We start from the raw sequence: 115,343 nt of genomic DNA, 5'->3' as shown, positions 1-115,343 counted from the left end.
CTAAATCGTTAATTAATAACTCGGCTTCACCATTTTTCAGTGTGTTTTCAATCACTGCAACCAATTTATTGGTCGTTTTACCTGGCGCAGAAAGCACCACAGCTAAATCTTCTTGTTGAGCATTATTAATAATAATATCTGCTGCCCTTAAAAATCGGTCAGCATCGGCCAGTGAAGACCCTCCAAATTTTAGTACTCGCATCCCTTCCTCCAAAATTTCACATCTAAATTTGCATAAAAAAAGGCCTGTATCTGGTGGGATACAGGCCTTTTTTTGAAAACTTTCGCTTACCAGCCTGCCCCAACATTAATGGTGTCGGTAATAATTGAGGTCATAATAATGGTGCTGGTTAAAAACGTCATCGTCTATGTCTTATTTGCTATCAACTATCTCTACATTTACCGATTTAAAGGCAAAGAGTCAATGAAAAGTTACTTTTATTCTCATTTTGCTCAAAAATACAGACCAAAGACACAAAATAGTTATCTCTCATTTAGAGCATCCTATCTTACCTCTGAATAAAATCGTCATTTATAGAATAACGATCACTGAGATTTAACATTCTTCTTTCAAACTGATTGATGCAAATCAACAAACCGAGAATTAGGCTATATTCACTTATTGTTAGCAAGCTGTTAAGACTGTAGACTCAAATACATAATCAACAACTCAGCTGCTATTTCTATTTTTATCTATATTGAAGCAGTGTTTGTAGACTGTTTAACTGCTAATGACTATCGTGATGTAAATAAAGTTGCTAGCAAAATGTTATTTTTATCTAGAATTAATATACTCAAAGTAATTGGAATTGCATTGAGACGACAAGTGAATGAGACCCATACGCATAGCTAGCCTATGACTTTCTTTGATAAAGAGATAGAGGGTGAATAAACACTGTCAACAAAAATGCGACTTCAAGTACGAAGAGTATAAACCATTTAAAGTCATGATTTAGGTACTCCTATGCATACCCCACAAATTCTTATCGTTGAAGATGAACAAGTCACACGCAATACGCTAAAGACTATTTTTGAAGCAGAAGGATATACTGTTTTTGAGGCCATTGATGGCGATAACATGCACCAGATTTTGTCCGAAAATTCAATTAACTTGGTGATTATGGATATCAACCTACCAGGTAAAAATGGCCTACTCCTGGCTCGTGAACTAAGAGAACAAGCGAATGTTGCGCTTATGTTCTTAACCGGTCGCGATAACGAAGTTGATAAAATCTTAGGTTTAGAAATTGGTGCAGATGACTATATTACAAAACCATTTAATCCTCGTGAATTAACGATTCGTGCTCGCAACCTACTACAACGCTCTATGCACAGTGGTGGTACTCAAGAAGAGAAGCGTACAGTTGAAAAATATGAGTTCAACGGCTGGGTACTTGATATAAATAGTCGCTCATTAATTAATCCTATGGGTGAAAGCTACAAGCTACCACGTTCTGAATTCCGTGCATTACTGCACTTCTGCGAGAATCCAGGCAAAATTCAAACTCGAGCCGATTTATTGAAGAAAATGACAGGCCGTGAATTGAAACCACACGACCGTACTGTTGATGTGACGATTCGTCGTATTCGTAAGCACTTTGAATCCATCGCGGATACCCCTGAAATCATCGCGACTATTCACGGTGAAGGCTATCGTTTCTGCGGTGAACTCAGCGAATAATCTCGTCGAAGTTAAGAACCAATCTAAAGGCCTCGCAGCCTCTTTAATAAAAAGAGACTGCGAGGCCTTTTATTTTATGAGTACTGCTCTATCCATGCCTTTAAGGTATGGATATCTTGTTGGTAATATTGATTCATTTTATCAACCCAGCCAGCGACATTTTTTCGCCATTCCTCTGCATCTGGTGTTTGAGCTAGTTGAGCAAGTTGCTGAATTCGTTGTAAACCAACCGAGCCCGCTGCACCTTTTATTTTATGGGCTTCAGAAACTAAGTTCTCATCATCGCCCAGCTTTAGGTACTGATTAAGTTGCTGCATATAATCAGGAATAGTTTGCTCAAACATCAGTAGGCTATCTAAAACAGGCTGCTTGCCAACAATATCAAGATAAGAGATCAACATTTCAGTATCAATCACCGACAGTTGATTTTCCTCTTGTTGACTCATCACTTCAGTATTTGGCGAGTTTACTGCTATTTTAGGGATAGATTTATTTCCTGAAGCTTTATCTTCATCCACTCTACCTCCAAAAAAATTGCCAATGACCCGATTAATATCTTTAATCGATAATGGCTTACTAATTGCGTCATCCATGCCTTTTTCAAGGTATTCTTGCTTATTTTTCATAACATTGGCAGTCAATGCGACTAATGGTGGCAGTTGCGAATAAGTACGTCGAAGCTGCTGAGCAATATCAAAGCCGGTCATATCGGGCAGTTGAATATCTAAAAATATCAAATCATAATCTTCTGGATTAAAGCATCTAAGCGCCTCTTCTCCAGACATCGCCACTTCAAGACTATGCCCTAGGTTTTCTAATACTGAGCGGGCTACAGTGACATTAAGCTCAATATCTTCCACCATAAAAATACGTAAACTCGGTTGATATTCCACATGACCAATAGCTTCTTCTATTTGCGTGATTGGCACACAAATTGATACGACAAAGGTACTACCAAACCCTAATTCACTTGAGACACTAATTTCGCCTCCCATACGATGAGCAAACTCTTGAGAAACCGCTAGTCCAATACCGGTACCTACTGCATGTAAGTTATCTTTACCTGACTTCACTTGATAGTACATCCCAAAGATATTATCAATTTCATGTTCAGGAATACCGATACCTGTATCTTCAATTTCAAACTCTATATTGGCAACATCCCCGTCCACATCAGCACTAACATTTATGGTCACACCACCTTGCTTGGTGAACTTCATCGCATTGTTAACTAAATTCCACAACACTTGGCGTAATCGAGTTGCATCCACCATAATCGCTGGCGGAATATCGGTTAGGCGATCGAGCTCAAACGTTAGTCCTTTTTGTTCAGCCATTAAACAAGAAATTGTTTCAATGTCAGTTATAAAGCTATGGAAGTCGGTTGCAGTAGGAAGAAGCTCTAGTTCTTTACGATCAAACTTATCAAGATCAATTACATCATTAAATATATGCCCTAAGGTTATGGCACTGATATTAATTGTCTGCATGTACTGTCGCTGCTCTTGATCTAACTTCGTATCTAGTAATATGCGACTTAACCCGACAATACCGTTTAAAGGCGTTCTTAGTTCGTGGCTGATAGTTGAAATAAACTTGGTTTTATCTTGGCTAGCTTTAAGTAGTGCATCTTGATAAGCCTTACGATCGGTAATATCTCGCCCAAAGCCCACCAAGCCAAGTAATTGGTTTGACTTGTTATAAAACGGTAATTTACGGAATGCAAAGTACGCTTTTTTACCATCAGGGTACTCAAGCCACAGATCGTAGGCCAACTCTCGGTTCTCTAGAAAAACCGTTTTATCCGTTTCTTCTACTTGCTGATGGGTCGAATTATCTTTATATACATCGTATATCGATAACCCCACTAATTCAGATTCTGTTAATCCAACTAATTCTTCAAAAGCACGGTTACAACCAGAAAACAAACCATCTGTATTACGGTAATAAATAAGATCAGGTGAAGCATCCAAAAAAGAGCGTAATAAAGCAGTACGTTCAGCCAACTCTACTTGTGCTCTTTCTCGTTGATAAACCTCATTTTCAAGATCTTGCATAACCTCTAAACGAGCTTCTTCTGCTTTCTTTCTTTCATTAATCTCTTGATTCAACTTATATATATTATTTTGCAGCTCTATATTTAATTGTTGATCGCGTTGACGCATATCTTTCAACTTATCGACCATTTTAGTTAAACGCTGGCGAGACTCTTCAAGCTGATCGACCACAACCGTTAAGAAATACACCGCCCAAGGAGTAATTAATAAACCAAAAAATACCGAGCGGATAATTACGATATTCTCTATGTGTCCAATCAACACTAGACTGACGACCGCTTGCAGCAAAACAGAAAAGCACACTAACGCCAAGGCCAATAACATAGAGAATTTAACCATTCCCAATTTAACCAATAAATCTACATAGTATTGGGCAAGGTTTTTTAACACATTCATAATGAAGTCTGATCTCCTGAACTAGCTTGTAGAGAAGAATGTAAGGTTTTAAGCTGAGTTTGATTTTTCCCGCTCAACTTAGCAGCATCAAGCGCTTGACGAGCTGCTTCAACAATAGACAATGCACTTAAATCCTTTCGAGGAATTCCACTGGCGACACCAACATTTATCGAGAAGCATTCCGATACAGAGGAAGTCCCATGCTCAATATTAAGTTGAGCAATAGTTTGATGGATCTTATCTGCCAGCAATAAACAGGCAGGTGCTTGAGTTTCGGGTAAAAGAAGCAAAAATTCACCTTCAAAATCACCAACTGCAAGCAAGTCGGCACCTCTTTGAATCACTTCTTTTAATGTTTTAGCAATAACCACCAATAACTCAGGGCTAGTTTGCTCTCTATCATGTGCTTGTTCACAATGATTAATATTCACATAGCAAATCATAACGGTTAAAGGCGATTTTTGACGTAACTGCAGTTGCCAAACTGCCTGTAGTTGGCTGTAAAAATATCGAGTATTGGGGATTTTTAACTTTTGATCAAAGTGGCTTAGTTCTTGTAGTTCTTCATTTGCTTTAGCTAATTTTTGCTTAACTAAAAAGTGCTCGGTAACATCTCTAGCAATTAATAAACAGCCTGTATTTTCAGTAAAGGGCTCTGTATAAGGCGATTTTAATACATCATACCAGGTAGGCTCACCATCAATATTTGTTACCTTATCAATAAAGTGAAGCGTCTGTTTTTCTTCTAGAACTTTAGCGTCTGTCGCAGCAAATCGTTTGGCGATCTGTGATGGCAAAACTTCATCGAGGCTATGGCCTATAATATCTTCGGTTTTTGCTATGCCTAAGGAGTCTGCGTATGCCTGATTACAGGCTTCATGAATGCGATTTTGATTAAACACCGCAATCGGATCGGGTGAGGCGCGTAGGATAGACTGTAGTAAGGTCTCACTCCTAGCGAGATCAAGTTCCATAACACGTCGTTTATCCATTTCGTCTGAATAAGATTGTTGAGTATAATACCAATCGGAAACATCATGACTAATTCCAATCACCGCCTTCACACTATCATCTTCAGATATTATTGGTATAAGGTGAGTTTCAAGTAAGCAACTATCCCCATTAGGATCTGTCGTCCACCGCGGATATGAACCTGCTCCATTGGTGATATTAATATCTTCAGCGGCAACCCCTTCGTTTTTTCTATTCAACCAAAATCTATCATAGGCTCGATTGGTAAATAGCATTTCACCATCTACAGATTTAATGAAGATATGCTCTGACAGGCAATTTAACGCTTCTAAAATTAATGGAAGGTTGCTATCACGCTCGACATATTGAGATTTAGTGGCATGGACAACCAACGTTTTACGTCCCCGATAGTGAGCAGAGTGCTGAGTAAAGTGAATTGAGGGTTTATTGGTATCCGATATTTCCCAATCTTGATGCGGATTAATTCGTGCAGCATCAAGTATAGATAGTAACTGTTGAGAAGAAATTCGAGCGGGAAGTAAAAAGCGTAGCCCTACTTGGCGTATTGATAACTGCTGCATTGCCTTACGGTTTGCATCAACTACCACACCAGTATGAGCTTCCACCAAAAATATCGCAGTAGGCGCATCTTTAATAGAAAAGACTAACTCTACTCGGCGAGTATGATGAACATAATAAAGCACCACTAAAAATAATAGGATAAGCAGAGCATCTAGTGCAAAGCTACGCTCCAGCAACGAAAACCACTCCATGTTCCACCATATCGCTTCAGAATTAACTCACATATATTACAAGCAAATAGGTTGCTTGTGGTGGATAGTTTCACATTTCAACCGTAAAACTGTCTTTAATTAAAAATACTTATGTCTATAGTTCTTTATACTGTAGTAATGATTCAACTCCCTTCAAGTCAACGAGCAAACAAAATAAATAAAAATTCAAAAAAACAGCATATTTTCTACATGATAGTCAACCTATAGTCTTTTAATATGCAAATTTCGAAAAAAAATTAATCATTTTTGTGTAACTTTCGTTGGAATTACATAGTACAAAAATGTAGGATGGGGGCACGATGCTGTGTTTTTCGTGATAGATGTCACGTCAATATTTAGGAATAAATCGCTAGCATTCCCTTGAAAGGAAGAATAAAAAACCACTAGTGTTTCGTATTACTTCCCAAAGGAACTAAGAAATAACTTTTTCGCAAATAGTTTTCTGCGAATAATTGAAAGGAATCGCACTTACTAGACCGAGCAATGTCAGTAAGGAAGATTATAAGTACATAAAAGGACAAAGTAGCCATGTCGATAAGCATAGACGCTGATTCGCTAAGCTGCCATTTAACTTGGAAGGATGTATCTATGGTAAGTAGAGAGCAAAGTACACAAGGATTGTACACTCCTGAGCTGGAGCATGATGCCTGTGGGATCGGTTTTGTTGCTCACTTAAAAAACCGTAAATCTCACGCTGTGGTAACACAGGCGCTGGATATGCTAGCCCGCATGGAACACCGAGGTGGTCAAGGTTGTGACCCTTGTAGTGGCGATGGTGCAGGTATCTTACTGCAAAAGCCTCATGAATTTCTTTTAGAAGAAGCCGTCAAACTCGGTATCAAACTCCCATCATTTGAAAAATATGGTGTTGGTGTTGTTCTATTCCCTAAAGATGAACATAAACGCCAACAATGCCGCGATATTCTAGAGCGTAACGCTAAGCGCCTTGATCTTGAAATTTTAGGCTACCGTGTTTTACCTGTTGATAATTCAATGATCGGCGAAGATCCGCTCAGCACCGAACCTCAGTTCGAGCACGTTTTCATTTCTGGTGGCCCGAGCATGGATCCAGCAGAGCTTGAGCGTAAACTTTATGTACTACGTAACTACACGGTTCGAGTATGTCTTGAGTCCGTGTCTAACATTGGCGATGATTTCTATATAAACTCATTGTCCTACAAGACTTTGGTGTATAAAGGCCAGCTCACTACAGATCAAGTTCCTCAATACTTCTTAGATCTACAAAACCCAACTATGGTGACGGCGTTAGCACTTGTGCACTCTCGCTTTTCAACCAACACATTCCCGAGATGGCGTCTTGCGCAACCATTCCGTTATATTGCTCACAATGGTGAAATTAACACTGTGCGCGGCAACTTAAACTGGATGAAGGCACGTGAAGCCATTCTAGAATCAAACCTATTCTCAAAAGCCGAAATCGACATGCTACTGCCGATTTGTTCAGAGAATGGTTCAGATTCATCTAACTTTGATATGGCATTAGAGCTGCTAGTTCTTTCTGGCCGTAGCTTGCCACACGCTTTAATGATGCTGATTCCTGAAGCATGGCAAGAAAATAAAAACATGGATCCAGCCCGTCGTGCATTCTACCAATACCATGCCAACATCATGGAACCTTGGGATGGCCCGGCTTCTGTTTGTTTCACCGATGGTGTTCAAGTAGGTGCAACCCTAGACCGTAACGGTTTACGTCCTTCTCGCTATACCGTAACCAAAGATGATTTCTTAGTGATGGCATCAGAGTCTGGCGCAGTTGAAATCGCACCAGAGAACATTGAATACCGTGGCCGCTTACAACCAGGTCGTATCTTTGTTGCCGATCTCGAACAAGGTCGTATTATTTCTGATGAAGAAGTAAAAGAGAGTATTGCTACCGCTAAGCCTTATGAGCAATGGGTTCAAGACAACCTACTCACTCTAAAAACTCTGCCTGATGCCGATAACATGCATCACCAACCTTCTCCTGCTCGCTTACTACAACATCAACAAGCGTTTGGTATTACTAGCGAAGAAGTAAACGACATCATTCATGTGCTCGCAGAAACGGGTTATGAACCACTGATGTCAATGGGTGCAGACTGGCCATTAGCAATATTGTCACACCAATCTCAGCACTTATCACACTACTTCAAGCAGCTATTTGCTCAGGTAACTAACCCACCAATCGATCCGATTCGTGAGCGCATGGTTATGTCACTTAACACCTACCTAGGTCGTGACCATAACCTGCTAACTGAAACGCCTGAACACTGTCGAAAAGTAGAGTTAGAGTCACCTGTTTTATCTAATGCAGAGCTTGAGAAACTACGTGCGATCGATAATGAGCACTTGCAAGCTAAAACATTAGACATCGTTTTCCGTGCCACCGAAGAGCCAGGTAAACTAGAGCGCGCCCTAAAACGTATTTGCCAATATGCAGAAGATGCAGTGGTAGATGGTTACTCGATTATTCTCTTAACCGATCGTGCAACTAACTCTAACCACGCGGCAATTCCAGCCATGTTGGCAGTTGGTGCGGTGCATCACCACCTAATCCGTAAAGGTTTACGTGCTAAATGTGACATCGTGATCGAAACAGGTGATGCTCGTGAGACACATCACTTTGCAACTCTAGTCGGTTACGGTGCCAATGCGGTTAACCCGTACTTAGTGACTGAAACGATCGTTGATCTTCAGAAGAAGAAAAAACTCGATCCTGAGATCCCAACTGAAGACTACTTCAATAACTACCGTAAAGGCATCAATGCTGGCTTATTGAAGATTTTCTCTAAAATGGGTATTTCCACACTGCAGTCGTACCATGGTGCGCAAATTTTTGAAGCGCTTGGTATCAGTAAGTCTGTGGTTGATAAATACTTCACAGGTACTGTGTCTCGTATTCAAGGTTTAACCATTGACGATATCGCACGAGAAGTGTTGATCCGTCACCGCGTGGGCTACCCAACGCGTGAAATACCAATTCAAATGTTAGATGTGGGTGGGGTTTACCAGTGGAAACAACGTGGTGAAAAACACCTGTTCAACCCTGAAACTATTTCATTGTTGCAACAATCGACTCGTAATAAAGATTACGCGCAATTTAAGCAATACGCTAAAACTGTTGATGATCAAGGTGATAACGCAGCAACACTACGTAGTCAGCTAGATTTCATCAAAAACCCAGCAGGCTCAGTACCACTTGAAGAAGTTGAGCCAATTGAGAATATTCTGAAACGCTTTGCCACAGGTGCAATGAGTTTTGGTTCTATTTCTTACGAAGCTCACTCAACCCTAGCGGTTGCGATGAACCGTATTGGAGCTAAGTCAAACTCTGGTGAAGGTGGTGAAGATCCAATTCGCTTTGAGAAAAAGGACAATGGTGACTGGGAACGTTCGGCAATCAAACAGGTTGCTTCAGGTCGTTTCGGCGTAACCTCTTACTACCTAACTAACGCTGATGAGCTGCAAATCAAAATGGCTCAAGGTGCGAAACCTGGTGAAGGTGGTCAGCTACCAGGTGATAAAGTGGATGATTGGATCGGTGCGACTCGTCACTCGACTCCAGGAGTCGGTTTAATTTCACCACCACCGCATCATGATATTTACTCTATCGAAGACTTAGCTCAGCTTATCTACGATCTGAAAAATGCTAACCGTGACGGCCGTGTTAACGTCAAGCTAGTATCAGAAGCTGGTGTGGGTACCATTGCATCAGGTGTTGCCAAAGCAAAAGCGGATGTGGTTCTAATCGCAGGCTTTGATGGTGGTACGGGTGCATCACCTATGTCTTCAATCCGTCACACTGGTTTACCGTGGGAACTTGGCCTAGCTGAAACGCACCAAACCCTACTGAAAAACGGCCTACGTAACCGTATCGTTGTTCAGTCTGATGGTCAGATGAAAACACCTCGTGACCTTGCTGTCGCTACACTACTTGGTGCAGAAGAATGGGGCGTAGCAACCGCAGCACTAGTGGTTGAAGGCTGTATCATGATGCGTAAGTGTCACAAAAACACTTGCCCAGTTGGTATTGCAACACAAAACAAAACCTTGCGTGAGCGCTTTGATGGCCGCGTAGAAGATGTCGTGACTTTCTTCCAATACATGGCAGAAGGTTTACGTGAAGTAATGGCAGAACTTGGTTTCCGTACTATCGATGAAATGGTTGGTCAATCTCACAAACTCAAAGTACGTGATGATATCCAACACTGGAAATATAAGAACCTCGATCTTAGCCCTGTATTACATATTCAACCGCCTCGTGCTGAAGATGGTATCTACAATCAGAAACCTCAAAATCACGGATTAGAAGCGGTATTGGATCGTAAGTTAATTGAAGCGGCTCAACCTGCTTTAACTAAAGGTGAAGCGGTAGAGGCTCTCTTCCCTATTATCAATACCGACCGTAGTACGGGTACTATGCTGTCGAATGAAATTTCGAAAGTATATAAAGACCAAGGTCTACCAAAACCAATGAACGTTAAGTTCACCGGTTCTGCTGGTCAGTCATTCGGTGCTTTCCTTGCTAAAGGCGTTAAGTTTGAAGTGGAAGGCGATGCCAATGACTATTGGGGTAAAGGTCTATCAGGCGGTACATTAGTACTCTACCCTGATCGCCGTTCGACAGTAGTTGCTGAAGATAACATCGTAGTTGGTAACGTATGTTTCTACGGTGCAACGTCAGGTCAATCCTTTATCCGTGGTATGGCTGGTGAACGTTTCTGCGTTCGTAACTCTGGCGCACACGTAGTCGTTGAAGGCGTTGGTGACCATGGTTGTGAGTACATGACTGGTGGTTCAGCGATTATCCTTGGCTCAACAGGTCGTAACTTTGCTGCTGGTATGAGTGGCGGTGTGGCTTATGTTTGGGATAAAGATGGTGACTTCGATAAGAAGCTCAACCCAGAGTTAGTGGATGTCGATCCAATTGAAGCTGAAGATAAAGCGTTCATTAAAGATATGCTGACCAAGCATGTTGAGTACACTGGAAGTACAGTGGCGCAAAACTTCTTAGCTGATTTTGAAAACAACCTAGCAAGCTTGGCAAAAGTTATGCCTCGTGATTACAAAGCTGTATTGCAAAAGCGCAAACAAGCCGCAAACAAGGAAGAGTTGGAGGCCGTCAATGGGTAAGCCTACTGGATTTTTAGAGCACGGACGTGAACTACCGAAAAAAGTCGATCCGAGTGTTCGTATACAAGACAATAAAGAGTTCGTACTCGATGAGGAGTTTGGTGAAAAAATCAATACTCAAGCTTCTCGCTGTATGGATTGTGGAGTGCCGTTTTGTCATAGCGGCTGCCCAATTGGGAACATCATTCCTGAATTTAACGATGCGGTATACCGTGATAGCTGGGAAGAGGCTTGGAATATTCTAAGCAGCACCAATAACTTCCCAGAATTTACTGGTCGCGTGTGTCCTGCACCATGTGAAACTGCTTGTGTACTGGGTATTAACCAAGACCCTATTACGATTTGTAATATCGAGAAAAACATTGCTGAGCGCGCCTATAAAGAAGGCTTTGCTAAAGCACGTAAACCTCGTAAACGCACAGGAAAAACCATTGCGATTGTCGGTTCTGGCCCTGCTGGTTTATCAGCTGCAGAACAGCTCAATGCCGCGGGCCACTCAGTGACCGTATTTGAGCGTGATGAAAAAGTCGGTGGTTTGCTACGCTTTGGCATCCCTGACTTTAAACTCAGCATGGACGTCATCGACCGTAAAATTGACTTGATGGCAGAAGCTGGCGTTAAATTTGAAGTTAATGCTCATATTGGCGTTAACATCAATGCTCAGCAATTGCGTCAAGAATTTGATGTAATACTGCTTACCGGTGGTTCTACGGTTCCTCGTGATTTACCAATTCCGGGCCGCGACTTAAAAGGCGTCCATTTTGCGATGGAATTCCTAGGTCAAAACAACCGCCGCGCTAACAACATGGATCTAAAAGGTGAAGAAATTCATGCTAAAGATGACCATGTTGTGGTTATCGGTGGTGGTGATACCGGCTCTGACTGTGTAGGTACTTCTAACCGTCATGGTGCAGCAAGCATTACTCAAGTAGAAATCATGCCGATTCCACCGGAGCAACGCCCAGCTAACCAACCTTGGCCTCAATATCCAATGATCATGAAAACCACCACTTCTCACGAAGAAGGTTGTGAGCGTCATTGGAACATTTTGACTAAAGAGTTTATCGGCGATGAAAACGGTAATGTAAAAGAATTACGCATTGCAGACATTGTATGGGATGACGCCAAACCAGGTGAACGCCCAGGATTTAAAGAAGTGGAAGGCTCTGAGCGAGTCATTCCATGTACCAAAGCTTTCTTAGCTATGGGCTTCTTACATCCAGAGCCAAGCGGCGTACTTGCCCAATTGGACATCAAACTTGATGATCGAGGCAATGTCGCAGCCGAAGGTTACGCCACCAATCAAAAAGGTGTGTTTGCTGCAGGTGATATGCGTACCGGTCAATCACTGGTTGTTCGCTGTATCAATGAAGGTCGTGAATGTGCTCGTGCTGTGGATGCTTACCTAATGGGTAACTCACACCTCGAAGCAAGAGCCGATTCTTTGATGAAATCAGCGTAAGCAACTCAATAATATGATACCAAAGCCCCGTTAATTCGGGGCTTTTTCGTATCCTGACAATGATTAGCTCAAGGTATTAAAATTAAAAAGGTAATTAAAGATGCGAAAACTCAGCACCTTAGCTATGGTTATATTACTTACTGGTTGTACTCAGAGTTATGCTATGAAAGATAATAATCCCGATTTACTATGCAGCTCGAAACCTAACTGTGTTTCCACTCAAGAGCTAAGAAGTGATTATCAAGTTGCCCCATTTGAACTCATTTCAGAAGCGACAACTATCGATGAAATAGAACAAGTGGCACTGACCTTAAAAAGAACCAAAACGGTCAAAAAAACCGATGATCGCTTACATTTAGAATCCACCAGCCTAGTTTTCCGCTTTGTTGATGACCTTCACATTGTCAAACAAGGTTCACAACTTCAGGTTCGCTCAAAATCTCGCGTTGGTTACTCTGATTTTGGTGTAAATAAAAGCCGTGTAGAAGCATTACGTCAAAAGTTAATTGAAGCTAATTTACTCAAACCAAGCACCTAAAATTAAATCTGTTATGCTACAATCCCGCCATCTTTGACCCATATAGAGTAGATAGATTATGAAAGTTGGCATTATTGGCGCAATGGAACAAGAAGTTGCGATACTAAAAGAATCACTAGTTGGCTGTGAAACAACAACTAAAGGTGGTTGCACTTTTTATACTGGCAGCATTAATAATGTGACAATTATCCTTCTGCAATCTGGTATTGGTAAAGTCTCAGCCAGTATCGGTACCACTCTATTAATTGAATGCTTCCAACCTGACGTCATTATTAACACAGGTTCTGCTGGCGGATTTGATCCAAGTTTAAATTTAGGTGATGTGGTGATCTCAACAGAAGTTCGTCACCATGATGCCGATGTCACTGCATTTGGTTATGAAATTGGTCAAATGGCCGGTCAACCAGCGGCTTTTGCGGCGGATCCAACCTTAATTGAGATCGTAGAAAAAGCGCTTCAAGGTATGAAAGATACTCATGCGGTACGCGGTTTAATTTGTACCGGTGATACTTTTGTTTGTACGCCAGAAAAACAAGCGTTTATTCGTCAGCATTTCCCTAATGTGATTGCAGTAGAAATGGAAGCCTCAGCCATTGCACAAACTTGTCATCAGTTCCGTACACCGTTCGTGGTTGTGCGTGCCATTTCTGATGTGGCTGATAAAGAATCACCAATGAGCTTTGATGAGTTTCTACCACTTGCCGCCAAACGTTCATCAGAAATGGTGATCAATATGCTTGCTCAAATGCAATAAATAACAGATTGATACCCAAGTGATTTATTTTCAAATAGCTTGGGTATCAATATAGCCATGAAACCTCTCATGGTTATATTAAATCAAGGATGAGGAAACCATAGAATATGTACACTCGTGCAATTACGCCTCTGACTTTATTGGCGCTATTTTTATCCTCACAAATATTCGCTACCCCACTTTCTCCCCATGTTGCACAGCGCGTGATAACCCTGTCACCACATGCTACTGAACTCGCTTTTTCTGCAGGGCTTGGCGATAAACTGGTTGGAGTAAGCCAAGCAAGTGATTACCCACCAGAAGCCAAAGATATCGAGCAAGTAGCTAATTACCAAGGCATCAAATTAGAACGTATTTTAGTGCTACAACCCGATCTCGTGATCGCATGGAAAAAAAATGCAAACTCTCGTGAACTCGATCAATTAGAAAAATTTGGCATTCCTATCTACTACTCATCAATTGAAAGCTTGGATGATATTCCAAGTAACTTAAGGCAACTGAGTCTGTGGGCTGAAGACTCATCGGTGGGGAAAAATAATGCCACCAAGTTTGAATCTATATTGACTCAACTACGCTCTCAATATCAAAATCAAGCCAAAATTCGCTATTTTTATCAACTCAGCCAAAAGCCGATGATGTCAGTCACTGACCCTAATTGGCCGACTGATATTTTTCAGATTTGTGGTGGAGAAAATGTCTTAACAAATACCAAAGTTGCTTATCCACAAGTTGGCATAGAGCAAGTTATCGCCTTACAGCCTGAGGTGATTTTTAATTCTCATCTGGCTACCAATAATGACGCAACATGGCAAAATTGGCCGCAGATACCAGCAGTTAAACATAATTTCATCTGGTCGGTTAACCCTGATTGGCTATCACGCCCAACCATGCGTAGCTTAAAAGCCATAAAACAAGTATGTGGCTATTTTGATAAAGCTCGCAAAAAATAACCATTTGGCGTGAACCGTTTTTACCAGTAGAATCTGCGCCAACTTTAACCTCCTCAACCCTGAATGAAGACCATACCCCATGGATACCAGCCTACTGTATTTGTTTGATTTATTCGGCACTGCCATCTTTGCCATTTCAGGAGTACTACTTGCGGCTCGATTGAAAATGGATCCTTTTGGCATGGTAGTCCTCGCCAGTGTCACAGCCATCGGCGGCGGCTCGATTCGCGATATGATGTTAGGCGCAACGCCAGTATTTTGGATCATCGATAATAATTATTTATGGGTGATTTTTATTACCTGCCTAGCCACACTATTGCTCGTCAGACAACCCAAACAACTGCCTTGGTATATTCTGCCGGTTTGTGATGCCATTGGCTTAGCCGTGTTTGTTGGAATTGGCGTTGAAAAAACCTTATTACTACAAGACTCAATGATGATCGCAGTGATCATGGGAGTATTAACAGGCTGTGGCGGAGGTATTATTCGCGATATTCTTGCTCGTGAAATACCAATGGTGCTGAGAAGTGAGATCTATGCCACTGCATGTATCGCTGGTGGGATCACCCATACGCTCGCTTTATATTTTGGTCTCCCCTCTCAACCGGCATTTTTACTAGGGGTAGTCACAACATTAACCATTCGCTTAGCAGCTATACGTTGGCATCTATCTCTACCAACCTTATCAGTGAAAAGCTAATTCGCTTGATATAGGCACAAAAAAGGAGCTCATTAGCTCCCCCTTTGATTGATATAACCAAGTGATATTACTTGATAGTAATGCGCGCAAATTTGCGTTTACCGACTTGGTATATTGCAGTACCTGATTCTGGTACTAACTTAGTATCTTCAATTTTCGCGCCATCGATTTTTGCTGCGCCTTGACGAATCATACGCATTGCATCTGATGTTGAGCCGACTAAGCCCGCTTCTTTTAATACGTTCCCAATTGCCATACCTGATTCAAATTCAAACTCTGGCATTTCATCTGGCATCGCACCTTTTTGGAAACGATTAATAAACTCTTGCTCCGCCGCATCCGCATCGGCTTCACTATGGAAACGTGCAATGATTTCTTTAGCTAACAAGATCTTCACGTCACGTGGGTTTTTACCAGCTTCCACATCTGCTTTAAATTGCGCGATTTCTTCCAATGGACGGAAAGAAAGAAGCTCGTAGTAGCTCCACATTAACACATCAGAAATAGACATGATCTTACCGAACATTTCAGTCGGAGATTCACTAACACCAATGTAGTTGTGAGCAGATTTAGACATTTTCTTCTCACCATCTAGACCAACCAACAAAGGCATCATTAATACTACCTGAGGCTTCTGGCCACTAGATTTTTGCAGCTCACGTCCCATCAACAAGTTAAACTTCTGGTCAGTACCTCCAAGCTCAACATCGGTTTCCATCGCCACAGAATCGTAACCTTGTAATAAAGGATACATAAATTCATGAATCGCAATAGGCTGATTATTTGAATAGCGTTTTTTAAAGTCGTCACGTTCAAGCATACGTGCAACAGTTTGATTTGCCGCTAAACGAATCATGCCTTCTGCACCCAATTCCGATAACCACTCAGAGTTAAACTGAATTTTGGTTTTCGCAGGATCTAAAATCTTAAAGACTTGTTGCTTATAAGTTTCAGCATTGGCTAGAACATCTTCACGCGTCAATGGTGGACGAGTGGTATTTTTACCCGTTGGGTCGCCAACCATACCCGTGAAATCACCGATCAAAAATGTCACTTCGTGCCCTAGTTCTTGGAAGGCACGTAACTTATTTAAAATAACGGTATGACCTAAATGAATATCTGGCGCAGTAGGATCGGCACCCAATTTAATTCTTAATGGGCGGCCTTCTTTTAATTTAGCAATCAGTTCTTCTTCAGGAATCAGTTCTTCTACACCACGCTTAATTTCAGCCAGTGCCGCTTCAATGCTCGACATTTAGATTTACTCCAACAATTCTGTAAAAATACGTATCAGAACATAATACGCAATAGCGCTGTTTTTGGAAACCAGTTAGACTGGCTCATCTTATTTTTCCGAGCAATTAATTGCCTTAATAACAGAATTTTTTTTAATAATGCGCGCATTCATCAGCCAATTACCTATTTTTCATAAAGTACTGATCGGATTTATCAGTGCTTTAACCATTCTCGTGGCGTTTTCTTTACCTGATATGGAAGAGTTAACTCAGCATGAACCTCGTTTAAAAGTCGGAAAACACTACCCACTCGTTATTCCTGAAGACATTTTTATCCAGCAAAGTCCACCAAAAGTATTTACAGACTGGGAAACTTATACCGTTAAATCAGGTGAAAGCACCGCATTGCTTTTTAATCGAATTGGTTTATCGGCTCAATTACTCTATCAACTTGTGTCTTCTAATGAAGAAATTGAGAATCAACTGTCACGTCTACGCCCTGGCGATAAACTCATTTTTGGTTTTAATGAAAACCATGAGTTTACCCAATTAATCCGACCAATATCGGCTTACCAATCTTTTCGCATATCAAAAACCAAAGATGGCTTTCGATCGCATATTGAGAAGAAAGAGATCAATAAACATTTCAACCATGCCGAAGCGACCATTACATCTAATTTTTGGAATGCTGCAGTGACATCCGGCTTAACACCAAACCAAATAATGTCTTTGGCTGGTATTTTTGGCTGGGATATTGATTTTGCGCTGGATATTCGCTCCGGTGATAATTTTAAAGTGTTGTTTGAAGAGCAATTTGTTGAAGGTAAAAACATTGGTGGAGGAAATATTCTAGCAGCGGTATTTACCAACCAAGGCACAACATTTAAAGCCGTTCTTAATCCAGAAGATGGCAACTATTACGCCCCCGATGGTCGGGCAATGAAAAAAGCCTTTCTGCGTTCACCGATTGATTTTCGTCGAGTCACCTCTAATTTTAACCCAACTCGTCGACACCCAGTGACAGGTAAAGTAGTCGCACACCGAGGCACCGACTATGCAGCTCCAGTAGGCACAGCAATTTGGGCGGCTGGTGATGGTATTGTCGAAAAAGCAGGTTATAACCAATTTAACGGCAATTACGTATTTTTGCGTCACAGCAACACCTATATCACTAAATACTTACACATGAAAAAACGCTTAGTGAAAACTGGGCAGCGAGTGAAACAAGGGGATACTATAGGAACACTGGGTGGAACCGGACGAGTAACCGGCCCTCACTTACACTATGAATTTTTGGTCAATGGCATACATAAAAACCCACGAACTGTGGATTTACCTCAATCGAGGTCGCTAACGGGAGATAAAAAAACCCGTTTTGTTAAACTTGCTAAGCAACAGCTTGATAAGTTAAACCAGTATGATCATCGTTTAATTGCTCAAGATAAATAATTAAAGTTGATATACCCTTAAATAAAAAATGCCCAGTTGATAATTAAATCAACTGGGCATTTTACTTGGAATTATTTATAAATTTTTTAATTTAGGTTTTCTGTTAAACACTAAATGATGCGCCACAACCACAGGTAGTAGTCGCATTCGGGTTGTTCACAAAGAAGCGAGAGCCTTCAAGGCCTTCGGTATAGTCAACCACACCACCAATTAGGTACTGTAAGCTCATAGGGTCCACCACCAGTGTCACACCTTGCTTAACAATAGTCGTATCACCGTCATTAACCTTCTCATCAAAGGTAAAACCGTATTGGAAACCACTACAACCGCCACCAGTAATATATACACGCAATTTTAGATCTGGGTTTTCTTCTTCAGAAATCAGCACTTTAACGCGAGACGCAGCAGTGTCAGAAAAAGATAATGGTAATTGCTCATCGCTCATGACGACCTCTCTCATTAGCGTTGTTACCAAGTTATCTACTTGGCACGACGATTGGGTAGAACACACTTCATCATTGAAATGAATTTCAGATAACTGGATTATCTAATACCTGACCTTATCGTTCAAGTATTCATCGTGAGTTAATCCAAATTAAGCGATCAGATGTATGAATACCGAATCAAACTAAATACGATTTTTTCTATTGTAAATTAGATCTTTTCTCCGAAAATCCCAACTATAGCCAAAAACCTCGGTGAAAAAAGTGCAAAACTCGTCAGCTTAGATACAATGCGACTGAAATTATCTCATCTGCTCGAGCTCTGACTTTTCAGCCGATAGAGCAGCAAAGAAATAGCATTATTTAAGGATAGAGCATGAGTAAGTCTGCTGAACTATACCAAAAAGCCCAACAAACCATTCCAGGTGGCGTTAATTCTCCAGTGAGAGCCTTTAACGGTGTGGGTGGTGATCCCCTCTTTATTGAACGTGCTGATGGTGCACTAATTTTTGATGCCGATGGCAAAGCTTACATTGATTATGTAGGATCTTGGGGTCCAATGATCCTTGGCCATAACAATTCAGCGATTCGCAACGCCGTCATCAAAGCAGCAGAACGCGGCTTAAGCTTCGGCGCTCCGACTAAAACTGAAATAAAAATGGCTGAGTTAGTTTCAGAGATGGTGCCATCAATGGAACAACTTCGCATGGTAAGCTCTGGTACCGAAGCGACTATGAGCGCGATTCGTTTAGCTCGTGGATTTACTGGCCGAGATAAAATCCTAAAATTTGAAGGTTGTTATCACGGTCATGCAGATAGCTTATTAGTAAAAGCAGGGTCAGGAGCATTAACTCTAGGCCAACCTAGCTCTCCTGGCGTTCCTGCTGATTTTGCAAAGCACACCTTAACCGCAACTTTTAATGATTTAGATTCGGTACGTGCTTTATTTGAAGCAAATCCAGAGCAAATCGCATGTATCATTGTGGAGCCTGTTGCCGGTAATATGAACTGCATTCCACCAGTTGAAGGCTTTCTTGAAGGTCTACGTGAGATTTGTGACGAACACAAAGCACTACTGATTTTTGATGAAGTCATGACGGGCTTCCGTGTTGCTCAAGGTGGTGCACAGGATTACTACGATATTAAGCCAGACTTAACTACCCTTGGAAAAGTCATTGGTGGCGGTATGCCTGTCGGTGCTTTCGGTGGTCGTAAAGATGTCATGCAATATATCGCACCAACCGGCCCTGTTTATCAAGCGGGGACTTTATCAGGTAACCCAATCGCAATGGCGGCAGGCCTAGCTTGTTTGAAAGAGTTACGAGGCGAAGAGAATGAAGCACGTCTCGCTAAGCGAACTAAACAGCTAACGAAAGGCTTAAAGAAAGCCGCTGATAAGTATGGCATTCCGTTTACCGTTAACCGTGTTGGTGGCATGTTTGGTTTCTTCTTTACTGAGCAAAAAACCATTACCTGCTACGAAGATGTGACCAAATGTGATACTGAACGCTTTAAACGTTTCTTCCACCTGATGTTGGAGCACGGTATTTACCTTGCACCTTCAGCATTTGAAGCTAGCTTTATGTCACTAGCTCACTCATCACGTGAAATTGAAGCAACCATTGAAGCCGCTGAACGTTGTTTTGCTGTTATGGCTGAAGACAAATAGTCCTACTTCCCCATAAAGAATAAAGGAAAAGCGTTAGAGTTGCTCTAGCGCTTTTTGTTTGCTAATTAACCACTGATTAATTCCAATTAAGCACCACTAAAATAACTAATACTGAAATTAATAACGTAAACCATGGTATCGACTTTTTTGATTGGCTCTTACAACCATTTTTATTATCACAACAGCCCATAACTCTACCTCCCATATACCGTTATTTCAAAATCTTAGATTGATCACTCTACCAATTATCGCCATTATAATAGTGACAATGTTATCGCTTACGCTTTGGTAACAACATACTCCTGATGACCACTATTACGCAAGGAAGATCCATGCCCAATAAATTTAGAATGACAGCCACACATTGGGTGCTGATCATTGCCCTACTTGGCGCTGCTTATGCCTGCTACTTATTGATCACGCCTTACCTCAACTCGATCATCATGGCATTTATTATTTCTTTATTAGTGTTCCCGCTACACAATAAATTAAATTTACGCTGGCCAAATCACCGTAATAGCACCGCTTTTCTTTCCTGCCTATTATTAACCTTTGTGATCGTGCTTCCTTTGCTCGCCATTTTTGCATCCATCGTTCAGCAAGGAGCAAGCTTATCGCAAACCATCTACTCTTGGGCAACCCACGGAGGCATTCAAGATGCATTAGCCCAACCTTATGTTGTGAAAGGTCTAAGTATCATTAATCATTACTTGCCTTTTGATAATATCGATCCTCAACAATTAGCTCAGCGCGCCGCAAAATTTATTTCTCAATTTGGAAGTACTTTAGTCTCTATAAGTGCAGGTATTTTAGGTGATGCTACAAACTTTATTATGAACTTCTTTTTAATGTTGTTTGTATTATTCTTTTTACTACGCGATCAAGAAAGATTGGTCGATAACATGCGCCATATTCTGCCATTATCACGCAGCCAAGAAGATCGCCTATTAAGTGAAATTGAACAAGTCTCAAAATCGGCCGTTCTTGGCTCTTTCTTAACCGCGATTGCACAAGGGGTAGTTGGTGGATTGGCATTTTGGATTGTTGGACTACCCGGATTATTTTTAGGCACTATGATTGGGGCTGCCTCTTTTATTCCTGTAGTAGGAACGGCTCTGGTTTGGGTACCTGCTGCTGCTTATCTATTCCTCACCGGAGAGGTTACCTGGGCAATTTTCATTGTCGTATGGGGAATAGCAGTGATTGGCTCCATCGATAACCTATTGCGCCCATTATTAATGCAAGGTAGTGCAGGTATGGATACTTTGATGATCTTCTTTGCTTTACTAGGCGGTATTCAGTTATTTGGTTTGATCGGTTTGATCTATGGTCCGCTCATTTTTGCGATAACCATGGTGCTATTTAAAATGTATGAAGAAGAGTTTAAACACTTTCTCAATATGCAAGATAATAGCTAACATCATAGAAACAGACTGCTATTGTTTCGATTGGTATCCAGGCCTGATTATGAGAAAATCAGGCCTGTTTTATTACTAGGTAGAATATCCATGTCCACATACACAGCGCCAAGCCAGATCGCCCAACGTCAACTAGAGTACTTTCAAGGTAAGCATGTTTTAATTGCCGGTGAAGCGGAAGATTTATTCTGTCTTGAATTGATGAAGCACTGTGAATCGGTATCCATCTTTACTACTCATTATGGTTACCATAAGCAATTTGAAAACACGTCCAATATTCAATCCTATTTTGGCGCACAATTAGAGGCTGAAACTAAAGCTGATATGCTACTGTTATATTGGCCAAAAGCAAAAGCTGAGGCTGAATATTTACTCGCAATGCTGATGGACAAACTTGGCGTCGACACCGAAATCTGTGTGGTAGGAGAAAACCGCTCTGGTGTGAAAAGTATCGAAAAGATGTTTGCTCAATATGGCATCATTAAAAAGTACGACTCAGCCAGACGCTGTTCATTTTACTGGGGGCAGTGTCAGACTCCAGCGAAGCCTTTCACCCTATCAGAATGGTACAAGAGTTACCCAATTACCATAGGTAAAGATACCTTAACGATTAAAAGTCTACCTGGAGTGTTTAGTCATGGTGAGTTTGATAAAGGCAGTGAACTACTGCTAGCAACCTTACCGAATTTAAAAGGAAGAGTGCTCGATTTTGGTTGTGGTGCGGGCGTAATCGGCAGTGTTATGGCCACTCGTAATCCACACATCTCACTAGAAATGTGTGACATCAGTGCGCTTGCGATTGAATCAAGCAAAGCAACCTTACAAGCCAACGGTCTAAAAGGAAAAGTTTTTGCTTCAGATATCTATTCTGATATCACAGGAAAATATGACTACTTAATTAGTAACCCACCTTTCCACTCAGGATTGGATACTAATTATTCTGCGGCAGAAAGCTTACTTTCCCAAGCCCCGAACCACTTATCCCACGCAGGTAAAATGATTATCGTGGCCAATAACTTTCTAAAATACCCTCCAATTATTCAAAAAGCTTTTGGCGAATGTGAAACACTAGATAAAAATACCAAGTTTTCCATTTACTTCGCTCAAAAATAGCAGCACTGTTCAACCGGCTCTGATAGCGTGATATTTGAATTTTCAGTATCACGCTTTTTATTATCCGTACCTACCCCACAATTTTGACATTTTATTGATATTCATAGCGGTCGATCACCTTTTTTGCTGCCGAAAATCAAGCTTACTTAACTATTCGTGTATAAAATAGTAAAAAGACATATCACCGACAATGTGTCTTCTTTATTAGACCTAAGTTAAACTAAACCTAACCCACTTAAATCAGCTTTTTTAGGTTATTCACCAATAACAGGCAAGCAGTATTATCATGTTCAAGCCCAATAAGACTCATAAATTTCAAAGACTTCAACACACTTTAATGGTGGCCTTTCTGGTTTTAAGTCTTACTCCTCTTACTATTATTGGTTTGTTTTTTCTTCATTCTCACACCCAAGACCTACAAGAGCAAAGTACCTCATATTTGACCTCAGTTCGCGACACGAAAAAACAACAAATTAACGATTATTTAAAATCTAAAGAGTCCGAAGTAATGGGAATGGTGCGCTCAGAGCTAGCCTATGCCAGCGGTGGTCGGTTTTATGGCTTAATAAGTGCTTTTAACAAATTAGGCGACACACCAGAGCAAGCACGCATAAATGCGCAACAACGCTATATACTAGGCTCTGGCGATCAAATAAAAACATCCGTTCTGCCAGAATCTCCTAATTATGCCAGCACCGAGCGATATCGATTGTTGCATAAACGTTATCATTGGGCTTATGTTGATGTTCTAAAACGCTCAGATTTCAGCGATATTTTGTTAGTTGATCTAGAAGGCGATGTTGCCTATTCAGTTAACAAGAACGATGAGTTTGGCACCAATTTGATTTCGGGTAAGTATAAAGATTCACCTCTAGGTCATACTTTTCAACAGCTAATCGCGACCGTTAAAGAATCACGTAAAAATAACGAAGACTATACCCCTATCATTTTGTCTGATTTTTCCAGTCAAAATGGCGAACAGATTCTATGGATTGGCGCCCCGATTATTCAACAAGGTTACCTACACAGCTATGCGATGTTTAAATTACCAAGCACCGCATTAACCAACACTGTGGCAGACAATAATAAGGATGTAACTAAGTTACTGGTAGGTACCGACCAACAAGCCAAGATTCAAGGGATCACCTCAGATCAAATTAATGCCAGTAATGAGGTAGTTACAAAAGCGTTAGCCGGAAAAACAGCGGTTGAATCTTTTACTAATAGTCTCCATGAAAAAGTTATCGCCGCTTACACTCCAATCAATACTCAAGGTAAAACTTGGGCTTTAGTGATTGAATTACCAGAAAAGGATGCCTATTCACGGGTTCAACAATTAAAGCATATTTTTTACATTGTCATGTTGATAGGCATCCTCGTTGTGTTTATCTGCTCTCATTACCTGTCGAACTTTATCACCCGACCTTTGCTTAAATTAACTTGGGTCGCCGAAAGGGTCTCTGCTGGCGATTTATCACAAGACATTATCAATATAGATCGTAAAGATGAGATTGGCCGACTCGCCACCAGCTTTGCTCGTATGCAACGTTCAATTAAAGATAAGATAGAATTAATTGGCGATCAAAATGCGAAGTTAGAAGACAATATCAAAATCATCCGTCAACAAAATGACGAGTTACATCTAGCCAATAAATTAAAAGATGAGTTTTTGGCTACCACCTCACATGAGTTGAGAACCCCTCTACATGGCATGGTCGGGATTGCTGAAGCGTTAAACTCAGGAGCCAATGGCCCTATTCCCGCGAATCAAAAGCACCAACTTTCCATTATCATTAATAGTGGCCAACGCTTAGCTACTCTGGTTGATGATTTGTTGGATTATCATAAAATGCGTTATGGTAATCTCGATATTCAAACCACTACCGTTGATTTAGCAGCAACGACTAAACTGGTACTAGAGTTATCTAAGCATCTGCTGGGTAGCAAACCAATTCGCATTATTAATCAAACGCCACAAGAGCTTCCTTTAGTATTAGCAGATGCTCAACGCTTAGAGCAAGTACTATATAATCTCGTCGGTAATGCCATCAAATATACCTCTGAAGGTAAGATCATCATCTCGGCCACCGTACTAGAACAAAAAGTTCGTATCCAAGTCGTCGATACCGGGCAAGGAATTCCTGCCGATCAGCTCGAACATATTTTTGAGCCACTCATTCAAGCTGGGCAAGATGCGAGCCGTTACCGCCAAGGGGCTGGACTTGGGTTATCAATTAGCCGCCAATTGATAGAACTTATGGGTGGCACTTTATATGTCAGTAGCCAACCAATGGTGGGAACAACCTTTAGTTTCTCTCTACCTATCGCAAGCCAACGACAAATTGACCATTATCAGCAAGGTGAGTTACAAAATCACTTTCAAGCGCCAGATACGCATAATTTTGTCAATATTGATGATTCATCATTACCGCAGAATCCAAATGGACCACTATTAATCGTCGCGGATGATGAACCGGTCAATCTGCAGATTCTAGATAGCTTTTTGCGTTTAGAGGGCTATCGAGTCCGTACAGCAAGTGATGGGGTAAGTGCCATACAATTGATTGAAGAAGAAAAACCTGAATTAGTGCTTCTCGATATTATGATGCCAGGCATGAGTGGTTATGAAGCCTGCCAAGAAATTCGTAAACAATACGATCATGGCCAACTCCCCGTCATCTTATTAACAGCATTAAGCCAAACCAATGACAGAATTAAAGGCTTTGATTGTGGGGCAAATGACTATTTAACCAAACCTTTTAATAAGCAAGAATTAGCGGCTCGTATTCGCGCCCATTTAACGGCAAGCAAAGCGGAAATTCGCCGACTTGAAAATGCCCAGTTACAACAAGAATTACGAATACGTGAACAAGTAGAAGCCAGCTTACTGGAAACTCAAGGTCGCCTATTAGAACAACTAGAATCAGCACCGGAAGCTATCATTTGCGTTCGAGATGATGGTAGAGTCCGCTTTGCCAATGATTCAGCAGCCAAGCTATTTAAGAGAACGCCAGAACAGCTTAAGCGCTCTCAAGCCGATGAAATTATCGCACCTAAATATCTCAAGACTACTCAAGAACATTTCTGTGGTGAAATCGATATTTTTATTGAGGATAAACGAGAACATATCAAGACCGATATTTTAACTTTACCTGAAGGTTCAGGCTTGAAATACATCTACATATTCAACGTAGGTAGTGGGATAAATGCCCAACGTATTGATAACCTAGAAACAGCAATTGAAGCCCTTTCGAGCTACGCATTTGAAGGGGACAAAAACAAACTCCAGCAATTAAAAGAATTAGGCGGAGAATTCACACGTCTAGCTGATAAGGTGTCAAACAAAAGCGAAGACAAACAACAGATAATGCGTGAAATACTAGTCGAAATGATGAACTGCGCACTGGATTATTGGGAATCAGACAGCGGCCAAACTAAATTTAATTTAGCCGAACAAAGCGGACTATGGCGCGTATATCTTGACCGTAGTACTTTGCAAACTCGAACTTTGGATAAGTACTTAAGAATCGAAACGTTACCGAAAACGCCTCGCTGGCGTACTGTTCTTAATACGATTGACTATATCTTACAACATACGTCATCTGAAACGCCTCAGCGACAACATTTGTTAAACTGCCGAGAAAAACTACAAACCCTCATCACCACTTAACCAAAGAACTGAAACGCTTGTCGCACTTAAAGCCAGCATCATCATGCTGGCTTTAATTTTACGATAGATAGAAAGCCTTATAATAGCGGATCATACAATCTCTCCCCCCTTTTTATTCCTCTCTACACCTAAATTAGTCAACGTTGCAGTGAGGCAACGAGTGAATATGCCTTATGAGAATAGATTGTCTATATGATTAAGAAGAATGAACACTGTCAACAAAGCTATAGCCAACCCAGTTAAACAGAAGCTATTTAGAGTACTTATCTGGAGTCTAGTTCTTATCAAGATATTTAACCACTAGCAAACTATTAACACTCAATAATATCGAGCTTAAACTTATTTTTCATTTAAAATAAACAGCATTGCAAGACTCTATTCCTGCTGTTTATTTCAACTAAATATCGATTTAAAAACTATCATATCTATTTTATTACAGGTAATGCGAAGCCAATCACAACAAATCGGCAATATTATTTTTTCAACGAAAACAAAGAGAGGGTTCTAATAGTGATCATTATCAACAAATAATAAGATTAAATAAAATCACAAACAAAAAGGCCACAAAAAAGATAGTGAGCACTTACATTAAAGAAGTTCAAACAAATAGAAAGTGATATTAATCACACTAAAAATAAGTTCAAATATTGACCATTAAGTATAAATTTTTACGATTTTAACGAGAAACACTGCTCTTTTAACGTTTTTAACGGGAATAGAAATTGACGATTTCAACGCTAGGGTGTTTTCTTGTATTGCCAAAGGCCTACAGGCCACTCTGAAATGCCACATAGGGTGTAACAGAACATCACACCCATATAGAAAGTGACAGTCATGAGGTAGGTCTTAAGCGAGTGTTTATCAATTGATGACATTCCTTTTAATTAAGCTAATACAAAAGCAAAAGTAAGGAACAGCTATGCTTACCAATATCAAGAAAACAGCAATCGCAGCAGCAGTACTTTCTGTCGCAGCAACAGGCTTTACTTCAGTTGCCACAGCTGCAGAACGCAGTGAGTTAACTATTGTGCCTGATTTCTACCCTACAATGGTTCGAAACTTCAACCCATACCTTGGTGCAACTAACTTAAAAACAACGACTGACTTCATTTATGAGCCTCTCGTTATCTTTAATGAAATGCACGGCAATACACCAGTAATGCGTCTTGCTAAAGATTACAAAATGTCTGATGACCTAATGACTGTCACATTTGATATTCGCGAAGGCGTAAAATGGTCTGATGGAAAAGCCTTTTCTGCCAATGATGTTGTTTATTCTTATGACCTATTGAAAAAATACCCAGCGCTAGATCAGTCTGGTATTAACAAATGGGTGAAAAGTGTAGAGAAGAAAGGTGATTATCAAGTTATCTTCCACCTAACTGAAGCAAATTCAAACGTACCTTATGAGATTTCTAAAGTGCCTGTTGTTGCTGAGCACGTATGGAAAGACGTAAAAGATCCAACAAGCTTTACCAACGAAAACCCTGTAGGTACTGGTCCATTTACTGAAATTGATACCTTTACTCCACAACTTTACATTCAGTGTGCTAACCCAAATTACTGGGATGCAGATAACCTAGATATCGATTGTCTACGTGTTCCACAAATCGCGAATAATGATCAGTTACTTGGCAAAATTGTTAATTCAGAACTAGATTGGACATCGTCATTCGTACCAGATATTGATAAAACTTACGCATCTGTAAGCCCTAATCACCATTACTGGTACCCACCAGCAGGTACACAAGCGTTCATGGTTAACTTTGCAGAGAAAGATCCTGCGAAGAAAGAAGCGCTAACTAACGTTGATTTCCGTCGCGCATTCTCGATGGCACTTGATCGTCAAACTATCATCGATATCGCTTTCTACGGTGCAGGTACACCAAACGATTTCGCTTCAGGTATGGGTTACACATTTGAAGCTTGGTCTGATGAGAAAGTTCACAACGAATATAAGAAATACAACACTTATAACGTTGAAGGTGCAAAAGCATTATTGAAGAAAGCTGGCTTTGTCGATAAAGACGGTGATGGATTTGTCGATACTCCATCAGGCAAATCTTTTGAACTACTAATTCAATCACCAAATGGTTGGACTGACTTTAACAACACAGTACAACTTGCGGTTGAGCAACTACAAGATGCTGGTATTAAAGCCAAAGCTCGTACACCTGAATTTGCGGTTTATAACCAAGCAATGCTAGAAGGTAACTACGATGTGGCTTACACCAACTACTTCCACGGTGCGGATCCATACACTTACTGGAACTCAGCATATAACTCAGCACTACAAAGTGGTGAAGGTATGCCTCGTTTTGCAATGCACTTCTTTAAAAACGCTGATTTAGATAGCTTGTTAAATAGCTTCTACAAAACAGCAGATAAAGATGAGCAGCTCAACATCGCTCATAAGATTCAGAAGATCATTGCTGAAAACCAAGTAACTATCCCAGTGTTATCTGGTGCTGCTATGTACCAATACAACACCAAGAAATTTACTGGTTGGTGGAATGAGAAAAACCCGAAAGGTCGTCCACAAATTTGGGCTGGTATTCCAGAGCGTCTACTTCACGTACTGGATCTAAAACCTGTTAAGTAACATGCAACCCCGCGGTGCGCTCATTTGCTAGCAGCGCACCGCCTTTAAACTTCCCCTCTTGATACGAAAATGTATGGCGCTCGGCGTCAGGGGATTTCTTTGTCTGAAATAGACTGCCTGAAACCAGAGTCAGGCCAAAAAATCTGGGAAAGTTAAGGTGTAAGTTATGGGATTTTTCTTAAAACGTTTAGGATTTTATTTTATCGCGCTGATCGTGGCTGCCACGATTAATTTTGCGATTCCACGCGCCATGCCAGGCGACCCTGTGACCATGATGTTTGCAAATGCCACGGTTCAAGTCACTCCAGAACGTATCGCAGCAATGAAAGAGCTTTTAGGCTTTGTTGATGGCGGTATTATCGCGCAATATTTTGCGTACATAAAAAACATTTTAAGCTGGAATTTGGGTACTTCTATCCAGTTTTATCCTCTGTCAGTTGAAAAGCTACTTGGTGGTGCATTTGGTTGGTCACTATTTCTAGCGGGTACTGCGGTTATCTTCTCATTCTCTATCGGTTCGATTCTGGGTATTTTTGCTGCATGGAAACGTGGTAGTAAATACGATGCCTTTATTTCTCCAGGTATGCTGGTCATTCAAGCGGTGCCTCAAGTGGTTATCGCCATGCTCGCGATGTTTACTTTTGCTGTCGGTCTACGTTGGTTCCCAACTGGTTATGCTTATACCGCAGGTAATATTCCCGATTGGACAAGTTGGGTATTTATTAAAGACGTACTTTGGCATGCCGTTCTACCTCTATTCTGTGCCTCGATAGTACAGATTGGCGGCTTCCTGATTAACATGCGTAACAACATGATTAACCTTCTTAATGAAGATTACATCACCATGGCAAAAGGCAAAGGTCTGAGCGAAAACCGTGTTGTCTTTAACTATGCTGCTCGTAACGCCATGCTACCAAGTGTCACCGCGCTTTCCATGTCACTTGGTATGGCAATTGGTGGTCAACTTATCGTAGAAATCATCTTTAACTACCCAGGGCTTGGTTCTGTACTATTTAACGCGATCAATGCGCGTGATTATCAAGTTCTTCAAGGGCAACTTCTTATCATGACCCTATTCATGCTGTTCTTTAACTTACTCGCAGACATGCTGTATGTCGTACTTGATCCTCGCCTACGCAAGGGAGGTAAATAATCATGAAAGCTCTTATTAAATTACTTTCAGGTAACTCAAAAGCCATGTTTGGTGTGGTGATCCTAACGGTTTTCATCTTAATGGCTCTATTTGCTCCATTAATTACCAAACATGAACCAGACCGTCGTACCGGTAATCCACACGAATACCCAAGTTTAGTCACTCATATGGCCAAACAAAGCCCTGATGGGTGGGTGGCACAAAACCTAGCTAATGATCGCCGCACTATGATCATGTCGAAAAAAGAAGACCATGTTCTGGGAACAACTCGCATGGGCCGTGATGTTTGGTCACAACTTGCTTACGGAGCACGAGTATCTTTAGGGGTTGGTTTTGGTGCAGGATTAGTGGTGTGTTTCCTTGCAACCATTATTGGGGTTTCAGCAGGTTATTTTGGAGGGAAAATTGATGACATCTTAACCGCTGCCATGAATATCATGCTAGTTATTCCACAATATCCATTACTGTTCGTTCTGGCTGCCTTTATCGGTGAAGCGGGTCCACTAACGATAGCATTGATAATTGGGTGTACTTCCTGGGCTTGGGGCGCAAGGGTTATTCGTTCTCAAACCTTAGCTCTACGTGAAAAAGAGTTTGTAAAAGCGGCGGAAGTATTGGGTGAATCTTCATTCCGAATCATTTTTGTAGAAATTCTACCAAACCTAATTTCAATAGTAGGTGCAAGCTTCATCGGTTCTGTAATGTACGCCATCATGATGGAAGCCACTATTTCATTCCTAGGTCTTGGCGATCCAAGCACTATTAGCTGGGGCATCATGCTCTATAACGTACAAACTTCTTCAGCCATTCTAGTCGGCGCTTGGTGGGAATTAATTGCCCCATGTTTAGCTTTGACTACCTTAGCGGTTGGTTTAGCGATGCTTAACTTCGCCGTTGATGAAGTCGCTAACCCACAACTTCGTTCACATAAAGGAATGAAGCGTTGGAAGAAGATTGCAGAGCAAGACCAAAAAGCACGTGAGCCTGAGTTGCCACCACAAAATGCAGTTTGGAGCGGAGATAAATAATATGACGACTACTAATAAACAAGAACCGCTGATTTCGATTCGCAATTTATGTGTTGACTACATAACTGATGCAGGCGATGTCCGTGCCGTAAATAACGTGAGCTTTGATATTGCTCCAGGTGAAGTCTTTGGTTTAGCCGGAGAATCAGGATGTGGTAAGTCCACCGTTGCTTTCTCACTAATGCGCCTACACAAGCCGCCAGCATTTATTACTGGTGGTGAAGTCATCTTCAATGGTGAAAACATCCTCAAATACAGCGAACAACGTATTCAGAGCTTCCGCTGGAGTGAAATGTCGATGGTATTCCAAAGTGCCATGAATGCATTAAACCCTGTATTACCAATGGAAGAACAATTTTGTGATGTGATTATGCGTCATACCAATATGACTCGTGATCAAGCTCGTAAGCGTGCTGCTGGCCTACTCGAAATTGTTGATATTCATCCAGATCGTCTAGGTGACTACCCTCACCAGTTTTCTGGTGGTATGCGTCAACGTTTGGTGATTGCGATTGCATTAGCACTTAATCCTAAAATGATCATCATGGACGAGCCGACAACCGCTCTTGATGTTGTGGTTCAGCGTGAAATCTTACAAAAAATCTATGCATTGAAAGAAGAGTTTGGTTTCTCCATCTTGTTCATTACCCATGACTTATCGCTGATGGTTGAGTTCTCAGATCGCATTGGAATTATGTACTCGGGTGAATTAATTGAAGTGGCGCCTTCTAAAGAAATTTTAGAATCGCCGTATCACCCTTACACCAAAGGGTTGGGATCATCTTTCCCACCATTAACTGGTCCTAAAACCAAGTTAACAGGGATCCCGGGTAATCCTCTTAACCTATTAGAGATTCCAGAAGGTTGCCGTTTCCAAGCACGTTGTGAACGTGTTCATGATACTTGTCGTCATGTTCCTACTCAGTTACGTCAAATAGAACCGGGTCGATTATCAAACTGCCACTTATACGGTGAGCCGATTGTTCAGGCGAAAGTTTAATTAAACGAGATAGAAATCAACACATCGTTTAGTCGTCACTAACGGCCAGTAAAACAAGAATTAGCGAAAAGCTGGAGACAATTATGAGCTCATCAGATAAATACGGAAAATTACTCATTGAAGGGAAGAACTTAGTTAAAGACTTCCCAATCACGAGTAATTCATTAAAGCAACCTATGATGCGTGCCATTAATGACGTGTCATTCAAAATGTACAAAAGCCGTGGTTTAGCGGTGGTTGGCGAGTCAGGTTCAGGAAAATCCACTACCGCCAAAATGATAGCCAAAATGTACGCACCGACTGCCGGAACGATTGAATATAAAGGGCGCAATATTCTCGATATCACTAAGCGGCAAGATCTCATGCATTATCGTGAAGGTGTGCAAATGGTATGGCAAGACCCGTTTGGCTCATTAAACCCAACTCACAATATCTTTCACCATATTGCACGTCCGCTGATCATTCACAATAAAGTGAAAAGCAGCAATAAAAAAGAATTGCAGGAAAGAGTCTATGAACTGCTAGAACAAGTAGGTCTTAATCCGCCAAAAGAAACGGCGGCAAAATTCCCTCACCAGCTTTCAGGTGGTCAACGTCAACGAGTTAACTTAGCGCGTAATATCGCGGTTGGTGCCGAAGTGGTATTAGCTGATGAACCAACGTCTATGCTCGATGTTTCTATCCGTGCAGGGGTACTTAACCTGATGGAAGAAATGAAGTTTGATAAGCAAATGTCACTTTTGTATATCACTCACGATATCGCTACCGCTCGTTATATTGCCGAAGATCTATCAGTGATGTATGTCGGCCACATGGTGGAATGGGGAGATACCGATGAAATTATTCACGATCCTCAACACCCTTATACTCAATTGCTGGTTTCTGCAGTTCCGGATCCTAAAAAATCGATCCATGAAAAACTGAAAGGTAACAAAGGGGAAATTCCTCTTTGGACACCAGATTCCCTTGGCTGTCCATTTGCTGGACGTTGTCTACACGCGACCGACAAATGTCGCGAGAAAATGCCAGGAGTCACTCAGTTAGCAGAAAACCACTTTGTTCGCTGCTACCTATTTGAGGATTAATCCTTTATCTATCCGCATACCAATCTGAAGCCTTCACTCAGATTGGTATGCCAACAAACTATTTGAACGTTGTCTATGCCTTTAAAATATTGGGCTATAGGCAGGAGGCTTGAAGCAGATATGCAAATTCTCACCAACCATATAGGTTACTCATGCTTTAGCAGCAAAAATGCGGTAGTACTTGCCTCAAATATTGATCATAAACTCACTACCCCGCCAGAGATGCAACAACCGCTCACCGCTCAATTGATCAATGTACAAACCCAACAGATCGAAGAGCAATTTCCAGTCACCTTTATTGGTAGTGTTGATCGTTGGCATCATGGTCACTTTTATCAAATCGATTTTTCTCGCTTTTCTAAAACTGGTAGCTACTTATTAGCTATCGATTCAGTGCAATCCCATTGCTTTGAGATCCAGAACAATATTTTAATCAACAGAACCTTCTCTGATGTACTGCATTACTTTAAATCTCAGCGTTGCGGTGGAAGGTTTGATAAACAAGATCGTAATGTACCAATATTAAGCTCAGATAAATCAACACAGCAAACCGTCGATGTTCATGGCGGTTGGTATGACGCCTCTGGCGATGTCAGTAAATACTTAAGCCATCTTTCTTATGCTAATTATTTAAATCCACAACAAATTCCAATGGTGGTGTGGAATATGTTGAAAGGGCTAAATCTTGCTAAAAATCATGATGACTTTGCGTTATTTTCCCAAGTTCGTTTAATCGAAGAAGCATTATTTGGCGCAGACTTTTTAGTTCGTATGCAAAGCCCACAAGGCTTCTTCTATATGACTGTTTTTGATAAGTGGAGTAAAGACACCGCTCAACGTGAAATTTGCGCTTATGAAACGCAAGATGGTCATAAAGGGCAAGATTACCAAGCTGGATTTCGTCAAGGTGGCGGCATCGCGATTGCAGCATTAGCAGCGGCTTCTCAACTAGCCGAAAGCGGTGAATACAGCCAAAAAACTTATCTCGATTGTGCAATCAAAGGCTATCAACATTTAATCGAACACAACACTCAATATCTCAACGATGGTGTTGAAAACATTATTGATGAATATTGCGCCCTATTAGCCTGTGTCGAACTATATCGCAGTACTCAAGATGAATTCTATTTATCAGAAGCACGTCGTTGGTCACAAGCATTAATGTTACGCCAGACTTCTGATGAGAACTTTGAATACTTTTGGTCAGCTAACCAAGATGGTTCAAGACCTTACTTTCATTCAGCAGAAGCCGGATTGCCAACGATTGCTCTCACTGAATATTTAGCGATTGAAACTGATGAATCATTATGTCAAACCACTTTATCAGTGATTGAAAATGCCGTGCGATTTGAGCTCACTATTAGTCAAAAAGTGGCCAATCCATTTGGTTACCCTAGGCAATATGTGAAAGCGGTTGATAGCGATAAACGTGACGCCTTTTTTATCGCTCATAACAATGAATCTGGTTATTGGTGGCAAGGTGAAAATGCACGGCTTGGCTCCCTTTCGGCTATGGCTAATTTAGTGCAGCCTTACCTACAAGATCCAACATTGAAAAACCAATTACAAAGCTACGCTCAATCTGCGCTCGATTGGATTTTAGGCTTGAATCCATACGACATGTGTATGCTTGATGGCCATGGTCACCATAACCCTGACTACCTACCAGAGCTTGGCTTCTTTAATGCTAAAGGCGGTGTATGCAATGGCATCACTGGTGGTTTTAATGATGAAGCAGATATTGCGTTCAATCCTGCTCCACAAAAAGATGACATGCTACAAAACTGGCGTTGGGGTGAGCAATGGATCCCACATGGCGCTTGGTATTTATTGGCGATCATCTCACAACAAACCGTCCAACAATATGCGGTGACAGAACCAGCAGTGGAGACCAACCATGAGTGATTTATTGGTCGGTATCGATGGTGGCGGCACGTCATGTCGCGCACGAATTCGTGATAGCCATGGAGTATTACTCGGTGAAGGGAAAAGCGGTAGTGCCAATATCTTATTAGGTGTTGAAGTTGCCATGGCTTCCATCACTGAAGCGATCAACCAGGCCACGCAACAAGCCGGTTTATCCCAACAAGACTTTTCTCGCATGCACCTAGGACTAGCACTAGCAGCGGCTGAACAAGAAAGCGCTTGGCAACAATTTATGTCGCTATCACATCCTTATGCCAGTGTTGTACTCAATACCGATGCTTATGGTGCTTGCTTAGGGGCGCATCAAGGACAAGATGGCGCAATCATGATTGCCGGCACAGGATCTTGCGGCATTTTATTAACTCAAGATAAGCAACATGTTGTCGGTGGCCGTGAGTTTCCTATCTCTGATTTAGGCGGCGGTGCAATTATGGGACTTAGACTAATTCAACACAGCCTACTGGTTCAAGATGGCATCTACCCTGCTAGCCCAATCACAGAGGTTGTTATGAGTCATTTTGATTATGATATTGATAACATCGTCACTTGGTCTAAAACCGCTCGTCCATGTGATTACGGCCAGTTTTCACCGCAAATTTTTGCTTGTGCGAATCAAGGGGATGAATTTGCAGAAAGCTTACTCACTCAAACTGCGCAAGATATTGAAATGTACCTCCACGCACTAGTAAGCAAGGGCGCAAGGCAGATTGCCTTAATGGGAGGCATCGCTGAACGTATACAACCTTGGCTTTCGCCAGCAATAACAGAGTACTTAGTGCCAGCCAAAAGCGATGCAATGGAAGGTGCTCTAATGATGGCAAACCAAGCGCAACATAACCTATTTCAATTTACTGAAAAATAATATAGCTACACGACGTAGCCTCAAAGGTGGACTCATGGATTATCGTATTGACCTCTCAGTTCTTGAACAACAAGAAAACTACACTCGCCTCGCCCTGACTTTACACAATTTAAGCGATGTGGATCTGCATGATTGGAAGCTCAGCGTTAGCTTCCGCCGCTTTATTCAACCGGCAAGCCTAAGCCAAGGCAGCATTGAGCAAATAGGTGGACTGTGCACTTTCTTACCGCAAGATAATCAAACACTTGCGGCAAATGCGCATTATTATGTCGAATTTGGCTGCCACACTGCACCATTCCAACTACTGGATGATGGTTTCGATGATGCCGTCATTCACACTCATACCCAAGGTGAAAATCAATTACTGGCAGTCGCCTTAACCCCTGTTGCCCTAAAATCGGCCAGTAAGCACAAAACATCAGTGCCACAAGTTGCAGCCAATACACTCGGGATCATTCCAAACCCACAGAGTTTGAAGCTAATCGAAGGTGAGTTTGACCTTAACCAAACTATCGTTTTTCAATCGCACTCTAATCAAGCTAAAAGCGCACTGACTTGGCTTGCTCAGGAATTAAGTCAAATACTCGATAGCACCATCAAGATGAGTACTCAAGGTAACCTCTGTTTAGTGACTTCACCGAACCTGACAGAAGGAGCTTATAAACTAGAAGTACAGCCTCATCAAATCATACTCGAGGCCAATTCCACCAGTGGCTTTATGCATGGTTGCGCGTCATTATGGCAATGGGTCAGCCATCAAGTTCACAATGGTAAGCAGACGCTACCATGCGTGCTAATTGAAGATAAGCCTCGCTTTAAACATCGCGGTATGATGCTTGATTGTGCGCGTCATTTTCATTCTGTAGAAACGGTTAAACGCCTGATCAACCAGCTTGCTCAGCTCAAATTTAATGTCTTTCATTGGCACTTAACCGATGACGAAGGATGGCGTATTGAAATTAAAGCCTTCCCACAATTAACAGAAATTGGCGCATGGCGTGGATTTGAAACTCCGATTGAACCGCAATATTCCCACTTAGCGAATAAGTACGGAGGCTTTTACACCCAAGAGCAGATCCGCGAAGTGATCCAATATGCCGCTGAACGCAATATCACCGTGATCCCTGAAATTGATATTCCGGGTCATTGTCGCGCAGCCATCAAATCATTACCCGAGTTATTGGTCGATCCTGAGGATCGTTCACAATATCGCAGCATTCAGTATTACAACGATAACGTGCTCTCACCGGCATTAGAAGGAACTTACACATTCCTGGACCAAGTTCTTACTGAAGTTGCCCAGCTTTTCCCTTCTCCTTTTATTCATATTGGTGCCGATGAAGTGCCACATGGCGTATGGGTTGATAGCCCAAAATGTCAGGCATTAATGCAACAGCACGGCTATTCAGATGCCAAAGAGTTACAAGGGCATTTATTACGCAGAATTGAAACCAAAGTAAATGAATTAGGCAAGCGAATGATCGGCTGGGAAGAAGTTCGCCACGGTAACAAAGTGAGCAAAGACACTATCGTATGTTCATGGATCACAGAGAAAGCAGCCGTTGAATGTGCATCCCAAAATATTGATGTGATTCTGCAACCGGCTCAATACACCTATTTAGATATAGTTCAAGATTACAACAGTGAAGAAATGGGTGTTAATTGGGCTGGAATTAATCCTTTAGATAAAGCTTATGGCTATGAACCTTTATCAGAATTAGCTGAGGACGATCCTCGCCGTCAACATATCTTTGGAATTCAATGCGGTCTTTGGTGCGAAATTATCAATAACCAAGATCGCATTGATCACATGCTTTTCCCTCGTTTGCTTGCACTTTCTGAAGTTTACTGGACCGATAAAGATCAGCGTGATTGGCAAGATTTTTTAGCGCGTCTTAATGGACATCAATCCACTTTAACTTACCAAGGCATTCAATTTCACCCTTGGCATAAAGCACTTTAATTTGCCCATGGAGCGCTGTAATCAGCGCCACCACGGTTTTTATTTTTTAGTAAGGAATACATTATGAAATACGGTTTTTTCGATAATGATAATCGTGAATACGTCATCACTCGTCCAGACGTGCCTGCACCATGGACCAACTATTTAGGCACAGAAAAATTTTGTACTGTGATTTCTCACAATGCCGGCGGCTACTCTTTCTACAACTCACCTGAGTACAACCGTGTTACTAAATTCCGTCCAAATGCGACATTCGATCGCCCAGGGCATTACGTGTATTTACGTGATGATGAGAGCGGCGATTACTGGTCGATTTCATGGCAACCGGTAGCAAAAAGCTTAGACGAAGCCAATTATGAAGTACGCCATGGTTTGTCTTACTCTAAGTTTAAATGTGAATACAACGGCATCACGGCCACTAAAACGCTATTTGTTCCTAAAGGTGAAGATGCTGAAGTGTGGGATGTAACCATCAAAAACACCTCAGACAAACCACGTACCATTAGTGCGTTTTCCTTTGTTGAATTCTCCTTTAGCCATATTCAATCGGATAACCAAAACCATCAGATGTCGCTCTACTCAGCTGGAACAGCTTACCGTGATGGCGTAATCGAGTACGACCTTTATTACAACACCAATGATTTCGAAGGCTTTTACTACTTAGCGTCAACCTTTGATCCTGATTCCTACGATGGCCAACGTGACAGCTTCCTCGGTTTATACCGTGATGAAGCCAATCCTATCGCAGTAGAGCAGGGAAAATGTTCAAATTCCGCGCAAACCTGTTACAACCATTGTGGCTCGTTGCATAAGCAATTTGTCATCCAACCAGGTGAAGAAGTGCGTTTTGCCTTCATTCTTGGGATTGGTAAAGGCAATGGCGACAAGTTACGCACTAAATATCAAGATCTTGCCAATGTCGATGCCGCCTTTGCCGGGATTAAAGCACACTGGGATGAGCGTTGTAACAAGTTCCAAGTTAAATCGCCAAATGAAGGCTTGGATACCATGATCAACGCATGGACACTCTACCAAGCGGAAACCTGTGTCGTATGGTCACGCTTTGCTTCTTTCATTGAGGTAGGTGGCCGTACTGGTCTTGGTTATCGTGATACTGCCCAAGATGCGATTTCAGTACCCCACTCTAACCCAGCCATGACTCGTAAGCGTCTAGTGGATCTACTGCGTGGCCAAGTTAAAGCCGGTTACGGTCTGCACCTATTTGATCCTGACTGGTTTGATCCTGAAAAAGCTGACGTCAAACCATCTAAATCTCCCACTGTGGTTCCAACCCCAAGTGATGAAGATAAGATCCACGGCATTGAAGATACCTGCTCGGATGATCACCTATGGCTAGTTCCAACCATTTGTAAATACGTAATGGAAACGGGCGAAGAGTCGTTCTTTGACGAGCAAATCCCTTACGCCGATGGTGGTAATGCTAGCGTGTATGATCACATGAAAGCGGCGTTAGATTTCTCCGCTGAATACGTGGGTAATACCGGTATTTGTAAAGGCTTACGCGCTGACTGGAACGACTGCTTGAACTTAGGTGGCGGTGAGTCATCTATGGTGTCTTTCCTGCACTACTGGGCGCTACAAGAATTTATCGATTTAGCCAAATACCTTGGCAAAAATGAAGATGTCGATAAATACACCACCATGGCTGAAGGCGTACGTCAGGCATGTGAAACTCACCTATGGGATGAAGAAGGCGGCTGGTATATCCGCGGCCTAACCAAAGATGGTGACAAGATCGGAACTGCACAACAAACCGAAGGTAAGATCCATCTAGAATCCAATACCTTAGCGGTACTTTCTGGTGCGGTATCACAAGAACGTGGCGAAATTGCCATGAACTCAGTAGATGAGCATCTGTACTCGCCATACGGTTTACATTTGAATTCACCTTCTTTCGCGACCCCAAATGATGACATTGGTTTTGTTACCCGTGTTTATCAAGGCGTGAAAGAAAACGGCGCTATTTTCTCTCACCCTAACCCTTGGGCATGGGTAGCCGAAGCCAAACTAGGCCGTGGTGATAAAGCGATGAAATTCTACGATGCATTAAACCCATACAATCAAAATGACATGATTGAAAAACGCATCGCTGAACCTTACTCCTACGTACAGTTCATCATGGGACGTGATCACCAAGATCACGGTCGTGCTAACCACCCTTGGTTAACCGGCACCTCAGGTTGGGCTTACTTTGCGGTCACCAACTTCATTCTTGGTGTGCGTCTGGGCTTTGATGGTTTGAATGTTGATCCTTGTATTCCAACCAACTGGCCTGGCTTTGAAGTAACCCGTCAATGGCGTGATGCCACCTTTAATATCAAGGTTGAAAACCCAGCAGGCGTAAGCAAAGGCGTGCAATCTATCCGCCTTAATGGTCAAGTGATTGAAGGAGCCATTCCTGCTCAAGCGGCTGGTAGCGTCAACGAAGTTGTGGTGGTGATGGGATAGCCCTTACTGCGCTCGACTTTAACCCACCATACCTAGGGTTAGAGTCGAGCATATTTCGTAACGCTAGGGAATACCTAAGAATTTCAATCTAGGGATCCCTATTTTTCACGCCATTTCTATCGAGTCGCAAAATCTGGCTCTTATGCATTTAAGGATAGCAATATGATTAAGTTTGGTACCGGCGGCTGGCGCGCCTTTATTGGTGAAGAGTTTACTCAAGCCAATGTTCGTCTCGTTGCCCAAGCGGTCGCAAATATCATGCAAAAGGAAAACGTGGTTCATAACGGATTTGTGATCGGTTATGACCGCCGCTTTTTATCTGATAAAGCAGCCCTTTGGTTTGCAGAGGTGTTAGCTGCTAATGGCATTACAGTTAGCTTTATCAACCGCTTTGTACCCACGCCAATTGTAATGTTTCAAAGTAACAAAATGGGGTGTACCTATTCAGCTTGTATTACCGCCTCACATAACCCAGCCGACTACAATGGTATCAAGGTATTTATCGAAGGTGGCCGTGACGCGGATGAAGTGATCACACAAAAGATCGAAGCACAAATTGCCGTACTCAATAATAACGATGTTAAACGTATCGACTTTGAAGACGCGCTTGCATCTGGCCTAATTACCATCATTAATCCAATGAACGACTTCGTCGATTCTGTAATCAATTTTATTGATATTGAAGCGATTAAAAAAGCTAACCTACGCGTGCTGATCGACCCTATGTTTGGCGTAGCAAAAAATGCCCTACAAACCGTTCTTATCAATGGTCGCTGTGATGTCGATGTTATCAACGATGGTGAAAATCCATCCTTTGGTGGTCTAATGCCTTCTCCAAGTGCTGCCACCTTATATCGCCTAAAACACCTAGTGGCAGCAGAAGGTTATGATATTGGTATTGGTACTGATGGAGATGCAGATCGTCTCGGTATTATTGATGAAAAAGGTAACTTCATTCATCCAAATGAGGTGCTGATGTTGCTGTACTACTACTTACTTGAATACAAAGGTTGGAAAGGATCGGTAGTACGTAACATTGCCACCACTCACCTACTCGATAAAATCGCTGCCGACCACGGTGAAAAAAGCTTTGAAGTACCTGTAGGCTTTAAACACATTAGTAGTCAAATGGAAGCCGATGACTCACTGATTGGTGGTGAAAGCTCGGGTGGTTTAACTATTCGTGGCCACATCAAAGGTAAAGATGGGGTATTTGCCTCAAGCCTATTGGTGGAGCTTATCAGTGTCACTGGCAAAAAATTGTCGGAAATGCTGGATGAAATCTATGCCCGTTATGGTTATGCCTACACCGCCGAAGGTGACTGCACCTTTAAACCCTCGCAAAAAGAAGCGCTGTACAACAAAATCTACGTTGAAAAGTTACTGCCAGAGTTTGAATACGACATTGAAAAAGTCAGCTATGACGATGGCGCAAAAGTCTACTTTAAAAATGGCGGTTGGGTGATTGCTCGCTTCTCTGGTACTGAGCCTTTATTGCGAATTTTCTCGGAAATGGAAGATAAAGAAACAGCAGAAAGTGTCGTCGCTCAAATGAAAGCGTTTTTAGCGTTATAGGGGGTTAGGTTACTAGTTCCTAGTTTCTAGGTTTGGAAGGGATCGTGGTGAAAGCTGCGATCTCTTTTTTTCGTTTCTCGGTTCTCGGACGCTACGCTGCTCGTTGCTAGAAAAAGATGAAAACCCCAAAGCACTCATGAGAGATAAGTAAGCGAAGCGACCAAGCAGCGAAGCGACCAAGCAGCGAAGCGACCAAGCAGCGAAGCGACCAAGCAGCGAAGCGACCAAGCAGCGAAGCGACCAAGCAGCGAAGCGACCAAGCAGCGAAGCGACCAAGCAGCGAAGCGACCAAGCAGCGAAGCGACCAAGCAGCGAAGCGACCAAGCAGCGAAGCGACCAAGCAGCGAAGCGACCAAGCAGCGAAGCGACCAAGCAGCGAAGCGACCAAGCAGCGAAGCGACCAAGCAGCGAAGCGACCAAGCAGCGAAGCGACCAAGCAGCGAAGCGACCAAGCAGCGAAGCGACCAAGCAGCGAAGCGACCTAATCTCGATTACCATTAAAAAAACTAATCCATCACATTGATTTTCTTCTTGTGAATATACTCACACTTCTATTGCTGAATAAAGCGTTTGGCTCTAATATCCACGCCAATTTCAGGGTCACTTTCCCCCTTTCCTTACTTATCTTTATTCTTGTGGAGAAGATGAATGTCTGCGCCTTTTAGTTTAATCAAACTAACCTTCTTAATCGCTATTTTGGCGGCAGTCGGCCAAATGACGCAAACCATGTATGTGCCATCAATGGGTTACATGGCCTCTGAATTTCATGTATCCGCAGCCTCAATGCAAGCGGTTATGGCATGCTATTTAATCCCTTATGGGTTATCGCAATTTATTTATGGTCCACTATCTGATCGTTTAGGTCGTCGACCTATCATTTTAGTCGGTTTAATCATCTACGTTGCCGGATCTATTTTGGCGCTATTTTCTCATAACTTTAATTTATTCTTAATCGCAAGTTTTATCCAAGGTATGGGCATTGGTTGTGGTGGCGCGATGGCAAGAACATTAAGCCGTGACTGCTTTTCCGGACAAGACTTACACAAGGTGAATAGTTTGATTAGTATGTGCCTGATGTTTTCTCCATTAATGGCTCCACTATTAGGTGGCTATTTAACCGAAGCGTTTAATTGGCGAAGCAGCTACTTATTTTTAGCACTGTTTAGCATTGGGGTAACCATTATTATGTTCACCCATATGACGGAAACATTGCCTAAGGAATCACGCCGCTATGATTCAGTGGCCACCAGCTACCGTTATGTAATGAGTAATCGTCAATTTCAAGGCTACTTATTATGCTTAGTCGCCACCTTTGCTGGAGTAGCATTATTTGAAGCAGCAGCGGGTGTATTACTTGGCGGCAAGCTAAAACTGGCAGCGACCACGGTAAGTTTACTATTCATAGTGCCAATTCCAGGCTACTTACTCGGAGCGGCAATGTCGAGTTGGATTGCTTCTCGCCATTCAGAAAAACGAGCACTAAACTTCGGCTTAGTCGCGATTGCTATTGGCTCATTAGTGATATTTATTCCTGGAGTATTTGGGTTCACCAACGCGGTAAGTTTAGTCGGTGGTGCAACGATTTATTTCTTAGGGGCTGGAGTATTATTTCCAGCAGCCACGACAGGTGCTATTTCACCATTTCCTCAACATGCAGGAACGGCAGGAGCGTTATTAGGTGGAATCCAAAACTTCGGCGCGGGAATGGCAACACTATTGGCTGCTATGATGCCAGCACAAAATCAGCTACCACTAGGTGCGTTAATGCTTGCGATGTCATTACTGGCAGTTATCGGCCTACATAGAGTTAACAAAACACCAATGCCGCCAGATGTATTGGGTAGTACATTGTAATCACTAACCATAAAAAGCCGCGCAAGAAATCATTCTCACGCGGCTTACTCTAATTTATTAACCGTTCGAATTAATTTAGCGCAGGTGAGGAAAACTTAATGCCATCCCAACCATGCTCAATAAAATTGCGAATATTTTGATGATCATCGTTTTCTGGGTACTGCAATACATCTTCACGATAGAATTTACCAAAACAAGCAAGAGTTTGCGCTTGAGTTAAATTATGCATTTGAGCGAAGGCAAAAATCTTACAAGAACCATTATTTTGTCCTGCTTCATTCTCAATCTCACCATTGGTAAATACGCTCGGGGTAAAGGTGTAATTGGCATCAATAGTGGCGATGGTCTGTTCAAATTCTACCGATAATGGCTCAGTAGTCACTTGATGCAAAAATTCCGTTAACTCCATAGTCATCTTCTCCTATCCAAATAATTTCAAACTAGAATACCAGAGCACCATCACAATCGACACTCACGGAAACATTTTGCCCTACTTCGAGTAAATGATGTGATTGACCGAGTAATTGCACACCTTGTACATCCACGACATAACGACAATGATCGCCCATAAATTGTTGCTCCAGTACTCGATTATCACTGCTCTCATCTAATTGTAATAAGACTTGCTGTGGCCTTAATAAAATTTCACAACCTTGGTCTACCGCTATCGAATCAGCACTGACTACGTGCAATTCACCCAATACTGTATCAAATCGGCTAGGTGCTAGTTTTTGCGCTGGTAGATAACAACCACCTCCTAAAAAGTTTGCCACAAACTTACTAGAAGGCTGGTAATAAAGTTGGGCGGCACTACCAAACTGCTCGATAACACCATTATTCATTACCGCCATTTTATCTGAAAAGGCAAAAGCTTCTTCACGTGAGTGAGTAACAAAAATCGCCGTCACTCCTTGTTGCTTAAAGATACGGCGAATATCGCGAATTAACTCATGACGCACTTGAGTATCAATATTAGAAAACGGTTCATCTAATAATAAAAGGTCTGGTTGATAAGCCAATGAACGTGCAATCGCGACTCGTTGTTGTTGACCACCAGAAAGTTGATGAGGGTAACGATCACCGAGTCCTGATAAATGAACCAAGTCCAACATACTTTCAACGACAACATTACGTTGTGATTTTGAATGGTTTTGAAGGCCAAAAGCTACATTTTCAGAAACTGTCAGATGTGGAAATAATGCATAGTCTTGGAAGATTAAGCCGATATTACGTTGTTCTGGTGCGATCCAATGGTCGCCATCATCAATCAGGTTATCATTTAATTTCATTTGCCCAGATGATAATGGTAAAAGTCCGGCTATCGCTTTAAGTAAGGTAGTTTTTCCACAACCACTGGCACCCAGCAAACAAACTATTTCACCTTGCTGTACCGATAAATTCAGGTTCTCTAAAACTGGTGTCGATATTTTAGGTTTAGTATTCGAGGGATAATGACAAGTCAAACCTTCAATTTTTAATGCGAAAGACTCTGCTTTTACAGCTTTATATTGAGAGGTCATTTAATGCACCTTTTCTAAAGAACGATTAACAATAATTAAAGGCAGTAAACCTACCAAAATTAACAAGATTGCAGGTAGTGCTGCCAATTCTAATTGCTGGTCTGAAACATAGTTATAAACATAAGTCGCCAAGGTTTCGAAATTAAAGGGGCGTAATAATATTGAGGCATTAAGCTCTTTCATTGATTCGATAAACACTAATAAGCCCGCGATCAATGTTCCTCTCATAACTAAGGGGATATGAACTCTACGTAACATCTGGCTGGAATTACACCCCATAGTACGAGCCGCCATATCTAAACTTGGTGAAACTTTCGCTAAACCACTCTCAACGCTCCCAATAGCAACAGCAGAAAAACGCACACTCAATGCAAACACTAACGCAAACATAGTGCCTGAGAAAATAAGCCCGGGTCTTCCCCAGTCCATAAATTTAGCCACATCATTAACACTATGGTCCAACGTTAATACTGCTACCATGATGCCAATAGCTAACACAGTTCCCGGTACTGCATAACCTAATGAAGACAATCTCATTGGTATTAATGCTGATTTCGAGACATACCCATCTTGTCCTGATAATCGATGATAAAAGTTCACAATAAGTGCAATCACCACACAAACTAGCGCTACACTGAATGAGACTTTTAAACTATTCAAAGAGTAAACTTTAAACTCGGTTGTCCAACTATCCGAAAAGTAATGTAGGCTGTAATAAGCGAGCTGAAGGATCGGCAATAAAAAACCCCCTAACACTAACCCCCAACACCACAATACTGCTAGCCATTTTTTCCAACCGAACAATTGATAGCGATGATCTTCATGGCTAGTAAATTGAGCTTGGAAATGTTTTTGCTTACGCCGACTGTAACGTTCAGCACTAAGTAGTAACACGACAACCAATAACATAATGGAAGAAATTTTTGCGGCTGCCGTAAGGTTTGAATAACCTAACCAAGTGTCATAAACCGCGGTGGTTAATGTGCTCACAGCAAAATAATTAACGGTTCCAAAGTCTCCTAACGTTTCCATTGCTACAAGAGAAAGCCCCACAGCAATTGCAGGTCTAGCCAAAGGTAATGAAACACGAAAAAAACTTTGTGTAGGAGTACATTTTAATAATCGAGCAGATTGCAGTAATGAACCGCTTTGCTCCATAAAAGCTGAACGTGACAATAAATAAACATAAGGGTAAAGAACGAGCGCTAAAATCGTCATCGCTCCCGGTAAAGTGCGAAGATCGGGAAACCAATATTGTTGCGGAGTAAGCTCAAAGGTATTTCTTAACCAAATCTGAATAGGACCGGCAAAATCAAACCAATCAGTATAGACATAGCCAACAATATATCCCGGCATTGCTAAGGGTAAAACGAGCGCCCATTGCAATGTTTTCTCCCCTGGAATTTTGCACATCGCCATGAGCCAAGCACTAGGGATACCAAACACCAAAGCAAGCAACATAGTACCAGCAACTAATAAAAAGGTATTTAAAGTATAGGTAGGTAAAACAGTGGAAAATAAATGAGAAAAAAGCTCATCACTTTCACCAATGGCAGTATAAAAAATCGCGAGAATAGGCAAGATAAGTAACCCCATCACCACCCAACTCCCTAGCTTCCAATTAAAATACTTTTCCTTCATCGCGACCACTTAACGCTTATAAAAACCACAAAAGGGAAGCCTAAGCTCCCCCTTTCATTTTTGATTTAACTTTGACTAAAATTACAAATCAAATTTTACTTCATCCAATAATTTCACTGCAGCTTCATGGTGGGCAGCAATTTCATCTAGCGATAAATCATCCGCTTTATAGTCTCCCCAAGATGCAACCAATTCAGAAGCTTCAACACCCGGTTTAACTGGAGATTCAAAGTTATCTTTAGCATACATTTTCTGTGCAGTATCACCAGATAAGAACTCCATAAGTTTGAGCGCATTCTCTTTATTCGGCGCATACTTTGCCATCGCCATACCACTAATGTTTACGTGTGTACCAAAGTCTTCTTGTCCTGGGAAGTTAATGTATACCGCTTCAGCCCATACTTTTTGCTTATCATCTTCAAGCATTTTACCTAGGTAGTAGCTATTACCAATAGAGTAATCACATAAGCCTTCTTTAATTGCTTGAACCTGTCCACGGTCATTGCCTTGAGGTTTACGTGCTAAATTCGCTTTTACGCCTTCTAGCCACTCTTTTGTTTCCGCTTCACCATAGTGGCCAATCATCGCAGAGACCAAAGAAACATTGTATGGATGCTTACCTGGACGAGTACAAATCTTACCTTTATATTCAGGTTTCGCTAAATCCATATAATCGAATGAAGCTGGTAGCTTGCCGACACGATCTTTTGATGAGTAAACCGCACGAGCACGTGTTGTCACGCCGAACCACTCGCCTTCTTTATCACGATATTGAGATGGAATATTGCCATTAATAACATCACTATTGACTGCTTGAACAACGTCTTTATCACTTAATTCAGCTAAACGACTAATATCAACAGTAAGTACTACGTCTGCGGGGCTATATTCCCCTTCTTGAACCAATTTTTCTGCCAATCCATCTTTAGCAAACTTCACATTTACTTTAATGCCAGTTTCTTCCGTAAACTCTTTTAACATTGGCTCAACAAGAAATGGTTGACGGTAAGAATAGACATTCACTTCTTCAGCAGACATCGCCATAGGGGCAAAAGTCGTGGCAGTAATCGCGGAGGCAAGTAACAGTTTTTTCATTAAACTCATCCTTAAACTAAATGTAAGTGATAACAATTATCAATGCGGTTTATTATATGGAGTATCTGAGGTAACTCAAGCTCTGTTGTCTCACAAAAAATAAAAAACCCCACTCAAATGAGCAGGGCTTTGTAACAGAGTATAACGATGTAACTTAATCGAGCGATAAATTACTTAGTTGAAGTAAACTCTGGGTAAGCTGCGACACCACAATCGTGCATATCAACACCATCCATTTCTTCTTCTTCACTCACTCGGATGCCCATGGTTGCTTTTAAGATACTCCAAACCACTAAGCTAGCACCAAATACCCATGCAAAGATAACTACTGCACCATAGATTTGTGCGCCAAAAGTTGCATCAGAGTTACTAAATGGAACCATTAGTAGACCGAAGACACCACACACACCATGTACTGAGATTGCACCAACTGGATCATCAATTTTCACTTTATCTAAGAATAAGATACTAAAGATAACCAATACACCGGCAATTGCGCCAATCACAAGTGACATTACTGGTGATGGTGACGCAGGGTCTGCAGTAATCGCAACTAAACCTGCCAATGCACCATTAAGGATCATAGTAAGATCAGCTTTGCCCCAAATCAGTTTCACTGTAATTAAAGCAGCAACCGCACCAGCCGCCGCAGCCGCATTGGTATTTAAGTAAACTTGACCAATTGCGGTAGCATCCGCAGCCGAAGATAACGCTAGCTGAGAACCCCCATTAAAACCAAACCAACCAAACCAAAGGATAAACGTACCTAATGTTGCTAATGGCATATTTGAACCTTGAATTGGGTGAACTTCACCATTCTTGCCGTATTTACCTTTACGTGCACCAAGTAGTAGAACACCTGCCAACGCTGCTGCTGCACCAGCTAAGTGAACAATACCTGAACCAGCGAAATCACTGAAACCAGCTGCAGATAGGAAACCACCACCCCAAGTCCAGTAACCTTCAATTGGGTAGATAAAGCCAGTTAATACCACACTAAAGATCAAGAAAGTAGACAGTTTCATACGTTCAGCGACAGCACCAGATACCACTGACATTGCCGTTGCAACAAACACTACCTGGAAGAAAAAGTCTGATTCTAAAGAGTGTGAAGCACCTTCACCTTGAGAGCCAATCAGGCCGCCAAACGATGGGAAAACTCCACCTTCTGCGTTACCAACGTACATGATGTTATAGCCAACCAATAAGAACATGGTGCAAGCAATACCAAACAGTACAAAGTTTTTAGTTAAAATTTCTGTGGTATTTTTCGAACGAACTAAACCAGCTTCTAACATGGCAAAACCCGCTGCCATCCACATCACTAGCGCACCAGATATCAGTAAGAAAAACGTATCTAACGCGTATTTGATTTCTACAATTTCCATATATTAATTCTCCGTCCCTAATCCTTTAAAGTGCTTCGTCATCCATTTCGCCAGTACGAATACGAACTGCTTGCTGCAGATCAAAGACGAAAATTTTACCATCACCGATTTTACCGGTTTGTGCGGCTTTCATGATCGCCTCAATCACACGGTCCACATTGTCACTTTGAGTGGCAATTTCTACTTTCACTTTCGGTAAGAAATCCACTTGATATTCCGCGCCACGATACAACTCTGTATGGCCTTTTTGACGTCCAAAGCCTTTCACTTCAGAAACAGTCATACCTTCAATGCCTACATCAGCTAACGCTTCACGGACATCGTCTAATTTAAACGGTTTGATTATTGCACTAATTAATTTCATTGCATTCCCTCGTCATGATGCATTCCTTTAACATTTACAATACTATCAAGTTGCATGCCAACTTTTTAAGTTGTTGATTTAAAAGAATTAACAAATAAAAGAGAATTTAAGGTGGAAATCAGGCGCACCATAATAGTGCGCTAAATTCACAAAAAAATAGCAAGGAGGGAGAAAAAGAAAGGTTAGGCAACAAATGCACGCCAAGAATGCAAAACTTGTTCAAAGTCTTCAATACCGCACCATGATTCACTTTCTTCATTATAAGCCGAAAGATCATCATCTCTTTCTTCTTTATAAATGGAGGCTTCATCTTCAAGGCTTAATAAATGGTTAGAGGTAATATGTACTTCATTTTGCTCAAGAAATAGACTCCAATCTTGGCCCAATAAACGCCATTCTTGGTTAATATTTCTCTGCGCACCAATTTGTTGCAAGACACTATCGAGCTTAGCTGTATTAGTATTGATTTCTTCAATTAACCAATGACCAATGGCTTCATGTCCAGATGAGAACACCACACGATAGCTACCATCTAAGGTATTTTTCTTAAATTCAAAGTCCATAACGGAGCACTTTTTCTTTTTAGGGGATATTGAGAGTTTACTTGGTAATGATGGGAAATGCGACCAAGCGAGTTGCGAGTTGCGAGTTGCGAGTTGCGAGTTGCGAGTTGCGAGTTGCGAGTAAATGCTTTCAATATAGACAAATCAATCGATAGCTCTTTTATCTCTAAACAAAAAAACCGCTGATTAATTATCAGCGGTTTTATCAGACTTACTATCAATCAACAGCCGTTATGCTGGCTCTTGGAAAATCACTGTATCAGCTTTATCTGTGTAATGCTTCATCTTATGGAAGTTCAGATAGCGGTATGTATCTGCTGCGGTAGCATTAATTTGCTCAGCATAGCTTAAGTACTCTTCTTTAGTCGGGATACGGCCAAGAATTGCACCTACTGCTGATAACTCAGCAGACGCTAAGAATACATTAGCACCATTACCTAAACGGTTCGGGAAGTTACGAGTTGAAGTCGACATTACTGTTGACTTCTCGGCAACACGTGCTTGGTTACCCATACATAATGAACAGCCCGGAGTTTCAATACGTACCCCAGCACGGCCAAAGATACCGTAGTAACCTTCTTCCGTTAGTTGATCTCTATCCATCTTAGTTGGTGGTGCAACCCATAGGCGAGTATCAAGTTCACCTTTGTGTTTTTCGAGCAACTTACCAGCAGCACGGAAGTGACCAATATTCGTCATACAAGAGCCGATGAACACTTCATCAATTTCAGTCCCTTGAACATCAGAAAGTAAACGTGCATCATCCGGATCATTTGGCGCACAAAGGATCGGTTGATCAATCTCAGCCAGATCAATTTCAACCACATGAGCATATTCAGCGTCTTTGTCAGCACTCATTAACTCAGGCTTAGCTAACCACTCTTCCATTGCTTTGATACGGCGTTCAATCGTACGAACATCACCATAACCTTCAGAGAGCATCCACTTCAGCATCACGATGTTTGAATTGAGATATTCAGCAATCGACTCTTCTGAAAGTTTAACCGTACAACCTGCAGCAGAACGTTCCGCTGAAGCATCAGAAAGCTCAAATGCTTGCTCAACCGTTAAGTGCTCAAGACCTTCAATTTCTAGTACACGGCCAGAGAATTCATTGATCTTACCTGCTTTCTCAACCGTTAGTAGGCCTTGTTTAATACCGTAATAAGGAATCGCATGCACTAGATCACGCAGTGTAATACCTGGCTTCATTTCGCCTTTAAAACGAACTAAAACAGATTCAGGCATATCCAGTGGCATCACACCAGTTGCAGCGGCGAAAGCAACGAGGCCAGAACCCGCAGGGAATGAAATACCAAGAGGGAAACGAGTATGTGAATCACCACCGGTACCAACCGTATCAGGTAAAAGCATACGGTTTAACCATGAGTGAATGATACCGTCACCAGGGCGAAGCGACACGCCACCACGGTTCATAATGAAGTCCGGTAACGTATGGTGAGTATTTACATCCACTGGTTTTGGATAAGCAGAAGTATGACAGAAAGACTGCATCACAAGATCAGCCGAGAAGCCAAGACACGCAAGGTCTTTAAGCTCATCACGCGTCATTGGTCCAGTGGTATCTTGCGAGCCTACTGTCGTCATTTTAGGCTCACAGTATGTACCAGGGCGAACCCCTTCAACACCACACGCTTTACCGACCATTTTTTGACCAAGCGTAAAGCCTTTATCTGAGTCGGCAACTGGTACTGGACGACGGAAGACTTCTGAAGGTTCAAGACCAAGTGACGTACGGGCACGATCCGTTAAACCACGACCAATAATCAATGGAATACGACCACCAGCACGAACCTCATCATAAAGTACGTCTGTTTTTAGCTTGAAGGTTGAAATCACTTCATCAGTGCCGTGTTTACATACTTTTCCTTCATGAGGATAAATATCAATCACGTCACCCATATTCATTTTAGAAACGTCAAGCTCGATTGGTAGTGCACCAGCATCTTCCATGGTGTTAAAGAAAATTGGCGCAATCTTACCACCTAGGCAAAAACCACCAGCGCGTTTATTTGGCACGTATGGGATATCATGCCCCATAAACCAAAGTACTGAGTTAGTAGCCGATTTACGAGAAGAACCCGTACCAACAACATCACCGACATAAACCAGTGGGTGACCTTTTTCTTCTAGCTCTTTAATTTGCTTAATTGGACCCACATTGCCTGGATCGTCAGGGTTAATGCCTTCACGCTCATTTTTTAACATTGCTAATGCATGAAGTGGAATATCAGGACGAGACCATGCATCCGGTGCTGGAGATAGATCATCGGTATTGGTTTCACCCGTTACCTTAAAGACAGTTAATGTTACTTTATCTTCAAGTTTAGGTTTATTTAGGAACCACTCTGCATCAGCCCATGATTGCATCACTTCTTTAGCAGACTCATTACCTGCTTTGGCTTTTTCTTCCACATCATGGAAAGCATCAAACATAAGTAATGTTTGCTTAAGTGCTGTTACCGCGATTGGTGCTAGTAGCTCATCATCTAAAAAGCTCACTAACGGCTCGATGTTATAACCACCCTGCATAGTACCTAGCAATTCAGCAGCTTTTTCACGAGAAATTAATGGGGATTCAGCTTCGCCTTTCGCAACGGCAGTTAAAAAGCCAGCTTTAACATAAGCAGCTTCATCAACACCAGGTGGGATACGGTTAACAAACAGATCAAGAATAAAGTCTTCTTCATCTTGAGGTGGATTTTTCAGTAGTTCTACCAAAGCAGCGACCTGCTCTGCATCTAAAGGTTTTGGGACAATTCCTTCAGCGGCACGCTCTTCGACGTGTTTACGGTAGGCTTCAAGCACGACTCATTCCTCTCATTGCGGTCGACCCTTCTATTTGTGATAAAGGGTAAACATCCTTGGAAATTTGGCTTCCTGCCCATGTTTTATTATGAATTAGTATTATGGCTGATTCTTAATAATCGAATACGGTCGGAGCCAAAGTGTTGATGGGATAATAACAAATTTAACGAAAAATTAAAATCTTGCGAGTTTGACCAAGCTAGCAAACTGGAACTAAAGTTGCTGAAAAACTTAATCAAACCTCACCTTTTCACTCTAAAGTTAAAAAGTAGAGCCTATTATCAAGTAGGCTGAGTTAAAACCTTGCTCAGTTTGGCCATAGGCTAAAATGATCGGACCAATAGGTGAATCAACTCCGGTAAAAGCCGATCCTGCGACATACATAGAATCACTGTTCCAGTTGGAATCAGAATTAGTCCATACCCCGCCATATTCTAATGACGCTCCTAAATATACTGGAGATTGGAATAAGCCAAAATCATTCTCAAACCACTTATAACGATAGACTAAACTGGTATAAGCTTTATTTCGTCCTAATAAACTGTCTCTTGGAATACCCGATAAATGCAGAAAGCCACCAAGTTCCATAGGATCTATTGGTACACCTTCGCTTTCAGTATCCACTACACTGTATTCAAATCGACCAACTAGTGAATGCTTTTGATAGCTTTTGGCAATCATAAAATTAGTGCTAATTTCAGATGCGATCTCACTCGATTCACCATCATATTTATCGCTAGAGTAGAGATATTCTATATCGGCATAATAACCTTTACTCGGAAAACTAAAGTCATCCAACGTATCTAGGCGATATCGAACATAAGCACCCTGCCGAGTGTAATCACTATTACCAAATGACGGTAGACCTGTGAGACTAGTATTGCCATTGGTATAGCGAATACCTAAACGAACTTCTTGCCATAAAGTGGGTTGATATCCAATAGAGAGATCACCGATCCACTTTTTATAATCAATCGGTAATGAATTTTCCGTATCCGTTAACTGGGTACTTCCCTCTGAGTCCTGGGTGGGGTTATTCGCATCCGGAATAAAGAAGTTAGATTTTTCATCACTATAAGTAGATACCGCTGAAATGAAGTAATTTTGGTTATAGGTAAAAGGAACATACAACTCAAGTCCAAAAAGCTTATCGGTTCCTATTTCAACATTGCTACGTAATTCCGCTCCAAGACTTCCTATATCAGTAAAATTACTCGTTAACCCAATCGAATACTTACTAGAACTTTTAAAGTTATCTTCCATAAAGAAACGAAAATCGACATAGTTTGGCCCCCACTCTTTTTCGTTAACTTGAATATTAAGATCTGTCGTTCCATCTTTATTGTCTTTATAACTATAAGAAACACGTTCGAAACGATCGAGAGCATATAAATCACGAATTTTCAGTTCTATTTCTTCACTGGTATATTGTTTTCCAGGCTCAATACCTAAACGGCTTAACAATACATTTTCGTGGTAATGACTATTATTTTCGACATGTACTTGCTTGATTTCTAATTCAGATCCTCGTTTAAATTGCTTTCTCTTAGCAACCTTATCTAACTGGTAAGATTTATAATTATCAGATGAAATAGAGTATTTCTGTAATTGAGGTTTTTGTTCTACTGCCGCTTGGTAACCTTTATCATAGGCTTCAGGCATTTGGGAAAAGTCCGTCGTACTCATTTTACCAACAGCAGGGTGCAGCAATACATCATTTGGTGTTAATAGATCACTTTGTGCTTGAGTACTGCGCCGAACGAGATAATTGGAAAGTTGATTACCGACATTTAAAAACGTTTTTAACTGATCTTCTGTCTGATAATCAGTACTGATATCCACGGCAATAATGACATCTGCCCCCATCGAGCGAGCTAGCTCCACTGGCATATTATCGGTCACTCCACCATCCACCAATAACATACCTTTATATTGATATGGAGGAAGCGCACCAGGTACTGACATGCTTGCCATCATGGCATCAACAATTTCCCCATCGCCCATCACAACAGGTTTTAAATTAACAATATCAGTGGCAACTGCACGGTAATGAACGGGTAACTCATCAAAGGAATCAAAAGGTGGGAGGTTGCCAGTACTCTGACGTAAGATTTGTAGCATATTTTGGCCTTGAACCACGCCTTTAGGCATTTTAACTTCAAGCCAACGTAAACCTAGATCGGTATGTAATTGATAACGGTCATCATATTCTTTATCACGAACTCGGCGTTCACTACGCCCGACTCGGTCATGATAGCCAGAGTTCCAATCGATATTCTGTACGGTTTCTTCTATTTCTTCAGCACTCATCCCTAGTGCATATAAACCACCAACATAAGATCCCATGCTGGTTCCCGTAACAATATCGACTGGAATATGCATTTCTTCTAGCGCTTGTAACACCCCAATATGTGCTGCGCCTTTAGCCCCACCGCCTGCCAACACCACGGCAATAGTTGGGCGGGTCGAGCCATCTGGCATCACTTGTTGAGCATTAACCGACCAACACACTAATGGGAACGTGACAATCCCAAATAACAAACGCATGATTTTCAACAAACTATCCTTATTAATATTGAATATACCCAAGTAACCTCAAGATGCGAGTTTCAGCAAGAATAAAACAAGCTTTATGCTGCATCTTGAGGTCACTTGAGTATAACTCTTTCCACTATATTACCCACAACGCATTGAAAATGCTGTGATTAAAAATCAAATAACGATTTTAGCCAACGGCTTGGGTTATTTTTACATTTATCTTTTAAATCACCATTAATGTCCCACTGTGGTAATTCAATATCACCGCCACAATCTGTTTGATAACTACCAGCCTGAGTTTGCTCAAAATGAGTCGTGACAATTTTACTTGGCCACGGCAAAGTTAAACGTTCCGGCGCACGCTGAGCGAGATAATTCGCGTAAGTTCTTAATGAGCCATTGGCTCCTGTTAACTTAGTTGGTTTATTGTCATCACGTCCCGTCCAAATCGTCACAACTTCACGACCATCTACTCCGACAAACCAACTGTCACGGCTATCATTACTAGTACCCGTTTTTGCTGCTAGGGTTGCCCAACCATATTGCCCTTGCAAAGAGCGACTTGTTCCTTCACTGACCACTTTTTTCATAATATAAGTCGTCAGCCACGCCGCTTGTTGCGGAACTTGTTGCGATGCTCTAGGTATACTCTCGTATAGCACATTACCATCAACATCCATTACGGTTCTTAATGCGGTCAATGGCGCTCGCTTGCCTGAATTGGTAATTGTCTGAAACATTTGTGACACTTGATATGGAGTCAATGTAAATGAGCCTAGAAACATAGAAGGTACAGGACGAATTTCTTGCTTATCAATACCTAGCTTAGTCAATGTTTCCATCACCGCAGGAATGCCTAATTGCATACCAAGATTCACGGTAGGAACGTTAAGAGAACGTGACATTGCTTGATACAACGGTACTTCACCACGGAATTTACGGTCATAGTTTTTCGGAGACCAAGTCTTCCCCTGCTTATTCGTTAAGGTGATCGGTTTATCATCAATCGTAGTCCCTAAATTGTATTTCTCAGGTTGCTCTAATGCAGTTAAATACACAGAAGGTTTGGCAAGTGAGCCTATCTGGCGACTAGCACTTAAAGCGCGGTTAAAGCCATCAAAGCCACTATTGCGACCGCCTATCATGGCGCGAATTTCACCGGTTTGGCGATCAACAGCAACCACCGCTGTTTGTAGTCCTTTACCAGAGCGTTGCTCTAATTGTGGCAAAGTTTTAGTCACCGCTTGTTCAAGATAGGTTTGTGAAACTGGATCTAAAGTAGTGAATAAACGTAGACCAGTATCTGCTTTAAACTTATCACCAACCTTATCCTTTAACTCACGTTGTAATTGCTCAAAGTAAGCTGGTTGACGCTTACCTAGGTGTGGATTATTTTGCAAATCGAGATCACGACTAACCGCTTGGCTGTACTGTGATGCAGTTAAGATATTTTGCGTCATCATCAGTTCAAGTACCAAGTTGCGACGTTCTTGAGTACGTTCAGGATGGCGAATTGGATTGTAATAAGACGGACCTTTCACCATACCAACCAGCATTGCCAATTGATCAATACGTAACTCTTGTAACGGCTGGCCAAAATAATAATGTGAGGCTAAGGCAAAACCGTGGATCGCTTCCCCGCCATTTTGACCTAAATACACTTCATTTAAGTAAGCTTCTAAAATTTTATCTTTGCTGAAACGATAATCTAAAATCACCGCGATATAAGCTTCTTTAAACTTACGCCACAACGTCTTCTCACTGCTTAAAAATAAATTTTTCGCCAATTGTTGAGTTAAGGTACTACCACCTTGCACCGCTCGCCCTGCTTTTAAATTGACCACAAAGGCGCGAGCAATCGCTAATGGTGAAACCCCACCATGCTGGTAAAAATCACGATCCTCAGTGGAAAGTAACGCCGCCACCATGGCTTCAGGAAATTGCTCACGTTTTAAGAATAAGCGAGTTTCTTCTTTCTTAGCTTCTAGCATACCGAGCATTTTCGGCTCAATACGTAAGAAGCCTAGATCCGCTTTCGATTCTAATGATTGGATACGTTTCAATCCGCTATTATCAAAATACAACATCACATGACGAGCAGGCTCTGGACCATTTTCAAAAGTAAACGGGCGACGGAATAACTCAATTTTAGTCGATGAAGCAGAGTATTCCCCTTCACGTATCGGATTAGCAACTTTACGGTAATTCAGTACATCAAGCTCCTGACGTACTTTGGTGATCGTCTGGTTACTCCCAGGCTCTAGTGTCATCACTCTGGCGTACACGACTGTTGGCAACTCAAATAATTGCCCAGCAAAACGTTGCGTCACCACACCATTTAAATAGAACCCTGCGGCCACCATCAAGGTGATAAAAACTAAACCTAATTTCCAACCGATACTCCATAACTTTTGCAGCCATGTTTTTTTCTTCGGTGGTGTTTTTCGCCCCCTAGCTGGCCCTGCTTTACGAGTTGATTTTGTTGCAGGTTTACGGCGCGTAGTGCTGGTTTTCTTTGGTGTGTTCAATGTATTGCCTTTTAATTTACGACATTAAGACGGCCTAACCATCTTAATTTATGAAAAATGTCGCTTAGTTTTGGTCGTGGCGACATGATTAGCTGGGTCATCTGGCCAAACATGTTTGGGATAGCGCCCTTTCATTTCTTTTTGTACTTCTTTATATGCCCCTTGCCAAAATCCAGCTAAATCTTGAGTGATCTGTAAAGGGCGCTGAGCCGGAGAAAGCAATTCTAGCACGAGCTTTTTACGTCCTTGAGCAATTAATGGCGAATCTGACTCACCAAACACTTCTTGCATTCGAACTGAAAGTACCGGCTCAGCTCCAGATTGGTAACGAATGACTCTATTGCTACCTGTAGGCAAACGGTAATGCGTGGGTAACCACTTATCAATTTCTTGATTTAACGGCCAACCTAAGTACGACAACAATGCTTGCGATAACGGTATTTGCTTTATTTTGGCAACGCTATCTATTCCTACCATGTAAGGTTCAAGCCATTGTTCGAGTTTTGCTAAAAGAATGTCATCACTCATCGCTGGCCAATCATGCTCTGGCATCCATTCAATACCATTTCTAATTCGATTCAATAAGTTAGTACTGGATTGTTCCCAAGGTAGTACCGACAAACCTTTGCGACGAATATAATCGAGTATGGCGGCTTGCTTAAGTAACGGGGAGATATCGGTAATGACCTGTTTTTCTAAAACTAACGCTCCTAATCGACGTTGCTTTTCAGCGCTTACACACCCTCTTACTTCTACCCATTGAACATGATCTAAACTTTCTATTTGCCCAATAAAGATCCTTTCAATATCTTGCTTTTTAACTCTCACCGCACGAAAGATCTGACTGGCCATTGAATGAGAAGAACGCATTAAATCGATCGCTACAATTAAGTCACTCTCAAGATGAGGCTTATTAGATAAAAAATAATTCGCCAGTCCATGTCGCTCATCCATGATCGCGCCATGACCATTCGCCAATAAAAAACGACCTTGCCCATTCGCTCGACTCTGAGCAATCCGATCAGGAAAAGCGAGCGCAACACAACAACCAATTAGTTGACTATCCACTCGATTACTATCAAATGGAACACCACAAGCCTTGCCAACTTGCTGACTACGACGTGCTAAAAAAGAAGCCTTATTATGTACACCTTGGCTCCAACGATGCCAATCCTGACTGATATCTTGGCTGCTCTTTTCCGGCTCCTCTAACATCGCCAGTGTCGCCAGCGCGGTATGGTAATAATCATCACCCAAGTCTTTAGCTATGAGCAACATCGCAGCGAAACGAGGTTCAACTCCTAACTTTTGACTGTGTTGGCCATAAACCGTCAATTGCCCTTGAGGGCTCAATAAGCCCAACTGTTTCAATAAGCTTTTTGCTTGTTGTAGATTTGATTGTGGAGGAAGATCAAGCCAAGACAGCTCATCGACAGCATTCGCTCCCCAAAACAGCAACTCCATTTGTAGGCTCGTTAAATCGCTGTGCAGAATTTCAGCTTGTGGCACAACCGGTTGCAGCTTAAGGGCTTCTTGGCTATATAATCGAATACAAACGCCCGGTTCAAGTCGTCCTGCTCGCCCAGCCCTTTGCTGCGCAGAAGATTGTGCGATCATTACTTGTTCAAGCCTTGTAATACCCGTTTTAGGATCAAACTTTGCTACTCGCTCGAACCCCGAGTCCATCACCATACGAATGCCTTCAATGGTTAAACTGGTCTCAGCAATATTGGTTGCCAACACCACTTTTCGTCGTCCTGATTCACTAGCCGCGATAGCCGATTGCTGCGTCTTGGCATCAAGTTGCCCATACAAAGGACAAATATCAATCCCCTGCTCTGATAGACCTGATTCTGATAAATCGAGCTCTTCAAGATTGTCAACCAATTGACGGATTTCCCTAGCTCCGGGCAAAAATACCAGCATCGATCCTGACTCTCTCGCTAGCCATAAAGGAATAAGTTGTGTGAGTCGCGGCACTAGGTATTGGTTCGCGGTTAAAGGGGCATAATGATAATCAATCGGAAAACCTCGCCCTTCAGATTCGATATAACTCGCTTGAGGCATCAAGGTTTTTAGTGCTTGCTGATCTAGAGTTGCCGACATTAGCAAAATTTTTAAATCATCACGTAACACTTGTTGGGCTTCCAAACAAAAAGCAAGTGCAGTATCAGCATGAATACTACGTTCGTGAAACTCATCAAAAATCACCAAACCAACCCCACTAAGTTCGGGATCATTTTGGATCATCCTAGTCATTACGCCTTCCGTAACAATTTCTAAACGTGTATTAGTGCTAACTTTCGCTTCACCTTTAACTCGAAAACCAACCGTTTGACCGACCGTTTCACCTAATTGCTTTGCTAAATAATGAGCAATATTACGAGCAGCTAAACGACGCGGCTCCATCATGATGATCTTGCCTTTTAACCCAATATCATCCGCTCCTGACTGCAGTAGCACTTTGGGAAGATAAGTCGATTTACCCGCTCCAGGCGCAGCTTTCAGAATCACCTGCGAATGATCACGCAACGCCACTAGCAAAGAGGCAATAACTGAAACGATGGGAAGTTGTGACAAGGGTAAATCCTTATGTCATGATGAATTGGCGCTGATTCTACCCAATAAGCTTATACCCAAGTAACTTCAAGATGAGAGTTTCAGCAAGAATAAAACAAGTTTTAGGCAAGGAAAATTGGACATGATCATAGTTATTCTATCTCTGTTCAATTTGACGCAGCATAAAGCTTGTTTTAACTTGCCCTTCGGGAGCTTCATCCAAACCTTTATACTGCGTCAGATTGGTTTGAAAGGTGCTTACATTCCTTCGCCAATCTTCCTTGCCTAAAGGTTTGGATGATAGCTCTGAATTCTGCATTTTGAAGCCACTTGGGTATAATACCATCAAAATAAAGGCCACCAAAAACCATCATGATTTTTTCTCCACCTTTGCAATCTGCCACTTTAATCAAACGTTATAAACGCTTTCTTGCCGATGTTACTTTACCAAATGGTGAAATCATAACCATGCATTGTGCTAATACTGGAGCCATGACTGGTTGTGCCGAACCTGGCAATCAAGTGTGGTATTCAACATCCGACAATCCCAAACGAAAATACCCCAATAGTTGGGAGTTATCGGTCACACCGCAAGGCGACACTATTTGTATCAATACCGCCAAAGCCAATGCTTTAGTAGTAGAAGCGATTGAACAGCAACAAATCCCCGAACTGGCTGGTTATTCAAACCTTCGCACGGAAGTGAAATACGGTAGTGAAAACAGTCGCGTTGATATTTTACTAGAGCCTCATTCAAATACCGACCTTCAATCGCGACATACCAGTAAAGCTTGCTATATCGAAGTCAAAAGCGTGACTTTATTGCAAGATGAATTTGGCGCGGGACGTGGATTCTTTCCTGATGCGGTGACGACCCGTGGACAAAAACATTTACGAGAATTGATGGAAATGGTGCAATCTGGGCACAGAGCGGTACTTTTTTTCGCTGTTTTGCATTCTGGGATTGAAAAAGTCTCCAGTGCCCACCATATAGACTCAAATTATTCACAACTTTTAAAACAAGCAAAAGAAGTTGGTGTTGAGGTGATCTGCTATAAAGCACGACTATCACCCGAGCGAATAGAATTAGCATCACCCATTGAATTTATTGACTAGACTTTGTTAAAAACACAATCTTGTTATTCAAATTCACATTCAACAATCTATTTGTTTGCCAAGCAAGATTCTTTCTGCTATATGTACCGCCCTTGTTAACCAGCGATTGGTTAAAAGAGCAAGTAGGAGCGCTGTATGCCAGAACTAAACAAGAAAAAAACGCTAGGCATTCTAGCCATTGCGGGTGTTGGGCCATATCAAGAGAAAGCCGGTGAAGAGTACATGTCACCTGAGCAAATGGACCACTTTACAAAAATTTTAAAAGCATGGCGTGACCAACTTCATGAAGAAGTTAGCCGCACTATGAGTCACATGAAAGACGAAGCAGCCAACTTCCCTGATCCGGTTGACCGTGCATCACAAGAAGAAGAGTTCAGCTTAGAGCTACGTAACCGTGACCGCGAACGTCGTCTTATCAAGAAAATTGAAAAAACACTGATCAAAATCGAAGACGATGACTTTGGTTTCTGTGAATCTTGCGGCATTGAAATCGGCATTCGTCGTTTAGAAGCAAGACCAACAGCAGATCTTTGTATCGACTGTAAGACCCTCGCAGAGCTTAAAGAAAAGCAAATGCAAGGTTAATAACACCATCAAAATCGCCTCTAGTGTTATCTAGGGGCGATTTTTGTTTGTTTTAGTTAACCTCAGGTTTGGATAAGAGAGTCTACATGTCCACCTATATCGGTCGTTTTGCCCCATCCCCTTCAGGGCCTTTACACTTTGGCTCACTGGTTGCCGCACTTGGCAGCTATTTTCAAGCGAAATCTCAAAATGGCCAATGGCTAGTTCGAATGGAAGATCTCGATCCTCCAAGAGAAATGCCGGGTGCAGCAAACTTAATTTTATCCACTTTAGAAAGCTATGGTTTGCATTGGGATCAATCCGTGGTTTATCAAAGTCAACGCCACCAACGCTACCAAGAACAAATCGCAACTTGGTTACAAACAGGCCATGCCTATTACTGCCAATGTACGCGTAAGCAAATTAAGCAGTCTGGTGGTTTTTACCTAGGTACTTGCCGAGAAAAAGCGATTAAAAGCTCAGAAAATTGCTCGATTCGCCTTAAAGTCAACGAAGCAATCTCGCAATTTTACGATAACAAACACGGCACCATTCAAATCCCGCAGCAGTTAGCGCAAGAAGATTTTATTATTAAACGCCGAGATGGATTATTTGCCTATAACCTAGCTGTCGTACTCGATGATATTGACCAAGGGGTGACTCAAGTTGTCAGAGGGGCGGATTTAATCGAACCAACTGGCCGGCAAATTAACCTATATCGCACCTTACAACAGCCCGAAGTTAGCTATATTCATCTACCTCTAGCGGTAGATACTCAAGGCAATAAATTATCAAAACAAAATCATGCGCCAGCAGTGGATATCAAACATCCTAAGCACACGTTAATTCAAGTGATGCGCTTTCTTGGTTTTATTATCCCTAATGATTTTGAGTCCGCGAGCATAGACCAAATACTGCAATGGGGATGTCAAAATTGGACGCTTGCTCAACTACCCAATTCGCTAAAGGTCGATTCACCATTCTAAAATGAGGCTAGCTAGGCTATCATTGGCGAAATTTTTAGCTTTGCTTTGAATATTTGTTCTCGCTGTAGAATTTCATTACCAACACAACTGAGGTGGGTTATTTTCACTCAAGCTGTTAATTTGTGCCGTAAACTATTTACCAACACAAAATCTGACCAATCGAGCTCAGCGCAGAACCGCTCAAATGGAGACGTTATCCTGAACATTATCACTCGCCAAGAGCATACGATTTCACGCGCTCACATCAGTGACAACGCGCTGAAAGTGCTCTATCGATTACACAATCATGGCTACGATGCTTTTCTTGTTGGTGGCGGTGTACGCGACCTACTACTAGACAAAGAGCCAAAAGATTTTGATATTGCCACCAATGCGACCCCTGAGCAGATCAAGCAACTGTTTCGCAATTGTCGCTTAATCGGTCGTCGCTTCCGCTTAGCCCATATCATGTTTGGTCGAGAAATTATCGAAGTTGCCACTTTTCGTGGTCACCATCAAGAGCCTGAAAAAAATCAATCAGCTCAATCAAAAGAAGGCATGCTATTACGTGATAATGTCTACGGCACGGTAGAAGAAGATGCCGAACGTCGTGATTTCACTATCAATGCCATGTACTACAATATTGCCGATTACAGTATCCATGATTACGCCAATGGCGTGAAAGATCTAAAAGCCGGTGTGATCCGCATGATTGGCGACCCAGAAACGCGCTACCGTGAAGACCCGGTACGGATGATCCGTGCGATTCGCTTTGCCGCTAAACTGGATATGATCATTGAACCTAAAACGGCAGCTCCAATCAAAGAACTTGCTCATTTAATGACAGGCGTACCTGCTGCTCGTTTATTTGAAGAGTCACTGAAACTATTGCAATCTGGCCAAGGTTGGGCAACCTACCAGCTACTTCGTGAATTTGATCTATTTTCCAGCCTATTCCCTACCGTGGCGCAATACTTCACACCAGACCAAGATTCTGATGTCGAACAAATGGTCGAAATCGCCCTAAAGTCGACAGATAAACGCATCAATGAAGGTAAGCGTATTAATCCTGCCTTTATGTTTGCCGCATTCTTATGGTATCCGTTACAAAGACATGCTAAAGAATTAGCCGAAGTACGTAAGCTTAGTCATTACGATGCGATCATGATGGCTAGCAATCATATTCTCGATGAACAGGTGCGTCACTTAGCGATACCACGTCGTCATAGTGCGACCATTCGTGATATCTGGCAACTACAACTGCGTCTAACCCGTCGTACTGGTAAACGCGCCTTCCAGATGCTGGAGCTGAATAAGTTTCGCGCAGGATTTGATATGCTCGAAATGCGCGGCAAAGTAGAACAAGGCCAAACAGAAGAATTAGCTGTGTGGTGGCAAGAATTTCAAGACGCTCCATCCATTCATCGGCAAAATATGGTACAAGCCTTAGGCGCACCAAAACCAACAGGTCGTCGCCGTAAACGCCCACACGCTAAGAAAAAAAGCGCTAAACCAAAGGCTCAAGAATGATTACCGCCTATATTGCCATCGGCAGTAATTTAGCCGAACCAGTACAACAAGCGAAACGAGCTATTGAAGCTTTACGTGATCACCCCCATATAAAGCTTATTACTTGCTCATCGTTGTATTCCAGTACTCCAATGGGCCCACAAGATCAGCCTGACTACATTAATGCTGTCGCTGAAATACAAACAGAATTATCACCTCTTGAATTACTCGATAACACTCAAGCTATCGAGCAACAACAAGGGCGTGTTCGCAAAGCAGAACGTTGGGGGCCAAGAAGCTTAGATCTCGACATTCTGCTTTATGGAAAACAAGTAATTAATAACGAACGTTTAACCGTGCCTCATTACGGCATAAAAGTACGTGAGTTTGTTATCTACCCACTGTTTGAAATTGCCCCTAATTTATCTCTCCCGGATGGGACAGAGCTCAAGTCACTACTCAACAGTATCGACCGTAATGGGCTCTCTATTTGGCAAGCTTAGACCTTATAAGGACCAAATAATGAAAAAAGTATCCATTAACACTTTACTCAAGTGGAAACAGGATGGTCGTAAGTTTGCGACATCAACCGCTTATGACGCTAGCTTTGCTCAGTTGTTTGAACAACAAGAAATGCCATTATTATTAGTTGGTGATTCACTCGGTATGGTTCTGCAAGGTGAAGAAAGCACTTTACCTGTCACTATTGATGATATCGCCTACCACACTCGCTGTGTACGTGCCGGTAGCCCAAATTGCTTGTTATTATCAGACATGCCATTTATGAGCTATGCCACTCCAGAGCAAGCTTGTGAAAACGCTGCCATTCTAATGCGTGCTGGCGCAAACATGGTAAAACTTGAAGGCGGAAGCTGGTTAGTTGAAACGATCAAACAACTGACAGAACGCTCAGTGCCAGTGTGCGCTCACCTTGGCTTAACGCCGCAATCGGTTAATATTTTTGGCGGTTTCCGCATCCAAGGTCGTGAGAAAGAAAAAGCTCAACAGATTATTGATGATGCAATCGCACTACAAAATGCCGGTGCCCAACTTCTAGTATTGGAATGCGTGCCAAGTCAATTGGCGAAGCAGATTACCCAAGAACTACACATTCCAGTGATCGGCATTGGCGCAGGTAAAGATACCGATGGCCAGATTCTAGTGATGCATGACATGTTTGGTATTTCAGCCAACTACATGCCTAAATTTTCAAAAAACTTTTTAATCGAAACCGGCAGCATGCAAGCCGCTGTTCAGCAATATATTCAAGATGTTGAAGCGGGGATATTCCCTGGTTCAGAACATAGCTTTGAATAGTTTTGTGCTGATATAAGTAAGGAATAAGTATGCAAACTTTTGCCGATACTCTCTCTCTAAAAGACCCGCTAAAAAGTGCCCGTCGCGATGGCCGTCGTATCGCTTTTGTCCCAACAATGGGCAACTTACACGAAGGTCATCTCACACTGGTTCGAAAAGCCCGTGAACATGCCGATATTGTTGTCGTCAGTATTTTTGTTAATCCAATGCAATTTGAGCGTTCTGATGACTTAAACAACTACCCAAGAACGCTTGATGATGATCTAAGCAAACTGAATGCTGAAGGTGTCGATTTTGTGTTCACGCCAACGCCTGAGATCATCTACCCAGAAGGCTTAGACAAACAAACTTTCATCGAGGTTCCTGGCTTATCACACATACTAGAAGGAGCATCTCGCCCTGGGCATTTCCGTGGTGTAAGCACTATCGTGACCAAGCTCTTTAATATTGTGCAGCCGGATATCGCTTGCTTTGGCGAAAAAGACTTCCAGCAGCTAGCTGTTATTAAAAAAATGGTCACTGACCTTGCTTTAGATATTGAAGTTATCGGTGTACCAACCGTTCGTGAAATGGATGGTCTCGCCATGAGTTCACGTAATGGGTTATTAAGCTTAAGCGAGCGCCAAAGAGCGCCTGTACTGGCAAGAACCATGCGCTGGATTGGTAGTCAAATACGTGGTGGACGTGAAGATTATGTCTCGCTACTAGAGGATGCTAACGATCAATTACGTGCAGCAGACTTAGAGCCAGATGAAATTTTTATTCGTGATGCCGAAAACCTGCAATTGCCAAACGAACACACTACTCAAGTTGTGATTTTGATGTCGGCATTCCTAGGTAAAGCGCGTTTAATTGATAACTTAGTAGTTGAGCTTAACCCACAGAATAGCCAAGAAAGTGGTGGTGAAGAAGAATAAGTTCCTCGATTCCTCGGGCACGTTGCTGCTCGTAACTCGACAAGAAAAAAGCCTGAACATCCCACAAAATGTTCAGGCTTTTGAGTATTTAACCTCAGCTTCGGATAAGAGCGTCACAATAATGAACCTAACTCACTGATATAAAAGTGATAAAAACATCTGTCAGGTATCTAGGATTGATGACTTTCTCTCAATGCTGCAATTTGGGATGGATAACAAGGCAAAATCATAAGTCAATAGCTGGCCTATTGCGTTGATTTTAAAGAAGTTAGACGCCTAAAGTGCTGTATTGAGTGACTTCTAGTTATCCGCAGCTGAGGTTATTTACTGAAAACAAACTAGCTTCGCAAGCCAATACCACGCGACACTAAATAATACGCCACACTATACAGTGCCACGATAAACACCATCAATACGCCAAACGAGGTGTAGATACCTACATCGGAAACCCCTAAGAAGCCATAACGAAAAGCATTGACCATATAAACGATTGGGTTGATTTTCGACACACCTTGCCAAAATTCCGGTAGCAAGCTAATCGAATAAAACACTCCACCGAGATACGTTAGTGGTGTTAACACAAAGGTCGGAATGATCGAGATATCATCAAAAGTATCGGCAAATACCGCATTAATCAGTCCACCAAGTGCAAACACTACCGAGGTAAAAAAGACCGTCGAAATAATGATAAACCAATGATGAATTTGAAGATCAACAAAAAATAGCGAGACACCCGTTACCATAGCGCCAACCATTAAGCCACGAGTCACCCCGCCCATCACATAGCCACAAATAATAATATGATGAGGCACCGGCGCCACCAGCAACTCTTCAATGTTCTTCTGAAATTTTGCACTAAAGAAGGACGAAGCCACATTGGAATAAGAGTTGGTGATCACCGACATCATAATCAGGCCTGGAACAATATATTCCATATAACTGAAACCATTCATTTCACCAATGCGTGAACCGATTAAGTTACCAAAAATAATAAAGTACAGCGTCATAGTGATCGCTGGCGGTACGATAGTTTGCACCCAGATTCGCATAAAGCGACGAATCTCTTTAGTCACTAAGCTTTTAAATGCAGTCCAATATAACTCTGCCATTACAGGGTTGCTCCTTGTGCTTGTTTTTTCTCAACGTTTGTCTTTTCACCATTGCGTACGATAGTGACAAATAATTCTTCTAATCGGTTGGCTTTATTACGCATCGACAATACCTGTACGCCTTGAGCCGTCAATTGTTCAAACACTCGGTTTAAGCCCTGAGTCTTATCAATTTCCACTTCTAGGCTATTCGGAGAAAAATGCGTGATGTTAGCATCTTCAAGTACTGGCGCTTGCTCACAATCTTGTAGATCAAAAATAAAGGTTTCGACATGTAGTTTATTCAACAAGGCTTTCATCGAAGTATTTTCGATCACTTCACCACGGTTGATAATACCGATATTACGACACAGCATTTCTGCTTCTTCTAAATAGTGAGTCGTCAGAATAATCGTTACGCCCTCTTGGTTGATCATTTTCAAGAACTCCCACATTGAACGACGTAGCTCAATATCAACCCCAGCGGTTGGTTCATCTAAAATCAGCAATTTAGGCTCATGCATCAATGCGCGAGCAATCATCAAGCGACGCTTCATACCACCAGATAAATTACGCGCACGCTCATTACGCTTTTCCCATAGGTCGAGCTGAGAGAGATATTTATGAGCACGTTCCTTAGCTAAAGAGACTGACACGCCATAGTAACCCGCTTGTTGCATAACAATTTGCTCAACCGTTTCAAATGGATTGAAGTTAAACTCTTGTGGCACTAAGCCTAGTTGTTGCTTGGCTTTTACTAAATCGGTATCAATATCGTAGCCGAACACCTTAACTCGACCTGAAGTCTTGTTGACTAGCGAGCTGATCACCCCAATGGTAGTCGATTTACCTGCACCATTCGGTCCAAGCAATGCGTAAAAATCGCCCTGTTCAACATTGAGAGACACCCCTTTCAGCGCTTCGACACCACCCGTATAGACTTTACGTAACGCTTGAATTTCTAATGCATACATAATATTTTTACCCTGAATTGATGATTTGATCACAAATCGGATTTGATTTTTTTCAGTCTTGTGTATAGTTAGGCAGATCAATGAGGAAGATAACATGCCAGACATTAAACAGTTATTTCAAAATAACTCGACTTGGGCTCAGTCGATAAAATCAGAACGCCCTGAGTTTTTCGCTAAATTAGAAGAATCACAACACCCAGAATACCTATGGATTGGTTGTTCGGATAGTCGAGTTCCCGCTGAACGCCTTACCGGTTTATATTCCGGGGAATTGTTTGTTCACCGCAATGTGGCAAACCAAGTTATTCATACTGACCTCAACTGCTTATCTGTCGTTCAATATGCAGTCGATGTACTAAAAGTTAAGCACATCATCATTTGTGGCCACTACGGTTGTGGCGGTGTACAGGCATCCATCGATAATCCAAATCTTGGCCTTATCAATAACTGGTTGTTGCACATTCGTGATTTATACCTAAAACATCGTAACTGGCTTGGCCAATTCCCTAAAGAAGAGTGGGCCAATAAACTTTGTGAAATCAACGTTGCTGAACAAGTTTATAACCTAGGTAACTCTACCGTGCTTCAACAAGCTTGGGAACGCGGTCAGAAAATTGAAATTCACGGTTGGGTATATGGTATTGGTGATGGTGTTCTTAATGACCTAGGCGTTCGCTGCCACAGTCGTGAATCACTTGAAATCTCTCACCAAGCTTCTCTGGCTAAAATCTTAAATGAAGATAACCCAGAAAACCTAAACATATAACTCCATCAAACGAGTGAATAGTCATTAAAAGAGCGACCGATTTGGTCGCTCTTTTTTGTTGATACTGCAAGAATACTGACTTTTATTTCACTCTACCAATGATCTTGATTCATATTTAACATCACTGGTAAGAATAGTCTGCTTATTCTTACTATACTCAAAGTCATTGTGCAGTGAGAAGACAACTAAATGAACGCCATCACCAATACGCAGCTTCAAGTACAAATAATATATTACTCTTGCGGTACTACCTTACCGATATAAGGCAAGTGGCGGTAGTTTTGCGCATAATCAATACCAACACCGACAACAAACTCATCTGGGATTTCAAAACCAATCCATTTTGCATCAACGTGTACTTCACGGCGTGATGGTTTATCTAAAAGAGTACAAATCTCAATTGAGTTTGGTTCGCGGATTTCTAAAATTTCGCACACTTTACTTAAAGTATTACCAGTATCGATAATGTCTTCAACTAAAAGGACATCTTTGCCTTTAATATCGTCATCAAGATCTTTTAAGATTCGTACATCACGATTACTTGTCATACCGTTTCCGTAACTAGAGGCAGTCATAAAGTCGATTTGATGATTAACTTCGATAGAACGAGACAAATCTGCCATAAATACATACGAACCACGTAGTAGGCCAATAATCACCAAATTTTCGGATCCTTGATAATGCTCAGTAATTGATTTACCTAGCGCTTTCACTCGATCTTGCACTTCCTGTTCAGAGATCATTACTTCTACAGTGTGTTTCATACTTTTCTCAATATTTAGATTTTGCAGCAAAATAAGTTTTACCCAATTAGCAAAACTTTGACGTCAAGCTATCTATTCTAGCACTGCAAGCCCTTAACGTTAACTTTTACCCGCGACAATCTTCTTATTGATGATGTTTTAATCAGATTGACACATGAAACAACCAAGGTAGACTCATTCACATAATAAATATAAAAAACGTTACTATAATTATTTCTAGAGCTATCTCTCGCTTAGTTGATACCGAAATCAACTAAGCGAGACGAAATTTAAATAGGCTCATTTTTAGGACTTTAATATGGATATGATTACGAAACGCCCAAGGACTCGATTAACCCCAGAAAAAAGAAAATTACAATTATTAGAAATTGGTATAGAAGTATTCGCACGGCGTGGTATTGGCCGCGGTGGTCATGCGGATATTGCTGAAATAGCCCAAGTTTCGGTGGCCACCGTTTTTAATTACTTCCCCACTCGTGAAGATCTTGTTGAAGCAGTATTAAGCGACGTAGAACAACATTTTACCGATTTTTTAAATCAAAATATCAATCACTCGCTTCCAGTAAGGCAAAATCTAGATAACCTTTGCCATCAATTAATCGATACCGTATTAGATGATACACAATGGATAAAGATTTGGTTTGAATGGAGTACTTCAACTCGAGATGATGTATGGCCATTATTTGTAGCAACACACGGTAAACATCAACAGTATTTCCGTGATCTTTTCTCTAGTGCAATTAAAAATGGCGAATTAGAAGAGAAACATAACCCAGGTAATATTGCTAAGCTTTTCCATGGCTTATGCTATTCCCTCTTTATTCAAGCTAACCGCACGCCAGATAAGCAGTACTTAACTAAGCTGATCACTAGCTTCTTAGATATGTTGTGTATTTATAAGCGCTAGGAGTATTGGTTAATAAGACTACCTGACTATTATTTGGTTTAGGTTATTCGTTTATCGAGGCCCAAGGCTAATTAACCTCAGCTGCGGATAACTAGGAGTCACTCAATACAGCACTTTAGGCGTCTAACTTCGTTAAAATCAACGCAATAGGCCAGCTATTGACTTATGATTTTGCCTTGTTATCCATCCCAAATTGCAGCATTGAGAGAAAGTCATCAATCCTAGATACCTGACAGATGTTTTTATCACTTTTATATCAGTGAGTTAGGTTCATTATTGTGACACTCTTATCCGAAGCTGAGGTTAAGTAATAAAAAGCCAACAAAAACAAAAGAGCCGCACAGTTCAAAGCTGTGCGGCTCTTCTTTATCTCAGCTCGACTTAATATCGAGCTAGGATATATTACTTCTTACGTTTTACTGCTTTAGCATTTGGAAGGTCAGTGATTGTACCTTCAAATACTTCAGCCGCTAAACCAACAGATTCGTGTAGTGTTGGGTGAGCATGGATAGTTAATGCGATATCTTCCGCATCACAACCCATCTCGATCGCAAGACCGATTTCACCTAGCAATTCACCACCATTAGTACCAACGATAGCACCACCGATTACGCGGTGAGTTTCTTTATCGAAGATAAGCTTAGTCATACCTTCAGCACAATCAGACGCAATTGCACGACCTGATGCAGCCCAAGGGAAGGTAGCCGTTTCGTATTTAATACCTTCTGCTTTCGCTTCTTTTTCTGTCTTACCAACCCACGCGACTTCTGGCTCTGTGTAAGCAATTGATGGAATCACTTTCGGGTCGAAGTAATGCTTCTTACCAGAAATAACTTCAGCAGCTACGTGGCCTTCATGCACACCTTTGTGAGCAAGCATTGGCTGACCAACGATGTCACCGATCGCGTGAATGTGAGGAACGTTAGTGCGCATTTGCTTATCAACATTGATGAAACCACGCTCATCAACTTCGATACCTGCTTTTTCAGCGTCCATTAGCTTACCGTTTGGAACACGGCCAATCGCCACAAGAACGGCATCGTAACGCTCAGCTTCTGCTGGCGCTTTTTTGCCTTCCATTGAAACGTAGATACCATCTTCTTTCGCTTCAACCGCAGTTACTTTAGTTTCAAGCATTAGGTTGAACTTGTCTTTGATTTGCTTAGTGAACACTTTAACAACGTCTTTATCCGCCGCAGGAATCACTTGATCAAACATTTCAACTACATCGATTTGAGAACCTAGCGAGTGGTACACAGTACCCATTTCTAGACCGATGATACCGCCGCCCATGACAAGAAGTTTCTTAGGTACTTCTTTTAATTCTAGCGCGTCAGTTGAATCCCAAATACGTGGATCATCATGTGGAATAAATGGCAGTTTAATTGGGCGAGAGCCCGCTGCAATGATTGCGTTATCAAAAGTAAGCGTTGTTTTCTCTTCGCCTTCCACTTCTAGCGTGTTAGGACCTGTGAATTTACCAAAGCCATTCACAACGGTTACTTTACGTTGTTTCGCCATACCAGCAAGACCGCCAGTTAGCTGAGTAATTACTTTATCTTTCCATACACGGATTTTATCGATGTCAGTTTGAGGCTCACCGAATACTACGCCGTGTTCCGCCATTGCTTTGGCTTCTTCAATCACTTTAGAAACGTGAAGTAATGCTTTTGATGGGATACAACCCACGTTTAGACATACACCACCTAGAGTGCTGTAACGTTCAACAAGAACCGTTTCTAAACCTAAATCTGCACAACGGAATGCTGCTGAGTAACCAGCAGGACCTGCACCAAGTACCACGACTTGTGCTTTAATTTCTTTGCTCATTTTGACCTCGTTATAGTCATTTAATCCCTGACAAGCTGACGGTTCCCATTTGTACGATGATGAATAAACGGGAGTGAATTATCTATTTCAGAATTACAGCCAGTTTATCGACTTGTTAACGGTCTGAAAAGTGATTCACGTTAGCCTGTGAGCTAGACAACATTCTTTTTTACTTGAGTCATATTACGTGAAAAATCAATACAGTTTATTCGCGTAACAGTAAAATCTTGTTCAAAAAATAAGGTGGCCGCTGAGCCACCCTATTTTATTTCATTACAGTACCAAACGGCGGATGTCTGATAGACAACCATTTAGGTAAGTAATGAAGCGCGCACCTTCTGCACCATCGATCACGCGGTGATCGTAAGATAGAGAAAGTGGAAGCTGTAGGCGTGGTTCAAATTCTTTACCATTCCATACTGGCTTCATTTCAGATTTAGATACCCCAAGGATACCTACTTCTGGTGCGTTAACGATTGGAGTAAACGCTGTACCACCGATACCGCCAAGGCTTGAAATTGTGAAACAACCGCCTTGCATATCAGAAGCAGTCAGTTTACCTGAACGTGCTTTCTTAGAAATCACAGCCAGCTCTTCAGATAGCTCGTAAATGCCTTTCTTGTTCACGTCTTTAAATACAGGAACAACAAGACCGTTTGGCGTATCAACTGCGATACCAACGTTTACGTATTTCTTAAGAATGATGCTTTCGCCATCTTCAGAAAGTGAAGAGTTAAACGCTGGGAATGCTTCTAGCGCTTTAGCGACTGCTTTCATGATGAACACAAGTGGTGTGATCTTCATGCCAGTGTCTTTCTTCGCTTCGATTGCGTTTTGCTCTTTACGGAACGCTTCTAGTGCTGTGATATCTGCATTGTCCCACTGTGTAACGTGCGGGATCATTACCCAGTTACGGTGCAGGTTAGCGCCAGAGATTTTCTTAATCTTAGACAGTTTCTGAACTTCAGTTTCACCAAACTTGCTGAAGTCCACTTTTGGCCAAGGAAGAAGACCTAGTGCACTGCCGTCGCCATTGCCAGATGCTGCTGCACCAGACTCTAGACGTTTTAGTGCATCTTTTACGAAGTTTTGTACGTCTTCTTTCAAGATACGGCTCTTACGACCAGTACCTTTCACTTTCGCTAGGTTTACACCGAACTCACGTGCTAAACGACGAACCACTGGAGAAGCATGAGCGTACTCATTGTTCTCTTGGAAATCACCGGTTGATGCAGGCGCTTGAGCCGCTGCCGCTGCTGGAGCTGGAGTTGAAGCCGATGCAGGTGCCGCAGCTTGAGCTGGAGCAGCCGCTTGTGGTGCAGGTGCTGCGCCAGCGACTTCAAATACCATGATCAATGAACCCGTTGATACTTTATCACCGGCATTGATTTTGATTTCTTTTACTACGCCAGCAAATGGAGCTGGAACTTCCATAGAAGCTTTGTCGCCTTCAACCGTGATCAAAGATTGCTCTTCTTCAACAGTATCGCCAACGGCAACCATCACTTCAGTCACTTCAACTTCATCGCCACCGATATCAGGAACGTTCACTTCTTTCGCAGCTGATGCCGCAGGTGCTGCTGTTTCTTGTGGAGCGGCTTCTGCTACCGGTGCTGCTGGAGCGCCTGAGCCTGCCACTTCAAATACCATGATAAGTGAGCCAGTCGTCACTTTATCGCCAGTATTCACTTTAAGTTCTTTAAGAACACCCGCAAAAGGAGCAGGTACTTCCATTGAAGCTTTATCGCCTTCAACCGTCAGTAGAGATTGCTCTTCTTCAATGCTGTCACCGATAGCAACCATGATTTCAGTTACTTCAACTTCATCACCGCCGATGTCAGGAACGTGTACTTCTTTCAATTCAGAAGCTGCAGGTGCTGCCGCTGGAGCCGCTTCTGCTTTTGGAGCTTCTACCGCTGGAGCCGCTGCTACGCCTTCTGCTTCAAAGACCATAATAAATGAACCAGTTGAAACTGAATCACCTACATTAATTTTAATTTCTTTTACTACGCCAGCTTGTGGTGCTGGAACTTCCATTGAAGCTTTATCGCCTTCAACAGTAATAAGAGACTGCTCTTCTTCAACCTTGTCACCAACGTTTACTAGAATCTCAGTAACTTCAACCTCATCGGCACCAATGTCAGGTACATTAATTTCGATTGTCATTATTCTTTCCTTTTTTGATTGAAGTGCGCAGCATGAGTTTTGTCATGCTACGCACCTTCATTCTTATGCGTTTAGTGAATTAAGCGTGAAGTGGGTTGATTTTGTCTGCATCGATATTAAATTTAGCAATCGCTTCAGCAACCACTGATTTTTCAATATCGCCACGCTTAACTAGCTCAGTTAGAGCCGCAACCACAACATAACCCGCGTTCACTTCGAAGTGACGACGTAGGTTTTCACGGCTATCAGAACGACCGAAGCCATCAGTACCCAATACTTTGTAAGACTCAGCAGGTACGAATGCACGTACTTGGTCTGCATAGTTCTTCATGTAGTCCGTCGCAGCAATAGCAGGTTCTGAACCTAGTACTGTTGAGATGTAAGGTACTTTTTGCTCCGCTTCTGGGTGAAGCATGTTGTAACGTTCAACTTCTTGACCATCACGAGTCAATTCGTTGAAAGAAGTGACTGAGTAAACATCAGACGCTACGCCGTAGTCATCGCTTAGGATCTGCGCTGCTTTACGAACTTCGTTCATGATAGTGCCCGAGCTCATTAGCTGAACTTTAGACTTGCTACCTGCGTAAGTTTCTAGCTTGTAGATACCACGACGGATGCCTTCTTCAGCGCCTTCTGGCATTGCTGGCATGTGGTAGTTCTCGTTCATTACGGTTAGATAGTAGTAAACGTTCTCTTGCTCACCGTACATGCGACGAATACCGTCTTGCATGATAACTGCCACTTCATAAGCGAAAGTAGGATCGTAAGAAATACAGTTAGGAACCGTGTTCGCCATGATGTGCGAGTGGCCATCTTCGTGCTGTAGACCTTCACCGTTAAGCGTTGTACGACCTGCTGTAGCACCTAGTAGGAAGCCACGAGCTTGTTGGTCACCTGCCATCCACGCCATGTCGCCCACACGTTGGAAGCCGAACATTGAGTAGTAGATGTAGAATGGAATCATTGGCAAGTTGTTAGTGCTGTATGATGTTGCCGCAGCAACCCATGAAGACATAGCACCTAGCTCATTGATACCTTCTTGTAGAACTTGACCTGAAGTTGCTTCTTTGTAGTAAGACACTACGCCGCGATCTTCTGGAGTATAAGTTTGGCCATTCGGATTGTAGATACCGATTTGACGGAACAAGCCTTCCATACCGAAAGTACGTGCTTCATCAGCAATGATTGGTACTACATTTTTACCAATACCTTTATCTTTCAATAAGATATTTAATGAACGAACAAACGCCATTGTGGTTGAAATGTCACGTTTTTGCTCAGTAAGCAATGCGTCAAATTCACCCAGCTCAGGAATTTTCAACTCTTCTGTAAAGCTAGGTAGACGCTGAGGCGTATAACCATGTAGTGCTTTACGACGAGCGTGTAGGTATTCGTACTCTTTAGAACCTTCTTCTAGCGTTAAGTAAGGAAGCTCTTTCACTTTCTCATCAGTTAGAAGTTCTTGTAGGCCTAAACGATCACGTAGGTGAAGAACATGTGTCATGTCCATTTTCTTCACTTGGTGTGCAATGTTCTTACCTTCAGCTGCTTCACCCATGCCGTAACCTTTAACAGTTTTAGCTAGGATCACCGTTGGACGGCCTTTAGTGTCTTGTGCGTTTTTGTAAGCTGCGTATAGCTTAGAAGACTCGTGACCACCACGCTTAAGTGCGAAGATTTCATCATCCGTCATATCGGCAACAAGTGCTGCAGTTTCAGGGTATTTACCGAAGAAGTGTTCACGTACGTAAGCACCATCTTTCGATTTGAATGTTTGGTAATCGCCATCGATGGTTTCGTTCATCAATTGCAGCAATTTACCTGAAGTATCTTTCGCTAGTAGTGAATCCCAGTTGTTACCCCAGATCACTTTAACTACATTCCAACCTGCGCCTTTAAATAGACCTTCAAGTTCTTGAATGATGCTACCGTTACCCATAACAGGGCCATCTAGGCGCTGTAGGTTACAGTTGATTAGGAAACATAGGTTGTCCAGTTTTTCACGAGCCGCGAAAGAAATCGCACCGCGTGATTCTGGCTCATCCATCTCACCATCACCTAAGAACGCGTAAACACGTTGCTCAGAAGTATCTTTCATGCCACGACCTTCAAGGTACTTCAAGAAGCGCGCTTGATAGATAGCAGAAATTGGGCCTAGACCCATAGATACTGTAGGGAACTGCCAGAATTCAGGCATTAATTTAGGGTGTGGGTATGAAGGGATACCTTTACCATCAACTTCTTGACGGAAGTTATCAAGTTGCTCTGCCGTTAAACGGCCTTCAAGGAACGCACGAGCATAGATCCCTGGAGAGATATGACCTTGATAATAAACTAAATCGCCACCGTCTTTTTCATTTGGCGCACGGAAAAAGTGGTTAAAACACACTTCATAGAACGCAGCTGAAGACTGGTAAGAAGCCATGTGGCCACCTAGCTCTAAGTCTTTCTTTGATGCACGCAATACAATCATTACCGCATTCCAACGGATGATCGCACGAATGCGACGCTCTAACGTAGTATCACCAGGATATGCCGGCTCTTGTGCTGCCGGAATGGTGTTTACATAGTTAGTGTTGATGCCAGTTGGCATGTCTACACCGTCTAAACGGGCTTTATCTAACACTTGCTCTAATAGATATTGAGCGCGCTCGACACCTTCTTCACGTACCACTGATTCAAGGGCTTGTAACCAATCTTGAGTTTCCAGTGCATCAACGTCATTATTCATGACTTCAGACATGGCGATCTATCCTTTTGTTGGTTTGACAGATTAACTAGCTTTTAGCCAATCTTATGATTCGTTAGCTTGTTGAATTCGGCGCAGTGAACGCTCACGACGACTCTCTTCTCGAGTCAAATCCAACAAGGTCTCTTCGATATAAGCCAAATGGGCATGCGACGCTTTACGTGCTTTTTCTGGTTCACGTTCTAAAATCGCTTGCACAATATTGGCGCGGTGATGACTCACCTTTTCTACCACCTCATCACGACGATGAAGTAATTCTAAATTCTGTAATACGTTTTGCTGCAATAAAGGGGCAAGGCTACGAACAATGTGCAATAGCACCACATTATGAGCGGCTTCAGAAATCGCAATTAACACTGCCATTACTGCGCTTGATTCTTGCGCCACATCTTTATTTTCAATCGCTTTTTCAACTTCTTTTTGGCATTGAGAAATTCGTTCAAAATCTTCTTCGGTGCCACGTAAGGCTGCGAAGTAAGCTGAAATACCTTCCATTGCATGACGAGATTCAAGTAAGTCGAGTTGTGTTTCTGAATGCGTCGACAATAACTCTAGCAAAGGATCGGAAAAAGAAGTCCATAAGGTATCCGTTACAAATGTACCGCCACCTTGTTTACGAGTTAATAAACGTTTTGCTTCTAAACGTTGAATCGCTTCACGAATCGAAGGTCGAGACACATCAAATTGTTTTGCTAATTCTCGCTCTGGTGGCAATTGTTGCCCGGGAGAAAGTGTGCCTTCTAAAATCAGCCGTTCGATTTCCTGTTCAATCACATCGGAAAGCTTTGGCTGACGAATCCTTTGATAAGCCATGATTAATTCGTTTTCTCACTCGTGAATGTAAATTGGTAAGACCAATTACCATGTACAACAAAAATTTTACCGAATGCAAACACAAGTGTCCAGACAAAATTGACCCACATCAAATAAGCAAGCTACGTTAACTGCCACGTAACATAATCACACTAAAACACTAATAAGATTGGTAAGACCATTTAAATAGTCGACATTCAAAATGTCATTTCATTAAGTAAGATGGGTATATTTTGTTAAAAGTGTGATTTTGATCTCTATTAAAATACCCCGTAAGGAGTACAAGCAGGCCGATATTACTGAGTGCGTTTGTAACGAAAATTTGTTACTAAAAAATGACAAAATCTGAATCTAAGCCTCCCGACAGAAAGAGAGACTTTTTTGTTGTACTGATAATTTTATAAAAATGTGAGATCAATCAGAGGTAGGAAAGTGGCTAGTAGCTAAATTGCTAGTGGTTAAATCGTTAGTAGTCTAATCGTTAATCGTCTAATGGCGAGTAATCAATTATTTAATAAACTACGAAAGTAACGCCAGTCAAACCCTAAGCCCGGATCAGATTTTCTTAGCGGCGCTATATATTGATGTCCAGTAATCCTCGGTAAAGTGATCTCTGGGTATTGCTGCATGAGTAGCTTAGTAACCGCCACTAAAGATTGATATTGGGCTTGGCTGTAACTATCTAAATCCGTACCTTCCAGTTCAATACCAATCGAATAATCATTACAACGTTCTACCCCAGCAAAACTGGATTTTCCGGCATGCCACGCTCTAGCATTAAATGGCACAAACTGAATGATCTCGCCATCACGACGAATAAAGCAATGTGCCGACACTCCCATTTTGTGAATCACTTTAAAAAATGGATGCTCACTAGAATCTAATTTACCGGTAAAGAATTGCTCCACATAAGGTCCACCATATTGCCCTGGCGGCAAGCTAATATTATGTACCACCAGCAAAGAGATCGGCATTTGTTCAGGGCGAGCATCACAAAATGGTGATGGCACATGTTTAGTATCAGACAGCCATGAGTCAGAGGTGATGTGCATAGTCGGCAACCTTATTTATTCGATGGCGTTATTCTGTAGTAATCAAGGTTTAAGTCAAGCAAGGGAGCTCGTAACTCGGGCGCTACGCTTCTCGTGGCTAGGTAAAGATAAAAGCGGGGTTCTGCCTATAAGTAAGATCTCATTAAACAATTCGAGCAACAAGAAGTGAAATGATCTAGAAACGTAATTCGTTGCTCGGGCGCTGCGCTGCTCGTTACTCGAAAAGGCCAAAAGATCGAAATACGAGAAGTGGAATGACCTAGAGCGAAGCGCTCGAAAATCGTTTCACCTTGCAGTATCATACCCCCTCTAACAACCTCAACGGATCTTGCCTCATGAAAAGCACTCACGATTCTCAATCTCGTCTTGAATATTTAAAGCAACAATTACCAACTGAAATCACTCGTATGGTCAGTGATGCTTTAAAAGAAGATTTGGGTGGCACGCTCGATCCTAATGCGGATATTACCGCTAGTTTAATTCCGGCTGAAGCAACCAACACGGCAACCATTATCACTCGTGAACATGGAGTATTTTGTGGCAAAGCGTGGGCGGATGAAGTATTCAAACAACTTGGCGGCCAAGTGCAAATCGACTGGCATGTAGCGGATGGTGATACGGTAGAACCCAACCAAACGCTTTGCACGCTAACTGGCCCATCTCGCGCGCTATTAACGGGCGAGCGCAATGCGATGAACTTCATTCAAACCCTGTCTGGTTGCGCTAGTTTAACGGCAGAATATGTTAAAGAGTTGGCTGGAACCGATTGTCGCTTACTGGATACCCGAAAAACCATTCCGGGACTGCGCAGCGCATTAAAATATGCGGTAACTTGTGGCGGCGGCTTTAACCACCGTATCGGCGTGTTTGATGCCTACCTAATTAAAGAAAACCACATCATCGCTTGTGGCGGCATCGAAAAAGCCATCGCAACCGCTAAACAGTTAAACCCAGGCAAACCCGTTGAAGTAGAAACCGAATCTTTAGAAGAATTAGAGCGTGCCATTCGCGCTGGTGCCGACATTGTTATGTTAGATAACTTCACTAAAGAAATGATGTTTACTGCCGTAGAAATCAACCAACAAATCGGTAAAGAAAACGGCTTAACCACCGGTCAAGCCGCGCTAGAAAACTCAGGCAACATTACCCTTGAAACCTTAAATGAATATGCCAAAACTGGCGTAGATTATATTTCAGTTGGCGCGCTGACTAAGCATGTTAGGGCGATGGATTTGTCGATGAGGGTGATTGGCTAACCTTTAATTTTCTAAGCTTTAATTGTCATTCCGTACATGAGCCTAAGCGAAGAAGATACGGAATCTCCTACAACACATTGAGTCTCAAAGTACTGTAGGAGATCCTGAACTGCGCTCCTACGTCGCTTTTCAGGATGACGATATCAATAATAGTCATGTCAAAAGAAATGCGATTCTCGATCCGCTATCCCTAGAAACTAGGAACCAGCAACTAGGAACCTATACCCCGTGACCTCCCTCCCATTTTCCTTTCCAATTTCATACTAAATTCGTACTTAGCTTACGTCAGCGTATGGTCAAAAAATCATCTCACATCACCTAATAGTTTAATATTGGTCGCAATAAATTGTTTTTCCAATGCAATCAGTGACTCAGTTTTCAAACTGGCTCGAATAGGCTACTCAGGATAATTTTCTTTTTTACCGCTCACTCTACTCTTTCCGTGGTAATACCACTCAATTATTCACGGAGATGAAAATGAAACAATTACAACAAGGTAAGAAGAAGCTACAGAAAGGTTTTACGCTAATTGAATTGATGATCGTAGTTGCGGTTATCGGTGTGCTGGCGGCAATTGCGATCCCTCAATATCAAAACTATGTGAAAAAAGCTGCATTGGGTTCTGCTTTAGCTACAGCAACTGCACTAAAAACAAATGTTGAAGATGAAATTGCTACAAGTACTACAGGTTTCCCGAGCTCGACATCGGCAGCATTTTCCATTGGTGCTATAAATTTTGCTAATACAGGAACAACAAGTGGAACTATAACAGCATCTGTTAATGAAGGTCCTGCTAATGGTGCAAACGTAGTATTAACTAGGGATACTGCTGGAATTTGGGAGTGTACACTTACTAAAGGAGCTTCTGCTGCATCAGATCTATTAGATGGAATAACTGTCAATGGTTGTACAAAACCATAATATTTAAAATGAGAATCAATAAAGGCTTCACTTTAATTGAACTCATGATCACCGTGGCGATCATTGGCGTGCTGGCGGCAGTTGCGATACCTCTGTATCAGCAATATGTGCAAAAAGCCGCTCTCGCCACGGCGGTCGGTTCGGCCAATAACTACCAAACCATTGTTGAAGAATACGTTGATTCTCATTTTATCTTTCCTGAGATTTCTGCGGCTTTTCCTTTAGGTAAAGTCAGTGCAGTTTCAGGTTCAATTGGAAGCAATGATTTATTCGCCCATATTGAAAAAGGGATAGCCAAAGGCACAACAGTGAGAATGCAACGTGATACTCAAGGACGTTGGAAATGTCATCACAACAAGACCAATATCCAAATAAAAGGTTGTGATTATGATGCTAGCTTATAACGTTTAGCTTTGTTTATACCTTTATGTTTACTCCGTTAAGGACACTATGAACACCAACCTCGCCTCCATTTTACGCCAAGCGGAGCTCTTGAGTCACGAGCAAGAGCAAATGGTGGTGAGTACCGTTTTAAACGATAATAAAAGCGTCCCCGTGGCTTGCGTGGACGCTGGTTTTATTTCTAGTGAGCAACTACTCGTCAAACTTTGCCACCTATTTGCCCTACCTCAAGCGAATCTTGAACATTACAGCTACGCTCAAGTGTGTGAGCAATTGGGGATGCGCGATTTAATTACTAACCATCAAGTACTACCATTGCAAGTGGATCCGCATAGCGTATTAATTGCGGTTGCCGATCCAACGAATAGCAATGTTGAAGACGATTTTCGTTTCGCTACCGGCAAACAAATTGAATTTATTCTGGCCGATTGTAAAGAGCTCGAAGGGGCGATTCGCCGTCTGTATGGACGAGTAGTCAATTCAGATACCAGCCAAGGTAAAGATATTACCCAAGATGAACTAGCCAATTTAGTTGAGGTTGGCAGTGATGAAATCCAAGAAACAGAAGATCTCAGCCAAGATGAAGCGCCGGTCAGCCGCTTCATTAACCAAATTTTACTCGATGCAGTACGAAAAGGTGCATCGGATATTCACTTTGAACCGTATGAAGATATCTACCGAGTTCGTCTACGCTGTGATGGAATTTTGGTGGAAACCAACCGTCCTGCTCCTCATTTAGGTCGACGCCTTGCAGCAAGGATTAAGATCTTATCTAAACTCGATATCGCAGAACGTCGCCTACCTCAAGATGGACGAATTAAAATTCGCCTGAACGCGGATACCGCGATCGATATGCGAGTGTCTACCCTGCCGACCTTATGGGGGGAGAAAATCGTACTGCGCTTGCTTGATAGCAGTGCCGCCAATCTAAATATCGATAAACTCGGTTATAGCGAAGTACAAAAGCAATTGTATCTAGATGCGCTGCAACAACCACAAGGCATGATCTTAATGACCGGCCCAACTGGTAGCGGTAAAACCGTTTCTTTGTATACCGGCTTACGGATTTTAAATACGCCTGATAAAAATATTTCGACCGCCGAAGATCCAGTTGAAATTAACTTAACCGGTATCAATCAAGTACAAGTCAAACCTAAGATTGGCTTTACTTTTGCAGCGGCTTTACGCGCTTTCTTACGTCAAGATCCCGATGTGGTGATGGTCGGCGAGATCCGCGACCTAGAAACCGCCGAAATTGCGGTAAAAGCGGCGCAGACTGGCCACTTAGTTTTGTCAACTCTACACACTAATTCGTCAGCTGAAACTGTGGTGCGTTTATCGAATATGGGAATTGAGGCGTTTAACTTAGCTTCCTCGCTGAGCTTGATCATTGCTCAACGCCTAGCACGTCGTTTATGCAACCATTGTAAAAAGCCCGATGATTTTCCTGATGCTCTGCGTGAAAAATTTCATATCTCATCCGATGCGGTTATTTATAAATCTTCCAAACAAGGTTGCCCTGAATGCACTGGCGGTTACTCAGGTCGCGTGGGGATTTATGAGGTGATGCCATTTAGTACAGAATTAGCTAATGCAGTGATAAAGAAAGCCTCCGCCAATGACATTGAAATGATCGCAGTAAAACAAGGTATGGCCACACTACGCCAATCAGGAATTGAGAACTTAAAGCAAGGCGTCACTAGCTTTGCTGAATTACAGCGCGTGCTGTACTTCTAAACCTTTATACAAAGAAACTCGACCAATAAACCTTTTAATAAATAAAGCTTTCGACAAATTTGGAATGCCAAACAAGGACAGAATCTCATGGCACAAGCATCGACTCTCAAAGCGCCAGCTTTAAAAAACTTTCAATGGCGTGGGGTAAATAGCTCTGGCAAAAAAGTATCAGGGCAAATGTTGGCGATAAACGAAGTTGAGGTGCGCGCCAAACTCAAAGAACAACGCGTCCAGATCAAGAAGCTCAAACGTCGTAGTGTGTCGATCTTCGCCAAAATGAGTCACAAGGTAAAACGTAAAGATATTACGGTACTTACCAGACAGTTAGCCACCATGCTCGGCACCGGCGTTCCGATCGTTCAGGCGATCAAATTGATCTCAGATAGTCAACGTAAAGCCGAAATGAAATCGGTTCTCTCACAGATTTGTACTCAGGTAGAAGCGGGTACTCCAATCTCCAAAGCCATGCTGGCTAGTAGCCCTTTCTTTGATGAATTCTACTGCGATCTTGTGGCTACTGGTGAACAAACGGGTAACCTAGCCGATGTATTTGATCGCCTCGCAACTTATCGTGAAAAGAGTGAAGAATTACGCTCAAAGGTAATCAAAGCAATGATCTATCCTGCGATGGTTATTTTGGTTGCCACCAGCGTGTCGATTCTAATGTTAACCATGGTGATCCCTGAATTTGAAGCTATGTTTAAGGGTTTTGGCGCAGAGCTTCCTTGGTTTACTCAACAAGTAATCCATTTATCTCACTTTATTCAAAGCTATTTATTTATCATGATCCTCGCCTTGTTTGGCTTTATCTTTGCGATGAAAGAAGCCCGAAAAAGATCCTTTACTTTTAGGCTTAAAACCAGTCGTTTAGCGCTCAATATGCCGGTACTTGGTGGGGTATTCTCTAAGGCAGCAATTGCCAAATTTAGCCGAACATTAGCCACCAGCTTTAGCGCGGGTATTCCAATTTTAACTAGCCTACTGACAACGGCCAAAACTTCCGGCAATTTGCACTATCAAGTTGCTATTGAACAAGTGCATAAAGATACCGCCGCAGGTATGCCAATGTACATTGCGATGCGTAACGCTGATGCCTTCCCTGAAATGGTTTTGCAAATGGTCATGATAGGAGAAGAATCTGGTAACCTCGATGATATGCTGAACAAGGTGGCGGCAATTTATGAATTTGAAGTCGATAATACCGTCGATAACCTAGGAAAGATTATTGAGCCTGTGATTATTGTTTTTCTTGGCGTTGTTGTGGGTGGCTTAGTTGTGTCACTTTATCTGCCAATCTTTAAGCTAGTTAGTGTATTCTAAAACCCATATTATTTATTTGATTATTGGACATTGTCGTATCTCATGGTGATCTTTGATTATTACCCAGCTCTATTTCCAATTGCGGCTGGTATCTTTGGCTTATTAATTGGCAGTTTTTTAAATGTAGTGATCCATCGTTTACCCATTATGATGGAGCGAGAGTGGAAGCAAGAATGCATCGAGTTTTTCCCGCAACTAAAAAAAGATCCAAAGATCAAACAAGAACTGAGCGAACTTAAGAAGCCATTTAATCTCAATGTACCGCGTTCACGTTGCCCAAAATGCGATACACAAATTCGTGCGCTAGATAATATCCCAGTGATTAGCTGGTTAATGCTCAAAGGCAAGTGCTACAAATGTTCTAACCCGATCAGTTTTCGTTATCCCGCTATCGAACTACTTACCGCTATTTTATGCGTGGTAATTGGCGTTAATTTTTCCGCCGATTGGTATGGTCTTGCATTACTGTTTTTCACTTTTACTCTAGTGTCAGCCACCTTTATCGATCTTGATACTATGTTGCTGCCCGATCAGCTGACACTACCTTTAATGTGGGCTGGTTTGGCTTTGTCTTTGTTTGAGATTAGCCCGATATCACTGAAAGATGCCGTTATTGGCGCAATGACTGGTTACCTATGTTTATGGTCTATCTTCTGGGCATTTAAGTTACTCACTGGCAAAGAAGGCATGGGTTATGGCGATTTTAAATTATTAGCGGCTCTCGGTGCTTGGCTTGGTTGGCAGCAACTACCTTTAATCATATTGCTATCTTCAGTCGTCGGATTAATTTTTGGCATTATTCAACTACGTTTACAAAAGAAAGGTATAGAGAAAGCTTTCCCATTTGGCCCTTACCTTGCGATTGCGGGTTGGTTTTGCTTAATCTGGGGTAATGACTTAACGTCTTGGTATCTCACTAATATGCTAGGAATGTAAACGATGACGATGATAGTTGGCTTAACGGGGGGCATTGGCAGCGGTAAAACCACTATCGCTAACCTATTCCACGATCAATTTGGAATTAATATTGTCGATGCTGATATTGTGGCAAGAGAAGTCGTCGAACCGAAAAGCGCAGGATTAAAAGCGATTACTGAACATTTTGGTCAAGAGATATTAACGCTTGATGGGCAGCTTAACCGATCGGCCTTAAGAGAACGTATTTTCAATCATCCCAGTGAGAAAGAGTGGCTCAATAATTTACTCCACCCACTGATCCGTCAACGAATTAAACAACTACTAACTAAAGTGACTTCGGACTATGCTTTACTGGTGGTACCGTTACTAGTAGAAAATAATTGGCAAACCATGATTAATCGTTTGCTGGTAGTGGATGTTAAGCCTGAAACGCAAATTACTCGCACTTGCCAACGTGATGGCGTGCCAGAGGCGCAAGTTCATTCAATCTTAGCCTCTCAAGCATCACGAGAGCAACGTCTATCAGCAGCCGATGATGTGATTAACAATGATGCCCCGTTAACGGAGCAGGCCAAACAAGAACTTTTATCTCAAGTCACAGTTTTACACAAAAAGTACCTAGTATTATCGGGTAGTTTTCTGTAAAAATAGAACAAGTATCTCCATCACCTGAAGGCATTATGCTTAAATTCGAACATCCATTAACCGAAAAAGTACGAATTTACCTTAGAGTTGAAACTCTAATGGCCCAGTTGCATAAATCCGCTAAGTTTGCATCTCCGCTGGATGATCAGATTTTGTTCCGTTCGCTGTTTGATTTAATGGATCTGTTTGAGCAAATCCATGTTAAATCTGAAATCACTAAAGAGCTTGAAAAACAGAAAATCACCGTCAAGGCATGGGCTAATGTACCCGGTGTCGATCAAGTTCTATTAGATAATATCCTAACGCAACTCGACTCTTGCTTCCGTGAAGTTATGACCTCAGAACGCTTTGGCCAATCACTAAAAGAAGATCGATTTTTAAGTGCCATTCGACAGCGTTTTAATTTGCCCGGTGGCCACTGTTGCTTCGATTTACCTTCGCTGCACTATTGGCAAAACTTACCGTTAGATAAACGTTTATTGGATGTCGATAAATGGATTTCTACCTTAACGCCACTACATCACGCACTTGAATTACTGCTAAAGCTACTACGTGGCAACGGTCATTTCAAATCTCAGATTGCACGTAATGGATTTTTTCAAAGTGATGCCAATGATGCCAATATTCTACGCTTAGAAATCCCATCAGAACTGGGGATCTACCCTATGATATCCGGCCATAAGAACCGCTTTGTAGTTAAATTTATAAGTTTTGAAACCGCAAAGGCGTATAGTCAAGATGTCGAGTTTAAGCTGGCAGTCTGCTAAAATTCGCTTAATACATAAATTCCAATCTCAGGTTATCCCTCAATATGACACAAACACAATCCAAAAAAGTTACCGTAGTTAAATGTCCAACTTGCCAAACTGAAGTTGTGTGGGGAGAAATGAGTCCTTATCGTCCTTTTTGTAGCAAGCAATGCCAAATGATTGATTTTGGTGAATGGGCAGATGAAGAAAAAGCCATTCCTGGGGCACCTGATATGTCAGATTCTGATGGGTGGTCGGAAAGTTAAGAGGGTTTTCGTTACTAGGACGCTTTGCTGCTCGTTTCTCGGGAAAGACAGCTCCTAGTTTCAAATCCCTAGTTGCTAGGAAAGCAGAGTTGAATTTTGTTTCTCGAACACAAATAACGTCATTCGGTACATGAGCCTAGGCGAAGAAGATACGGAATCTCCTACCGAATGTTGAGACTCAAATTGTGGTAGGAGATCCTGAACTGCGCTCCTACGTCGCTTTTCAGGATGACGTTTAAGTTAATGTATTCTCCCGAAACTAGGTACTCGCTTTCTTTTCCTAGCCACAAGAAGTGAAACAGCGGATTACGAACAATAATCCGCTTTTCGGCTCTCGAGTAGAGCGTCCCCGCACCTCTGCTCTGCTTTTTTAGAAACGAGCAGCGTAGCGCCCAAGCAACGAAACTCGAATCGGCTTTTACAAGAAACGCGTAATAACCTTCTCTAACACCGGTACATTTGCTTCTGGGAAGGCATAGTCGTTCAAATCTCCGACCGCGACCCACTTTCCTTGTTGGCCTTCTTTACCGTATGGCTTACCTTCAAAAGCCGACACCACAAAGAAATCAAAAGTCAGACTTTTTTCGGAATAATCAAAATCGAAATGTTCAAACAACGACATCTCGGTGGCAGTAATATCAATTTCTTCTTGTAACTCTCGAATCAAGCCCTGCTCAGCGGACTCTCCTAACTCGACCTTCCCCCCGGGAAACTCCCAATATCCACCTTTATGTAGCTTTTCAGGACGTTTAGTAATAAATATTTGATCTTGCTGCTCATTTAAAATAATTGCGGCAACAATATGAACTCGTTTCATTTTTCTTCCTTTGGCTTTCACCAATAAAAAGGCCGCAATCGCTGCGGCCTTATTTCATTACTCAATATAATGGTTAGATCTTACCACAACATTGTTTATACTTTTTACCAGATCCACATGGGCAAGGCTCATTACGACCAACTTTACGTTCTTCGCGAACACTTGGTTGATTTGGTGCATCAGCGCCTTCTTCTTCCATGCCTTCAGCCGATTCATGTTGGAACTGCTGATTACGTGCAGCTTCTTCTGCTTGAATACGACGTTGTTCTTCCATACGGTCAACTTCTTCACGCTGTTGAACACGAACACGGCTCAGAGTAGAAATCACATCAAACTTCAAGCTATCTAGCAACTCACCAAATAGTTCAAACGATTCACGCTTAAACTCTTGTTTTGGATCTTTTTGGGCATAACCGCGTAAATGGATACCTTGACGTAAATGATCCATCGCTGCTAAGTGCTCTTTCCATAAGTTATCGAGTGTTTGCAGCATTACTTGGCGTTCAAAGTTACGTAGTACTTCCACACCGACAGCTTCTTCTTTTTGCTTATAGATAGCATTAGCTTCGCTGATCACACGTTCAAGCAATACTTCTTCATATAACTTGTCATCTTCATCTAACCAAGTTTGGATAGGTAATGATAAGTCGAAATCAGCTTGCAAACGCTCTTCTAAGCCTTTTACATCCCACATTTCATCAAGAGATTGAGGTGGAATGTATTGCTCAAATACCGAGCTTAAAACATCAGTACGGTTCTGCTCAAGCATTTCACTGATGTCTTCAGATGCCATTAACTCATCACGAAGTTCATACACCACTTTACGTTGATCATTCGCTACATCATCGTAATCTAGTAGCTGTTTACGTACATCAAAGTTACGACCTTCTACTTTACGTTGTGCTTTTTCAATCGAGCGAGATAGCATGCGGCTTTCAATCGCTTCACCTTCTTCCATACCGCTCTGAATCAAGCCAGCCATGCGCTCAGAAGTGAAGATACGTAATAGTGAATCTTCCATTGATAAATAGAAGCGAGAAGAACCAGCATCACCTTGACGACCAGAACGACCACGTAGCTGGTTATCAATACGGCGAGATTCATGGCGCTCCGTACCAATGATATGCAAACCACCAGATTCTAGAACTGCATCATGCACTTTTTGCCATTCAGCTTTAACTTGTGCGATTTGCTCTTCAGTTGCAGGAGTACCTTGAGATTCTTCTAGTTTTTCAACTTGATTTTCCCAGCTACCGCCTAGTTTGATATCGGTACCACGACCAGCCATGTTAGTTGCAATGGTAACCGCGCCAGGAGTACCCGCTTGAGCAACGATTTCAGCTTCTTGTTCGTGGAACTTAGCATTCAAAACGTTATGCTTAATTTTGGCTGCTTTTAGCGCATTAGAAAGTAGTTCAGACTTTTCAATCGAAACCGTACCTACCAAGATCGGCTGACCATTAGCAACACGCTCTTTGATGTCTTCAATGATCGCATCAAATTTTTCTTTTTCGGTGCGATACACGACGTCTGGCATATCATTACGAATCATTGGACGGTTAGTTGGAATAACCACGGTATCAAGGCCGTAAATAGATTGGAATTCGAACGCTTCAGTATCCGCTGTACCTGTCATACCAGAAAGTTTCTCATATAAACGGAAGTAGTTCTGGAAGGTAATCGACGCTAAAGTTTGGTTTTCATTTTGAATCTTAACGCCTTCTTTCGCTTCTACAGCTTGATGAAGACCTTCAGACCAACGACGTCCCGGCATAGTACGGCCAGTATGCTCATCAACGATGATAATTTCATCATCTTTAACGATGTAATCAACGTCTTTTTCAAACAACACGTGAGCGCGAAGTGCCGCATTAACGTGGTGTAATAAGCTAATGTTAGCAGGAGAATATAGTGTATCACCTTCTTCCATTAAGCCATTTTTAATCAGTAGCTCTTCAACGTACTCTTGACCAGTTTCAGTCATGTGTACTTGTTTAGCTTTCTCATCAATAGTGTAGTGCTTATCACCACGATACTCTTCCGTATCTTCTTCGTCTTGACGCTCTAGATATGGAATTAAAGTATTTATGCGAGTGTACAGTTCTGAGCTGTCTTCTGCTGGACCTGAAATAATCAGTGGTGTACGTGCTTCATCGATCAGGATTGAGTCGACTTCATCGATTACTGCAAAGAAACGCTCACGCTGTACACGGTCTTCTGGACGAAACGCCATGTTATCTCGCAGGTAGTCAAAACCGAATTCGTTATTCGTTCCGTATAAAATATCACATTGATAAGCGGCTTTTTTCTGAGATGGGATCATGTTTGGTACATTAATACCAACCGTCATCCCTAAGAATTCAAATAACTCGCGGTTAGTCTCAGCGTCACGTTTTGCTAAGTAGTCATTCACGGTAATAACATGAACGCCTTTACCTGAGATACCATTGAGGTAAGCCGCTAAAGTCGCGGTTAAAGTCTTACCTTCACCAGTACGCATCTCGGCGATTTTACCCGCGTTAAGGACCATACCACCAATAAGCTGAACGTCGAAATGACGCATGCCATAAATACGCTTTGACGCTTCACGTACCGTTGCAAAAGCTTCTGGTAATAGTTTGTCTAACGATTCACCATTGGTGTAACGCTCACGAAACTCAATGGTCTTATGTTGAAGTTGGTCGTCAGTTAATGCTTCATATTCTGGTTCAAAGCTATTAATTTGATTCACGATTTTTCTCAGCTGGCGTAACGTTCGATCATTACGGCTGCCGATGACACTAGTCAGTAACTTAGTTAACATTATTTACGAATCTCTCTTCCTGATCTTTCGGATCTCTGCTTTCAGCTTCTCACAGTTTAATTCTAAGAATACTGAGATAAAATTTGGTCTACTTGTCATATGGTGCCAATCAAGCCCATTTTCAAGACTAAAAGACAAGTGACTATATAGTATGGGATTATGCGCCTATCTTCTATCTACAAACACCGTTGTTTGCGTTCATCCTCATTATTTTTGATCAAAAATAGTATTTTTTGACATTAATAATTTTTCATAACGCATAATATTACGATTAAGCTTTAATATGATGAGATATTTTATGCGAGACCACCGCCCAAAACTAACACAAGACCTGATTGGTGATAGCCAGTTAAAGGCCTTTTCTCAGCATGTTTCTGAAATTTTATCGATCAACCAAGCACTAAAAAGTATCTTGCCGAAGAATTTATTAGCTCATTGTCGAGCGGCCAATGTTCGACAAAACCAACTACTGATCGAAGTGGCGAATGCTTCTTTCCAAATGAAACTCAACTATGAGCGAATCAGGATTTTATCTGAGCTAAGAGCAGCAGGATTTTCTCGTTTGGCTGGAATCGAATTTAAAGTAAACCCTGAGCTATATCGCAGTGAATCACTCCAAGAAAAAGAAGTGACTTATAAGCAACACGCTTTAAGTGAGGAAGCGGCTCAATCTATTCTAATGGCCGCCTCTTTAGCGCCACCGAAGCTGAAGCAGCGAATGGAAAGCCTAGCGAAACTTGCCCAATCAAAAAGCAAATAACTTTCTCTTGTTTTGATAAATTTTAGGTAATAAAAAAGCCAGACTTTTCAGCCTGGCTTTTTCAATGCTTAATTCAATCTTAAGCTAATACTGTATTCGGCATAACTTCACCAAATGCAACAGGTGAACCGGCTGTTTCTTCAAACGTTGCCCATTCCCAAGCTTCTTGGTCAGCTAGAACAGCACGCAGTAACTGGTTGTTCAAAGCATGGCCTGTTTTATAAGCACGAAGCTCACCAACAATGCTATGACCACACATGTATAAATCACCAATGGCATCTAATACTTTGTGCGTAACAAATTCATTACTAAAACGTAAGCCTTCTTCATTCAAGATGCGGTATTCATCAAGAACGATCGCACAGTCAAAGCTCCCACCTAAACATAGGTTCTGTGACTGTAAATATTCGATATCGCGCATAAAACCAAAAGTACGAGCACGAGAAATATCTTTAATAAACGCCTGTGAAGAGAAATCAAACAACATGTGTTGTTGTTCAGAATCGATAGCAGGGTGATCAAATTCAATTTCAAAATCCATACGGAAACCATCATAAGGAACAAGCTCTGCCCACTTATCACCGTCTTCGATACGAATTGGTTTTTTAATACGAATAAAACGTTTTGGTGCGTTTAGAGTCTCGACGCCTGCTGATTGCAGCAAATATACAAACGGGCTAGCACTGCCATCCATAATTGGAATTTCAGGTGCATCTACCTCGATGATAATGTTATCGATCCCCATCCCCGCTAGAGCAGCATTTAAATGCTCAACGGTAGAAATTCTAATGCCTTCATCGTTCACTAACGCAGTACACAACATTGTGTCGCGTACTGAGTTTGGATCAGAAGGAAAATCCACAGGTGGATTCATATCTGTACGACGATAAATTATACCGGTATTAGCTGGTGCAGGACGTAGCGTAAGCGTGACTTTACGTCCAGAGTGGAGACCCACACCAGTCGTTTTCACCATTTCTTTCAATGTACGTTGTCTGATCATCTAATTTGCCTCTAATTTACGCTACATATCGCAGCCAATACCTGACTGGTCAGATATCTTATCACATTTTAGACACATTTCAACTAATTGTGCAAAACTCAATCAGCTTGGTGTCTTAAAAATGCAGGGATATCAAGGTAACCACTGTCATTTTCATCCGGCTTTTTCACCGTATTTGAATTTTCATTTGAAGCGCTTGATGAAGAACTTGTCGCTGGTGCTTTGTTAGTACGAAGCATTGGCTGTGGAGCTTCATCTTCAGGCTTAGCTGTTTGTTGAACTGGCGCCTGTACTGCAGGTTGAGGCGTTGAAACTGGTTTTGCTGAACCACCTTTAACTAAAGTGATGTCAGGCTGATGTGAGTTACCAATGCCCGTTGCAACCACGGTTACACGAATTTCATCACTCATATCAGGGTCAAGAGAAGTACCAATAACAACCGTTGCATTATCTGAAGCAAATGCTTTAACTGTGTTACCTACAGTTTCAAATTCTTCTAAACGCATATCTAGGCCAGCAGTGATGTTAACTAATACGCCACGTGCACCTGCAAGATCGATGTCTTCTAGTAATGGACTTGAAATAGCAATTTCAGCAGCCTCTTCCGCACGGTCTTCACCAGTAGCGACACCGCTCCCCATCATGGCATGTCCCATTTCAGACATCACCGTACGTACGTCGGCGAAGTCAACATTCATCATACCTGGACGAGTAATCAGCTCAGCAATACCTTGTACAGCATTACGAAGTACATCATTCGCTTTTGCAAATGCTTCAAGCAATGTAATACCACGGCCAAGTACTTTCAGTAACTTTTCATTTGGTATGGTGATCAAAGAGTCAACATGCTTTGAAAGCTCTTCAATACCTTGCTCAGCAAAAGCCATACGCTTTTTACCTTCAAAACTAAACGGCTTAGTCACAACCGCTACAGTTAAGATACCAAGCTCTTTAGCCACTTCTGCAATAACAGGTGCTGCACCAGTACCAGTACCACCGCCCATACCAGCTGCAATGAACACCATATCTGCGCCAGCTAAAACAGCTTTAATCGCTTCACGGTCTTCTAATGCTGAGTCACGACCTACTTGAGGGTTTGCTCCGGCACCTAGACCTTTAGTGATATCGCCACCAATTTGAATAACATTGCTGACACTTACTTTACGTAGCGCTTGGGCATCCGTATTAACACTGATGAATTCCACCCCTTCGATGGACTCTCGCACCATGTGTTCTACAGCGTTACCGCCACCGCCACCAACTCCAACGACTTTAATTACAGCATCGTCAGACATTTCCATCATCGGTTCAAACATGTGTTTTCTCCGTTTCTTCCTGTTCGCCTCAGGTTAAAACTCTTTTTGTATCCAATTACGTAGCTTTTGAATGATATCAGTAAACGAGCTACCAGAGCGCTGCTTTGGTGCTGTGTGTTGATATTCACCCTCATCATAAAACTGGCTGTCTTTGGCGTAATGTAATAATCCAACCGCCGTTGAATGATATGGCTCTTTAACATAGTCAGTTAACCCTCTGACTTCTAGGGGTTTACCAATTCTTACTTGGTTGCGGAATACCCGTTCTGCACATTCCACTAACCCTTCAATTTGTGATGCTCCACCAGTTAGTACAATACCTGCCGCTAAATGATGTTTAATTCCATCTTCACGTAACTTTGCTTGCACAGAATCAATACTTTGATTAACCATACCCATAAGCTCAGTATATCGGGGTTCTATCACTTCTGCCAAAGTTTGACGTTGTAAACTTCGAGAAGGACGACCACCAACACTTGGTACGTTAACAGTATCGTCTTTGCTTACTAACTCACTCAGCGCACAACCATACTTAACTTTTATCTCTTCAGCATCGCTGACAGGAGTACCAAATGCAAAGGCAATGTCACTTGTTACTGCATTACCGGCATAAGAAAATACTTTTGTGTGACGTAGCGCACCACCAGTCCAGATGGATAACTCCATCGTACCCGCACCGATATCGATCACACAGACACCGAGTTCACGCTCATCATCAGTAATAACCGCATTACTTGATGCTAAGCCTGAGTATATCAGCTGTTCCACTTTTAAATTACAGCGTTCTACCGCTTTGATGATATTTCTTGCCATATCGTTATGACAAGAAATCAAATGAACACTCGCTTCCATACGAACACCAGATAAACCAAGAGGGTTTTTAATCCCTTCTTGATAATCAATAGTGAACTCTTGAGGAATGACGTGCAAAATACGCTGCTCTTCACCGATTTTAATCGACTTAGCAGTATGAATAACACGATCCATATCCTCTTGAGAGACTTCTTCTTCTGAAATTGCTCCCATACCTTTTTCTATACGGCTAGCAATATGCTTACCTGAAAGAGAAAGATAGACACTTGTGATCTGGCATTCTGCCATTAATTCGGCTTGGTCGATAGCGCGCTGAACAGATTTTACAACCGATTCAAGGTCGTTAACACCACCTTTGTCCATACCATGAGATGGGCTAGTTCCTGCTCCAATGATGTTAATTTGTCCATCAGGAAGAACTTCACCTACTAACGCTGATACAGTAGCTGTGCCAATATCAAGACCAACGACTATGTTACCTTCTGCGGTCTTCGTCATTTATTTCTCTCTTGTGCTGAATCATCATCTGGAATCCAACCAACGGCGGCCCCAGTATCATATCGAAGATCGATGTAGCTAATTTGCTCTACTTTATCGCCTAAACGGCTATAAAGTTTAATAAAACGATTCAAACGATCTTCACGAGCATCTTTACCAAGCTCTAAGCGAATACCATTATCTAATATTAATTGCCATGCGCGCCTATCATTTAATACAACAGATGTAATAGTACGACCTAACGGCTTTAACTTTTGTGTGCTTTTTTGCCAAACTGACAAGACTTGTTCACTTGAGCCCTCGGGGCCGTATAGGTTCACCGTACTTTCAGGCGCATCTTCCGGGTGACCGTTAAAAATATGACCTTCAGAGCTCAGTAATGAGTTACCATTCCAAATCGCAATCGCTTTATATTCAACAATATAGACTTTAATGAGGTCAGGCCATTGTTTTCTGATCGAAATTTGAGCAACCCAAGGTAAAGTTTGTAACACTTGCTGTAGCTGATCCACATCTTGGGTCATAAATGTTCCCATACGAGGTAGCTCAGCTAAGGCTCCTTGTACCTGCTTAGGACTTACATGGTGTAAATCCCCTTCAACCATTAAACGCGAAAGAGGCAGACGCTGATCATCGATCATCCAGCTAAAAGTTGAATAAATTAAAGTACCGATACCAATCACGACTAATAGTAAAAAAACACCACCGACCCAATGTTGTTTCGATGATGATTGAATATCGTCTTCAACCAAATCTTCCGCGATTATATTCATAATGAGCAGTTAGACTCTAAAATATTCATTAAATGCCCATAATCTGAGGTTAACTAATGGTACATCCCTGAAAATAGCTACAATTAACAGGGATTATACTGACCCAAGGCTTGAGTGCCAAGATAACTTGCAGCTATTTTACTCACTAATGACTTTCATCTTGTCAATATTCAGCTGAAAATCAGCTAGGCTCTTTGCTACACGACCAACATCACCAGCCCCTTGAGTTAAAACCAAATCATTATCTTCTAATAAACTCGCCAAGGTTGACGGTAGCTTATTTGATGAATCAACAAATATTGGATCAACTTTGCCACGGCTGCGAATCGTACGGCATAAAGAACGGCTATCTGCTCCTGCAATCGGTTTCTCACCTGCAGAATAGACATCAAGCATAATCAACACATCGACTTTTTCGAGAACATTCGCGAAATCATCATATAAGTCGCGTGTACGGCTATAGCGATGTGGTTGGAAAATCATTACTAAACGCTTATCAGGCCAACCTGAGCGTGCAGCTTGAATCGTAACGTCGACCTCACTCGGATGGTGACCATAATCATCCACCAACATTGCTTGCCCATTGCCAGTATCAAACTCACCTAGATGGTCAAAACGACGGCCAGTACCTTGAGTGCTCACTAAAGCGCGTACTATCGCATCGTCGGCAATATCATCTTCAGTAGCCACAGCAATAGCAGCTGAAGCATTTAACGCATTGTGTTTACCTGGAATATTTAACGTAATGTCTAAATCGGCATGCCCTTGACGTACTACGGTAAATTTCCCTTGCTGCCCTTTCTGGTGATAGTTAACAATCCGTACATCAGCATCCTCAGAGAAACCATAAGTAATAACTTGGCGACTAACACGTGGGATCAACTCTCTGACTACTGGATCATCAATACACATGATCGCTTGACCATAAAATGGCAAATTATGCAGAAAATCAATGAAAGTCTGCTTCAATGTCTCAAAATCACCACCATACGTGTCCATATGATCGGCTTCGATATTGGTAACTATACTCACCATAGGTTGCAAATGCAGAAAAGATGCATCACTTTCATCGGCTTCAGCAATTAAGTAACGGCTAGAACCTAAGCGCGCATTAGTACCCGCACTTTTCACTAATCCACCATTAACAAAGGTAGGATCAAGACCAGCTTCAAAGTAAATTTGCGTCACAAGCGCTGTAGTCGTGGTTTTACCGTGAGTACCAGCTACAGCAATACCATGACGAAAACGCATCAGTTCAGCGAGCATTTCGGCACGGCGCACTACAGGAATACGTAACTCTTTGGCTGCAACTAACTCAGGATTTTCAGTTGAAATAGCGGTTGAGACAACCACAACACTGGCTTTTTCAATGTTAGAGGCTTGGTGACCAATGTATATTGTCGCCCCTTTGGACTTTAAACGCTCAGTAACCGTATTTTCATTTAAGTCAGAGCCACTAATATCATAACCTTCGTTGAGTAAAACTTCAGCGATACCATTCATGCCAGCGCCGCCAATACCCACAAAGTGAATGCACTTTACACGGCGCATTTCAGGGACGATAGAACGAAGTTCAGATAGGTTAGGGTTTTGTTTTGTTAGCATCAATTTTTTCTCAATCTTGGCTTACAGCGATAATCGCTTCAGCTACTCGTGTGTCGGCATCGGTAATGGCAGCAGCGCGTGCTTTTTTTGCCATTGTTAATAACTGAGTCCGATCCAGTTGTTGTATTTGTTCGATTAAAACTTGTTCAGTCAAATCAGGCTGCTCAATCATTAAGGCTGCACCACATTGAACAAGATGATCAGCATTCAGTGCTTGCTGGCGATCTTTATGCATAAATGGAATAAAAATAGCCCCAACCCCAGCAGCAGAAACTTCAGAAACCGTCAAAGCACCAGAACGACATACTAATAAATCAGCCCACTCATAAGCTTGTGCTACATCCTCAATAAACTCTGTTACTTGAATATTAGTCACTTGGTTTTCTTGATACAGGCCTTCTACTATTTGTAACTGACCTTTGCCTGCTTGATGACGGATTTCATAATCATCACCTAAGGCTTTCATCACTGGTGGTAAAGTCGTGTTAAGTACTCGGGCACCTTGGCTACCTCCCATTACCAAAATACGGATAGGTCCTTCACGTCGGCCTAGACGTTGCTTTGGCTCCGCAATGTCAACGACATCTTGCCGCACAGGATTTCCGACTACTTCAGCATTGGGAAATGCACCTGGGAATGCTTGCATCACTCGTTTGGCTATTTTAGATAACCACTGATTAGTTAAACCGGCAACAGCATTTTGTTCGTGCAGCACTACCGGGATACCAGACATCCAAGCAGCAACACCACCAGGGCCACTAACATAACCGCCCATACCAAGAACCACATCTGGCTGCCAGGCTTTAATATGCTTTTTCGCTTGAATAATGGCATTAACAATTTGAAAAGGAGCCTTAATTAGCTTAGCAATACCTTGACCACGCAAACCTTTTACATGAATAAAATCAATTTCAATACCATGTTTTGGCACTAAATCTGCTTCCATACGATCAGGAGTACCTAACCAACGAATTTCCCAACCTTGTTGTTGCAACTTTTTTGCCACAGCTAAACCAGGAAAGACATGTCCACCGGTACCACCAGCCATTACTAATAAACGTTTATTCTTTTTCATTATCACTTAATTCTTGTTGAGGTTGCTTTAGTTGAGATTTCTTTTCACTTATTATTTTTTGGGTTCTACCTGATACCCCTGCTAAGCGACACTCATAATCAATACGTAATAGCAACGCTACTGCTGTCATCATAATAATAAGACTAGAACCACCATAACTAATCAAAGGTAGTGTTAAACCTTTAGTTGGTACAATCGCTGCTGCAGCACCGACGTTAACTAAGGTTTGAAACGCGAACCAAATACTAATACTAGTGGCTAAAAAACCACCAAATAAATGACCAGACTCAAGCGACTTTTTACCAATCGACAATGCTTTATATACCAAAGCAAAAATCATCAATAACACTAATGTCACACCAATAAAGCCAAGCTCCTCACCCACCACTGCAAACACAAAGTCAGTATGCGCCTCAGGCAAGTATTCCAGCTTTTGAATCGAGTTCCCTAACCCCTGACCAAATAAACCACCACGGCCAAATGCCATTAAAGATTGAGTTAATTGATAACCACTACCAAAAGGATCTTCAAATGGATTCATGAACGAGGTTACGCGACGCATACGGTAAGGTTCAGCGACAATCAGCAAGGCTACGGCACCGATGCCAACTAATAACAAAGCAATAAACTGTTTTAGTTTTGCTCCCGCAATAAATAGCATACCGAATAGCGTCACTAACATTACCACCACGGTACCTAAATCAGGCTGAGCAAGCAGTAATACTGCTAAGCAACCAAATACGATAATTGGTTTGATAAAACCGCCAAAAAATGAGCTTTTCACTTCATCATGCTTACGTACTAAGTAGCTAGACATAAAAATAAATAATGATAGTTTGGCCACTTCCGCAGGCTGTAAATTAAATAAGCCTAATGGGATCCAACGAGACGCACCATTAACAGAATGCCCAACCAGCAATACCACTAACAACAAAAACATAGAGAGCAAAAGTAAGTGCATACTATGCTTCATCCACCGTTCTAACGGAATTTGCACCACAACAGCCGCAGCACATAAAGCGAGAAATAGAAATATGCCATGTCGCAGCATAAAGTGAAACGGTTCGCCAGTTAAACGGGTACTGATAGGGAAAGATGCTGACGTTACCATCACTAGGCCAATTAACATTAAGCCAAATGCTAACCAAACCAATTGGCGATCGTAAAGTACATCAGGAGAAGGTTGATTCACCCATCCTTGAAATCCTTTACCCATATTTTGCACTTTTGCTTTAACCACGGTCAGCCTTCAATCCGATAAATGAGCAATTAAGAAGAGTTATTAAGATGAAAATTTCGTATAATGTTGCGCCAGACGAGTAAATTCATCTCCTCTGTCCATAAAGTTTTTAAATTGATCAAAACTGGCACAAGCTGGAGATAGCATAACTAAATCGCCCGCTTTTAATTTATGGTGAAACGACTTAATCGCTTGCTCCATCGTCTCCCAACGTAATGCCGAAGAGTGTAGCGGGACAAACAAGTCGCCATCTTGACCAAAGCAATGCAATTGAACATTTAAGCTTTGCAGCACAGGTGCAAGTTCAGAGAAATCCGCACCTTTTCCAACCCCGCCAACCAGCAAATGTAGGCAGCCCGTTAATTGCAAACCAGATAATGCAGCTAACGTACTTGCCACATTGGTTGCTTTAGAATCATTGATCCATTTGATACCATCATTATCTACAACTAACTGGCATCGATGTGTTAGCCCTGAGTAAGTTTTCAACGCAGGAATCACACTCGCTAACTCAACATCAACACTATCCAATAAGGCTAAAGCGACTAAACTATTGGCGATATTATGTCGGCCAACTAATTTTAAATCCTCAACGGCAACAATTGGCTGCCCTTGCTTAGAAAGATATTCTTGCGCCTCTAACCATACCAAGCCAAAGTCTTGCTCATCAAAGCCAAAACTGACGACTGGGATATCATTTTTCGGAAAGGTCTCTGGTTCAGCACGATTAACAATCGCTTTATCAGCATGTAAGAAAATACGTTGTTTGGCCTCAGCATAGTCTTCCATGCCTTGGTAGCGATCCATATGGTCTTCAGAAAGATTTAAATAAGCAGCAGCAGCTAATTTCAGTGATGACGTGGTTTCCAGTTGAAAACTAGAAAGTTCCAACACATACAAATCGACATCATCTGCGAGTAGTTCCAAAGCCGGCACGCCAATATTGCCACCGACTCCAACCGTTAATCCTGCAGATTTAGCCAAAACGCCAGTTAAATCAGTGACCGTACTTTTGCCATTTGAACCCGTGATTGCAACCACAGGTGCATTGGCTGCCCATGCGAATAATTCAATATCACCGATTACCGGAATATTGTTTGCCAGAGCTTGTTGGGTCTCAGGGGTAGCCAAGGCAATACCCGGATTGGTAACAATTAAGTCAGATTCCAACAACCAATCAAGCTGCCAACTACCAGTATGAACTTCAATGCTAGCATCAAGCGACTCTACACCAGGAGGCTTTGCACGAGTATCAATCACCTTTATTGACAACTCACACGGTAGCTTTTGTAAGTATCGAACAACGGATAATCCGGTCACACCCAAGCCAACCACAACGACACGTTGTATCCCTTGCCATTTTGCTAATAATGAGTGTGACATAAAGTAATATCCTATAAAAAATTAACGTATTTTCAGTGTTGCTAAGCCAATTAATACCAGAACAATAGAGATAATCCAAAAGCGCACGATAACACGAGGCTCAGGCCAACCTTTTAATTCGTAATGATGGTGAATCGGTGCCATACGAAAAATACGCTGACCACGTAATTTATAAGATCCAACTTGCAAGATAACCGACAAGGTCTCCATAACGAATACACCACCCATGATCACCAATACAAATTCTTGGCGTACCAAAACAGCAATCGTACCTAAAGCACCACCTAAAGCTAATGAGCCGACATCGCCCATAAATACTTGCGCTGGGTAGGTGTTAAACCATAAAAACCCTAAACCAGCTCCGACAATCGCGGTACAAACAATCACAAGCTCACTGGTATATGGAATATAAGGTATGTGTAAATATTCAGAGAAATTGACATTACCTGTCGCCCAAGCGATAACGCCAAAGCCAGATGCAACCAATACCGTTGGCATAATTGCTAAACCATCTAGGCCATCGGTTAAGTTAACCGCATTGCTGGTTCCAACAATCACAAAATAAGTCAACACGATATACATCAGACCAAGCTGTGGCATAACATCTTTAAAGAAAGGAACCACTAATTGAGTGGCAGAAGTATCTTTGCCCATCGCATATAAAGCAAACGCCACGCCTAGAGCTATCACTGACTGCCAAAAGTACTTCCAACGAGCAATCAAGCCATCGGTATTTTTACGTACAACTTTACGGTAATCATCCACAAAACCGATGACACCATAACCAAGCAGTACTGCCATCACCGCCCAAACATAAGGGTTAGATAAATCGGCCCATAAGAGAACTGTTGCAGTGATTGCTGCCAATATCATCACTCCGCCCATGGTCGGTGTACCACGTTTACTAAAATGAGATTCAGGGCCGTCATTACGTACGACTTGGCCAATTTGTAAAAGCTGTAAACGTTGAATAAGTTTAGGTCCTATCCAAAGTGATAATCCCAAAGCAGTCAAAATGCTCAAAATCGCTCGAAAAGAGAGGTATTCAAACAGTCGGAAAAAGGATAAATATGGCTGTAACAGTTCTGCGAGCCAAATAATCATGCGTAATTCTCCTTCAAAGCAGCAACAACCTGACTCATTTTAGAGCTGTTTGCCCCTTTGATCAGTAAAGTATGTTTTTGGTCTGCTTGCATTTCTAGTTTTGGGTTAGGTAAGTGCTGCTTAATAAAATCTATCATCGAACTATGAGTTGTAAAATGTTTAGCATAAGTTGGTAAATCATCATTTCGTTGGCACAGCTGACTAATAATCGCGGTATCCTCTCCAAAAGTGAGAACATAGTCAAAATTATATTGCGCAACATGCTCGCCAACTTCTCGGTGTAATGCTTGGCTTTCATCACCAAGTTCCGCCATATAACCGAGAATCAACCAACGCGTACCTTGATAATTTGCCAATAAATCGGCAGCAGCTTTCATCGCTGGTACACTAGCATTATAGCTATCGTCAATCACACGTACTTGTTCGGTTAAATCAATCGCTTCAACTCGTCCTTTAACATGACTTGGTATCTGTAAACCACTAACCACTTCATCTAAAGTTGCTCCAGCTTGAATCGCCATTGCAGCAGCAGCTAAAGCATTGCTAATATTATGCTTGCCGATCATAGGTAAGCTCACAAGCTTTTTGCCTATAGGGCTCACTAAAACAAATGAAGCTTCACCACGCTGGTTGACTTCAATTTGTTGTGAATAAAAATCCGCATCTGAATTATTGACAGAAAAAGTGATGACATTTTTATCGGCCAAGATAGATTGCCAATGAGATAGACCATTGCTGTCAAGATTGACGACTGCATCGCCATCCATAGAAAGACCTTGGTAAATTTCACCTTTCGCCTTTGCAACACCATCAAGTGAGCCAAAGCCCTCCAAATGCGCAGCCGCAACATTATTCACTAACGCGATATCAGGTTGAACCAAGCTGGTAGTATAAGCAATTTCACCTAAATGATTAGCACCTAATTCAATCACCGCATAATTGTCATCAGCTTGAGTACGTAGCAGTGTTAAGGGAACACCAATTTCATTATTAAAGTTACCGGCTGTAGCAAGAACTTGACCTTTTTGATTTAAAATAGCGGCCAACATTTCTTTAACTGTGGTTTTTCCGCAGCTTCCTGTCAGTGCTAAGGTTTTCGCATTTGATTGTTGGTGCATCCATTGCCCAAGTTGACCAAGTGCTTTTTGAGTATCATCAACAACGACTTGTGGAATATTGAGATCAAGTTTCTTAGAAACTAACAAAGCATTAGCACCTGAATCTGCCGCTTGTTGACAAAAATCATGAGCATCGAATCGCTCACCAATTAAGGCTACAAATAAAGCACCGGATTCAACGCTACGAGTATCTGTTGTCACAGAGGTAATGTCGCTATTGTCACCGATAAGATTACCCGAGGTTATCAGTGCAAGTTGCTGTAAAGAAAATGGGATCATAAAGGTAATCCTAATAATACTTGTGCGGTTTCACGGTCAGAATAATGCACAGTTTGACCGTTAATAATTTGATAATCTTCATGCCCTTTGCCCGCTAATAAAATAATATCGTTTTCACTAGCCTGTTGTAGAGCATATTGACATGCTTGATAACGAGAGTGAATCACATGAATGTGTTTTGGGGTTACCGCCCCTTGCAACATGTCGGCGACAATTTTAGCCGGATTTTCTGAGCGTGGATTATCATCAGTAATGATCGACTCATCAGCAAGACGTTCAGATATTTCCGTCATCATTGGACGTTTTCCTGCATCACGGTCACCGCCACAACCAAAGATTGACCATAGTTTTCCTTTGCAATGAACACGAAGTGCCATCAATGCTTTTTCTAGCGCATCGGGTGTGTGTGCGTAGTCTACAACAATTTTTGCTTGGGCTCTGGACGCTTGGAAAAGCTCCATACGGCCAATCACGGGAGTTAATTTAGGAGCCACTTGAACTAATTGATCCAATTCAAAACCTAGACTCAACAAAGTGGCTAACGCCACCAGCAAATTACTGGCATTGAAAGCCCCAATTAACGGGGCTTGCAGATCCGCTTCTCCCCAATGACCATCAATTGATAGGCTGATCCCCGCATCTGAATAATGAACCTCATTGGCCCATAAAGAGCGACGCATCGAAGATGGATGGGCCGACATAGATTGTGGTTTAGTCAAAGAAACAGCGACTGCATCAGGTAAATGCTTAAGCCATTGCTGACCAACCTCATCATCTGCATTAATAATTTTATGTTGGCAATCATGTTGAGAAAACAAACTGAATTTTGCTTCTGCGTATTCTTTCATGCTGCCATGATAATCAAGGTGATCACGGCTTAAGTTGGTAAATGCAGCGGCAGCGAAAGGTAACGCTTTCACACGCCCTTGCACTAAACCATGAGAGGAAACCTCTAACGCCGTATATTGAGCTCCTTGTTGTTGCAATTGACTTAATGTTTGCTGAATTTCAATTGCATTACCCGTTGTGTTAACCGCAGGTTTTAGGTCATGTAAAAATCCATTACCAGTGGTCCCCATCACGGCGGCTTTTTTACCAAGCAACTCTATCCACTGGGCAATCAACTGTGAAATGGTGGTTTTTCCGTTGGTGCCCGTAATACCGATTAATTGCATCGGGGCAAACTGATAGAAAGACGTTGCAAAGTATGAAAGTTGCGATCCAATCTCTGATAAATAAATAACCGGAACGTCAGCACGCCACTCAACATGTTGATGCGGCTTTTCCTCACTGGCATCGGCAATAACGGCAACGGCACCAGAAGAAATCGCCTTATCAATAAAGACGCGGCCATCAACCGCATGACCTTGAATAGCAACAAATACATCACCAACGGATACTTTACGACTATCAAGCTGTAGGTTCGCGACATCGATGGAGAATTCAGAATCTAATTCAATCCAAGGTTTTAACAGTTCAGAAAGTAATCGAGCCATATCCTTTATTCTCCAGCCTCAGATTCAGGTGTCGCATCTGGCGTGACATTCATAATTTGCAGAGCCCCTTTCATAATTTCTGCAAAAACAGGTCCTGCAACAGAGCCACCATAAAATTGATCGCCTTGTGGCTCATTAACCACCACGACTAATGCAAAGCGAGGATCACTAATTGGCGCAAGACCAGCCGTTAATGCTACATATTGATCACTGTATCCACCTGCTTTTGCTTTACGTGATGTACCTGTTTTAGCACCAACACGATAACCCGGAACTTTGGCCGAACGCGCCGTACCGCCTTTATGGGTAACTTGCTCAAGCATGTCTACCACTTTACGAGCAGCATCCGCATCAGCAGCTCTAAAAGTACGACCTGATGTGCTTCCTTTTAAAATATGCAGTGGTTTATTCACGCCCATATTACCTAAAGTAGCGTAAGCATGAGCAAGCTGAAGTGGTGTTACTGAGATGCCGTAACCAAATGCTAAGGTCGCCTGCTCAAATGGAGACCAACGACGGCGATCTGGGAATATCCCTGTCACTTCACCTGGTAATCGTAACCCCGAGACATTTCCAAAACCTACCCCGCTGTACATGCCAAGAATTTCACGTACATCCATTTTTAAGGCAATAGTTGCCACACCTACGTTACTTGATTTCTTTAGGATCGTCGTTAAATCGGCTTTACCTGCGCGCTCAGAATCACGAACTCGACTACCACCAATTCGCATAATGCCATTACCTGTATCGATAATCGTTTTATCATCAATAATTCCTTTATCTAAACCAGCCAAAATCACAAATGGCTTCATGGTTGAGCCGGGTTCAATGGAATCAGTAAGCGCTCGGTTACGCATACGAAAACTTTGCAATTGTTCTCGGTTGTTAGGATTATAAGAAGGCGCATTCACCATCGCGAGTACATTACCGGTTTTCACATCAACCAGAACGGCAGTTCCTGATGTCGCTCGAAAATCGGCTACCGCTTGTTTAATCGCACGATACGCAATCGCCTGCAAGCGTTGATCGATTGTTAGTTGTAAAGGTTTTCCTGGCTCTTGTGTTTTTAGTGAAATATTTTCAACAACCCGTCCAAAGCGATCTTTTCGAATAGTTCGTTTACCGGCTTCTCCCGTTAACCAATCATCAAAGCTACGCTCCATACCTTCAAGGCCATGGCCATCAATACCTGTCACACCGACCACATGAGCACTGACTTCCCCTGCTGGATAAAAACGACGAGACTCATCTTTAAGGCCAATACCTGGCAACTTCAACTCTCGAACATATTTAGACATTGCTGGGCTAACTTGACGCTGTAAGTAAATAAAGCGCTTACGTTTATTCTGGCGAATTTTATCTACTAGGCCTTGTTGATCGAGCCCAAGTACGTTAGCAAGTGCATACCAACGCTCAAGTTCATCAAGCCCATTCTCTTTAATTATGGTGGCAGGATCTGCCCAAACTGCTTGTACAGGAACACTCACTGCCAGTTGCTCACCATTTCGGTCAGAAATAATGCCACGAGCTGTTGCAATAGCTTTTACGCGTACTGAGCGCATATCAGCTTGTTGAATAAGTTGATCAGGTTCGATCACTTGGATATACGCTGTTCGCGCCACCAGTACAAATAAAGCTAATACGATAAAGCCTATTACTAGGTTATACCGCCAAGGGATCAGAATATCCGAGGACTGAGATGATTTCTTTTTATTAACGGTTTTCTTGTTCTTTACCGTTTTTTTATTTGTCGGCTTATTCATTTAAGGTTCACAACCACTTCTTTATCCGAATCTGGACGTTTCATCTCAAGATCTTTGATTGCGACCTTCTGAACTCGAGTATGCTCAGCAAGAGCGTTTTCTTCTAATATCAAGTTACGCCACTCACTATCAAGTTGTTCTCGACTTTCTAATAACTCATCACGCAAAGTAATTTGATGACGAGTATTATAAGTGGTTAATACTACTGCAATTGAGCTTACAAAAATAAGCAGCAATAATACCAATGGAACCCGACCTACCGAAATAAGATCGGTCCAGATACTACGAATTAAAGTGGGTGGTTGTTTATCAGTCATAGTATTTTAGTGATCATAGTTTTTCAGCAATACGTAATACTGAGCTGCGTGAACGAGTATTCATTTCAACTTCTGATTTAGACGGTTTAATCGCTTTACCTACCGTTTTCATATTGGCAGAACCTAAGGCTTTAATTTGATCTTCAGTCATAGGGATCCCATGGGGAACTTGAGGACCTTGGCTCTCACGACGCATGAATCGCTTCACCATACGGTCTTCTAAAGAGTGAAAACTGATCACAGAAAGACGACCTTCTGGTGCTAAAATATTCATAGCCCCTTTTAAAGCAAAGTCGATTTCTTCTAATTCACTATTAATGTAAATTCGAATCGCTTGGAAGCTTCTCGTTGCAGGGTGCTTCTTTTCTTTAAAGTTCTTTGGGGCAACATCTGAAATAAGCTTAGCCAATTGACTTGTTCTCATCAGTGGTTCACTTTCAGGGGTTTCACGATATTCAACTAAACCACGAGCAATACGACGGGCGTGTTTTTCTTCGCCAAACTCTCGTAATACCCAGGTAATATCATCTAGCTCTGCTTCTGCTAGCCACTCTGCGGCCGATTGCCCAGTTGTCGGATCCATTCGCATATCTAGCGGACCATCTTTCATAAAGCTGAAGCCACGATCAGCATCATCAAGTTGCGGGGATGACACACCAAGATCAAATAATACGCCATCAACCTTACCAACTAATTGATATTGTTCAGCATAAGATTGGATACCAGAAAAAGGACCATGAATAATAGTAAAACGAGGATCATCTATTTTTTTTGCTTCTTCAATCGCTTGAGGATCTCGATCGATACTATATAAGCGCCCTTCAGGACCGAGTTGAGATAAGACTGTACGGCTATGACCTCCTCGACCAAATGTGCCGTCAATATAAATACCATTTGGCTTTATATTCAATCCTTCAATAGATTCATTAAGGAGTACAGAAACGTGTTGGAAGGTGTCGGTCATAGGGTTCAATAGCTCAATTAAAGATGAATGGCTTAGGATATTCATGTCAGGCGCGCAACGCAAGAAAACAGCAGATATTTGCGCTTATTTGGCTTAGTTTATGCTAATTCTAACGAGAATCGTTAATAGCACGTCAAAAGGGCGACAACGAATGAAGAAATTCATAAAAAAACCCACCGCAGAAAACTACGATGGGTTCGTTTAAATAGGTGGAGTTGACATCATAAGCCGGGTTCTGTTTCCGCTTGCGCGGCGATAGCCATTCGTCTAGGCCAGCAATCGCTCACTGGCTCGAGCAACCTACCCGCCCCCTTACGCGAGCAACGCAATGTGAGGGCCTATTTGGTCTTGCTTCGGGTGGAGTTTACCCTGCTACGAACTGTTGCCAGACGCACGGTGCGCTCTTACCGCACCCTTTCACCCTTACCTGTTCGCTTCTTACTTCCGAAGAAATGAAGAATAGCGTCATCGGCGGTCTTCTCTCTGCTGCACTTGTCGTGAGCTCACGCTCCCCAGGCGTTACCTGGCACCCTGCTCTTTGAAGCCCGGACTTTCCTCCCCTTCGACAGTCTCCCACTGATTTCTACCGAGGCAAAAAACAAGTAAGGACATCAACGAAGCAGCGACTATCTAGTCAACTCCGACGCGGATTATACGCACATCACTTTAGAAGACAAGCGATTCAAACGAATCACCATATATAGTGAATATATTAACTTAAGTTATCCAGTCCCCATTTATATAGGGCATTCTTTTTCAAATTGTGAATTTCTGCCACTAATGCTGCTGCTTTTTTCAGTGGCAATTCTTGAGTTAAAATTTTTAACGTTCTTAAAGCGTCATCAGGAAGAGCATCGACTGACTTATCTTCTCGATGCCCATGTATAAGAATGACCATTTCTCCGCGCTTACGATTATCATCTTCATTGATCCAGTTGATCAATTCACCTAACGGAGCACCATGAATCGTTTCAAATGTTTTGGTCAATTCACGGGCCAGCACAACTTCACGCTCAGGACCTAGTACTGTCAACATATCGCCTAAACTATCTGTAATTCGATGAGGCGATTCATAAAATATACAAGTGCGCTCAGCTTTGCTAATTTCTAATAGCTTATCTTTGCGACCTTTACTTTTCGCAGGTAAGAAACCTTCAAAGCTAAAACGATCCGATGGTAACCCTGAAGCACTTAAAGCGGTGATCACGGCGCAAGCACCAGGCAATGGCACAACTTTAACACCCGCTTGACGACATTTAGTCACGAGGTGATACCCTGGATCGCTGATAAGAGGTGTTCCCGCATCGGAAACTAATGCAATAGACTCTCCCGCTAACACTTTTTCAACTAATACTTGTGCTTTTTGTTGCTCATTATGATCATGTAATGCATAAGTTTTGGTTGATATGCCAAAATGAGAGAGTAAACGACCACTATGTCTTGTATCTTCAGCTGCAATCAGGTCAACTTGATTTAAAATATCTAACGATCGTTGAGTGATATCTCCTAAATTACCAATAGGGGTTGGAACAATATACAGGGCTGGAGACTCTAAAAGAGCAGTTTTGTTATCTATCATTTGTTTACCGTCACTTGAGCGATTAATATAGAGTCAATCTTTCACATAAAGAATAAAACGCATGCAAATTATGAATCATAAGATCTTCAGTGTACCACGCTTATTTACTTCTATCGCCTTGATGTTATTAGTATCAGCGTGTTCATCACTCACGTCTGAATCAGATAAAGTTGATATTACAGCCCCACCGGTGCAAACCTCACTAGCCTATACGACTGAGGCGAATGACACTCAACCATCTAACGAACAGACTGATTTGTTTATTATGGCGCTAAAAGCATCTGTGGTTGAAAAAGATTACGACCAAGGACAAAGCCTACTAAAACGCATCGTTCAATTTCCTTTAAATGATATGCAGCAAGCGGAATGGCAATTAGCAAAAGCGCAAATTACTGCTGCTACTGTTGACTCAGAGACAGCATTGAAAGGATTAAACTTCCAACAGCAGTGGCAATTAGCTGACGCACAATGGCGAAACTATCATCAACAACGCGCTAAACTGTTTGAAGATATTCGAGATTTTTTCAATGCCGACCGAGAATGGATTGCTTACAAAGAATTTCAACCTGTCAATAAGCAAGAATCAACCGATATGCGAATTTGGGAGAACTTAGAACAATATTCTAAAGATGAAATTATTCAACTCAAAGCCCAACCAAGTGAAACTGAGCTGCAAGGTTGGCTATATGTTTCCACTCAAATGAAGACACAACTAAACAATCCAAGTGGTTTGAAAACCGAACTTCAGCAGTGGTTTGGAATAAATATTAGTCACCCAATCGTGACGCACACACCTGAAGATGTGCAACGCATTTTAGATCTAGATATTTCAACGCCGCAAAATGTCGCGGTACTACTGCCTCTTTCTGGTAAATATGAAATGCCAGCAAAGTTAATCCGAGATGGCTTTATTCATGCAATGACAGATGATGCTGATAAAGATCCGGCTCTAAAAATGACGGTTTATGATACATCAACACAAAGCCTGCAAGATATTTATGCTCAGCTAAAAGCCAATAATACTGATTTTATTATAGGTCCATTGATCAAAGATAATGTTGAGCGACTACAAGACATCAATAGCGACAATATCCCTATGTTGGCTCTAAACTTCCCAGATGAATTAGATAAAGGTACCCAAGTTTGTTACTTAACGCTATCACCAGAGCAAGAAGGGGCGCAAGCAGCTAAGCATATTTTCGAAACGGGCTTTAAATATCCACTAGTTCTGGCACCTAAAGGGAAACTTGGTGAGCGTATTACTGAGGCATTTACAGAAAAATGGAATGAGTTAAGTAATACGCCAGTAGCATCGACTCCATTCGGTAACCGTGCTGAATTACAAAAAAATGTTAAAGATGCGTTTGGTCTAACCGATAGCCAAGCACGTATCAATCAAATCAGACAAATTAGTAATATAGAAATGGAAACCGAAGCTCGCAGCCGTAGAGATATTGATTCCGTCTACATTATTGCAAACCGCTCAGAGTTAACATTGCTAAAGCCATTCATTGAAGTGGCTATCAATCCAGATGCTAAGCCACCTAAACTGTTCTCTAACTCTAGCAGTAATAATGGTAAGGCACGTGCTTATCAAGATGTCAGTGGTATTGTATTTAGCGATATTCCAATGCTATTAGATAAAGATAACGTTGAATTAGCTGAATACGATAACCTGTGGCCCAAAAGCAGTAATACAGAAAAACGTCTACATGCGTTAGGTATGGATTCATATAGCTTGCTTGCCCAACTTCCAACAATGAAAGTTGTACAAAGTTATCAATACCAAGGTCAAACAGGCACTCTAAGTATCGATGACCAATGTGTGGTACAAAGAGATCTAAGCTGGGCTGAGCATGAAGCTTTTCAGTCAGAAGATAAAAAATAAGCGAGAAATTGGCTCTCATTATGAAACCTTGGCCTATCAATACTTGATTGGCCAAGGACTCCAACTATTAGATAGAAATATGAACTGCCGCTTTGGCGAAATTGATTTAATAATGAAAGATGGACAAACTTTTGTGTTTGTCGAAGTGAAATATCGAACTTCATCATCATTTGGCCATGCAGCAGAAATGGTAACCTATCAAAAGTCTCAAAAGCTGATAAAAACCGCCATGGTGTGGCTTAAGAAACAATCACTATCAATCGAGCAAACCTCCTTTCGCTTTGATGTCATTGCTATTCATAAAAATGGTCAAGATATCAACTGGATAAAAAATGCAATTACGCAAGGATAAAACATGCTAGAAAGCATTAATGATAGCTTTAAAGAAAGCATTCAGATTCAAATTGCTGCCGCAGAATCTCTTCCCGATGCTATAACTCATGCAGCACAAGCGATGGTGAGTAGCTTATTGAATGGCAATAAAATCCTTTGTTGTGGTAATGGTGGCTCTGCAGCAAACGCACAACAATTTGTATCTTGCTTACTCAATCGATTCGAGACAGAACGACCAAGCCTTCCAGCAATGGCTTTGACAGCAGATACATCTACACTAACGGCTATAGCAAATGACTATCACTATCAAGAGATCTTTTCTAAACAAGTCAGAGCTTTCGGGCAAGCAGGAGATGTATTGATTGCTATTTCTACCAGTGGCAACAGCAGCAACATAATCAAAGCCGTTGAAGCCGCTGTCACTCGTGATATGACCATCATTGCATTTACCGGTAAAGATGGTGGTGAGCTTGCAGGGTTACTTGGTGAATCAGATGTAGAAATACGTATTCCATCACATAGAACTGCAAGAATTCACGAAGTCCATATGCTAACACTTCACTGTTTATGTGACTTAATTGATCAAGTGATCTTTCCCTCTCACGACGGATGAGTAATATGAAAAAAAACGCTATTATTTTATGCTTATCTAGTATATTTCTAATTACTGGTTGTACCTCAATAGGAAATACTTCCACTCCTGCTCAGCAGCAGTGGCAAGAAAAGAACATTCAATCTAATATCAATGCATTAAATCAAGCTCCCCAATATAGAGGGAAAGTTCGAGTAACCTCCGAAATTACGAGCGCTGGACACGTCTTACTTTTAGGTCAATCCGTTGATGAAGATAATAAACAGTATATCGAAGGCTACGTAAAAAACTTACCAAATGTAGATACAGTCTATAACCAAATTCGCATATCAAAACCTCTATCATTCCAACAAATTAGCCATGATATTTGGTTAACAACTAAAGTAAAAAGCGCTCTTTTATCAGATGACCGATTAGATCAATACAACATTAAAGTAACAACTGAGAATAGAGAAGTATTTTTAATTGGTAACATATCAGAAGAAGCTGCTCAAATTGCTGCAGACGTTGCCAGTAGAATAGAAGATGTATCAAAAGTAATCAAAGCATTCAATTACGTAAATACTCCAACTATCCAATCTAAACCAGCTCCGAGTTCAAATAGCAATGAAACAAATAGTGCACTAGAAAAGGATAAGAGCATCTCACCAAAAGTAGAACAGTTAAACAATAATAGTGCTACACCAATAATTGAAGAGATTGACACTCCTATCGATGAAACTGATGTATTCACCACTCAGTAATGATCATGTAAACAAACCTATTCAACTAACTTAATAAAAGCAGGGTATTAATTACTCTGCTTTTTTAGCTTTAAAGGAATGAAAATAACAATATCAGCATTGTGAGTAATAATAACTGTGATAATTTTTATTAAGAGATTGTACTAGAATAAGCACTAGATGATGTTAGTTATAAGGTAGTGGTAGAAGTACTATTATCATCTAATGACTTAGGATACCTAAGGTAACAGCTTACTCGCTGTTCGCTAGAAGAAACTAACAGAGCACCCACTTATCAATACCTATTGTTCTAAATTTCATTTTCTACAAACGAAAAAAAACCTGACTCTTTCGAATCAGGTTTCTTACTCTTTATTCAAGATATGTAAGTGGCGGAGTGGACGGGACTCGAACC

88 protein-coding genes, 1 other RNA gene and 1 other annotated feature (1 of these 90 running past the window's edge) are annotated in these 115,343 nt (G+C 41.9%); of the genes, 47 read left to right on the top strand and 42 right to left on the bottom strand.

The window, feature by feature from the left end; genetic code table 11:
• Window positions 1-202 carry the start of a bifunctional aspartate kinase/homoserine dehydrogenase I gene (gene thrA / locus QQJ93_RS15465; protein WP_089124832.1) on the bottom strand. Its footprint begins 2,258 nt before the window's first position, so the window shows 202 of its 2,460 coding nt (coding positions 1-202); its start codon is at window positions 200-202; the stop codon falls past the left edge of the window.
• A 33-nt stretch (window positions 203-235) separates the two neighbouring features.
• Window positions 236-359: a sequence feature (Thr leader region), on the bottom strand.
• Between the two features lie 605 nt (window positions 360-964).
• Here thrA and arcA point away from each other — a divergent pair.
• Entirely contained in the window at window positions 965-1,681 is a 717-nt protein-coding gene (gene arcA, locus QQJ93_RS15460) for a two-component system response regulator ArcA (protein ID WP_089124833.1), read from the top strand.
• Between the two features lie 74 nt (window positions 1,682-1,755).
• Here arcA and arcB read toward each other — a convergent pair whose 3' ends face one another.
• The gene (gene arcB, locus QQJ93_RS15455) at window positions 1,756-4,134 is read right to left on the bottom strand and encodes an aerobic respiration two-component sensor histidine kinase ArcB (RefSeq protein ID WP_089124834.1); all 2,379 of its coding nucleotides are present in this window, start codon (window positions 4,132-4,134) and stop codon (window positions 1,756-1,758) included.
• On the bottom strand, window positions 4,131-5,879 hold the full coding sequence (locus QQJ93_RS15450; RefSeq protein ID WP_089124835.1) for a PAS domain-containing protein: 1,749 nt from the start codon (window positions 5,877-5,879) through the stop codon (window positions 4,131-4,133). The genes arcB and QQJ93_RS15450 overlap by 4 nt, the downstream gene beginning before the upstream one ends.
• A 609-nt stretch (window positions 5,880-6,488) precedes the next feature.
• On the opposite strand from QQJ93_RS15450, the gene gltB reads away from it, so the two are divergent.
• The 6 genes from gltB to QQJ93_RS15420 all read left to right on the top strand — a co-directional run bounded on the left by gltB (window position 6,489) and on the right by QQJ93_RS15420 (window position 15,437).
• The gene (gene gltB / locus QQJ93_RS15445) at window positions 6,489-11,033 is read left to right on the top strand and encodes a glutamate synthase large subunit (RefSeq protein WP_089124836.1); all 4,545 of its coding nucleotides are present in this window, start codon (window positions 6,489-6,491) and stop codon (window positions 11,031-11,033) included.
• On the top strand, window positions 11,026-12,495 hold the full coding sequence (locus QQJ93_RS15440) for a glutamate synthase subunit beta (protein ID WP_089124837.1): 1,470 nt from the start codon (window positions 11,026-11,028) through the stop codon (window positions 12,493-12,495). Before gltB ends, QQJ93_RS15440 begins: the two co-directional genes overlap by 8 nt.
• Before the next feature lie 100 nt (window positions 12,496-12,595).
• Window positions 12,596-13,033, top strand: coding sequence for a DUF1499 domain-containing protein (locus QQJ93_RS15435; RefSeq protein ID WP_089124838.1), 438 nt, complete (start codon window positions 12,596-12,598; stop codon window positions 13,031-13,033).
• Between the two features lie 58 nt (window positions 13,034-13,091).
• On the top strand, window positions 13,092-13,787 hold the full coding sequence (gene mtnN, locus QQJ93_RS15430) for a 5'-methylthioadenosine/S-adenosylhomocysteine nucleosidase (RefSeq protein ID WP_089124839.1): 696 nt from the start codon (window positions 13,092-13,094) through the stop codon (window positions 13,785-13,787).
• 107 nt (window positions 13,788-13,894) lie between these two features.
• Entirely contained in the window at window positions 13,895-14,737 is an 843-nt protein-coding gene (locus QQJ93_RS15425) for a helical backbone metal receptor (RefSeq protein ID WP_089124840.1), read from the top strand.
• A 79-nt stretch (window positions 14,738-14,816) separates the two neighbouring features.
• Window positions 14,817-15,437, top strand: a complete 621-nt coding sequence (locus QQJ93_RS15420) for a TRIC cation channel family protein (protein ID WP_089124841.1) — start codon at window positions 14,817-14,819, stop codon at window positions 15,435-15,437.
• Between the two features lie 67 nt (window positions 15,438-15,504).
• On the opposite strand, the gene tyrS is transcribed toward QQJ93_RS15420, so the two are convergent.
• A complete protein-coding gene (tyrS, locus tag QQJ93_RS15415) occupies window positions 15,505-16,692 on the bottom strand; it encodes a tyrosine--tRNA ligase (protein WP_089124842.1) in 1,188 nt (395 codons plus the stop codon).
• 139 nt (window positions 16,693-16,831) lie between these two features.
• Here tyrS and shyC point away from each other — a divergent pair, with 139 nt between their 5' ends.
• On the top strand, window positions 16,832-18,121 hold the full coding sequence (gene shyC / locus QQJ93_RS15410) for a peptidoglycan DD-endopeptidase ShyC (RefSeq protein WP_089124843.1): 1,290 nt from the start codon (window positions 16,832-16,834) through the stop codon (window positions 18,119-18,121).
• Between the two features lie 103 nt (window positions 18,122-18,224).
• On the opposite strand, the gene erpA is transcribed toward shyC, so the two are convergent.
• Window positions 18,225-18,566 (bottom strand): iron-sulfur cluster insertion protein ErpA, encoded by a 342-nt coding sequence (gene erpA / locus QQJ93_RS15405; RefSeq protein ID WP_089124844.1) that lies wholly within the window; start codon window positions 18,564-18,566, stop codon window positions 18,225-18,227.
• A 374-nt stretch (window positions 18,567-18,940) separates the two neighbouring features.
• On the opposite strand from erpA, the gene hemL reads away from it, so the two are divergent.
• The 15 genes from hemL to emrD all read left to right on the top strand — a co-directional run bounded on the left by hemL (window position 18,941) and on the right by emrD (window position 43,951).
• Window positions 18,941-20,233, top strand: coding sequence for a glutamate-1-semialdehyde 2,1-aminomutase (gene hemL, locus QQJ93_RS15400; RefSeq protein WP_089124845.1), 1,293 nt, complete (start codon window positions 18,941-18,943; stop codon window positions 20,231-20,233).
• 332 nt (window positions 20,234-20,565) lie between these two features.
• Window positions 20,566-21,651: an AI-2E family transporter gene (locus QQJ93_RS15395; RefSeq protein ID WP_089124846.1), complete on the top strand. Its 1,086-nt coding sequence runs from the start codon at window positions 20,566-20,568 to the stop codon at window positions 21,649-21,651.
• Window positions 21,652-21,741: 90 nt separating this feature from the next.
• Window positions 21,742-22,764 carry a 16S rRNA (guanine(1207)-N(2))-methyltransferase RsmC gene (gene rsmC / locus QQJ93_RS15390; protein ID WP_089124847.1) on the top strand — a complete coding sequence of 341 codons (1,023 nt, stop codon included), beginning with the start codon at window positions 21,742-21,744 and terminating at the stop codon, window positions 22,762-22,764.
• Window positions 22,765-23,050: 286 nt separating this feature from the next.
• Window positions 23,051-26,434, top strand: coding sequence for a response regulator (locus QQJ93_RS15385; protein ID WP_089124848.1), 3,384 nt, complete (start codon window positions 23,051-23,053; stop codon window positions 26,432-26,434).
• A gap of 919 nt (window positions 26,435-27,353) precedes the next feature.
• On the top strand, window positions 27,354-29,036 hold the full coding sequence (locus QQJ93_RS15380) for an ABC transporter substrate-binding protein (protein WP_089124849.1): 1,683 nt from the start codon (window positions 27,354-27,356) through the stop codon (window positions 29,034-29,036).
• Between the two features lie 166 nt (window positions 29,037-29,202).
• On the top strand, window positions 29,203-30,189 hold the full coding sequence (locus QQJ93_RS15375) for an ABC transporter permease (RefSeq protein WP_089124850.1): 987 nt from the start codon (window positions 29,203-29,205) through the stop codon (window positions 30,187-30,189).
• Between the two features lie 2 nt (window positions 30,190-30,191).
• Window positions 30,192-31,217: an ABC transporter permease gene (locus QQJ93_RS15370; RefSeq protein WP_089124851.1), complete on the top strand. Its 1,026-nt coding sequence runs from the start codon at window positions 30,192-30,194 to the stop codon at window positions 31,215-31,217.
• A gap of 1 nt (window position 31,218) precedes the next feature.
• Complete coding sequence (locus QQJ93_RS15365) at window positions 31,219-32,217, top strand: ABC transporter ATP-binding protein (protein WP_089124852.1); 999 nt, start codon at window positions 31,219-31,221, stop codon at window positions 32,215-32,217.
• A gap of 83 nt (window positions 32,218-32,300) precedes the next feature.
• Window positions 32,301-33,302 (top strand): ABC transporter ATP-binding protein, encoded by a 1,002-nt coding sequence (locus QQJ93_RS15360; RefSeq protein WP_089124853.1) that lies wholly within the window; start codon window positions 32,301-32,303, stop codon window positions 33,300-33,302.
• Between the two features lie 120 nt (window positions 33,303-33,422).
• Entirely contained in the window at window positions 33,423-35,207 is a 1,785-nt protein-coding gene (locus tag QQJ93_RS15355; protein ID WP_089124854.1) for a glycoside hydrolase family 9 protein, read from the top strand.
• The gene (locus QQJ93_RS15350) at window positions 35,200-36,090 is read left to right on the top strand and encodes a glucosamine kinase nucleotide-binding domain-containing protein (protein ID WP_089124855.1); all 891 of its coding nucleotides are present in this window, start codon (window positions 35,200-35,202) and stop codon (window positions 36,088-36,090) included. Before QQJ93_RS15355 ends, QQJ93_RS15350 begins: the two co-directional genes overlap by 8 nt.
• 34 nt (window positions 36,091-36,124) lie before the next feature.
• Window positions 36,125-38,053: a beta-N-acetylhexosaminidase gene (locus QQJ93_RS15345; protein ID WP_089124856.1), complete on the top strand. Its 1,929-nt coding sequence runs from the start codon at window positions 36,125-36,127 to the stop codon at window positions 38,051-38,053.
• 63 nt (window positions 38,054-38,116) lie between these two features.
• Entirely contained in the window at window positions 38,117-40,522 is a 2,406-nt protein-coding gene (locus QQJ93_RS15340; RefSeq protein ID WP_089124857.1) for a glycoside hydrolase family 94 protein, read from the top strand.
• Window positions 40,523-40,684: 162 nt separating this feature from the next.
• The gene (locus QQJ93_RS15335) at window positions 40,685-42,097 is read left to right on the top strand and encodes a phosphoglucomutase/phosphomannomutase family protein (RefSeq protein WP_089124858.1); all 1,413 of its coding nucleotides are present in this window, start codon (window positions 40,685-40,687) and stop codon (window positions 42,095-42,097) included.
• A 648-nt stretch (window positions 42,098-42,745) separates the two neighbouring features.
• Complete coding sequence (gene emrD, locus QQJ93_RS15330) at window positions 42,746-43,951, top strand: multidrug efflux MFS transporter EmrD (RefSeq protein ID WP_089124860.1); 1,206 nt, start codon at window positions 42,746-42,748, stop codon at window positions 43,949-43,951.
• A 70-nt stretch (window positions 43,952-44,021) separates the two neighbouring features.
• Here emrD and QQJ93_RS15325 read toward each other — a convergent pair whose 3' ends face one another.
• The 11 genes from QQJ93_RS15325 to hrpB all read right to left on the bottom strand — a co-directional run bounded on the left by QQJ93_RS15325 (window position 44,022) and on the right by hrpB (window position 60,997).
• Window positions 44,022-44,360 carry a HopJ type III effector protein gene (locus tag QQJ93_RS15325; RefSeq protein ID WP_089124861.1) on the bottom strand — a complete coding sequence of 113 codons (339 nt, stop codon included), beginning with the start codon at window positions 44,358-44,360 and terminating at the stop codon, window positions 44,022-44,024.
• 31 nt (window positions 44,361-44,391) lie between these two features.
• Window positions 44,392-45,471: an ABC transporter ATP-binding protein gene (locus QQJ93_RS15320; protein WP_089124862.1), complete on the bottom strand. Its 1,080-nt coding sequence runs from the start codon at window positions 45,469-45,471 to the stop codon at window positions 44,392-44,394.
• On the bottom strand, window positions 45,472-47,112 hold the full coding sequence (locus QQJ93_RS15315) for an ABC transporter permease (protein ID WP_089124863.1): 1,641 nt from the start codon (window positions 47,110-47,112) through the stop codon (window positions 45,472-45,474). It abuts the gene before it with no gap.
• Between the two features lie 81 nt (window positions 47,113-47,193).
• Window positions 47,194-48,207 (bottom strand): Fe(3+) ABC transporter substrate-binding protein, encoded by a 1,014-nt coding sequence (locus tag QQJ93_RS15310; protein ID WP_089124864.1) that lies wholly within the window; start codon window positions 48,205-48,207, stop codon window positions 47,194-47,196.
• Window positions 48,208-48,377: 170 nt separating this feature from the next.
• Complete coding sequence (locus QQJ93_RS15305; protein WP_089124865.1) at window positions 48,378-49,595, bottom strand: ammonium transporter; 1,218 nt, start codon at window positions 49,593-49,595, stop codon at window positions 48,378-48,380.
• A gap of 25 nt (window positions 49,596-49,620) precedes the next feature.
• Window positions 49,621-49,959: a P-II family nitrogen regulator gene (glnK, locus tag QQJ93_RS15300; RefSeq protein WP_027696300.1), complete on the bottom strand. Its 339-nt coding sequence runs from the start codon at window positions 49,957-49,959 to the stop codon at window positions 49,621-49,623.
• A gap of 182 nt (window positions 49,960-50,141) precedes the next feature.
• On the bottom strand, window positions 50,142-50,522 hold the full coding sequence (locus QQJ93_RS15295; protein WP_089124866.1) for a YacL family protein: 381 nt from the start codon (window positions 50,520-50,522) through the stop codon (window positions 50,142-50,144).
• A gap of 231 nt (window positions 50,523-50,753) precedes the next feature.
• Entirely contained in the window at window positions 50,754-53,351 is a 2,598-nt protein-coding gene (gene acnB, locus QQJ93_RS15290; RefSeq protein ID WP_089124867.1) for a bifunctional aconitate hydratase 2/2-methylisocitrate dehydratase, read from the bottom strand.
• Between the two features lie 261 nt (window positions 53,352-53,612).
• Window positions 53,613-55,898, bottom strand: a complete 2,286-nt coding sequence (locus tag QQJ93_RS15285) for a patatin-like phospholipase family protein (protein WP_089124921.1) — start codon at window positions 55,896-55,898, stop codon at window positions 53,613-53,615.
• 158 nt (window positions 55,899-56,056) lie between these two features.
• Window positions 56,057-58,417, bottom strand: coding sequence for a penicillin-binding protein 1B (gene mrcB / locus QQJ93_RS15280; RefSeq protein WP_089124868.1), 2,361 nt, complete (start codon window positions 58,415-58,417; stop codon window positions 56,057-56,059).
• Between the two features lie 48 nt (window positions 58,418-58,465).
• On the bottom strand, window positions 58,466-60,997 hold the full coding sequence (gene hrpB / locus QQJ93_RS15275; protein ID WP_089124869.1) for an ATP-dependent helicase HrpB: 2,532 nt from the start codon (window positions 60,995-60,997) through the stop codon (window positions 58,466-58,468).
• Window positions 60,998-61,118: 121 nt separating this feature from the next.
• Between hrpB and QQJ93_RS15270 the strand changes: the two genes are divergently transcribed.
• The 8 genes from QQJ93_RS15270 to panC all read left to right on the top strand — a co-directional run bounded on the left by QQJ93_RS15270 (window position 61,119) and on the right by panC (window position 67,364).
• On the top strand, window positions 61,119-61,265 hold the full coding sequence (locus QQJ93_RS15270; RefSeq protein ID WP_284186111.1) for a hypothetical protein: 147 nt from the start codon (window positions 61,119-61,121) through the stop codon (window positions 61,263-61,265).
• Between the two features lie 83 nt (window positions 61,266-61,348).
• Window positions 61,349-62,092 carry a DNA/RNA nuclease SfsA gene (gene sfsA / locus QQJ93_RS15265; protein WP_089124870.1) on the top strand — a complete coding sequence of 248 codons (744 nt, stop codon included), beginning with the start codon at window positions 61,349-61,351 and terminating at the stop codon, window positions 62,090-62,092.
• 135 nt (window positions 62,093-62,227) lie between these two features.
• Window positions 62,228-62,677, top strand: coding sequence for an RNA polymerase-binding protein DksA (gene dksA / locus QQJ93_RS15260; protein WP_089124871.1), 450 nt, complete (start codon window positions 62,228-62,230; stop codon window positions 62,675-62,677).
• An 86-nt stretch (window positions 62,678-62,763) separates the two neighbouring features.
• A complete protein-coding gene (gene gluQRS / locus QQJ93_RS15255) occupies window positions 62,764-63,642 on the top strand; it encodes a tRNA glutamyl-Q(34) synthetase GluQRS (protein ID WP_089124872.1) in 879 nt (292 codons plus the stop codon).
• 120 nt (window positions 63,643-63,762) lie between these two features.
• Entirely contained in the window at window positions 63,763-65,151 is a 1,389-nt protein-coding gene (pcnB, locus tag QQJ93_RS15250) for a polynucleotide adenylyltransferase PcnB (protein ID WP_089124873.1), read from the top strand.
• On the top strand, window positions 65,148-65,633 hold the full coding sequence (gene folK, locus QQJ93_RS15245; protein WP_089124874.1) for a 2-amino-4-hydroxy-6-hydroxymethyldihydropteridine diphosphokinase: 486 nt from the start codon (window positions 65,148-65,150) through the stop codon (window positions 65,631-65,633). The genes pcnB and folK overlap by 4 nt, the downstream gene beginning before the upstream one ends.
• A gap of 19 nt (window positions 65,634-65,652) precedes the next feature.
• Window positions 65,653-66,447, top strand: coding sequence for a 3-methyl-2-oxobutanoate hydroxymethyltransferase (gene panB / locus QQJ93_RS15240; RefSeq protein WP_089124875.1), 795 nt, complete (start codon window positions 65,653-65,655; stop codon window positions 66,445-66,447).
• 29 nt (window positions 66,448-66,476) lie between these two features.
• Window positions 66,477-67,364: a pantoate--beta-alanine ligase gene (gene panC, locus QQJ93_RS15235; protein WP_089124876.1), complete on the top strand. Its 888-nt coding sequence runs from the start codon at window positions 66,477-66,479 to the stop codon at window positions 67,362-67,364.
• 338 nt (window positions 67,365-67,702) lie between these two features.
• Here the strand turns inward: panC and QQJ93_RS15230 are convergent, their stop codons facing one another.
• Complete coding sequence (locus QQJ93_RS15230; protein ID WP_089124877.1) at window positions 67,703-68,473, bottom strand: ABC transporter permease; 771 nt, start codon at window positions 68,471-68,473, stop codon at window positions 67,703-67,705.
• Window positions 68,473-69,426, bottom strand: a complete 954-nt coding sequence (locus QQJ93_RS15225) for an ABC transporter ATP-binding protein (RefSeq protein WP_089124878.1) — start codon at window positions 69,424-69,426, stop codon at window positions 68,473-68,475. Before QQJ93_RS15225 ends, QQJ93_RS15230 begins: the two co-directional genes overlap by 1 nt.
• 94 nt (window positions 69,427-69,520) lie before the next feature.
• On the opposite strand from QQJ93_RS15225, the gene can reads away from it, so the two are divergent.
• A complete protein-coding gene (can, locus tag QQJ93_RS15220) occupies window positions 69,521-70,192 on the top strand; it encodes a carbonate dehydratase (protein ID WP_089124879.1) in 672 nt (223 codons plus the stop codon).
• A gap of 233 nt (window positions 70,193-70,425) precedes the next feature.
• Here can and hpt read toward each other — a convergent pair whose 3' ends face one another.
• Window positions 70,426-70,956 carry a hypoxanthine phosphoribosyltransferase gene (gene hpt, locus QQJ93_RS15215; protein WP_089124880.1) on the bottom strand — a complete coding sequence of 177 codons (531 nt, stop codon included), beginning with the start codon at window positions 70,954-70,956 and terminating at the stop codon, window positions 70,426-70,428.
• A gap of 298 nt (window positions 70,957-71,254) precedes the next feature.
• Between hpt and QQJ93_RS15210 the strand changes: the two genes are divergently transcribed.
• Complete coding sequence (locus QQJ93_RS15210) at window positions 71,255-71,863, top strand: TetR/AcrR family transcriptional regulator (RefSeq protein WP_089124881.1); 609 nt, start codon at window positions 71,255-71,257, stop codon at window positions 71,861-71,863.
• A 402-nt stretch (window positions 71,864-72,265) separates the two neighbouring features.
• Here QQJ93_RS15210 and lpdA read toward each other — a convergent pair whose 3' ends face one another.
• The 5 genes from lpdA to ampD form a co-directional block, all read right to left on the bottom strand.
• On the bottom strand, window positions 72,266-73,693 hold the full coding sequence (gene lpdA, locus QQJ93_RS15205) for a dihydrolipoyl dehydrogenase (protein WP_089124882.1): 1,428 nt from the start codon (window positions 73,691-73,693) through the stop codon (window positions 72,266-72,268).
• A 273-nt stretch (window positions 73,694-73,966) separates the two neighbouring features.
• Complete coding sequence (gene aceF, locus QQJ93_RS15200) at window positions 73,967-75,859, bottom strand: pyruvate dehydrogenase complex dihydrolipoyllysine-residue acetyltransferase (RefSeq protein ID WP_089124883.1); 1,893 nt, start codon at window positions 75,857-75,859, stop codon at window positions 73,967-73,969.
• A 79-nt stretch (window positions 75,860-75,938) separates the two neighbouring features.
• Entirely contained in the window at window positions 75,939-78,602 is a 2,664-nt protein-coding gene (gene aceE, locus QQJ93_RS15195) for a pyruvate dehydrogenase (acetyl-transferring), homodimeric type (RefSeq protein ID WP_089124884.1), read from the bottom strand.
• A 51-nt stretch (window positions 78,603-78,653) separates the two neighbouring features.
• Window positions 78,654-79,421 carry a pyruvate dehydrogenase complex transcriptional repressor PdhR gene (pdhR, locus tag QQJ93_RS15190; protein ID WP_027696321.1) on the bottom strand — a complete coding sequence of 256 codons (768 nt, stop codon included), beginning with the start codon at window positions 79,419-79,421 and terminating at the stop codon, window positions 78,654-78,656.
• Window positions 79,422-79,924: 503 nt separating this feature from the next.
• The gene (gene ampD, locus QQJ93_RS15185) at window positions 79,925-80,473 is read right to left on the bottom strand and encodes a 1,6-anhydro-N-acetylmuramyl-L-alanine amidase AmpD (RefSeq protein ID WP_089124885.1); all 549 of its coding nucleotides are present in this window, start codon (window positions 80,471-80,473) and stop codon (window positions 79,925-79,927) included.
• Window positions 80,474-80,808: 335 nt separating this feature from the next.
• Between ampD and nadC the strand changes: the two genes are divergently transcribed.
• From nadC to yacG, 9 genes are all read left to right on the top strand, one after another.
• Complete coding sequence (nadC, locus tag QQJ93_RS15180; protein WP_089124886.1) at window positions 80,809-81,729, top strand: carboxylating nicotinate-nucleotide diphosphorylase; 921 nt, start codon at window positions 80,809-80,811, stop codon at window positions 81,727-81,729.
• Window positions 81,730-82,206: 477 nt separating this feature from the next.
• The gene (locus QQJ93_RS15175; RefSeq protein ID WP_089124887.1) at window positions 82,207-82,650 is read left to right on the top strand and encodes a pilin; all 444 of its coding nucleotides are present in this window, start codon (window positions 82,207-82,209) and stop codon (window positions 82,648-82,650) included.
• 8 nt (window positions 82,651-82,658) lie between these two features.
• Entirely contained in the window at window positions 82,659-83,054 is a 396-nt protein-coding gene (locus QQJ93_RS15170; RefSeq protein ID WP_089124888.1) for a pilin, read from the top strand.
• Window positions 83,055-83,100: 46 nt separating this feature from the next.
• Complete coding sequence (gene pilB, locus QQJ93_RS15165; protein ID WP_089124889.1) at window positions 83,101-84,789, top strand: type IV-A pilus assembly ATPase PilB; 1,689 nt, start codon at window positions 83,101-83,103, stop codon at window positions 84,787-84,789.
• Window positions 84,790-84,876: 87 nt separating this feature from the next.
• Window positions 84,877-86,109 carry a type II secretion system F family protein gene (locus QQJ93_RS15160; protein ID WP_089124890.1) on the top strand — a complete coding sequence of 411 codons (1,233 nt, stop codon included), beginning with the start codon at window positions 84,877-84,879 and terminating at the stop codon, window positions 86,107-86,109.
• A 42-nt stretch (window positions 86,110-86,151) separates the two neighbouring features.
• Window positions 86,152-87,045: a prepilin peptidase gene (locus tag QQJ93_RS15155; protein WP_089124891.1), complete on the top strand. Its 894-nt coding sequence runs from the start codon at window positions 86,152-86,154 to the stop codon at window positions 87,043-87,045.
• A gap of 3 nt (window positions 87,046-87,048) precedes the next feature.
• A complete protein-coding gene (coaE, locus tag QQJ93_RS15150) occupies window positions 87,049-87,672 on the top strand; it encodes a dephospho-CoA kinase (RefSeq protein ID WP_089124892.1) in 624 nt (207 codons plus the stop codon).
• A 35-nt stretch (window positions 87,673-87,707) separates the two neighbouring features.
• The gene (zapD, locus tag QQJ93_RS15145) at window positions 87,708-88,439 is read left to right on the top strand and encodes a cell division protein ZapD (RefSeq protein ID WP_089124893.1); all 732 of its coding nucleotides are present in this window, start codon (window positions 87,708-87,710) and stop codon (window positions 88,437-88,439) included.
• 44 nt (window positions 88,440-88,483) lie between these two features.
• Complete coding sequence (gene yacG, locus QQJ93_RS15140; protein WP_089124894.1) at window positions 88,484-88,687, top strand: DNA gyrase inhibitor YacG; 204 nt, start codon at window positions 88,484-88,486, stop codon at window positions 88,685-88,687.
• Window positions 88,688-89,105: 418 nt separating this feature from the next.
• Here the strand turns inward: yacG and mutT are convergent, their stop codons facing one another.
• Window positions 89,106-89,504, bottom strand: a complete 399-nt coding sequence (mutT, locus tag QQJ93_RS15135) for an 8-oxo-dGTP diphosphatase MutT (RefSeq protein WP_089124895.1) — start codon at window positions 89,502-89,504, stop codon at window positions 89,106-89,108.
• Between the two features lie 73 nt (window positions 89,505-89,577).
• On the bottom strand, window positions 89,578-92,307 hold the full coding sequence (gene secA, locus QQJ93_RS15130) for a preprotein translocase subunit SecA (protein ID WP_089124896.1): 2,730 nt from the start codon (window positions 92,305-92,307) through the stop codon (window positions 89,578-89,580).
• Between the two features lie 298 nt (window positions 92,308-92,605).
• Between secA and QQJ93_RS15125 the strand changes: the two genes are divergently transcribed.
• Window positions 92,606-93,067, top strand: coding sequence for a DUF721 domain-containing protein (locus QQJ93_RS15125; protein ID WP_089124897.1), 462 nt, complete (start codon window positions 92,606-92,608; stop codon window positions 93,065-93,067).
• Window positions 93,068-93,146: 79 nt separating this feature from the next.
• On the opposite strand, the gene lpxC is transcribed toward QQJ93_RS15125, so the two are convergent.
• The 16 genes from lpxC to rsmI all read right to left on the bottom strand — a co-directional run bounded on the left by lpxC (window position 93,147) and on the right by rsmI (window position 111,393).
• Complete coding sequence (lpxC, locus tag QQJ93_RS15120) at window positions 93,147-94,070, bottom strand: UDP-3-O-acyl-N-acetylglucosamine deacetylase (RefSeq protein ID WP_089124898.1); 924 nt, start codon at window positions 94,068-94,070, stop codon at window positions 93,147-93,149.
• Window positions 94,071-94,168: 98 nt separating this feature from the next.
• A complete protein-coding gene (gene ftsZ, locus QQJ93_RS15115; protein ID WP_089124899.1) occupies window positions 94,169-95,386 on the bottom strand; it encodes a cell division protein FtsZ in 1,218 nt (405 codons plus the stop codon).
• 33 nt (window positions 95,387-95,419) lie between these two features.
• Window positions 95,420-96,697 (bottom strand): cell division protein FtsA, encoded by a 1,278-nt coding sequence (gene ftsA / locus QQJ93_RS15110; protein ID WP_089124900.1) that lies wholly within the window; start codon window positions 96,695-96,697, stop codon window positions 95,420-95,422.
• Window positions 96,694-97,470, bottom strand: a complete 777-nt coding sequence (locus QQJ93_RS15105) for a cell division protein FtsQ/DivIB (RefSeq protein WP_089124901.1) — start codon at window positions 97,468-97,470, stop codon at window positions 96,694-96,696. Before QQJ93_RS15105 ends, ftsA begins: the two co-directional genes overlap by 4 nt.
• Before the next feature lie 138 nt (window positions 97,471-97,608).
• A complete protein-coding gene (gene murC, locus QQJ93_RS15100; RefSeq protein WP_089124902.1) occupies window positions 97,609-99,075 on the bottom strand; it encodes a UDP-N-acetylmuramate--L-alanine ligase in 1,467 nt (488 codons plus the stop codon).
• 10 nt (window positions 99,076-99,085) lie between these two features.
• Window positions 99,086-100,150, bottom strand: a complete 1,065-nt coding sequence (gene murG / locus QQJ93_RS15095; RefSeq protein WP_089124903.1) for an undecaprenyldiphospho-muramoylpentapeptide beta-N-acetylglucosaminyltransferase — start codon at window positions 100,148-100,150, stop codon at window positions 99,086-99,088.
• Window positions 100,137-101,366: a cell division protein FtsW gene (gene ftsW / locus QQJ93_RS15090; RefSeq protein ID WP_089124922.1), complete on the bottom strand. Its 1,230-nt coding sequence runs from the start codon at window positions 101,364-101,366 to the stop codon at window positions 100,137-100,139. Before ftsW ends, murG begins: the two co-directional genes overlap by 14 nt.
• A gap of 66 nt (window positions 101,367-101,432) precedes the next feature.
• Window positions 101,433-102,773, bottom strand: coding sequence for a UDP-N-acetylmuramoyl-L-alanine--D-glutamate ligase (murD, locus tag QQJ93_RS15085; RefSeq protein ID WP_089124904.1), 1,341 nt, complete (start codon window positions 102,771-102,773; stop codon window positions 101,433-101,435).
• 21 nt (window positions 102,774-102,794) lie between these two features.
• Window positions 102,795-103,877, bottom strand: a complete 1,083-nt coding sequence (mraY, locus tag QQJ93_RS15080; RefSeq protein WP_089124905.1) for a phospho-N-acetylmuramoyl-pentapeptide-transferase — start codon at window positions 103,875-103,877, stop codon at window positions 102,795-102,797.
• Complete coding sequence (murF, locus tag QQJ93_RS15075; RefSeq protein ID WP_089124906.1) at window positions 103,874-105,274, bottom strand: UDP-N-acetylmuramoyl-tripeptide--D-alanyl-D-alanine ligase; 1,401 nt, start codon at window positions 105,272-105,274, stop codon at window positions 103,874-103,876. The genes mraY and murF overlap by 4 nt, the downstream gene beginning before the upstream one ends.
• A complete protein-coding gene (gene murE, locus QQJ93_RS15070) occupies window positions 105,271-106,770 on the bottom strand; it encodes a UDP-N-acetylmuramoyl-L-alanyl-D-glutamate--2,6-diaminopimelate ligase (RefSeq protein ID WP_089124907.1) in 1,500 nt (499 codons plus the stop codon). The genes murF and murE overlap by 4 nt, the downstream gene beginning before the upstream one ends.
• A gap of 5 nt (window positions 106,771-106,775) precedes the next feature.
• On the bottom strand, window positions 106,776-108,533 hold the full coding sequence (locus tag QQJ93_RS15065) for a penicillin-binding transpeptidase domain-containing protein (RefSeq protein ID WP_089124908.1): 1,758 nt from the start codon (window positions 108,531-108,533) through the stop codon (window positions 106,776-106,778).
• A complete protein-coding gene (gene ftsL / locus QQJ93_RS15060) occupies window positions 108,530-108,850 on the bottom strand; it encodes a cell division protein FtsL (RefSeq protein WP_089124909.1) in 321 nt (106 codons plus the stop codon). The genes QQJ93_RS15065 and ftsL overlap by 4 nt, the downstream gene beginning before the upstream one ends.
• A 13-nt stretch (window positions 108,851-108,863) precedes the next feature.
• Complete coding sequence (rsmH, locus tag QQJ93_RS15055) at window positions 108,864-109,814, bottom strand: 16S rRNA (cytosine(1402)-N(4))-methyltransferase RsmH (protein ID WP_089124910.1); 951 nt, start codon at window positions 109,812-109,814, stop codon at window positions 108,864-108,866.
• A 207-nt stretch (window positions 109,815-110,021) separates the two neighbouring features.
• An RNA gene (gene rnpB, locus QQJ93_RS15050) (RNase P RNA component class A) lies at window positions 110,022-110,456 on the bottom strand.
• A 70-nt stretch (window positions 110,457-110,526) separates the two neighbouring features.
• Window positions 110,527-111,393 (bottom strand): 16S rRNA (cytidine(1402)-2'-O)-methyltransferase, encoded by an 867-nt coding sequence (rsmI, locus tag QQJ93_RS15045; RefSeq protein WP_089124911.1) that lies wholly within the window; start codon window positions 111,391-111,393, stop codon window positions 110,527-110,529.
• Window positions 111,394-111,454: 61 nt separating this feature from the next.
• On the opposite strand from rsmI, the gene QQJ93_RS15040 reads away from it, so the two are divergent.
• The 4 genes from QQJ93_RS15040 to QQJ93_RS15025 are packed head-to-tail and all read left to right on the top strand — an operon-like array spanning window position 111,455 to window position 114,949.
• Entirely contained in the window at window positions 111,455-113,281 is a 1,827-nt protein-coding gene (locus QQJ93_RS15040) for a penicillin-binding protein activator (RefSeq protein ID WP_089124912.1), read from the top strand.
• Complete coding sequence (locus QQJ93_RS15035) at window positions 113,250-113,633, top strand: YraN family protein (RefSeq protein ID WP_089124913.1); 384 nt, start codon at window positions 113,250-113,252, stop codon at window positions 113,631-113,633. Before QQJ93_RS15040 ends, QQJ93_RS15035 begins: the two co-directional genes overlap by 32 nt.
• Window positions 113,634-113,636: 3 nt before the next feature.
• Entirely contained in the window at window positions 113,637-114,227 is a 591-nt protein-coding gene (locus QQJ93_RS15030) for a phosphoheptose isomerase (RefSeq protein WP_089124914.1), read from the top strand.
• A gap of 5 nt (window positions 114,228-114,232) precedes the next feature.
• Window positions 114,233-114,949, top strand: coding sequence for a BON domain-containing protein (locus tag QQJ93_RS15025; RefSeq protein WP_160117489.1), 717 nt, complete (start codon window positions 114,233-114,235; stop codon window positions 114,947-114,949).
• The last annotated feature ends 394 nt before the right edge of the window (window positions 114,950-115,343 follow it).

The organism is Vibrio algivorus (genome assembly GCF_030161215.1).
GTDB classification, from domain to species: domain Bacteria; phylum Pseudomonadota; class Gammaproteobacteria; order Enterobacterales; family Vibrionaceae; genus Vibrio; species Vibrio algivorus.
The sequence above is the reverse complement of the archived record's forward strand: the minus strand, read 5'-3'. Positions and strand labels throughout refer to the sequence as shown.

Coding starts and splice junctions, on each gene's coding strand:
- arcA (WP_089124833.1), top strand. CDS start 965: ATGCATACCCCACAAATTCTTATCGTTGAAGATGAACAAGTCACACGC.
- arcB (WP_089124834.1), bottom strand. CDS start 4,134: ATGAATGTGTTAAAAAACCTTGCCCAATACTATGTAGATTTATTGGTT.
- QQJ93_RS15450 (WP_089124835.1), bottom strand. CDS start 5,879: ATGGAGTGGTTTTCGTTGCTGGAGCGTAGCTTTGCACTAGATGCTCTG.
- gltB (WP_089124836.1), top strand. CDS start 6,489: ATGGTAAGTAGAGAGCAAAGTACACAAGGATTGTACACTCCTGAGCTG.
- QQJ93_RS15440 (WP_089124837.1), top strand. CDS start 11,026: ATGGGTAAGCCTACTGGATTTTTAGAGCACGGACGTGAACTACCGAAA.
- QQJ93_RS15435 (WP_089124838.1), top strand. CDS start 12,596: ATGCGAAAACTCAGCACCTTAGCTATGGTTATATTACTTACTGGTTGT.
- mtnN (WP_089124839.1), top strand. CDS start 13,092: ATGAAAGTTGGCATTATTGGCGCAATGGAACAAGAAGTTGCGATACTA.
- QQJ93_RS15425 (WP_089124840.1), top strand. CDS start 13,895: ATGTACACTCGTGCAATTACGCCTCTGACTTTATTGGCGCTATTTTTA.
- QQJ93_RS15420 (WP_089124841.1), top strand. CDS start 14,817: ATGGATACCAGCCTACTGTATTTGTTTGATTTATTCGGCACTGCCATC.
- tyrS (WP_089124842.1), bottom strand. CDS start 16,692: ATGTCGAGCATTGAAGCGGCACTGGCTGAAATTAAGCGTGGTGTAGAA.
- shyC (WP_089124843.1), top strand. CDS start 16,832: ATGCGCGCATTCATCAGCCAATTACCTATTTTTCATAAAGTACTGATC.
- erpA (WP_089124844.1), bottom strand. CDS start 18,566: ATGAGCGATGAGCAATTACCATTATCTTTTTCTGACACTGCTGCGTCT.
- hemL (WP_089124845.1), top strand. CDS start 18,941: ATGAGTAAGTCTGCTGAACTATACCAAAAAGCCCAACAAACCATTCCA.
- QQJ93_RS15395 (WP_089124846.1), top strand. CDS start 20,566: ATGCCCAATAAATTTAGAATGACAGCCACACATTGGGTGCTGATCATT.
- rsmC (WP_089124847.1), top strand. CDS start 21,742: ATGTCCACATACACAGCGCCAAGCCAGATCGCCCAACGTCAACTAGAG.
- QQJ93_RS15385 (WP_089124848.1), top strand. CDS start 23,051: ATGTTCAAGCCCAATAAGACTCATAAATTTCAAAGACTTCAACACACT.
- QQJ93_RS15380 (WP_089124849.1), top strand. CDS start 27,354: ATGCTTACCAATATCAAGAAAACAGCAATCGCAGCAGCAGTACTTTCT.
- QQJ93_RS15375 (WP_089124850.1), top strand. CDS start 29,203: ATGGGATTTTTCTTAAAACGTTTAGGATTTTATTTTATCGCGCTGATC.
- QQJ93_RS15370 (WP_089124851.1), top strand. CDS start 30,192: ATGAAAGCTCTTATTAAATTACTTTCAGGTAACTCAAAAGCCATGTTT.
- QQJ93_RS15365 (WP_089124852.1), top strand. CDS start 31,219: ATGACGACTACTAATAAACAAGAACCGCTGATTTCGATTCGCAATTTA.
- QQJ93_RS15360 (WP_089124853.1), top strand. CDS start 32,301: ATGAGCTCATCAGATAAATACGGAAAATTACTCATTGAAGGGAAGAAC.
- QQJ93_RS15355 (WP_089124854.1), top strand. CDS start 33,423: ATGCAAATTCTCACCAACCATATAGGTTACTCATGCTTTAGCAGCAAA.
- QQJ93_RS15350 (WP_089124855.1), top strand. CDS start 35,200: ATGAGTGATTTATTGGTCGGTATCGATGGTGGCGGCACGTCATGTCGC.
- QQJ93_RS15345 (WP_089124856.1), top strand. CDS start 36,125: ATGGATTATCGTATTGACCTCTCAGTTCTTGAACAACAAGAAAACTAC.
- QQJ93_RS15340 (WP_089124857.1), top strand. CDS start 38,117: ATGAAATACGGTTTTTTCGATAATGATAATCGTGAATACGTCATCACT.
- QQJ93_RS15335 (WP_089124858.1), top strand. CDS start 40,685: ATGATTAAGTTTGGTACCGGCGGCTGGCGCGCCTTTATTGGTGAAGAG.
- emrD (WP_089124860.1), top strand. CDS start 42,746: ATGTCTGCGCCTTTTAGTTTAATCAAACTAACCTTCTTAATCGCTATT.
- QQJ93_RS15325 (WP_089124861.1), bottom strand. CDS start 44,360: ATGGAGTTAACGGAATTTTTGCATCAAGTGACTACTGAGCCATTATCG.
- QQJ93_RS15320 (WP_089124862.1), bottom strand. CDS start 45,471: ATGACCTCTCAATATAAAGCTGTAAAAGCAGAGTCTTTCGCATTAAAA.
- QQJ93_RS15315 (WP_089124863.1), bottom strand. CDS start 47,112: ATGAAGGAAAAGTATTTTAATTGGAAGCTAGGGAGTTGGGTGGTGATG.
- QQJ93_RS15310 (WP_089124864.1), bottom strand. CDS start 48,207: ATGAAAAAACTGTTACTTGCCTCCGCGATTACTGCCACGACTTTTGCC.
- QQJ93_RS15305 (WP_089124865.1), bottom strand. CDS start 49,595: ATGGAAATTGTAGAAATCAAATACGCGTTAGATACGTTTTTCTTACTG.
- glnK (WP_027696300.1), bottom strand. CDS start 49,959: ATGAAATTAATTAGTGCAATAATCAAACCGTTTAAATTAGACGATGTC.
- QQJ93_RS15295 (WP_089124866.1), bottom strand. CDS start 50,522: ATGGACTTTGAATTTAAGAAAAATACCTTAGATGGTAGCTATCGTGTG.
- QQJ93_RS15285 (WP_089124921.1), bottom strand. CDS start 55,898: ATGCGTTTGTTATTTGGGATTGTCACGTTCCCATTAGTGTGTTGGTCG.
- QQJ93_RS15270 (WP_284186111.1), top strand. CDS start 61,119: ATGATCATAGTTATTCTATCTCTGTTCAATTTGACGCAGCATAAAGCT.
- sfsA (WP_089124870.1), top strand. CDS start 61,349: ATGATTTTTTCTCCACCTTTGCAATCTGCCACTTTAATCAAACGTTAT.
- dksA (WP_089124871.1), top strand. CDS start 62,228: ATGCCAGAACTAAACAAGAAAAAAACGCTAGGCATTCTAGCCATTGCG.
- gluQRS (WP_089124872.1), top strand. CDS start 62,764: ATGTCCACCTATATCGGTCGTTTTGCCCCATCCCCTTCAGGGCCTTTA.
- folK (WP_089124874.1), top strand. CDS start 65,148: ATGATTACCGCCTATATTGCCATCGGCAGTAATTTAGCCGAACCAGTA.
- panB (WP_089124875.1), top strand. CDS start 65,653: ATGAAAAAAGTATCCATTAACACTTTACTCAAGTGGAAACAGGATGGT.
- panC (WP_089124876.1), top strand. CDS start 66,477: ATGCAAACTTTTGCCGATACTCTCTCTCTAAAAGACCCGCTAAAAAGT.
- QQJ93_RS15230 (WP_089124877.1), bottom strand. CDS start 68,473: ATGGCAGAGTTATATTGGACTGCATTTAAAAGCTTAGTGACTAAAGAG.
- QQJ93_RS15225 (WP_089124878.1), bottom strand. CDS start 69,426: ATGTATGCATTAGAAATTCAAGCGTTACGTAAAGTCTATACGGGTGGT.
- can (WP_089124879.1), top strand. CDS start 69,521: ATGCCAGACATTAAACAGTTATTTCAAAATAACTCGACTTGGGCTCAG.
- hpt (WP_089124880.1), bottom strand. CDS start 70,956: ATGAAACACACTGTAGAAGTAATGATCTCTGAACAGGAAGTGCAAGAT.
- QQJ93_RS15210 (WP_089124881.1), top strand. CDS start 71,255: ATGGATATGATTACGAAACGCCCAAGGACTCGATTAACCCCAGAAAAA.
- lpdA (WP_089124882.1), bottom strand. CDS start 73,693: ATGAGCAAAGAAATTAAAGCACAAGTCGTGGTACTTGGTGCAGGTCCT.
- aceF (WP_089124883.1), bottom strand. CDS start 75,859: ATGACAATCGAAATTAATGTACCTGACATTGGTGCCGATGAGGTTGAA.
- aceE (WP_089124884.1), bottom strand. CDS start 78,602: ATGTCTGAAGTCATGAATAATGACGTTGATGCACTGGAAACTCAAGAT.
- pdhR (WP_027696321.1), bottom strand. CDS start 79,421: ATGGCTTATCAAAGGATTCGTCAGCCAAAGCTTTCCGATGTGATTGAA.
- ampD (WP_089124885.1), bottom strand. CDS start 80,473: ATGCACATCACCTCTGACTCATGGCTGTCTGATACTAAACATGTGCCA.
- nadC (WP_089124886.1), top strand. CDS start 80,809: ATGAAAAGCACTCACGATTCTCAATCTCGTCTTGAATATTTAAAGCAA.
- QQJ93_RS15175 (WP_089124887.1), top strand. CDS start 82,207: ATGAAACAATTACAACAAGGTAAGAAGAAGCTACAGAAAGGTTTTACG.
- QQJ93_RS15170 (WP_089124888.1), top strand. CDS start 82,659: ATGAGAATCAATAAAGGCTTCACTTTAATTGAACTCATGATCACCGTG.
- pilB (WP_089124889.1), top strand. CDS start 83,101: ATGAACACCAACCTCGCCTCCATTTTACGCCAAGCGGAGCTCTTGAGT.
- QQJ93_RS15160 (WP_089124890.1), top strand. CDS start 84,877: ATGGCACAAGCATCGACTCTCAAAGCGCCAGCTTTAAAAAACTTTCAA.
- QQJ93_RS15155 (WP_089124891.1), top strand. CDS start 86,152: ATGGTGATCTTTGATTATTACCCAGCTCTATTTCCAATTGCGGCTGGT.
- coaE (WP_089124892.1), top strand. CDS start 87,049: ATGACGATGATAGTTGGCTTAACGGGGGGCATTGGCAGCGGTAAAACC.
- zapD (WP_089124893.1), top strand. CDS start 87,708: ATGCTTAAATTCGAACATCCATTAACCGAAAAAGTACGAATTTACCTT.
- yacG (WP_089124894.1), top strand. CDS start 88,484: ATGACACAAACACAATCCAAAAAAGTTACCGTAGTTAAATGTCCAACT.
- mutT (WP_089124895.1), bottom strand. CDS start 89,504: ATGAAACGAGTTCATATTGTTGCCGCAATTATTTTAAATGAGCAGCAA.
- secA (WP_089124896.1), bottom strand. CDS start 92,307: ATGTTAACTAAGTTACTGACTAGTGTCATCGGCAGCCGTAATGATCGA.
- QQJ93_RS15125 (WP_089124897.1), top strand. CDS start 92,606: ATGCGAGACCACCGCCCAAAACTAACACAAGACCTGATTGGTGATAGC.
- lpxC (WP_089124898.1), bottom strand. CDS start 94,070: ATGATCAGACAACGTACATTGAAAGAAATGGTGAAAACGACTGGTGTG.
- ftsZ (WP_089124899.1), bottom strand. CDS start 95,386: ATGTTTGAACCGATGATGGAAATGTCTGACGATGCTGTAATTAAAGTC.
- ftsA (WP_089124900.1), bottom strand. CDS start 96,697: ATGACGAAGACCGCAGAAGGTAACATAGTCGTTGGTCTTGATATTGGC.
- QQJ93_RS15105 (WP_089124901.1), bottom strand. CDS start 97,470: ATGAATATAATCGCGGAAGATTTGGTTGAAGACGATATTCAATCATCA.
- murC (WP_089124902.1), bottom strand. CDS start 99,075: ATGCTAACAAAACAAAACCCTAACCTATCTGAACTTCGTTCTATCGTC.
- murG (WP_089124903.1), bottom strand. CDS start 100,150: ATGAAAAAGAATAAACGTTTATTAGTAATGGCTGGTGGTACCGGTGGA.
- ftsW (WP_089124922.1), bottom strand. CDS start 101,366: ATGGGTAAAGGATTTCAAGGATGGGTGAATCAACCTTCTCCTGATGTA.
- murD (WP_089124904.1), bottom strand. CDS start 102,773: ATGTCACACTCATTATTAGCAAAATGGCAAGGGATACAACGTGTCGTT.
- mraY (WP_089124905.1), bottom strand. CDS start 103,877: ATGATTATTTGGCTCGCAGAACTGTTACAGCCATATTTATCCTTTTTC.
- murF (WP_089124906.1), bottom strand. CDS start 105,274: ATGATCCCATTTTCTTTACAGCAACTTGCACTGATAACCTCGGGTAAT.
- murE (WP_089124907.1), bottom strand. CDS start 106,770: ATGGCTCGATTACTTTCTGAACTGTTAAAACCTTGGATTGAATTAGAT.
- QQJ93_RS15065 (WP_089124908.1), bottom strand. CDS start 108,533: ATGAATAAGCCGACAAATAAAAAAACGGTAAAGAACAAGAAAACCGTT.
- ftsL (WP_089124909.1), bottom strand. CDS start 108,850: ATGACTGATAAACAACCACCCACTTTAATTCGTAGTATCTGGACCGAT.
- rsmH (WP_089124910.1), bottom strand. CDS start 109,814: ATGACCGACACCTTCCAACACGTTTCTGTACTCCTTAATGAATCTATT.
- rsmI (WP_089124911.1), bottom strand. CDS start 111,393: ATGATAGATAACAAAACTGCTCTTTTAGAGTCTCCAGCCCTGTATATT.
- QQJ93_RS15040 (WP_089124912.1), top strand. CDS start 111,455: ATGCAAATTATGAATCATAAGATCTTCAGTGTACCACGCTTATTTACT.
- QQJ93_RS15035 (WP_089124913.1), top strand. CDS start 113,250: ATGAAGCTTTTCAGTCAGAAGATAAAAAATAAGCGAGAAATTGGCTCT.
- QQJ93_RS15030 (WP_089124914.1), top strand. CDS start 113,637: ATGCTAGAAAGCATTAATGATAGCTTTAAAGAAAGCATTCAGATTCAA.
- QQJ93_RS15025 (WP_160117489.1), top strand. CDS start 114,233: ATGAAAAAAAACGCTATTATTTTATGCTTATCTAGTATATTTCTAATT.